Genomic DNA, 115,343 nt, shown 5'->3' on the forward strand with positions numbered 1-115,343 from the left:
TGGCGGCATCCAGGGCTGCAAAAAACTGCCGGGCGACTTCTATTCCCTTTTGCAGTTCGGCCTTTTCTTTGGGAGTCAGCCGCGATATTTTTTGCAGGCGGGAAAGATTTTGTTTCAGCTTATCCTTGTCAACGCCCAGCAAGCTGTTTAACAGCATCGCTGAGGGATCATTGGCCGGAGGAACTGTAACTCCGCTTAATTTACAAAAAACAAAAAATATAATGGTGAGGGAAGGAATGGAGTGCTGGCTTCGTTTACATTTTTTTAAGGTCTCATCTGCCAGCACTGACTTTTCTTTTTCTGCCATCACCATGTCAAGGGTGGGAAGAAAATCGCGGTAATAAAATGGCAGGTAAAGAAAAAAACTAAAAGTGATCAGCAGGATGATGCCTACCGGGAAAAAGGTAACCAGCAGCAACTTAAAAGATGCCATACCCGATAAAATTGCCACCACAAAAGCCAGGGAAATCATTAATGCAAAATGGAATAATACCTGCCGGTACCAAAAAGCAGCAATGAGTTTCTTGCGGGTGGCTTCCGGACTCCAATGCAGAAAAACCTGCTGGTAGTTTAAATGGGTAGTTGTAAACGTGGAGCGAATATAATCCGGTTGTATGGGCATGTCAAACATCAGTAAGGACATTGCCTGCTGCATCAATTCTTTCATCACTTATCCTTTTTATAAATTTACAAAATTTTCCATAGGATTAAAAATGAACCTTGCCTCAGACTGAATTCTTCCAACTATCTACAAACAGTAAGTCATAGACAGTTATATTCTTGAATAAATCAACGTTTAAAATGATTAATTTGACAAAATTATTTTTTAAACATTATCAAAAAAAGGCCCTGACTATTGTAGTTCCCCTCTTTCTTTCCAAATATCTTTTATTTTATAAGCTGCCTCTTCTGGAGAAATACGGATGTATTTATAAAAGTCCTTTTCACTCTTGTGTCCACTTATTTTCATAATAAGCGAAACTGGAGTTCCAGCTAAAAACTCGTTCGTGCAAAAAGATCTCCGGCAAGTATGAGAAGTTATCCAGTCGCATTTGGAACGGGTTTCCGTAATTAATTTATTTCCTTTTTTAAAGGAGTGAGTAATTGGCTCAGTAATTCCTGCAAGGCGTGCTAAATTCTTAATATGCCGGTTGAATTCGGGGTTTGTTGGTGGCTTAAAGTTCTCAAATGAACGACATTCTAAAATCTTCAATGCGTCTGTCCTTAAAGGAATAACAACCCAGTGATCAGATTTTTGTTGCTTTTTGAATAGCATTCCATCTCTCAGGTCGTGTTGCTTAATTTTTGAAAAATCCGAGAATCGCAAACCCGTTAAACATCCCAATATCAGGTCATTTCGATAATCAACCAAATGAGGATGGTTTACCAGGTTTACATTCTTTATGGCATTTATTTCTTTTATGGACAGATATACAGCGTCTACGTCAACCCGGAAAACGATCCAGTCTTCCATGTCAAAAGAAGGAATAATTCCTTTTTTAATTCTGTCTTTTAAAAAAGTCTTCAGTTGGTTTATTGTCTTACCTACCGTATTCGTTTTTAAGCCTATGACATCGTCTCTTCTCCTGCGATGAACATAATCATACGTTAAAAAATCAACCAGTTCTTCGTAAAAGTCGAATCCCAATGTATCAAACGTAATTGCCCTCTTGCGGAACTGCTCGAAAGCCAGCAAATGATCTTTCATGTTGCGGTAAATCCTGGGCATATCCGGCGAAACTTTTTTTGTTTTCACTTTTATATACTGATCTATCTGGAAGTAAATATCCTTATTGCGATAAACATCATTTAAAATATCACTTTTATCCTTTGTAGCAAGATCATGCAAAACATGGTCTATCCTTTGACCAGGCTTATAATAGTTTTTAAAAAATTCCAAGGGATTTTCTTTCCTGCGCTTTGCCAATGAAATAATATCATCTGCATATTTTAACTCTTGTTGCAATTGATGGTTTAATTCAATTGCATTACCAAATAACTCAGGCAAGGCATCCGAAACCCGCCCTTTTTTTTCAATCCAGTATTTTGGAGGGATTGATAACCCTGAATCCAGTAATGCTCGCTTTTCACTGGTGAAACAATATTGGATTGCAATCGTACTGGTATTGTCCTTCTTAATTTTTGCTGTTTTACAAACAGCCTTCACTTGCAAATTCATACATTTCATTTTAGCTTTTACTATCATGCTTAAGACTGTAGTGTCGTAATTCGCCCTTAATTGATACTCGCTAATTTTCGGTCTATTTTTTAGTCTATCAAATAATCAATTAAAGGGGGTAAAGCTGAAAATGAAGGTAAAGACAGTAGGAGGAAAAATTTGTTATAACAACCTGAAAATAAGTTGCTTACAGTAAGGATAGGTAAAAATAGAGAAGGGGATTATCTTACCGATAATCCCCTTCAGAGGTCCCGAGCAGATTCGAACTGCTGTAGAAGCTTTTGCAGAGCTTTGCCTAGCCACTCGGCCACAGGACCTTTTTTAAACGAGTGCAAATATAGGGGATTTTTATTTTAGAAAATCTAATTACTATATCCGAAATTCGGCATTCAAATATTATTTTATGAGCGGTCGCATTGCGGAATCGGAATTAATTATCAACGACCGGGGTGCAGTATACCATATCAATTGCAGGCCCGAAGAGATTGCCTCTACTGTCATTACCGTCGGCGATCCTGGCAGGGTGAAAGAAGTAAGTAAATATTTTGACCGGATGGATTTTAAAAATGAACACCGGGAATTTGTTACACATACCGGCTGGCTTGGAAAAAAACAAATCAGTTGTGTTAGCACCGGCATAGGCCCTGATAATATTGACATTGTATTAAATGAACTGGATGCACTGGTAAATATTAATTTTGAAACACGCATGATCAACGAACAGCTCCGTTCGCTTAACATTATTCGGTTGGGCACGTCTGGTTCGCTGCAAAAAGAAATTGGCGTAGACAGCTTTGTAGCCAGCACTCACGGCCTTGGCCTGGACAATATGATCAACTTTTATCGTACACAAAGCAATGATGCCGACATACAACTGATACAGGCTTTTAATACCCATACGCAGTTAAATTCAGGCAATATTGCTCCCTATATTTTCATGGCCAGCGTGCAGTTATTAAAACATTTTACAAAAAATTATCACCAGGGTATTACAGTTACCTGTCCGGGTTTTTATGCGCCGCAGGGACGGATTCTGAGGCTTGGACTGGCTTACCCGCAATTGATTGATCAATTAACAAGTTTTAGTTTTGGTAACCACCGCATTACTAATTTTGAAATGGAAACAGCTGCCATTTATGGATTGGGTACAGCGCTGGGACATCATTGTTTAAGTTTAAATGCCATTGTTGCTAACAGGATCAGTAAAGAATTTTCTGCAGACGGCGGGCTTGCGGTTGATAACTTAATTAAACAATCATTGGAAATTATAGAAAAAGAAATTGAATGATGTGTTGGGTTATTTTAAGATTGAATTATTGGGATATTGAGATATTTGAGCATCTTTACGAATAAACAGTGGATAAGTATGAAAATCAACTTTTTTAAATACCATGGTACAGGCAATGATTTTGTGATTCTGGACAATTATCATAATGAAGTTACGTCACTGACTACCAAACAAATTAAACTGATTTGCGACAGGCACTTTGGCGTCGGCGCAGACGGCCTGATGTTACTGGGTAAAAAGGAAGGATACGATTTCGAAATGGTGTATTACAATGCGGATGGCAATCAGAGCACCATGTGCGGCAACGGTGGACGTTGCCTTGTTAAGTTTGCCCATAACCAGGGTATACATAAAAGCTTGTATCGTTTTATCGCCATAGACGGTACACACGAAGCTGAAATTGACAGCGATGGTACGGTGAGTTTAAAAATGCAGAATGTGAATGAGGTCGATTACCATACACACCACGCTATTATCAATACCGGCTCGCCACATTTTGTTAAGTTTACGGATGCAGTTGAAGATATTGATGTAGCCGCAACAGGTGCTGACATTCGCTACAGCAAGGCTTTTGCCGACGAAGGCATTAATGTGAATTTTGTAGAAACCATTAATGAAGACACTATTTATGTTCGCACCTACGAACGCGGCGTTGAAAATGAAACCCTAAGTTGCGGTACCGGAGTTACAGCCGCAGCCTTGTTAAGCGCTCACAATCAAAGCGGGTTTAATACGGTAGATGTAAAAACTCCCGGAGGCCGGTTAAGTGTTGAATTTGATAAAATTGATGATAATCATTTTGACAACATCTGGCTTTGCGGTCCTGCAGAATTTGTGTTTAAAGGTGAGATGAATATTTAACCAGTTTGACCGTCCCATAATGCCTGTAAATGACAGCACAATGGCATAAAGCAGCAGTCAGGATAAATACCTGGATGACGCTGATTGCAGGAATTAACAGTAAAACGGCGGTTAAAATACGATGATGGATATATAAGCAGCTTTTTAGGTATGACGTCAATGGATAAACGCTTTCGCTTTCCCGGCAAAAATATAACAGCACAGGAGTGCAATCCCGGTAAAATCGTGAATGGCTGTCAATGAAACTGAATTAATAAACCTCAACTGGCACAATATCATCATTTACAAACAGTATGCAACCACAACTACACAATCATCTGCTAACCAAATAAAATCAGCCATCAAAAATCAGCCATCTGCCATTTCAACGCCGCTATAAAAAAGAATGATACAATACTTTAAAAACATAGATCACCAAACCATTGCCGTTGACAAACCTGCCGCCGATACCTGGGTGAATGTGTTGCCTCCGCTAAAACAGGAAGAGTTTAATGAACTAAGCGTTTCGCTGGAAATACCAATCGATTTTTTGACAGATTCATTGGATATTGATGAACGCAGCCGGTACGAAATTGATGACAATGTAAAACTGGTAGTAATAAAAACGCCTACCGAAAATAATTCGTTTAACGAAAGTGATGCCTTTTATATAACCATTCCTATTTGCATCATATTAACACACAACCAGATTGTAACAGTTAACTCATTTGAAAACGAAGCCATCAAAAAATTCCTGAATACTTTTCAAAACCGCAGCATGGATAAAAAGAACATGATGGTGCTGAAAATATTTGAAAAGGTGACGAACAATTTCCAGGATTACCTGAAGGAAATTAACCTGCGGCGCAATACGCTGGAACAAAAATTATATATTGCCAACAGAAATGAAGAGTTGCTTCAGCTGATGCGCATTCAAAAAAGCCTGGTGTATTTTATTACTGCCTTGCGCAGCAACGAATTGCTAATGATTAAAATGGCCCGGACAAATTTTTTACAATTAAATGAAGATGAAAAAGATTTTCTGGATGATTTGGTAGTGGAAACAAGCCAGGCCCTTGAGATGGCGAACACTTATACCAACATACTGAACAGCACGCTGGATGCCTTTGCCAGCATCATCAGCAACAACCAGAATGAAGTGCTGAAACGACTTACAACACTTACGATTTTTTTAAGTGTCCCCGTTTTAATAGCCAGCATTTACGGTATGAATGTACCAATTCCCTATAAGGATACGCCGTATGCTTTTTGGGTACCGGTCATTATTTCAATGATTATTGTGGTTTTTGTAATCATTAACTATATTAAACGTGTAAAAAAATAAGATGAGTAAATTTAATGTAAGGGTATACGGTATTTTATTAAACGAAAATAAACAGGTATTGGTAAGTGATGAATACATCAGGGGAAGTTATTATACCAAATTTCCGGGAGGCGGATTGGAATTTGGAGAAGGCACCAGGGACTGTTTGCAAAGGGAATTTAAAGAAGAGGTTAACCTGGATGTGCGCATTGGTGAACATATTTATACCACTGACATTTTTCAGATGAGTGCCTTTACGCCCGACCACCAGATCATTGCTATTTACTATTTTGCGCATGCACTGGAACCGATTACTGCTCCAATTAAAACCACTGAATTTGATTTTGATGAAGCGCAGCTGGCTATATATGAGCAAACCAGGCAAATAGAAACCGTTCGTTTTATTGACTGGGAAAATTTTAAACCAGAAGCGGTTACACTTCCGATTGATAAAATTGTGGCTGCTTTAGTAAAAGAAAAATATTAGATGATGAACCCTGCAGATTTTTTTAACACAGAACATGTACTGGAAAACAACCGTGCCAGGCTGGAGCCTTTACAGGAAAAACATTATGGCTTGCTGTTACCCATCGCCATGGAAAAAGTGTTGTGGCAATTCACCAGCAATACCATTCTTAACGAAGCGGATTTTAGAAAATATTTTGATGTTGCATTAGCCGAAAGACAGTCCGGCACAGCTTATCCGTTTGCTGTATATGATAAACTCAATAATTGCTATGGCGGTTGTACCCGTTACGGCAATATTGCGTTTGCACATAAAAGAATGGAAATTGGCTGGACCTGGTATGCACCCAACCTGCAGGGAAGTGGCATTAATAAAGCGTGTAAAAGTCTGTTGCTGAATTTTGGATTCGATGAATTACAACTGAACAGGATTGAGTTAAAAACCAGTCAGCTCAATTTAAAATCGCAGGCGGCCATGTTAAAAATTGGTGCGGTGAAAGAAGGCATTTTGCGCAACCACATGATAACAGATAATGGTACGGTTAGAAATACAGTGTACTTCAGTTTTATAAAAGAAGAGTGGCCGGCGGTGAAAAACAGGTATGAGTTATAAGTTTTAAGTTATAAGTTAAACGTAGGGATTAAAGTTAGCAATAAGTATCCAGGATCAAGTATCCAGAAACCAGCATCCACCATCAAGTCAAAAAAATCTATCAGCCAATAAGCCGGATCCTGTTATCCTGATTACTCAGAACGGCCATCATTTATCTGGCCTTGCCATTACTGACAAGATCTTGCTGCCTACCCTTCCCGGCACATATTGCTATGATAGTAAGCGGGCAGCTTACATTACGCAACGATCAGTTAGCCGATCGTTCATAAACCGGGATGTACATGGCATTACAGCACACAAGGTTTACCCGTCTTTTACATTACTATAAAAAACCGTGAGCTCTTACCTCACATTTTCACCCTCATCCCGACACAAGTGTCGGGACAGTTATTTTCTGTGGCACTGTCTCTTACCCTTTTACAGGTAGCCGGCGCTTAACCGGTGTGTTGCCCTGCGCTGTCCGGACTTTCCTCTCCAGTTAAACTGGAGCGATAGCCTGACTGATAGAACTTCAAAGTTAGCTTTAATTTATTGCACAAAAAGTAAAAGCCAGCATGGCAATATCGCTAAGCTGGCTTTTGATAAGTGATGTTTGATCATCGTCACTTTTAGATACTTCAAATTATTAATGATGTTGAAGCTGGTTTGAATACGCCTTCTTCAATGCAGCAATATCGATCTTCTTCATCTGCATCATTGCATGCATAACACTTTCCGATTTTGCTGAATCTTTGTCTGCAAGCATATCTGGTAATATGGTTGGTGTTACCTGCCATGATAACCCGAATTTATCTTTTAGCCAGCCGCATTGCTGGGCTTTTTCATCTCCGCCCTGTGTAAGCTTGTTCCAATAAAAATCAATCTCCTCCTGCGTTTCACAATTGATCACAAATGATACTGCCTCATTAAATTTAAATAACGGACCACCATTGAGTGCTAAAAACTGCTGCCCTTCCAGCCAGAATTCTACAGTTAATACTGTGCCCTCCGGCATTTTATGTATTTCAAACCCTTCTTTACCATAGCGGGTAATTCTGCCAATTTTCGAATTTTTAAAAATAGATGTGTAATACTTTGCAGCTTCTTCAGCCTGCCTGTCAAACCATAGGTTTGAGGTGATTTTCTGCAATGTTGCCATGATCTTAATTTTTAATGATTATTAACTTTGGAATCAGAAAAAATTTTTTCGGTTAATTATTTTTCCGCGCCATTTTCACTGCTAAGTTGCAAAAACGATTCCACTTATGCCATTGAAATAATCTGAAATTTAAATACATCATATAACTATACAAAACGTTCTGATGAACAATGTTAAAGAAACCCCCACTCAGAATGAATGGGATTTTCTTTGACATTTCAATATTTCTAATTGGCTATCTTAATTATTTTAAAGTGCTTTTTAGTATTTCACTCTGTCACTTCTCAATATAAGCGCCTACTTTATATCCGTTCTCAGCTTTACAACTCTTGCTAACAACGGCTTGATTATTCCTTTAAATCGACCGCAATCTTCGCATTTTTTTGCTCTGTGGAAGAAATGAAAATTTCATAGCGTTTACCCGCCGCCGTTAGTATCATCAACGAAGTATTGGGTGGTATCGAACCCAAATTATCCGCCACCATTACCAGTTCATGATGCGGATGTTCCTTATCTACTTTTATTTTAAACGTGATAGGCTTTGCCGTAAGACCGGCATGCGCCACCAGTAATTGGTTGTTGTGATAAATGGTGACAGTATCTCCATCTATCTCTCCATTATCATACAGCTCAATTACCATCTCTGTGGCTTCAGTTTCAATCTTCTTTATTAATGGATTTGCACGGGTGGCTATCATAGTCGGAACAGGGACTTTAGATAAATTATCTGTTTTAACCATGGCAGGTGCTACAGGCTTTACCGCAAGCGGAACGCTGGAAATATCAGCATTGCTTTTTTTAGCATTAGCCAAAGCAGGGACAGGTTGCTTTATAACGGGTACCGGTTTCTTTTCTGCCTTTACTTCATCCGGTTTCGCCGGCAATGGTACTGGTTGTATAGTAACCGGCAATTCAGGCAACCTGCATTCTTTAATTAAAATATCATCCATTGCGAAATCATTACCACAGCCACCATTGGCATTGTCATCCATTTTTATGGCTACCACTGTTGCTCCCGGCGGAACGGTAAACAGGCCCGTGTATTTTTTCCAAACGGGTTGTGTTGTGGGTGAAATAACACCTGTTGAAAACCGGGCTATTTTGAAATCGCCGGAAGAAATGTCGATGCTGATGTCAGGAGAATAAATGGTACCGCAATTTCCGGTGATGCAGATATTTACAAACCAAACTGAAAATTCGTAGGTAGTATTGGGCTTGAGTCCTGAAATATAATTGATAAAAAATGTACCCGGATCTTCTGAAGCATTCACCACCATCATCCTCCCGTCTGCATCACCGGCGGTGTGGTCTTCTGCTAACGTATGCCAGTTGCCGCCAAAACAATCACTGGTATAAGTTGCATAGGTATAATCGCCATCATTGGGACATACAAAATTTACTTTATGATAGTTAGGCGGACGAACAGCTGTTACCTCTTTGTCCGGCTCGCCGGTTCCAAAATCAATATTGATTACAGGTCCTTTAAAATTACAGTCGTATTGCTGACCTTTCGCCTGTTTAAAGAAGCAGCATGCCATCAGGATAAAAATAAAATATAGTATGGAGAGCAATCTGTTTTTGTACATGGCGATTATCTTTAACTGTATCAGAAAATATTTCGATTGATTGCAGCCTTGCAAAAAATCGGATACCATTTTTATATGCTTTAAAATTATTGATAATTTACGGCTGGTGTTAGCCGCTTGTCACAAAATACAATACGCGGCTAAAACCGGAACTAGATAACAGCTATTAAAAAAATGAGTGGAAATGCCAATTTGAAAGGAAGAAAAACAATGTACGTTTGAATCATCGACGAGAACTCGTGGCTATTTGGTACATCGCTGTAATTTAAATTACCGCATCAGTTTTTGTTCCATGCGTTTCATAAAAATATCCCTGTAATTGGCTCCAATGGGAATGCGGCCGGGAACCTTTTTTAAACTCAACTCGTTGTTTTCCATTCCGGAAATTTGTTTTAGGGCAACGATGTAGGATTTATGAATGCGCATAAAGCTGCCGGAAGGCAGTCGCTCTTCAATTTCCTTCATAGTAAGATGGGCCATTGTTTTACGCCCACCCTGGTGAAACGCGATGTAATTGTTCATGGCCTCAACATAATCGATATCGTCCAAATCAATTTTGAGCATTTTGCCGCGTTGGCCTGTTTTTACAAAAATATAATCGTTCGGTAATGATTCGGTAAATACAGAGGTTGGTGGAGCAGGGCTTTCAGCAACCCTTTGCACGGCTTTTACAAAGCGGTTAAAATCGATGGGTTTCATTAAATAATCCACCGCATCCAGTTCATAGCTTGTTACTGCAAACTCTGAATACGCGGTACAGAAAATTACTTTGGTAATTTGATTGATGGTTTTCATAACCTCAATGCCATTCATTTCATCCATCTGTATATCTAAAAAAACCAGGTCTGGCTTTTCAGTTTTTATTATTTCAATACCGGCTAAAGGGTTGGTTTCAGTAGCAATTAATTTACAATCAGGAAGCCGGTTAATATAATTTTTTAGCACATTGATGGCGGGCTGCTCATCATCAATTATCACACATTTTATCATGCCTAGGTGTTTACTGTTAATTCAAAAGTATAGAAATCTTTGTCATCACAGGCATTCATACTATACTTTCCTTTAAAAGCTACATCCAGCCGCTTGCATAAATTGGCCATCCCTATATTGTGGGATGATATTTCTAAATTGTTTTTCCTGACTTTGTTTTTACAATAAAAATATACCTGTCCGGGTTTTAATTGCACCCTGATTTTTAAAGGGTTTTTGGCATCTTTTAAATCACCATATTTAAAGGCGTTTTCAACTACGGTAATCATAGATAAAGGCGGCAACATCTGGTCTGTTACTTCACCTTCAATTACATATTCAATTACCTTGGAATAGGCAAAACGAATATTATTGATCTCAATCAGTAAGTGAAGGTTGTCTAACTCTTTCTGCACAAAAACTTTATCACTGTCGTACTCCACACTTTCCAGAGAGTAACGCATAATGCGGGACAGTTTGGAGATATTATCTGCCAGGTCCTGCGAATGTTCCAGTGCCTGGGAAAAAAGTACATTCAATGTATTATGTAAAAAATGGGGATTTACCTGCGAGCGCAAAAAGGCATATTCCAGCATTAGTTTGTCTTTCTGCGATTTTAATTCCTGCTGTTTTAAGATAGAATTTTCCAGTTCGTTGCGAAGTTTTTCTTCCTGTAATTTTCTTAATTCGCGTTCTTTTTTGAATGACTCCGTAATATGAAAATAAAGCATGGAGTAAGAGGCCGCCTGAACATATTGAAGAACGGCCTCGCGTAAAAAAACGCCTAATTTATCAGAACTATTAATCTTCATTCCGAGAAGCGGCAGAAGGAGATAAATATAGCAATATGCAATAAGAGCCATTACAAGAAAAACTATAAAAAAAGATGCAACGCTCCAAATCGGCCCCCATACTTTATAAATATTTAGAAAGTACAGACTAACATAAAATGTGATGCAAAATGGAATAAGGTACAATATAATATTAAGGAGTTTAATATTAGGATTACCCATATAATTAGCAATATAAATAAAGCTTACATACAGCACCCAGGCACTAACATGCAATAATACTTGTGAATATTTTTTCTTTTCTGCAGGAGCACCGCTTGCCATTACAAGTCGATTCATAGGTAGCCCTTCAGACGTAGTTGATAACACCTTGCTCATACAATTGATTAAACAATGAATCTTCCATACAGTCTTTTTTAACTGCCCCCATACTGCACTTTGTTAATATATCATATAAGTGATCAGTTATGGTATAAAACGAGTAAGTACCTTTTCTTAATAAAAATGATGTGCCATTTATTTTAAAAATACCAAATCGGAATGAATTGAGAGAAACTTTTTCTGTAGGCATTCCAACGTTTTTACTCTCTGACGCTTTATCCATATTTATAATGTTGGCTACCTTGTGAATATATAACCATCCCTCCCACTGCCCTGGGTAAGCTGTAATGATAGGGGCAATAAGATCATAAATTTGCTGGGTAGTTTCTTGTGCAAACAAGCTTCTTTCCTTCGACAGATCAGGAAAAATAGGATCAAAAAATTTAAGTTTTATATTTTCTTTTGATTTTCGGTAGCTGGTTGCCGTTATTATTGGAACATTTGCAGCATGTGCCAAAAATGCGATGCCCTTTCGGGCATATATTTGCTGGTGCAAAAAATCTACAATACAACGGTTGTCATTCTTTGTAGTCGCTGCACCAGAACCTGTATTACCATCCATGTATAAAACCAGACTTCTTCCTCTTTTCAGCTCCCGCAGCATTTGCAAACCTACGTTGGCTTTTTCCGCATCAATAATACTGAAATTATTTTCGTCGGCATTCCCTGGCAAACTATTGTATATATTCTGGAATTGAATCCCATCTCGTTGAACCACATCTTCACCCACTACCAATGAATACGGAATTTTGTTTTTCATCAGAAAAAGATTAAGCAGCCTGTAAGATCCTGTATGAAAAGTGCATATAATCGTGGGTTTATTTTTTAACAGGAGCAAAATCTCATCAGTACAATTTTCCATATCAACATACTCAAGCGATTCATAGTTGGATTGTTCCAAAATACTCAATTTTTTGTGCAACAAAATATCTTTATAAATACTTTCATGCTTTTCAAAGTCAATGGCAGGAAGATAGTTGCTCAACGCAGCACTTACCATGTTCATCTGTCCGTTTAGATATTCATCTTCTTTTGTTTTGAAGTCTGCAGTAAAATCATTAATAAGTCTGTCCCTTTCTTCGGTATAAGTAAGTTGACACATGATATTGTAATTGAAGTGTGATAAAAATTAATTCAAAAAATGAGCAAATGAAAAAAGGAACCCCATTAAAGATTCCTTTTTTAAGAGGTTAGTCATATCAAGTATTTTGCCTTCATAAAAAATGACTATGTAGCAGATATTTGCGTGCTCACTCCACAACTACCTTCTGAAAGAAAGTTCAATGTGTTTTCCACTGTTGCTTTCAATTTCGCTTCCAGTTCTTCGATTGTTAATGCGTTTGCAAAAATGTTTTCTTGTAAAGTCATGATTTTAAGTTTTAAGATTTTTTGAAATGTGAATGATTGAGTGTTCAATTTATTTTACAACCCAAAGATGATTGTAAAGGCCTGATCAAAAAAAAGCTTTACGTAAAATCCGGTATTACAGACGTGAAAGCGGCTTTTATAATTGTGAAACAGTTTTTCCATAGTTTAATATTATACCCGATCCATTGTGTAGAGGTTTAAAGAACAAGATATTTATGCCGGACTGGCTTTTTAAGAAGCGAATATTACGTGAAACGCCTTATTGTGGTGGTGTAAATAATTTTTTGGTGAGTGTTGAGCAAACAGCTGATTTATCTTTGTCCCAGCACACTACCTACTGAAACGGAATGAAAAAATGCCAGGTATTCTATACTTTATTGATTGATTTACAATCATTATTTTCCTGTACCGTTTGATAGCGCCGTGTATCATTTAAACAAGCTCCTTTAGTTGAACTACCGGATTGTATATGGTTATCGCAATGGTAAATGACAAAAATTATGATTGAAATTAAACCCTGTATGAAAATTTTAATACTGGAAGATAACCCGTTCGATGTGCAGCTTGTTAAAGAATTGCTTGAGAATGAAATGAATGAACCGGAATTTTACTGCACTAATAACCTGGATGGCTACATGGAAGCACTTGATTGTTTTGAACCGGATGTTGTGTTGTCTGATAATTGTTTACCCCAGTTCACAGCGGTAGATGCGTTAAGTATTTTACGAAGCCGTTCAAAGGATACACCGTTTATTTTACTATCGGGATCTGTATCGGAAACAGTAGCTGTTGATATCATAGAAAAAGGTGCAACAGATTTTATTCTTAAAGACAGGATGGCCAGGTTACCAATGGCAATAAAAGCTGCCTGTAAACAGAAAATATCGAACGGACAGGTGATAAACTATGAGCATGCACTAAACGAGACTGCGATCATTGCTATAACTGATAGTAATGGTGTAATTACCTATGTAAACAAAATTTGCTGCGATATCTCTGGTTACCAGGCGTCTGAAATTATGGATAACAACCAGTACATTATGCATGCGGGTTATCAGCATGCGGGTTATTACAGCAAATTGTGGTCAACCATACAAAGTGGTACTACCTGGCATGGAGAGTTTTTAAATTTTACTAAAGAAGGTGAACCATATTGGGTAGACACAATCATTATCCCTTTTAACGATGAACATAACAACCCCTGTCAATATCTCGCCATCAGTAACAATATTACTGACCGCAAAAAACTCGAAGCCGCCCTTGCAGAGCAGCAACACAATGAACAAAAAAAAATAATCACTACTGCACTGGCAGCTCAGGAAAACGAACGAAACATTATAGGGAGGGAACTGCACGACAATGTTAACCAGTTGCTGGTAGCAACCAAACTGATGATTTCGCTGATGATTCAGCGGGCAGGCAGCGCAGGTATTGCGGACGATTTATTACGACAATGCAATGAAAATATTTTTGTAGCTATCGAAGAAAACAGAAAAATAGCGAGGGTATTAGCCAGTCCCGATTTTGAAACCGAAACCCTGCCGGATCAATTAAGAAAACTTACCGAATCTATGCTAACAATAGCCGGGTTATCAATTCAGATTGATACCCGGCTTTTTTCAGAATCTATGCTGAACAAACAACAAAAACTCGGTATTTATCGCATTTTGCAGGAACAATGCACCAATATTGTAAAGCACGCCTTAGCTAAAAATGTTTATATAACCCTTCAAACTACCGATCATATTTTTAAGATGATTATAGCTGACGATGGTCAGGGAACGGACACTGGCACTGATGTAAAAGGAATTGGATTAAAAAATATTGCAGGTCGTGTTGAAATGTTTAATGGATTGGTTTGTACTAAATCTTCTCCCGGCTGTGGGTTTACACTCGAAATTGAAATACCGTTACCTTAGCCGGCTGACTAAACTACCATACAAATTTCTTTTTTAAGATTTAGTCAATGCTGAAAGATTTTTTACCAGTATTTTTCAGACACATTGCTATAATCCTTCTTCATATCCTGCATCTGCCAGCAGGTTTTTTCCATCTGCAGCGGCCGTGGCCAGTTCGTCGCAACGGTTATTCAAAGGATTATCTGCATGGCCTTTTACCCACACAAAGCGAATGGTAAATTTCTTTGCCAGTTCATAATAGTGTTTCCACAAATCCTTGTTTTTTTTGCCACCTTTAAAATCTGTTTTTATCCAGTTTTTTAGCCAGCCTTTTTCTACTGCATTCACAACGTATTGGCTATCCGAGAAAACCGTTACCGGCAACTCATTTTTTTTGATGGCTTCCAGGCCCGCTATCACCGCCAGCAATTCCATCCGGTTATTGGTGGTAAGCCGGTAGCCCTGCGACAACTCCTTGCGATGCCGGCCAAATAATAAAACAGCCCCATATCCCCCCCTGCCAGGATTACCCCTCGAAGCGCCATCTGTATACAACTGAATTTTTTCCTCCATGTAATGTTTTAAAATTGATCGTCAATCTATATTTAATAATGAAAAGATTATACACCATACTGTTTATTCCGTGCGGTAATCACAAAGCACCCACATACTCCCGCATATAATCATAAGGTGAATTTAATATACCCGCCTTTAAGATAGTTGCCTTGTTCAGCGTTTCACTTCCACCTTTTCTTACATCCTCCAGTACAAATTTTATTAATTGTTCGCCAAAATACCTGCTCGCATCCCTTGGTAACTCATTAGGTAAATTGCCAACAGCCATTACATCTACAGAGTTGGGTAAATAGGGTGCAGTGCGCTCAAAAGTATTTTTATCCACACCGTAAACCGGTTCTGCAATGGTACTTTCGCCCAGGTTGCAGGGCACCGAGCCATGTATATCATCTGTTATATCAGCAATGGTGGTAATACTGAAACTGCTGGCCTGCATATCTGCTAATTCAAATAACCGGGGTATATCCCGGTTCCAGTAAATACCGTTCAGTAAAATATCTGTTTCGCCTGCGTAATCAATAAATTTACACCGGTAGTTGACCGGATGCAGGTGAAAGTCGTTTCGGTTGTACAAACCTGTTTGTTTATGTGCATACAGGTCTCCCCCTTTTAAATGAACGTACACAGGGTAAGTAAATTTCTTTTGCAGGTAATCTTCCGCCTCCACTTCATGAATGCCCAGGAGATTCATTATCTCCAGCACGCCATGCGCCACCCGCCCGCTGCCGGTGACTGCTACTTTTATTACCGGCACTTTTAAACCAAAATAAGTATGTATCAGCTTTTGAAAACTGTTTACTTCATAAACACGCTGCAGGTGAAAAAGATTGGTTCTGTTGCCAAACGCCATCATACCATTGTGCGCACCGACTATACCTGCAAAAAAACCAAACCCAATAATCCGGGTGCCGTCTTCATGTTCCAGGCACTCATAATCAATCAAAGTAATTTTTTTTTCAGCCATGGCATGTATCATCTCCCTGTTGTATGGCTGTAATTTTTTTGTGTGGGAAAAAAAGAAATAAGTTTTTCCATCAATCAACATTGAAACGGGTACTTCCTTGATGCCCATCAGTACATCACACGCACTCATATCTTCCTGCACAGGTATACCTGCCAGCTGGTACTCTTTATCGCTGTAACAGCGGCTGGCGCTATGCTGAACAGTAACCCGTATATCCTTGAAATTTTTATGCAGCCACTTGCATTGCGCCGGCGTAAGCGCCACACGGCTATCGCAGGGTACTTTGCCTTCTCTGATCAAACCTATTTTTAGCATGGCCTTCTTTTAAACCGGCAAGGTATTACATATACTGATACCGTTTTACCAATTTGTACTTTTTACTATTTTGGGGTAACTATAATTTGGAATTTTATTATTACAATTTGACATTTGCGCAATGAATTATTTTGACTTATTTGAGCTGCCCGTAAGTTTGCAGGTGGACGATAGCCATCTTGCAAAAAAGTATTTTGAATTACAAAAAAAATATCACCCCGACTATTTTACTCACTCCACCGACGAAGAGCAGGAAGACGCCCTTGAGAAATCGTCTGCAGTAAATAAGGCGTTAAAAATTTTAAAAGATAAAGACAGTACTATTAAGTATGTGCTGCAATTAAAAGGGTTGCTGGAAGAAGAAGAAAAATACCAGCTGCCACCTGATTTTTTAATGGAGGTAATGGAACTGAATGAAGAACTAAGCGATGATTCAGCCGCCGCCATACATGATTTTGAAAAGGAGATTTACTCCGGCGTAAAAGCCATTATTGAAAATTATAATGATGCTATAGTTACAACTGCAGACCTGTTAAAAGTGAAGGAATATTATTTTAAGAAAAAATATTTGCAACGTATTTTGGACAGGTTGGCTGATTGATGTAATATTGCAACCCGTTAGATAAATGCCCATGTGGCGGAATTGGTAGACGCAGCAGACTCAAAATCTGCCATTCGCAAGGGTGTGAAGGTTCGATTCCTTTCGTGGGCACCAAAAAGCAAAACAGCAGTTTTGCTTTTTTTATCGGTAAGATAAAGACTCCTTAGCTCAGCTGGTTAGAGCTACTGACTCTTAATCAGTAGGTCCAGGGTTCGAGTCCCTGAGGGGTCACTGATAAAAAAGTAAAACAGCCTTGATAGTATCCACTTTCAAGGCTGTTTTACTTTTCTGCCAAAACAATGCTACTACTTTTCAATTAATACTTATACATAATAAGGAATAAGGGAGAGGGAATGAAATGTTATGGATAAATAGTAAACCCATACAGCTGGCTGTGCCAGCAATCTTTTTAGAAAGCTGAAGTAGAAACCTGACTACAGGAAAAAAGGAATTTAATTACAGTGAACAATACCGCATCCAATTATATTCGTTTGTTTTATTAACTGTAAAAGCTGGCAGCAGTCTTCAGTTCAACGCCTTTATGCGGAGACATCAGCGATGCGCCAGTTTACAGATAAATAAAAGAGATTCAGTTGTTTTGTCCGGAATTCAGACGGTTCATTATCCAATATTCTAATTTCTATGCTCAAAAACCTGCCGGGATATCAATCTATTATTGAACAAGCTGTTGTCCCGATTATTCTTACAAAAGCAGATGGCAAGATTTTAAAAGTAAATAAAGCTGCCTGCCAGTTGTTTGGTTATACCACCCAGGAACTTAATGACAAACGACTGGACTGCATTATAGATCACACTGAAATTGATACCTTCTTAATAAGAGGAAATGCAAACGGCCAGCAAAAAGAAGAAACTGCAGGCATAAAAAAAAACGGGCAAAGAATACTCCTTGAAATTTCTTATACTATTTTCTTTAATGAATCAGACGAACAATGTTTCTGCATCATCCTTCAGGATATAACAGCAAGAAAGCAGGCGGAACAGGAAATCAACTTACTGCTCAATCACACAAATGAATCATTTCTGCTACTCGACAACGACCTGCACATAGTTAATTTTAACAGGCAGTGTGCACAATTATATAACACCCGCCTGCAGCTGCAAATTGAAAAGGGACGGCATATTCTTGATTATGTTCAACCGGAAAGAAAACAAATTGCAACCCAAATATATGCCCGGGTTTTAAGTGGTCACACGGAAAGAACCGGGTTTTCCTTCCGGGATAAAAATGGAATCATTACGTCATTTGTCTGCAGGTATGCACCGTCGATAGATAACAATAACAGGATTATTGGTGCCTTTGTAACCATACTTGACACTTCCGCACATAAGCCATGCCAGCAAACCTCCGTTAACCAAAACAGTTTATTGAACCACGCAGAAAACAGTTACCGGGAGATATTTGAAAACTCCAGTGAAGGTATTTTAATACACGGCATTGAAGACGACCTGCTGACTGATGTAAACCAGGCTGCATGCGAAATGCTGGGTGCAGCCAAAGAAAATATTTTACAAACTGATCCCGCTGATTTGATGGCGGGCATGCCGGGCTATACAGCCGGTGTGGCAAAGGAAAAATTTGCAAAAGCAGCTGCCGGTAATCCGCAGTTGTTTGAATGGTTAATCAGGCGTGGCGATGGCAACTTAACCTGGGTAGAAATAAGTGTAAAAAAGGCCAACATTGCCGGCACTGACCGAATCTTGTCATTTTTAAGATTGATAAACGACCGCAAAAAAGCGGAACTGGATAAAGAATCTGAAAGGCAAAAAAAAGAAGCCCTCATCAATAATACCGAAGACCTGATGTGGAGTATCAGCAGTGACTATAAGTTAATTGCGGTTAACCATGCGTATGAAAAAATGATGGAGGCGGTGAATGCAAAAGTTCCGCAAGAAGGAGACAATGTATTCAAGAAAGAATTTGGTAAAACGTTAAATGACCGGTGGAAAGCATATTATGAAAGAGCACTGAATGGAGAAAAATATTCTATCAGGGAAGAAGTGTATAACCCGGCTAACCAAAGAACAGAATATGGACTGATATCCTTCTGCCCCATGTACAATGACGGTGAAAAACCTTTTGGCGTAGCCTGCTACTCTAAAAATATTACAGAAGATACTTTGAACAGGCTGGCACTGGAGGATGCCAAAACCAGGCTGGATGAAATTATGCAATCCACGCTGGATGTAATCTGTACAGTAAATCCCGATGGATTATTTGCAGATGTAAGTGCTGCATCGGAAAAAGTATTTGGATACACTCCCGGTGAGATGATTGGCAAGCCTGTTTTTGATTTTGTGTTTGCTGAAGACCGTGATAAAACCAAACACCAAATTGACAGCATCAGGAATGGTAACGGCACCAATAGTTTTACAAACCGTTACATAAAAAAGGACGGCTCGCTGGTTACCATTGAGTGGAAGGCTAAATGGGATGAAAAGAATCAAAAAAGGTATGCAGTGGCAAGAGATGTGACGGAGAAAATAAAAGCCGAAGAACAAAAAGAATTTGAAAAAAGAAATAATGAGGCCCTTATAAACAGTACAGATGATTTAATATGGAGTGTTGGCGTAAATTCAAATTTGATTGCTGCCAATGAAGCATTTATCAAAAGTTTCCGGGAACAGACAGGCGTTACGCTTCAGCCTGGCGATTCTATGATTGACAAAAATAGTTTTCCTGAAGCGATGCTGAAATCATGGCAAAAAATACTTGGCAAAACCCTGTCGGGAGCATCCTATAAAAAGGAAGTTTACAGCCCGCCAATGGCTAAAAGAAAAGAGGCCTGGTTTGATATTAGTTTTAACCCTATTTACACAAATGGTGAAGTGATGGGCATTGCCTGCTATGCAAGAAATATAACAGATCGAAAAAAGACAGAAGAGCAAATAAAACAAAGCCAAACCTTGTTGGCAGAGGCACAGCGGCTGGCTAAACTCGGAAGCTGGAGTTTTGACTTTAAAGCAGATACATTTACCTGGTCGGATGAGTTGCATCATATTTTTGGTACAGATAAAAATACATTTTTACAAACACATGGTTCATTTATAAAGTTGATAGATAAAGCAGACAAGCAATCGGTAATGCAAACCAAAAGCCATTCACAAAAAACCGGTAAGCCTTATGTGATAGAGTATCATATCACCACGCCAGCCGGTGATAAAAAAATTATTCAGGAACACGGATATAGTGAAAAAGATTCAAAAGGCAATATCATCCGTTTGTTTGGAACAGCGCAGGACATTACTGAAAGCAGGAAAAATCAGGAAGAATTAAGGATTTCCGAAGAGCATTACAGAATCCTTTTTCAATACAGCCCGATGCCAAAATGGATTTACGACCTGGAAACTTTTCAAATTAAAGATGTAAACCTGGCAGCTATTTCGCATTACGGATATAGCCTGAGTGAATTTTTGGAGTTAACCCTTATGGACTTAATGCCAGACAGTGAAAAGGCCACCTTAAAAGCAAAACAACAGGTTGCAAGAGAGGGCATTTTTTACTTTGGTTTATGTACGCATCAAAAGAAAAATAAATCAATGATCCAGGTGGAAGTATCTGGTAACAAAATTATGTATCATGGCAGGAAGTGTATGACGGTGTTGTGTAATGATGTTACACAAAGAGAAATTACCCTGGATTTGCTGTTGGACAGGGAACTGAAATTAGACAATGCGCTGCGGATTGCTAAACTTGGATATTGGCAAACTGATTTAACCAATAACAGCTTATACTGGTCCGCAGAAGTATTTAGCATTTGGGAGTATAAATTGAACCAACCGGATTTTGAATTCTTTCTGTCCTCCATCCATCCGGATGACGTGGAAGCTTTTTTTAAGGCACGGCGCGCTGTTCTCAACGGTCAAAAAGATCTTGACGTAGAACACCGCATCGTGATGACAGACGGCTCCATTAAATGGGTTCATGAAAAAGGACAATTAGAAAAAAATGAGCGGGGCGAACCTGCTTTTCTAACAGGAACTGTACAGGACATTACAGCACAAAAATTACTGGCAGTATCACTTGCAGAAAGTAACCAGCGGTACAAGTTTGTTGCAAAAGCTACCTCGGATGCCATCTGGGATTGGGATTTGGTCACTGATATGATTTATTGGGGAGACGGTATTGACTCCATTTTTGGTTATCGCTACAGCCAGCTGAATGTTCATAGTAATTTTTGGAACTACAATATTCATCCGGATGATATAGGTAAAATAATGAAGAGTATCAATGCTGCAATTGAAGGCGTACAGGAAAACTGGTTTGCTGAATACCGTTTTCTAAAAGCCAATAACGAATATGCCTTCGTTACTGATAAAGGATTTGTAATCAGAAATGAACAAGGTAAAGCAATCAGGATGGTAGGCGCTATGCAGGATATTACCCAACAAAAGCAAAAAGAGCAGCACCTTAAATTACTGGAATCAGTTATCATAAATGCCAGTGACGCTGTAATGATTATTGAAGCCGCCCGTGGGGATGAAGCAGAAATGCCAATTGTTTACATTAATGATGCCCTCACAAGGATGACTGGTTATACTGCAGGTGAATTAACTGGCAAAACGCCTAAAATGTTTCAGGGTCCACAATCCTGCGGCAACGAAATGAAACGCCTGGAATCTGCCATCAGGGCGGAACAGCATTGTACCATTACTACTGTCAATTACAAAAAGAACGGCGAAGCATTTTGGATCCATATGTCTGTAAGTCCCGTATCAAACGAAAAAGGATGTGTTACGCATTGGATTGCTATCGCAAGGGATGTAACGGAAGATAAGCTGTCCGCAATACGGCTCAACACATTGAATGAAAATTTGGCAAAGCATGCCAAAGAGTTATCCATATCGAATGCTGAGCTGGAACAATTTGCTTTTGTAGCCTCGCACGATTTACAGGAGCCGTTGCGGATGGTAACCAGCTTTTTAATGCTCCTGGAAAAGAAATACAAAGATGTACTGAATGACGATGGAAAAAAATATATCAGTTTTGCTGTGGACGGAGCTAAACGGATGAGGGAAATTATACTCGATTTACTTGAATTTTCAAGGGTGGGAAAAGTAGAAGACAATATGGAAACACTGGACATGAATAAGTTGATCGAAGAGACTAAGCTGCTTTTCAGGAAAGATATAGAAGATAAAAAGGGAGTTATAAATGTAGGCTCACTGCCAAAAGTGTATGGTGCGCAGGTTCCCCTTCGCCAGGTTTTTCAGAATTTAATAGGCAACGCGTTGAAGTACAGTAAAGCTGACCTGCCAGCGAGGATTGATATCGCATGTACTGAGTTGCCCGCACATTGGCAATTTTCAGTAGCCGATAATGGGATAGGTATTGACAATGCCTACCTCGATAAAATATTTATCCTCTTCCAGCGACTTCACAAAACAACGGAGTACGCAGGCACAGGCATCGGCCTTGCAATTACAAAGAAAATTATTGACAATCTCGGCGGCACTATTTGGGTAAATTCCCGCGAACAGGAAGGCAGTACTTTCAATTTCACACTGCCAAAAATTGCTGCATCTGATACCACCGCCAAAGTCATCGAATGACAACTATTTAAAGAAGCAGGCACCAAAAATTTTAATAGAATTAAAACCTAAAACGGTCTTACTGTATAATACACGGCAACTGGTTTGAATAAAAAGCTCCGGCAACTTAGCCCCTTGTTACCTCAGGTAAATTTATAAAAGATAAATCCTGTATCAAAAGATCAGCAGTGCTTCGGTTTTCAGCAAACAATACAGGCAGGCTTTGGTACGCTCCCTTACATACCCCCAATATTTTATTCAATGACATACTGCTGATACCTGTTGCTGAAATACGTAAATGTAAAACGAGAGACCGCATAAATTTTTGTTGACCGGTAACAATCAGGGATGACCAACAGGTGGGATTGAAAAGCCTTTGCTATTTTTAATTAAATTAAAGGCATGCATTTTTTATTTTTTAGGTTTAAATGGTCAGAATGGGATAAGGAAATTCTGACAGATTCCGGAACAGGTTTTTATTTCACCAATCACCCCCCCGCTCACGGCTGCGATACACAAAGAACAATCAGGCTTTTTATCAATAAACCAGCCACAGCAGCAATAACCATTGACGAGATAACTGAAATCACCAAAATGGAATATGAGCTTGAAACTGGCAAGCCATTCCATCTTTAAATCAGCCAATGTTTTTTAAGGTCATCCGGGTAAACTAATACCTGCACCTGCATTATTTTGCCGTGCAACTGGTTCGCTCCCAAAATAAAATCTACCCTATGAAGTATAAAACAGCCATCACTATTGTGACGGATGTAACACAATCAGACGTATGATTTATACTTTTTATCGCCTACACAACATTCAAACATTCATCCCGGCTTCTCCGCAAGGCCCTTTTTTTTATGATGGCCTGTACAATCTGCTCATGCGGCAATTGAGAGAACTGCACCTGTACATAGTCAGCTTCGGCCGGATTATTTATATCAGCCTGGCTCCCGTCCTGCCATCCTGCATTTTTTCTTATCCATTCCTATTCACTTTTTATTATTGCTGGTCGCTATAATGATGCAGGTGTTAACTACTGTTAAATGTGGGCGTTGATCGCAACAATTTACCACTTGATAGCTTTTTAAAAAAAGGTGGCCCAGGCCGCTCTAGCTTTGTGTTTGTAATTAATTCAAAACAAATAAAACAAACATGAAAAAGAAAATTTTGGTATTCGCCTCAGCCTTTACGCTGACTATGTCTGCCGTTTTTGCAACTACTCCCAGTGATGTGCCTGCCACAATTGTAACTGAACTGCACAAGGATTTTAAAACAGCAAATGATGTGGAATGGAAAACGACCGACAAATTTTACAAAGCAACTTTTACAAGCAACGGCATCAGGCTGGAAGCCTTCTATGGCACCGATGGGAATTTCCTGGCTGTTTCCAGAAACCTGACAGCGGACCAATTGCCGCTGCCGCTGATAATGGATACAGAAAAGAAAACAGATGGTGGCAGTGTAACTGACCTGTTTGAAATTTCATCGTCCAATGGCACAGATTATTATATGACTGTTAAAAAAGCCAGGCGAACCATTAGCTATAAAAGCACCGGCGATACATGGAGCCGGTATTAATTGTAACGGCAGCGTGCACAACCCTTAAGTAATGGACATTGCAGCGTGCAGCAAGTTAATCCGCTGACAAAACGGTTTAACAATTAGTATGAATGCAGCTAAAAGAGTAGTCGAAATTTTACCAGGTATTAATTGAGTGTAGTACTGAGTGAGCAGCCTGCTATACTGTCCTTGAGCATATATACATTTATACTAACTGCATACTCCAATTTGATTTGTGGCAAACTTGCCAATCACTTTGTCCCAACGTTTGGCCTTGACGGCAAAATATTTAGTTTCCCGGCTGGTATTTTCTTCTTCTCTCCATCAGTTCACGCCAGGTGACCAAAATAATGTGCTGCTGCTCTACATATTTTTTTAATGCGGGGTTCATCATCGCCAGCATGTCGCCTTTTCGTTCCGGTCCGGTTGCAGAAATATGTTTAAAAATATCTGAAGGTTGCGTACAATGCATAATCAGGTAAGTTATCCCTGGTTGAATAGCGGCAAAAGTTTCAATGTACTTCCGGGTTTTAAATTGTTGCAGGCTGGTATCTGTTTCAGGTGTGCCTTCCGGCAGGTTCCAGCCCGTTTTGCTCACAATATCATCCAGCACAGGCAGACCCGCATTCCACAATTGTTCAGCCAGCGGTTGCAGGGCCTGCAGTTGCGCCGCCGAATAATCCCCTTCCTTTGCAATGAGTGTATTGTGTCCCCCCGGAAACATCACGGGTATATGATATTCAATAGCCAGTTTTACGTATCGTTGCAAAAAAGCGGGTGTTGCAAACAAAGTACCCATATGGCTATCCATATGAGTAGGTTCAAACCCCATTTGACGGGCTCTTTCAATTTGGGCACGCAGCTCTGTTTCCACTTCATCTGCTGAAGCATGGGCTACAACATCTTCTACTTCCGGCCACATGGCTCCTTCTTTATCTACCAGTCCGGGCACAGCTGGTTTGCCGCTCAGGGGCGGCCAGCGGTAATTGTCCCATTCGGAGGTTAGGGTAAGATGAAGGCCGGCATCGGTTTGTGGATGATCTTTTAAATAATGTACATAGGCGGGCACCCATGGGCATGGCATCATTACGCTACAACTGGTAGCAATCCCCTTTGACATAGCATTGATGGCCCCTTCATTGGAATCAAAGGACATACCTACGTCGTCAACATGCACAATGACTACCCTGGCACCTTTAGGATATCCTAACCGTTCAGCAAATGTAAGCGTTGTATGTTGTGCCCGTGTCAGATGAGTAAAAAACACGCAGGCAACCAGGGGAAGTATTGCTTTCATATTTTAAATTAATTGGTATAACTGATAATTACACGCAAGTTGTTTATAATCGCAGGATGCAGGTAACAAAAATTCTTCATTCCGCGGGCCCGCATGTCATGGTCAATGGCAAAGTATGTTTAGCATCCGTTTGTATAAACTGCAAACAAATATAGCTGCTTTTGATATGCAGAAAAAACCATGGAACTAACTTACTGTTTAAAAAGCGGCCAATTATTATTTTACAGCCTGGCAGAGTGTTTCAATGCATCCTGCTTTTGATAGGGCCTGCGGGCGGGCGCTTCCAATATTTGTTTGTTACCCATAATTTCGATGATGTTAATCCATGCAGGCGCAACAAATATTAAGTTTTTAGTTGGGCCAGGGCATTGTTGAGGGAAAGCAGGTTAATATGATGAAGTAATTTAATGCAGACTTCGTTCCCCAGGCATCACACTGGTAATTCAATACTTGCATTGGCCATTGTTATTATGGCGACTTGGATAATGTTTATCCTCAACTTAATTGCTTTGTAGACAATAATCCCCTCATTGAGCAAATTGTCAACGGGAATAGGCCTAAAATAACTTGTTAAAATTTGGCAGGATTTTTAAACAACAACATTATTCTTAATTCTTAAATTCATTTTTTATGGGTAACCTTTTGTATTTAATCGCTGTCATCATTATTATCATTTGGGCAATTTCTTTTTTAGGAGGTTTTTATACCGGGGGTATAATTCATTTGTTATTGGTAATTGCGATCATCATGATTGTTATTAAAGCTTTGAACCGGGGCAATATTTAGCAGTACATTGTAGCTGCCCGTTCGTCAATATGGCCGGGAGGTGCAGGGAAGTTGTTGCTTTTGCAGGTAACAACTGTTAACTGAATGCAAGATGAATTGCTTCTGCGGGAGCAGATGTTAAATCAATACGCTATTAATTGTAACAAAACACATTGACTTTGACCAGCCATGCACCTGGCTGGTCATAAGTTTCTGCTTATTGCATATTCAACTCCACGCAATTCTGCCAACGCCTTTAGGCGGCCAATGGCCGAATAACCCGGATAGGTTTTCTTTTTTAAATCGTCCAGCAGCTGGTGACCATGATCGGGCCGCATGGGTAACGCAATGCCTCTACGCTGCATCAACAACAATACTTCTTTTACAATGGCGTACATGTCTGCATCTCCTTCCAGGTGACTGGCTTCATAAAAATTTCCGTGGCCATCGCTTTTGGTATTGCGCAAATGCACAAAGTGAATATGGTCGCCAAAACGGCGGATCAACTTTACCAGGTCATTATCCGGCCTTGCGCCAAACGAACCGGTACAAAAACAAAATCCATTTGCTTTGGATGGAACGGCAGCAATCAGATCCGCTGCATCCTGTTCTGTACTCATTATCCGTGGTAAACCTAACACAGCATAAGGCGGATCATCCGGGTGGATGGCCATTTGTACACCACACTCCTCAGCAGTTGGTATTACCTGTTGTAAAAAATAAAATAAATTATTTTTCAGTCTCGTTGTATCGATGCCATCATACGTTTTTAGTGCTGATAAAACCTGTTCCGGTGTAAAGGACTCATCACTTCCGGGCAGGCCCAGCATCGCATTGCGGAACAGTTTGTCTTTTTCCTCCGGCGACATCACAGAAAATTTTTCAGTGGCTTTTTTTATCTCTGCATCCGAATAATCTTTTTCAGCACCGGGGCGCTGCAACAAAAAAAGATCAAACGCAACAAATGCCAGGCGTTCAAAAAATAAGGCGGTGCCTCCGTTTGGTAAGGCATAGGCAACATCGGTACGCAACCAATCCAGTACCGGCATAAAATTGTAGGTCACTACTTTTAAACCACAAGCAGCCACATTTCGCAGACTGATTTTATAATTTTCAATGTGCTGTAAATAATCGCCGCTTTGTCGCTTTATATCATCACTCACCGGCAGACTTTCAATCACCGTCCAGCTCATGCCTGCTGCTTCAATCATTTTTTTTCTTTGCACAATGGCGTCAACCGGCCATGTATCGCCTACTGGTATTTGGTGCAATGCTGTTACTACGCCGGCACATCCGGCCTGCGCAATATCCGCCAGGCTCACAGGATCGTTGGGGCCAAACCAGCGCATGGTTTGATGCATTAATTGAACAGGCATCTATTACATCTTTTAATTGGTGATAAGAAATCCAACCCAACACTATTTGCAAAAATTAATTATCAATCTTTGCCGGCGAATTATAGAGTTTCACTTTTTGAATACCCCAGTCAACTACTGCAACACGAATATGCCTTCCCTGGTGATCCTGGTCGCCATTCATTCTGCGGCCTTTTGTTTCGGTGCCCCTGATATAACTCACTTCATCTGCGGCAGCAATATTGGTTACAAAATTTTTATCTGTATTTTCAAATGTAACAACCAGTCCTGTTCCCGCCACTATAAATTCGTCGGGTGCGGTTTGTAAGATGATGCCACCTGTGGCACTCCATACAGAATCCTTCGCCTCGGGCGACCAGGACAGCGTTGCATCATGCGTTACCACCAGTTGATACTTCCCCATTTTTAGTCCAATCTTTTTGTTTTGTTTATCCAACAGCACACCTTCCATATTCAACCATTGCTTGTTTGTAATCATTGGTGTTAATTGCTGAAGCAGATCGTACGTTTTTGCCAGTGGCATTGATCCGCTATTATCTGATTCAATGGAAAAAGGAGAAAAGCCCAGGGCTTTATAATGCCCGATGATAAAAAATGCCTTGGCCGCAGCGGCCTTATCAAATTGCATTTCGGGTACAAATAAAATATTGCCGTTCCTTGTGTACAGGTCGCACCAGTATTTGGTATCGGGGTTGTAAAAGTCCGGCGACAACATATCAAGCGCTGGTGCACCTGCCTGCCAAACATCCATCAAATGTGGCAGCGGACCAGCACTGGGATATTGACCAGGTAATTTGCCTGCCCTCGGCAAAGCAGTATTGACATACATTGGCAGGTTATACACTGCTTTACCAGCCAACGTTACCTCATTGGCGTACCTGGCATAATACCATGCCTGGAAAATTTCGTTTGTTGCAACACCTTCACCAAAAATGTCGTTCCACTTACCGTTCAGTTGAGATGCTGCGTCTTCCCATTTTTGCTTAAACTCAGGCACCAGCCTGTTCTTATTTTCTTTAAGATAATTCAATAATTCAGCAGGCACATTGGCATTAAAAATTTTGTCTGCAGTGGCCGACATTTCTCTTGCCGTTGGTAACATGCCGATTTCATTTTCAACCTGCACCATCACGACCGTTTGCTTCATTTCATCTGTTGCTTTAATGTGTCGCAGTAAAGCGGCAAAAGCTTTTTTATCAGCTGCCAGTGTTTCTTTTCCAAATACAGAAAATATTTCCTGGCTTCTGCCGGTGCTATCCGGTGTTCTGGGAAAACGCTTGGGATTGGTTTTCATCCACAAGGGTGCATAACAACTCATGCTGTTCTTCCAGCTGCCAAACCATAGCAACACTATTTTCATCCCATGAGTTCTCGCCTCCGCAATCACACTATCCACCAATGAAAAATCGAAACGGTTTTCTTCCGGTTCCATCAGTTCCCAATACACGGGTACTAGTACGGTGTTCAGGTTCATTTCTTTCAGGTGACCCCAACTCGGTTTTATATATAATATGTCCGATGCACTTGAATTGCCCAACTCTCCACCCAGCATTAAGAATGGTTTTCCATTCACCAGCAACTGTGGGTAATCGCCTGATTTTTTTATTTGCACACCGGGATTGTGCTGAGCGGATATCGTTGAAAGCACCAGCAATAAGGCGGGTAATAAACAAACTATTCTTTGCTTCATATCCTTTATTGTTTTTACTGTTACAGCGTCAATGGTCCTGGCATAAGCCGCATATAACGAATGTAACCCGTTTTGCGTGATAGCTGCAACTGATTGCAATTTTTTTACAATTTTTCCGGTTATACTACGGCGAAATAGCGGTGAACAATTTTATCAGACACCTTTCAAAAGAAAACAATGTAAAGACCACCAGCACGGCTGTTTTTGGGTCTGACAAGTGATCCTGGCATCCTCTTAAAAAAAAGCAAAGCGGCTAACTAATTTTTAAAATTTGTTATTCATTTATTTTTCACGAGGTTTGTGCAACCGATTGCAAAGAAAGAAGTAAAAAGGCCTTGTTAACAACATATGGCTATTTGCTACCTAAAAAACGATGCGCCCGATTTTCTATATAACAGAAAGAAATTGGTTATGAAAAGATTGCTTGCGATAGTGTTTGTTTTTATTATACTTTCTGCTCAAGCAGAAAACGGGTATGATCTATGGATGCGATACAAACCTGTTGAAAGTAAATTGTTGCTTACCTCTTACCGTTTACTGTTAAAACAAGTTTCGGTAAGAGGCAATTCTGAAACCATGCGGGTGCTGAAAGAAGAATTGATGAAGGCATCAGAAGGAATGCTTCAGCAGCCCGTCACTTTCACCACGGTTAATTCAACAAGCAGGTTATTGATTGGCACAAGAATTAGTCAGGATGCAAAAGCCCTTTCCTCACGAGACAGCATTCATGAGATTGGCGACGAAGGATTTACTATTTACACCCACAACAGAACTCAAACCGTTATTACAGCCAATACAGATATTGGCTTGTTATATGGCGTGTTTCATCTGCTGCGTTTAATGCAAACACAACAGCCTGTTGAACAATTTAATATTGTTTCCGCGCCGCGGATAAAGTTGCGCCTGCTGAACCACTGGGACAACCTAAACCGCACGGTGGAAAGAGGTTACGCCGGGTTTTCGATCTGGAACTGGCACACATTGCCGGCATATATAGATCAGCGATACATTGACTACGCAAGAGCAAATGCCTCAATCGGTATCAACGGTACCGTATTGACGAATGTAAATGCCAACGCTACTTTTTTAACCAAAGCTTATCTTGAAAAAGTTAAAGCGCTGGCCGATGTTTTTCGCCCTTATGGAATAAAAGTATACCTCACCGCAAGGTTTAGTGCACCGATGGAAATCGGTGGATTAAAAACGGCTGATCCTTTAAATGAAGAAGTGCGGCAATGGTGGAAGGATAAGATCAATGAAATTTATGCACTGATTCCTGACTTTGGCGGCTTCACCGTAAAGGCCAATAGTGAGGGCCAGCCCGGTCCGCAGGATTATCAGCGCACACATGCAGATGGCGCCAATATGCTCGCAGATGCCATTGCTCCACACAAGGGTATCATCATGTGGCGGGCATTTGTGTACAGTCATGAGGTACCCGACGACCGGCACAAACAGGCATGGAATGAGTTTGTGCCGCTGGACGGAAAGTTCAGCAGCAACGTACTGGTACAGGTAAAAAACGGCGCCATTGATTTTATGCCAAGGGAACCCTTTCATCCCCTGTTTGGCGCCATGCCTAACACACCGCTGATGATGGAATTTCAATTAACACAGGAGTACCTCGGGCAGGGCACACACTTTGTTTATCTTGCCCCGCTTTTTAAGGAAGTTTTGAACAGTGATACCTACAGCAAAGGCAAGGGAAGTACCGTTGCCAAAGTAATTGATGGCAGCCTGGACAATCATAGCATCAGCGGCATGGCGGGTGTATCCAATATCGGCAGCGACATCGACTGGACGGGCCATCCTTTTGCACAAGCCAACTGGTATGCATTGGGCAGACTGAGCTGGGATTACCATCTTTCAGCTGAGCAAATCGCGGAAGAATGGTTGCGCATGACTTTCAGCAATGATGCGGCTTTTGTAAGTGATGCAAAAAAGATGATGCTTGCTTCAAGAGAAATTTTAGTGCAGTATATGAATCCGCTGGGCCTTCACCATATCATGGCCACCGGTCATCATTACGGGCCTGGCCCATGGATCAGCAATCTATCAAGACCAGAATGGAACCCCACGTACTATCACCGTGCAGACTTCGCAGGCATTGGTTTTGACCGCACTGCAACCGGCAGCAACGCACTGGCGCAATATAAGCCCGAAGCGGCAAAAGCATGGGCGGATGTAAACACCATTGATGAAAAATATTTGCTCTGGTTTCACCATGTTGGCTGGACGCATACTATGAAGAGCGGACGTACTTTATGGGAGGAACTCTGCTATCAATACAACAATGGCGTGGACAGTGTACGATGGATGCAGCAATTGTGGAGCAAACAAAAAGCAAAAGTAGATGATCAGCGATATAGGCAAATCACTATGCTGCTGAACATACAGCAGCAGGAAGCAGTATGGTGGCGCAATGCCTGCTTGTTGTATTTTGGAACTTTTTCAAAAATGCCAGTGCCGGCAAAGTATGAAAAGCCGGATCATGATTTAAACTATTATGAAGGGTTGAGTTTTCCGAATGCACCGGGGAATTAGCGCCTATCTACCCCCATCCCCTAAAGGGGAGTTGACGACGGGTTTGCTTTTTTTGTTGGTGCTTTCAGGATGGAAAGAACCCCCTTCCCCTAAGGGGGAGTTGATGAAGGGTTTGCTTTTCTTTGTTGGCGCTTTCAGGATGGAGAGTACCCCCGTCCCCTAAAGGGGAGTTGATGACGGGCTTGCTTTTTTTGATGGTGCTGTGATGATGAGGAATTGAGACTTCACTATCATTACAACTCTTGCAGGATGTGGGTTCAACCACCTCTCCTGAAGGAGAGGGTTGGGGTGAGGTGCAGTAAGTGATAACGATTTAGTTTGGTCGTAATAAATAATTCAAAACAAAAACGGGCATATAAATATGAACGCAAGCAACTCCCCTTTAGGGGATAGGGGGAAAGTAGCCATCGTTACAGGAGGAGGATCCGGGTTAGGTTTTGCCATTGCTGCAAAATTTATTCAACAGGGCATAACGACCATCATTGCCGGAAGAGACAAAGAAAAATTGAACCATGCAAAAGAAAAGCTGGGCGATTTGTGTTGTGCTATGGTTTGCGATGTGAGCGATCTATCTTCCATACCGGCTTTTGTGGAGGAGGTAATTAAACAGTTTGGCAAGGTTGATATCCTCGTGAACAATGCCGGAATCAATATGAAAAAAGATTTTACGGAAGTAAGTGATGAAGAATTCCAACGCATTCTTACTACCAATGTAACGGCGGTGTTTGCCTTAAGTCGTGAAGTGGTAAAACACATGCTGGTGAAGGGTTCGGGTAACATTATTCATATCAGTTCAATGGCCGCACAATATGGTTTGCCGAAGGTAATTGCTTACAGCGCCAGCAAAACGGCTATCGATGGAATGACGAGGGCCATGGCTGTTGAATTATCACCAAAGGGCATTCGGGTGAATGCGATTGCCCCAGGGTTTATCTATTCGGCCATGACGGATAAAGCATTGAACAGCGACCCGGAACGCAAGGCAAAAGTATTTGGCCGTACACCGATGGGGTACATGGGGCAACCGGAAGATATTGGCGAAGCGGCTTACTTTCTGGCGAGCGATGCTGCTAAATATATAACTGGTGTTGTGTTGCCAGTGGATGGAGGAAACAGCATTGGTTTTTAAAAGGTGGTCGACCTTCTTCAGGGTCGTTGAATTATGAGAAAGGTCGACCACCTTACGGACTTAGGTTAATAACATTGAGATGGCGGGTAAATTTGAACGAATTAATGACGCCCACTTCAAACAAACAGAAATAATTATTGAACAATATTTTAAACAATTATTATGCGCACATACAAAATCACCAGCCTCTTGGTTATCACAAGTCTTGCACTTTTTAGTCGTAGCTACGGTCAAAAAACTGCTTCGCTCAAAGACAGTTATAAAAATGATTTTTTGATTGGCACTGCTTTAAACGCAACACAGATCGAAGAAAAAGATCCGACTGCCAAAGTTTTAATACCAAAGCAATTCAATGCTGCCACGCCGGAGAATATTATGAAAGCCGAAGTCATTCACCCGGGTTGGGATAAATATAATTTTGACCTGGCTGATAAACTGGTGGCCTACGGAAAAAAATACAACATCAGAATAAACGGTCACACCCTCATATGGCACAGCCAGTTGCCGGCTTTTATGCACGGCATGCAGGATGCGGATTCAGTGAAACAATATTTCACCAATCACATTAAAACGGTTGCCGCTCGTTACAACGGAAAAGTATTTTCATGGGATGTGGTGAATGAAGCTTTGAACGAAGATGGCACCCTGCGCAAGTCCATCTTTGCTGATAAGCTCGGACCTGATTTTGTAACGGAAGCCTTTCGCCTGGCACAGGCTGCATCACCTGATGCTCAATTGTATTACAATGATTACAACAATGAGCAGCCGGCAAAAAGAGCAGGTTGCATTGCATTGATAAAAAAAATACAGGCGGCGGGAGTACGCATTGATGGCGTGGGTATACAGGGCCATTGGCGGGCATCCAACATTCCATTAAAAGACATTGAAGAAAGCATTGTTGAGTATTCAAAGCTGGGGATAAAAGTAATGTTTACAGAACTGGATCTTGGCGTATTACCCAATCCCTGGGATGGCGATGCAGCAGATGTAAATATGAAGGCAACCTATACGGCCAAGATGAATCCTTATGCCAACGGGTTGCCCGATTCGATGCAGGTAAAACTGACTAAAGGCTACGAAGACCTGTTCAAACTTTTTCTAAAATATAAAGGCACTGTTAGCCGTGTTACATTCTGGGGAGTAAATGACGGGCAAAGCTGGCTGAATGGCTGGCCGATTAAAGGCAGAACGAATTATCCCCTACTCTTCGACCGCAACTATCAACCCAAACCTGCCTTTGATGCAGTGATCGCTCTAAAAAAATAAACCACCACTAAACCACTTAACATGATTGCAAGCGAACAAAAATTATCTGTTATAGAAAAAGTAGGTTATAGCCTGGGCGACCTGGCTGCTAATTTGGTTTTTCAAACATTGGTAACCTGGATATCTTATTACTACTTAAATATCTACGGTTTAAAACCCGAACATGCTTCTGCATTGACCCTTATTGTAGGCCTGGTGGCAGCTTTTGCTTTTAATCCAATGATGGGTGCTATCGCCGACAGAACTGTTTCAAGATGGGGAAAATTCAGGCCCTGGATATTGTGGACCTCCGTACCACTGGGCGTGGTGGCATTGTTAGCCTTCCGCACGCCTCACTTTGAGCAGTACCAAAACAAAGTTATTTATGCAGTTGTTACTTATGCCCTGTTGCTGATGTTATATGCAGCAAACAACCTACCCTACTCTGCATTGAGCGGTGTAATTACAGGCGATATGAAAGAGCGTAACAGTATGTCTTCTTATCGTTTTGTTGCCGTAATGTTTGCGCAATTTTTTGTACAGGTTTTCATGTATAATTTTATTATTAAAGCGGGCGGTGGAACAGATGCAGAATCAATGAAGATTGGTATAGCCAAAGTAATGACGGTACTGGCCATCATCGGAACCATCATGCTGATCATTTGTTTTTTAGCCACCAAAGAAAGGATTGTTCCAAAGCCGGAACAGAAGTCAAGTTTAAAAGAAGACTTATCCGATCTGTTTAAAAACAAACCCTGGATCATCATGCTAACGGTTACCACATTGGTGTTTGTCACGCTGGCAATGAAAGGTGGTTCTTATGTATATTATTTTGAGAACTATGTTGATAAAGCAGAGCTGACTTCCTTTTTAGAACCCTTTAAAAAATTCCTGCCCACGTTTGAAAACGATACCTCGTTAGGATTGGGCGTTTTTAACGGAGGCGGAATTTTAGTGGGATTGATTGGTATTATGCTGTCGCAGCAGTTTGCCAATAAATATGGCAAGCGAAATGTGTTTATGGCGTCGCTGTTTATCTCAACGCTGTTCATTATTTTATTTTACTTTTTTCAACCGAAGTCAATTGGGATAATTTTTGGAGCACAAATATTGCACGGATTTTTTTACGGTATCAGCACACCTATATTATGGACCATGATTGCTGATGTGGCTGACTTCAGTGAATGGAAAAATAACCGCAGGGCAACAGCCATTATTTTTTCTGCCATGATGGTAGGTTTAAAAGCCGGGTTAAGTATCGGCAGCTCATTGGTGTCGTGGATATTAGGTAAATATGATTATGTGGCTAACAGTACCAACGGACAAACAGCAACTGCCATCAACGGTACTAAAATGCTCATTAGTATTTTTCCGGCCATACCCTTTCTTTTAGCGATAGCCTTATTATTCTTTTACGAGATAAATAAAAAGATGGAAGTACAAATAGAAGCTGATTTAAAAGAAAGAAGGACCCCATAACTCATAACTTATAACTCGTAACTTATAACTTATAACTCATAACTGTAAACATGCCAGAAGATAATATCACTCAGATTGATTTTGACGATTTAAACAAACGGGCCATTTCGCAGCCGCTCGTAAAACATATTTACACTGCTGATCCATCGGCACATGTATTCAACGGAAAAATTTACATCTATCCGTCGCATGATATCGATGCCGGCGATGCATTTGATGACCTGGGCAGTCATTTTGCCATGGAAGATTACCACATCCTTTCCATGGATAGTCCGCAAAGCGAAGCAGTTGATAATGGCCTGGCCCTGCATGTGAAAGATGTGCCCTGGGCAGCAAAACAAATGTGGGCGCCGGATGCAGCAGAAAAAGATGGCAGGTATTATTTGTTTTTTCCTGCCAAGGCACATGATGGCATTTTCAGGATTGGTGTTGCTACAAGCACTTCCCCAGTCGGCCCTTTTACGCCAGAGCCCGAAGCCATCAATGGAAGTTTTTCCATCGACCCTGCGGTGTTTAAAGATGAGGACGGCAGCTACTACCTATACTTTGGCGGCATTTGGGGTGGACAGCTGCAACGCTGGCGCACCGGCCAGTTTAACGGCGAACAACCGGATAGCCCGGTTGCCTTTTTACCCGCAGATGATGAGCCTGCGCTGTGTGCCAAAGTAGCCAGGCTAACCGGCGATTTATTGGAATTTGCCGAAGCTCCGAAAGATGTGTTGATAGTGGATGAACAGGGTAACCCTTTATTAAACGGCGATAATGACCGGCGCTTTTTTGAAGGCTCCTGGATGCACAAATACAATGGCAAATATTATTTTTCGTACTCTACCGGGGATACGCATTTTTTGTGTTATGGAATTGGCGACAGCCCTTATGGGCCATTTACTTACGCCGGGAAAATTTTAGAACCGGTGGTTGGGTGGACATCTCATCATTCCATTTGTGAGTTCAACGGCAAGTGGTATTTATTTTACCACGACAGTAGTTTAAGCAAAGGCATCACTCATTTGCGTTGTGTAAAGGTTACTGAAATTACTTACGATACCGATGGACGGATACAGACCATTAATCCATACAACGCTTAGACTTGCTGTAAGTAAACAACTGACTCTTCTTCTTAAATAAAAAGATGCACTTATTAAATACCTACAATGAAAAAAGTATTCCTAGCCCTGTTGCTGTTAAATGTGCTTATCGCAACTGCCCAACAATTTCCGTCGGTAACAATCCCCGGCTCTGAAGTAAGAAAGATTACTTCCACCATTGTCAATGGCCAGGAATATGAATTGCATGTTTTACTCCCTGCCGGTTATTATACCAGCACAAAAAAATACCCGGTGGTATACCTGATGGATTCACAATGGGATTTCCCCGTGGTGAAATCTATCTACGGCCAGCAATATTTTGATGGCTTTATTCCGGAGCTGATTTTGGTGGGTGTTACCTGGGGCGGCGTTCACCCCAACCCCGATAGCCTTCGGGCAAGGGATTATACGCCAACCGGTGAAGCGAGATTGCCCCAAAGCGGTGGTGCGGATCACTTTCTTGATTTTATGAAGCAGGAATTGTTTCCTTTTGTTGAAACCAATTATAAAGCAGACGCCGGTAACCGGATTTTGATGGGCTGCTCGCTGGGGGGACTGTTTACAATGTACACCTTATTCACCCATACGGATATGTTTACCGGTTATGCCGCAGCAAGCCCTGCCGTTGCCTGGGATAATGAAGTATTGTACCGCTTTGAAAAAACTTTTGCTGAAAAGAAATTAGCCAAACTAGTTCGTGTGTATATGACCGTTGGTGATGTAGAAATGGGAAGACCTATGTTTGAAAAATTTGCCGGCGACCTGGCAAAGCATCACTACAGCAATGTACAGCTTCATTCAAAAGTGCTGGAAAACACCGGCCACTCGGGCACCAAAAGCGAAACCTACTCAAGAGGTTTACAATACATTTTTGAAAGAGCAAGGCTACAACTCAGCGCCGAAGAGCTGAATAAATATACCGGTACGTTTCAATCTTCCAAAGGAGAAAAAGTTGTATTGAAGCATGAAGGCAACCAATTGTACTTACTTGCTGGTCCGAAAATTAAATTGCTATTGTATGCCAATACCAAAACTCATTTTTATGCTACGCATGAATTTTTTAATGTGCATTTTAAATTTATAAATGATAAGGTTGAAGCATTTGATTTGGTTCGCTATAGCGGGACACAGACTTTTAATAAATTAAAATAAGCGCTTTTCGCTCATCATTGGCGCTCAAATAAAAATGCGTATGAAAGGAGTATTGGTTGTAGGATTGTTACTTGCTCAGTTGCTGATTGTTGAAACCTCAGCAAGCCAGGTAGTATTACCGCAACTGATACGGGACAGTATGGTATTGCAACGGGATGCTAACATCAATGTATGGGGATGGGCATCGAAAGCAGAAAAAGTAACCATTGCTTTCAATAAAAAAACCTTTAAAACAACAACAGGTGCAGATGGTAAATGGAAAATTGTACTGCCTGCAACGAAGGCTGGTGGCCCTTATACAATGATCATCTCCGGAAAAAATAAAATTGCATTGAATAATATTTTAATCGGTGATGTCTGGTTTTGTAGCGGCCAGTCAAACATGGTGCACCAGTTAAACATTCATGATGTGCGCTATGCGGATGAAATTGCCAAGGCAAATTTTTCGGAGGTAAGACAATTCCTCATTCCCACCCTTACCAGCCTGCAAGGAACGAAAGACAAACTGCCAACTGGTTTTTGGAATGCAGCAGTCGGTGAAGCTGTAAGGCCTTTTTCCGCAGTCGCCTATTTTTTCGCGAAGCAATTGTATCAAAAATATCATGTACCTATCGGCATCATCAATGCAAGTGTTGGCGGCACGCCCATTGAAGCATGGACCAGTGAAGAAGGACTCAAAGATTTTCCGGCACTCATCAGCACCATTCAAAAAAATAAAGACACAGGCTATATCAACAGCCAGGCAAGAATTGCGTTGGCAGCGAATGTGAGCAGACAAAATGCAACCGTGCTAGACAGAGGTTTAACCGGACCACTGCCCTGGTGCGACATCAACTATATCCCCAAAGGGTGGCAAACCATTGCCGTACCCGGCTATTGGGAAGACCAGGGCATCAGCAACCTGGACGGTGTTGTTTGGTACAGAAAGGAAATTGACGTGCCGGCATCGATGGTGGGTAAACCGGCCAAAGTCTTTTTGGGCAGAATTGTGGATGCAGACGTTTTGTATATCAATGGAAAACAAGTTGGTGCTACCACCTACCTATATCCGCAGAGAAGATACCCCATACCTTCAGACCTGTTGAAGACAGGAAAAAATATTGTTGTGGTAAAAGTGACTAATAACGCTGGCAAGGGCGGTTTTGTGAGTGGCAAACCCTATTGTTTGTTTACGGGAAACGACACCATAGATCTAAAAGGTTACTGGCAGTATAAAGTGGGTGAAGTGTTTGCCCCACAAAAAGGCAGCGTTGGCAACAGTGCTATCAGTTTACAAAATCAACCAGCAGCTTTATACAACGCGATGGTGGCTCCCGTTATCAATTACACCATAAAAGGATTTTTATGGTACCAGGGAGAAAGCAATACAAACAATGCTTCCGGCTATACGCAACTACAGCCGGCACAAATTGCGGACTGGCGCAGTAAATGGCAGCAGGCTAATCTGCCCTTTCTGTGGGTACAGTTACCCAATTTCATGGATGCTAATTATCTTCCCTCAGAAAGCCAGTGGGCGGAGTTGAGAGAGGCACAATTAAAATCGTTGTCTTTGTCCAATACCGGGATGGCGGTTGCCATTGACCTGGGTGAATGGAACGACATACATCCCGACAATAAAAAAGACGTGGGCGAACGACTGGCACTGGTTGCCAGAAAAGTGGCGTACGGAGAAGATATAGTTTATTCAGGTCCGCTTTTTCAATCTGCTTCCATTGATGGAAATAAGATCACCATTTCATTTACCAACACCGGTGCCGGTCTTGTAAGTAAGGGTGGAGAACCGTTGAGTGAATTTGCCATTGCAGGCGCCGATAAAAAATTTGTTTGGGCAAGTGCCGTCATTAAAGGCGACAAAGTAATTGTGTGGAATGATTCTGTCACAGCTCCTTTGTATGTCCGGTATGCCTGGGCCGACAACCCGGTTAATCCAAACCTGTATAACAAAGAAGGTCTAACTGCATCGCCATTCAGAACAGATCAATAAAAACTTTTTTTTCTAAATCTTGAAAAAACGGCTGCTGTATGAAAAAATATCTGATACTATTTTTGTCCATTTGCATAACGACTGCAATAAATGCACAAACTACCACCATTGATAGCAGTAAGTATCCCCGACTGAACAGCTTTACTGCCCAGCAGGACCATGCGCTCATGATGAAGCAACTGGGTATTACTGCTTTGAGGCCCGGCCCGAGTGGCAACCCTGCAGACGCCAATCATGCCAACGAAGATGAGTCGCTCGCCAATCCTTGTCCGTTGCTGCCAGATGCCTTAACAACTAAAAAAGGTAAAAAGGTAACCACGGCAGATCAATGGTGGAAGGAAAGACGCCCCGAGATTGCTGCAGATTTTGAAACAGCAATGTATGGAAAGATACCGGCCAAAACCCCTCAGGTAACCTGGACCGCAAAGATTACCGACTACGAATTTGTTGGCCGTACACCTGTTATTGCAAAGCAACTGATAGGCCACGTTGATAACAGCGACTATCCGCTAATTGATGTCAACATCAACATGGTACTGGTGCTGCCAATGAATGTAAAAGGTCCGGTTCCGGTACTGATGATGTTTGGCTTTCCTGCATTGCCTTCGCCTGCGCAGCCCTCTCCGGCCGATATGGAAAAACTGAACGCTACATTTAAAGAGCTGATGATAAAACAGAACCCGGAATTAAAATCGGTGTTTGATCGCTACCCTGCTTACTCACCCGTTACCCGGTTGGCAGGCCCTAATTTTTTTGCGCCACCTCCCACTGATCCTTCACCAACAGAACAATTGCTGGCAGCAGGCTGGGGTTATTGTGTACTGGAACCCAACAGCGTGCAGGCCGACAATGGTGCAGGCCTTACAAGAGGGATCATTGGCCTGGTAAATAAAGGTCAACCACGCAAGCCGGATGACTGGGGCGCTTTGAGAGCCTGGGGCTGGGGCGCCTCCAGGGCATTGGATTATTTTGAAACAGACAGCCTGATCAATACAAAAAAAGTCGGCATAGAAGGTGTGTCCCGTTATGGTAAAGCAGCTTTGGTAACCATGGCATTTGATCAGCGTTTTGCGGTGGTGCTGGTAGGCTCTTCCGGAAAAGGTGGCGCTACTCTACACCGCCGCACATTTGGCGAAGCTGTTGAAAGTCTTGCCGGCAGTGGCGAATATCACTGGATGGCGGGTAACTATTTAAAATATGCAACAGCAGCATCTTCCTTCGGCAGCAAAACAGGTTGCGACCTTCCGGTGGATTCGCATGAACTGATTGCATTGTGTGCACCAAGACCCACTTTTATCAGTTACGGCATTCCTGAAAAAGGCGATGCTAAATGGCTGGATCAAATGGGCAGTTATAAAGCTACTATTGCAGCAGGTACCGTTTTTAAACTGCTCGGTGCAAAAGACCTTGGTGTGAGCAATGATTACAACACAGAAAAAATGCCACCGGTATTGACTGGTTTGCTGGATGGCCAACTGGCCTGGCGGCAGCATGATGGCGGGCATACGGATGCTCCCAATTTTTCCACTTTTATTCCCTGGGCGAATAGGGAATTGAAGTATGAAAAAGTGGCAAAGTAATGGCCTTGTATTTGGTGAAGTTTTAGGGTCGCAGCATACCCTAATCTATTGGCGAGCAATCCCATTTTACCAAATGTTGCTCTTTTCGCCAGAGTGACTTTAATCGTACTGCTTAAATCCTATTCTATTTCGCGGACTTGGCTTTGCATCTTTTTCTATTAATTCCTTGAGTACGGCAAAAATATTTTCAATATCCTTACTGTTTCCCTTTACTTCTTTCTCCAACTTAGCAAGTTGTAACAAAATTTCTTTGTGGGTGAGTGCATATTCTCTGACTTTTACAAAAACCCTAACCACTCTTATATTTACTTCTATCGCCGTCTTGCTATTTAAAATACATGATAGCATTGTTACCCCTTGTTCTGTAAAACAAAACGGTGCTGCACCTCCAAAATAACTTTTTGATGGTATCACATTTTGTGACACCATGCCGTCTATTTCTTTACCCGTCATTTCAAACATAAAATCCTTCGGAAATCGGTCCATGTTTCTTTTAACAGCCTGCTTTAATACCCTGGTCTTTATTCCATACAGTTCGGCCAGGTCTCTGTCAAGCATTATTTTTCTCCCCTAACTACATAAATACGGTTCAATATTTTTTGCTCAATTACCAATGCCTGCAATTCGTTCTTGCCATCGTCATTGATTTATCTACAAAATTAAAGTTTTAAAAAATGGTATCACAAATTGCGACCCCTCAATTCAGAGTGATTGATCTGCTGTAGTGATCGTAGAGAACTTAGCTCATATAAGGCAGGTGGAGGATTCAATCCACGCCAAATAAAAGTCTCGCTGTTTAAAATCACACAAAGAAAAATAAAAGGAGTGTTCACGACGACCAGCATCGGGTTGCGCAATATCACGTTATGAAAATACCCGCTGAAAAACAGCGGGTATTAACAAACATCATCGTGTACATGCAACAATATGCAATCAATTATTTTTTATCCACCACCAGCATTACTGCACCCAGTGCGGGTATGGTCACTTTTATTCCACCGGTTGTTACCGCAGACCAGGCTTTTAAATTGGCATAAGTAGCCGGCCCGCCGGCATCCCCGGCCGGACCGTTACCGTTTACCAATACCTTCCTGGAGAATTCTCCATTATCGTTACTACCCTCCAGGCTATACCAGTAAAACCGGTTGCCGCTGTAGAAATTTTTCATTTTTATTTCTGCTGTCTGCGCCGTGGAAGAAGTATTCACCAGGGTTACATTTACCTGGCCGGAGGTGTAGGTAGAGGCATACGCTTTCACCACATTGCTGCCAACAACCGATGCATTCACCAGCCGGTCGCCCAGCATTTTTTGCAGGTAATACAAATAATAAAAACTGGGGCGTGGGCTCCATTTGACGATGCCCCCCGGTTCATCTCCGCTGCTGAACAGGCCATGATCGTCACCGTTGCTCCAGCCATTGATCATGTCCCAACGTGCCGACATGCCGTATTTATTTTTCAAAGCTTCTCCCATTACCAAAACTGCAAACACGCCGCTGGTGTTGGATACCTGTTGTTTTTGTGTATTGGAAGTCATGTTCCATTCATCCATGGCTACAGGCTTTATTGCCGCACCGTACGATTGCAATGTTTGTGTTACATACTGCATCATGGCTGACGGCACCGACAGTGCGGAAGACAATATCACATTCGCATTGTCATTGGTTTGGTACGGTGTAAAATAGTTGTGTACTACATAAAAATCTGCTTTGCCATTCACGCCCGGCATCATGCCTGCGTTCCAGGTTTTAAGGGTATTGGTTTGCCAGGCTTCCGGAGAAGGCGCTTCTGCAGTTACGGCGCCGATATAAATAGTCTTTCCTATTTCCGTGGCTGCTTTTTGCATGGAGTCAACAAACACTTTAAAATGTTGTGCATACAGTGCACCGGTTAAAAATTCCGGTTGTCCGTCTTTATTGGCAGCAACATCAATGCGGTATCCCCACTCCCAGTTGCCAAAATTTTCATTGCCAATTTCCCAAAACTGGGTGCGGCCATTGTCGTACCGTACCCAATCTGCTGCCAGGTGTGCTGCAGCTGCCACCGGGTCGGCACTCGTACCATAACGGGCATAGCCATAGTTAATGGTAATGATGCCTTTGTTGTTGGTTTGTTGCAGCATGGTGTAATAATTATCCAGGTTGCATTGCCAGTTATAGTTTGTTTTGCCGTAATTATATCCGGGCTCTTTTTTAATACCGGCATCATCCAATAACATCGTTGGCGCATCGGCGGGCCTTGCATCCTGTACGGCATTCCAAAAATACGCGTCGCTGGAACTGCCACCGGGAAAGCGGATGATGTGCGGGTGAAGATTGGTAACCGGTTCAATGATTCTTGCATCGCCTGCAACAGGGCCCATCCACCAAACTGCATTGTGACCAAATTCAGCCAGTGGTATTTTTGTAATGATAGCCGTAGCATCCACCGTTACGGTATTGGTTGCGGCACCGGGAACAGCTGTTTCCGTAAAGGCAGGCGCCGTAAAGCTTTTAGCCTGCCAGTCGTCTAAAAAAAAGCCGATGGTGTTGGCAGTGGCCGGATCTTTACCGGGTGTGATGGTGGTATCAGTTGTACCACCCGGATTAACCGGCGGAGCCGGTGTTGAGGGCGATTTTTTACAGGCAAAAATGATTACCAGTAACATAACAACTGACCCTGTTATACGATTTTTATGATTCAATAACATTTTTAGAAGTTTAGAATGTAGACTGGCGGCCATTCCACGACCAGTCGCTAACATCAACAATGCATTTATTGTTACAAAATGTTGTTTGTATTTCTCAAAAACATCCGCCAGCTCAGTCATTTTAACTGAGCAGCAGATGTTTTATTTTATCAACCAAAACTATCTTAATCCAACATGATCAATGTAAACAACGCCGGCGAAGCCTGCAGATTGCAATACTATTTCCTTTAATGGATTGGGACTTCCCAAAGCCGATAGATTGATGCTGTAGGTTGTCCACTCACCTCCCACAATGGTAACGGGGTAAGCCGTGCCATAACCTCCGTTGATCACAACGTTCATGGTTTTGCCTTCAGTACCCGGCGTACCAAACAAAGAGAATTCCAGTTTGGAATAAGTGCCCGTTGCTGCGCCGGCATCGTTGTGAAAAGTAATGCCCTCGTAACCACCGGAACCATAGGTCGCCTTAATGGATTTATCTCCCTGCCTTACAATTGCAGTGCTACTGAAATCATTTCCTGCCCATGACCAGTTTTGAAAACCATTTTGCAAAGCATCTGTATAAATGGCATAGACAAAATCAGCCAACGGTGGCAGCCCACCGATAAAATCCAGCACCTGTGCAGATTCTATGGTAAGGGTGGAGTTCAATACATTCAATGTGATCTTTCCTTTTAATGCTCCCGCAGGCGCCTTTACAACAATTTTAGTGGCTGACTGGCTCACAAAACTTGTCACGGGTGCTGTAATCCCCGTGAAGGCTACACCCGTTGCAAGGTCAAGGTTGGTGCCGGTGATGGTTAATTCTCCTTCCTGCGCAATGGGGTTAGGTGCTATCGTTGTTATCGCCGGCAATAGTACTGCCAGGTCATCTGCTGATGTTACGGTAACCTGCGAATGCGCCGCCAGCGTGAGCTTTCCTTTGCCCGCTCCTGCAGGTACTTTCACCACAATTTGCGTAGCGCTCTGGCTTTCGAACACGGTTACCGGTGTTGCCACACCATTAAAAATAACAGCAGCAGCCAGATCAAGATTGGTACCTGTAATAGTAAGATTGGTCTGGTGCTTTACAGGGTTGGGTGACAATGCAGTAATGGAAGGAAGTGTAACCTTTACCACACTATCTGTTTCAAACGTCAGTGGGTCTGTCCCGCTGGTGGTGATAAACAAAGTGCCTGTTTGTGCATTGGCAGGCACTTTGATTACGAGTTCATTCAACGATTGGCTAACAAAGGTGGTTTCAGCGATGTCTTTTGAAAACGTAACAACTTTTACCCAGTTCAGGAAGTTTCCTTTGATGGTGATATTTTCCCCCGGTCTTGCTTCTGATGTGATGGACGTAATGGTAACAGGCACTTCAAAATTTACTTTTGTTTTAGACACTACATCTCCGTCGGGTGTTTTTAATGTTGCGTACCCCTGCACAGCCGCATCCGGTATAACAAACACGATTTTTTCTGCTGTATGTTCAGTAAAAGCGCTCGCAGGAATGGTGGCGCCAGCAAGATCAATTTCAGTCACCTTATCTAAATTGTTACCGATAAAAATAATGTTGTCGCCATGCTTTGCGCCGGTGGGGCCAAAGCTCAGTAACTCTACCTTACCCGAATTGCTGGTTGTATCTTTTTTGCAGGAGCTGATCATTGCGATGGCCACAAAAAGGCATAGCAACCTAAGCATTGTTTTATTTAATATTGTTCTGGTCATTTGATTAATTTTTTTTGACGGCCATTAAATGAGTTGCTTACTTTTTGATAACTTTTGGAACGATCCTGAAATTATCAAACGACATATCACAGTCCAGGTCGCCCGGGCCATGAAACCATACACGGCTGTAATAACCCTTTGCACTTACGGCAAGCGGAGCACCATAAGCTTTTACAATCTCCTCAAAAGGAATGGTTACTGTCTGCCACTCGCCCTTGGTGTCATAGGGTGGCATCCACCTGTATTCATTTGCATTAAAGTCATTGCTCAGGCCCACATTTATTTTCAGCACATTGCCGTTGTAAGGCTTAATGGTATTCAATTCAAACTTCAGGTTATAGTCAGCTGGTTTCAGGATGGCTTCATCCGGTACATTTTTGCTGATGTCGCCCATGGCATCTGGCGGTCCACCGGCAATTTCCATCCATGACCAGGCACCGATGGCTTTTTTAACACGGATATAATTTCCGTTGATAGCCGGAGGATCGCCTGCACCCGGACTGCTCACCACAAAAGAAGCATTCCACCAGCCGGTAAAAGGATCGCTGCTGATGAAAATATTGCGGTTATCCCTGAACCAGAAATCAGATTTTGTTTCACCGAAATTTGTTTTAACGGTTACCTGGCCCGGTGTTGCGCCTGCAGGTACCCTCACTTTAATGATCTTATCCTGAACCGAAACAAGTTCACCTGTTGCACCACCTGCAAACGTTACAGTAAGCGGTTCATAAAAGAAGTCTCCCCGGATGGTTGCTATATCGCCGGTTAAGGTGTACTCATTTTCCATCCCTGAAACCAGTGGCTCACTGATACTTACTTTAAAATCATATAACAACGTATCCCTGTTGGCGAAAACAAGTTTCAGTTTGTTGGTGATCACTGTTGGGATAGGGCTCGGAACACTTACCAGTATCGAGGTGCTCGTAATGTAAGTAGAAGTGAGTGAAGACTTCTGATCATTGAACCAAACTTCTACGGTGTTCTCCAGATTTTCGCCAATGATGGCTACCAGGTTTCCCTGCCCTGCTGAAACCAATAAAGAATCCGATGACTCCGGTGCTGTGACCCTTACATATTGAATTCTTGGAACACCATTGTTGGGTTGCTCATCTTTTTTACACGAGATAAAAGCACCCGTCATGGCTATCACCAGGATCAGCAGCTGTTTAATTTTTTTTATATTTTTCATTTTACTGACGAATAATAATTTGATGAAATAGTGTTGGCTTATGGATAGTCTACAGCAGGCTTGGAAAGATTGGGCGCCTGGCTCTTTTCTGTTGCCGGTATCGGCAATAAAAAATTACCGGAGTTGGCATCAATCTTTCTTTCGGTGGTGGCCCAGGAAGTCTTCCTGATCGTCCAGTTGGTAGGGTTCGGAAATACATCGGGGGTAATATTGTACAGGCCTCTGTCCTGCGAATTTAAAATGCTGTAGGCCTTACCAGGGTTGTAATAATGCAGGCTCACCAAATCGTACCATCCCATTGATTCCATGGCAAACTCCTTAAATCTTTCAGATAAAATAATATCCAGTGTTAACGGTGTGGCTGCACCGCTAACGGGGTCTGTTGCCGTAATTGGAGCCAGACCAGCCCGGGTATGCACTTTGTTAAAATATTCCAACGCCGTGGCATCCACCGTTGAAGCGTTGTTACCCAACACTGCTTCTGCATAAATTAAATACATTTCAGCCAAGCGCATCATATAGGTATTGTTAGGATAGCGTTGCGCCTGTACTATAAAACCAAGATCTTCTGATTTACCCACCACATATTTTTTTATGCTCGAAAAATTCACATCGCCTTTCACATAAGGAAAAATCAATTTCTGATTTACACCATTCAGCAATTGGGTGATTTCAGGGTAACTGGCACCGGGCAACATATAGGTTGCTTTTAAGCGCTGATCCAGCGTACGCCCTTTTATCACTGTATCGCCGGAATCCATAAAGCCATCGTACTGACTCAGCATCCACCAAGTTGCCCCCTTGTCGCCACCCCATCCTTCTACACTAATATCAGAGCTGTAATTGAGGTAAGAAGGAGCACTGTTGCCTACGCCATAACCTGCATCGCCGGAGAGGGCTACCCATTGCAATTCGAATAATGATTCCGCATTATTATCGTATGGATATTTAAACAGGTCCGCATAGTTGCTTAGCAAGTTTAAGTGGCTGTTGTTGATTACCCGCTGTGCATAATATTTTGCACTATCCAGGAACGATTGATTTCTTACTCCTCCAACTGATTCTACTCCAGCTCTTGTTAAGTAAAATCTCGCCAGCATACCTTCCGCTGACCATTTGCTAACGCGGCCTGTCTGTGTAGGTGTCTCAGGTAAATCTTCAGCCACCGCACGCATTTCCCTGGTGATAAAACGCCAGATACTTGCAGATGTGTTTTTATTGATGGTGGTATCATTCAACAGGGTAAGATTGTTTTCAATTACCGGCACATCGCCCCAGTTCATAGTAAGATACCGGTAGGCAACAGCCCGCATAAATCTGGCCTCAGCGATGGCAATCTTTTTTACTGTTGGACTAACTGCCGGCCCTGCATATTTATTAATGTTGGCAATGGCAAGGTTCGATTGGCCCACTACTATAAAAAAAGCACGCCATGCCGCATCATTTTCCGGGGTGATATCTGTTGTATTAAATAACACATTGCCCCTGTCGTTGTACGCAGAAAATGCGGTACCCGCCCTGAAGTCGCCAAGGTTATAAGAAGCTTTGTCATTGTAATCAAACCAAACTTTGCTGTATAACAGATTGGTGGCTGCCAATACCTGTTCATCTGTCTGGTAAAAACTGGCATCCACTACCGAGTCGGTCGGTGGCTTTTCCAGGAAGCTTTTTTTGCACCCAGCAAAAAGGATCACAGACAGCAATGAGCCAATTAAAAAATACTTTCTGTTTATATTAATTTTCTTCATTGTAATAAGATTTAAAAGTTTACACCCAGGCTGAATGTATAAATAGGGGTTAACGGATAGCGGCCAAAGTCGAGCCCGATGGCCTGGTTACCAGCGTAGGTATTGGCGCCTACATAAGAGCCTACTTCAGGGTCAAAGCCGGAGTAACCGGTGATGGTGGCTACGTTTTGTGCACCGATGGTGGCTCGGATACCCTTTACCAGTTTTTGTTTTGCAATCAATTTAGCAGGCAGGTTATAGGACAGGGACACATTTTTAAGCCTTACAAAAGAACCATCTTCTACCCATTTGCTGCTGGTAGTTCCATAATTATTGTCATTGGCTATTTGCGAACTGGTTAACCTCGGAACATTTGTACCTGCATTCTCAATCACCGGGTTGCCATTTTTATCCGTGGTCAACCTTGCATAATCCATGGCACTAATCAGCAAATTGCGGCTGGTATAAATAGTAGATGTTTTTGAATTTACTTTTGCCAAATGGTTGTAAATATCATTGCCAAAAGTGCCGGTAATCAAAATGCTTAAATCAAATCCTTTGTAAGAAAATGTATTGGTAAATCCACCAAACAATTTTGGCCAGGGGTTACCAATATTGGTTTCATCATGAAAATCTATTTTTCCATCACCATTCATATCCCGGTATTTTACATCGCCGATCCAAACGCCCGCTACAGCATCCGTTGGCAGCCTGTTTCCGTTATTATCTACCCTAACGGCACTTGAATTGATTTCATCAATAGATTGAAACAAGCCTTCCGCAATATAGCCGCGGAACAACCAGGGAGCTTCACCAACAGCTGAACGTTGTGTCCAGTTATCCAGCCACCAGCTGGTACGGTCAACAAACGCGGCATCGGAATAAAACTTTTTAATGGTTGTTTTAAAAGCAGATAAATTGATGTTGGACTCCCATTTAAAATTGTTGTTGCTTACATTAATCGTATTGATGGTAAGGCCCCACCCTTTTGTTTGCAGGGAGCCGATGTTAACTGTAGGATTGCCGACAGACCCTGTACCGTTGGTACCCATGTACCATGGAAGCGGATTATCCATCAGCAGGTTGTTGGTATTTTTAATATAGTAGTCGGCCTCGATGGTAATTTTATTTTTCAGCAGGCCAACGTTAATACCAATATTATTCGTGTTGGTTTCTTCCCATTTTAATGCGGGGTTACCATACCTGCCGGGTAAAAAGCCAATGCCTAAATCGGTTGGGCCTGTAACCAACGGTGAATAAATGCCGCCACTTCCCTGGTTTCCGGTAAGACCTGTTTCTACCCTTAATTTTAATTCGCTGATAGCAGGAACATCAAAAAACTTTTCCTGCGAAACCCGCCATGCGCCGGATACAGAAGGAAAAGTTCCCCACCTGTCATCCGGACCAAAGTTGGATGAACCATCTCTTCTAACCGTACCTGTTACAATGTAGCGGTTATCATAATTGTAATTGATCCTTCCCAGGTAAGACTCCATGCCCCAAGGACCAGAGCCTCCGCTGTTGGTACCGGGTGCGGCGCCGGCGGCAAGATCAAAAACGTTATTAGTAAGATAACCCGACCTGCTGGCACCAATGTTCTGCCATTTGGATTCCTGCGATTCATGGCTCGCCATTACGCTAACGTTGTGTTTACCAAACTGCTTGTTGTACTCCAGCAACTGGTTCCAGTTCCAGTAAGTACTCATACCAATATTATTGGTTAAAGTAGCCGATGTATTGATGGCCCAGCCGATATGATAAGTAGGATTAAAATATACCGAATTGGAATAATTGATGTCTGTGTTAAAAGATGTCCTGAACGTAAGGTCTTTTGTTATGTTAATCCCGAGATTCAATCCACCTAAAAATTGCCTTCTCCTGTTGGTATTGGTTCTTAAACTGGCAATCGCTATCGGGTTAACGGGAGCAAACTGGTTGGCCCCATTTACGTTATCACCGCCGCCCCATTCGCCGTTCAGGTTTTTAACCGGCACCTGTGGTGTCAATTGAATTGCATCAGAGATCACACTTTCCGAACTGGTGGTGAGTTTTTCATTGATCTGGCTAAAACTGATGTTGGCGCCAATGGTGATCCATTCTCTTGGTTTGTTATCCATATTTACACGAAAGCCATACCGGTCAAAGCCAGAGCCAAGCGCAATTCCATCCTGCTTTAAATATTCTCCCGACATATAATAAGTGGTAGTATTGCCACCACCGCTAAGGCTCAACTGGTGTTTTTGCATCGCGGCATTGTTAAACAATTCGCCCTGCCAGTCTGTTCCTTTTCCTAAGAGAGAAGGATCTAAAAATTCGCCCGGCGTTGTGCCTCCTGCCAGTGCGTGGTAATCTTTTACCATCTGCGCATACTGGCGTAGATCCATCACCTGTAAATGTTTGGGTGGCGTTTGCAGGTTGTACTGGTATCCATACGTTAATTTAGCTTCGCCTGCTTTGCCTCGTTTTGTAGTAATTAACAAAACGCCATTGGTGGCCCTTGAACCATAAATGGCAGTTGCCGAAGGTCCCTGCAATACCTGTATATCTTCTATGTCAGAAGGATTAAGTCCAGACAATGGATTTGACGAGTTGGTAGTACCGCCACCCTGTATCTGAACCCCGTCTATTACATACAACGGTTCCGTATTGCCGTTGATAGAACTAATGCCACGAATAGCAACCGAAATACCACCACCCGGCTGACCAGAATTCTGCGTTACATACACACCAGCTGCCCTGCCCTGTATGGCTTGTTCAATCGTGGTGTTGATGGTTTTCTCCATCACTTTGGAGGACACCGTGGTTTGCGCACTCGTAAGGTTGATTCTTTTTGATTTACCATACCCAATCACCACCATATCGTTCATAGAAGACACTTCGATGGACATAGTAAGGTTGATGGTTGATTTGCCTTTGACAGAAACATTGACTGTTTTGTAACCCACGTAGCTGAAACTCAACACGGCGTTATCCGGCACTGTTATAGAAAACTCGCCCTGGTCATTGGTACTAACACCGGCTTTTTCACCCTGTATGGCAACCGTTACTCCCGCAAGCGGACTGCCTTTTTCATCCTTCACCGTTCCTTTTATTGTAACCTGCAGGGTTACCGGAGGTGGTGCAGCTGCATCAAAATTTACTTCTTCTTTACGCCGGATGGTAATCGCTTTTTCAACGATGGTAAAGTTTAAAGGCTGGTCTTTAAAACAGACTTCCAGCACCTGTTCTATCGAAGCATCTTTTACTTCGATATCAAATTTTTTAGCTTGTCGCAACAGCTCATCCTGGTAAAAAAACTGGAAACCTGTTTTCCGGTGAATTTCTTTGAACACTTTTTCAAGAGAAGTATTTCGCTGAGAGATGGAAATACTCTGGGCTTTTCCTTTGGCACTCACCTGCAGTAGGGCGGCGATTAATAAAACAGCAGTCAATTTCATAACTAGCAATGTTTTGTGGGTGACTGCCAACGCCCGCTGGACGTATGGCACCGAACACGAATTTTTCATACTTTTGTCAAGTTTGGTTTAAACATTTAGCAATCCTTCCTGTTTGTAATGATGGATAAACTCAACTACCACCAGGGACGCCGCAAACGTTCCTGGTTTTTATTTTTGAGTAATCCGGGGTATTAAAATCTGAACTAAAAAACCTTATTTATTTCTTTAAAAAATAAGGATGTAATACACTAAGCCAATACAATCAGTTTCCGCCCCTCAATTTTAAATCGAACACCTCCATCCTGCATTATTTTAAGCACCTGGCTGATATCATTATTACGGCTTACCACGCCCGTAAAATGGCCGGCAGGAATTTTTCCTTCGTAGGCCACATCCACATTATACCACCTTGAAATCTGCCGCATCACCGTTTGTATATCTGCGGAGTTAAACTGAAACCAGCCATTCTTCCAGGCCATCACTTCTTCCACATCTGCCGCTTCAATTTTGATGGCTCCGGTTTTGTCAACCAGGGATTGCTGACCAGGTACCAGCATTTTTACAGCAGCCCCTTCCGATACCTTTACAGATCCTTCCAGCAGGGTGGTGTTTACAGAATTTTCATCGTCGTATGCCATGATGTCAAAGTGTGTTCCCAGCACTTCTACTTCCATATTCTTTACGGTTATTTTAAAAGGCATTGCAGCGTTTTTAGCCACTTCAAAATAGGCTTCGCCGGTAACAGAAACCTTCCTTTCTTTTCCTTTAAAAATGGTGGGGAAATGGATAGACGAAGAAGCATTCAACCAAACTTTACTGCCATCAGGCAATATCAGTTGGTATTGCCCGCCAACAGGCGTTGCCAGTGTATTGTACACCACATCAGGGTTTGAGGCAGCACCAGCATTGTAAGCTAACGTCGCCGTATTTAATCGCACCACTTTTGTAGTGCCTTGTTTTGTAAGTTCTCCCTGGTGGGTGGTATCTAAAATAATTGTTGAACCATCAGCCAGTGTAAGCATGGCTTTGTCTCCGCCCGGCGTAATCGCCTTTTTTGGCATACTATTTTTTTGAACCTGTACAATAGGTTGCGGTCCAGGTTTTGACTTTATCAAGAACCATGTACCCAAAACTGCCACAAAAATCACGGCCGCTGCGGCCACCCGGCGGGTGATAAAGAAATAATTTTTGTTATGATTAATGACGGGTGCGGCAGCTTTTCCTTTCGCCAGGATATTGGCGAACATATCTTCGCTTTGTTCTTTTGTAAACTGCTGTCCGGGTGTCTCAAAGCTTCGCCAGGTTTCGGTAATTAATGATTGTACTTCGGCATCGTTTTCACGTTGCAGCAGCAGCTCCGTTAATTCATCCCGTTCCTGAGCAGTAGCGGTTTCGTTAAAGTAAACCTTGAATAAATAAGCAAGTCTTGATTGGCTCATAATTAAATGATGCGAAAGAATAAAAGGATACACCTTTTAAAGCTTCCACCATTAGTAAGACAACTGAATTGAAAAAAGGAGGTAATGAGGAAAGAAAAAATTAATAATTAAATAACCGTACCAGCAAAAAAAGAAAAATACCAATGTGCGTACGGAGATGATTTTTTAAAAAACGCAGTGCCAGCACCATGTGTTTCTTCACTGTTTCAAGAGAAATGTTTAATGCAGTCGCTATCTCTTCCTGGTGCAGGCCTTCTCTTCTGCTTAACAGGTACACCTTTTTTTGTTGCGGGGGAAGTAGGGCAATTGCCTGGTCAATTAATTCGCTGGTGTTGATGTGAGTGTCTGTCTCGTTCTGGTCATTGGCTGCAAGCCTTAATACATTGTTTACCCAGGCTGTTTGCCGGCTCCTGTCTCGGGCAATTTGTTTTAAACTGTTGAGGGCATGGTTCCTGGCCACAACAATCAGGTATGCTTTAAAGCAGGTGATTTCCGCCAGCACACCGCGGTTGATCCAGATTTTTAGAAACACATCCTGTACTATCTCCTGGGTAAGCGGCTCCGATTTTATCAACCGAAAAATAAAGCTCCCCAGTAGCTGATGATAATTTTCAAACAGTTCTGCAAAAGCATGCTCATCGTCGGCTGCTACTTTAGCTAACAGTATTTTTTCTTTATCGTTGGAAGAATGGAACAAGCAGTGATCGTTTTAGTCTTAAGCAATGGCTGGTACAAAACTAAGTGGTTTGAACCATTATTACAGACCATCTCAACATGATATTTTATCCGATTCAAGTATTTTTTGCACTTATAATCTGTTATGAACTGTTTTGCTTAAAATGAAGCAATGACACCTCAGTAATTTGCCGCAAAAAAATTGCCTGCTGCGAAATGATTGAAAAGTAAATGGCATACGCAATCCGATATTTTTCCTCTCTGTCTTATTAATTGTAAAAACACACATAACATCATTATTAATCGCCTCAACCGATAAAACGATCTGCCTGCAAATGCCTGTCCATTTCTTTAAAATTGATTTCAGGTCATATTCTAGCAAGGCATTGTTATAAAAATCAACGGAGGTTAAATAATGTTGGCAAAAAAATAGAGGCTTTTTTATGGCCTCTATTTTTATATTGGATCAAACGTTATTTTATTAAAGGATTGGTAGAAGTTTCAATCGCAGGGATCGGAAACAGGTCAACCTGGCCCGGCACTCTTTCCGGGATAATAGAAGGAAAATATCCTTTTTTTCTCCAGCGTAGGATGTCGAAACTGGCCAGTTCTTCCGCACCTAATTCCACTGTTCTTTCATGCATTACTGCTTTTAATGCATCATTTTTTGAAGCCAGTGTAACAGGCGGCATGTTTACTCCGGGCCTGCTGCGCACTTCATTAATGTAGCTGGCGGCTTGCGCTGGTGTTCCTACTTCCGCTTCACATTCTGCCAGTAGCAATAATATATCAGCATAGCGGATTACACGCTGGTTTATTCCACCCGGATGAAACCCTGAATTTACATAATCGTAAATATTGTATTTACGGAAGAACCTTTTTTTAGTCGACCCATTCCTCGTGCTGGCCGCAATATTCATCATATCTGCAGTAAGCTTTAAAGGAGTGCCGGGACCGGATTTCAGGATCGTGTCTCCTTCTTCAAAGATGGTAAATTTATACCTTGGGTCGTTTGCTTCAAATTCATTCAAAAACTGGTTAGAAGGAATTACGTTACCCCAGGTAATACCATACTCCTGGTTGCGTACGGTACTCAGCGGACTGGTTGAACCTTCACCATTATAACCCCAGTTAAAATTGTTATCTCCTTTATCAACAAAGACAACTTCAAAAATAGATTCCGAATTAAACTCATGGCCGGATGCAACGGCAGCATTGTTATCGTCTTTAATATCGCCGTCAAAATTCCACTGGTAATTGGGTGCCAGCGTATATTTTCCGTACACTTTCAACAAGGCTGTTTTAGCCGCATCATAATCTCCTTTCTGCATCAGCACTTTACCCAATAAGGAATTGGCAGCGCCTTTTGTTGCCCGGCCATTATCCGAAGGTCCGTAGCTTTCCGGCAAGGCTTCTGCAGCGGCTGTTAAATCGCTGATGATTAATGCATAAATATCTGCAGCAGGTGATTTGCCTTTGAAATCTGTAGAAGAGGCAACTGGCTGCGTATACATCGGAACATCACCCCACTGCGCTACCAGTTCAAAATAGGCCCATCCTCTCAAAAATTTTGTTTCGCCAACCACTCTGTCCCGCAGCGCTGTATTGTCGGTTATGGCAGGCGCCTTGTCAAGCACCAGGTTAGCCCGGTTGATCATTTGATAGCAACCGCTCCAAACATTGGACATTACTGCATTTGATGGTGCCGGTGATGGCTGACTAAGCAGTTCTGCTCTTGGGGCTTCCAGTTGGGGGCCGCCGGAGGCAGCTTCCCCGCCCCGCATATCGTGCGTAAAAAACCATTCACGACCTACCAGTTCGCCGGAACGCAGTGTTGAATAAATGGCGTTTACACCGTTTTGCAATTCGGAGGCTGTTTTAAAATAACTAAGTGTTGTTGGGTTATTTTCATCAAAAACATTCAGCTTTTTGTTACAGCCCAATGTACCGGTAAGTACCAGTGCTGTTGCAATTATTGCCTTGTTAATATGTTGTTTCATGATAATCTGATTATTTAAAAAATGACGTAAATGATTCTATTAAAAATTGGCCTGTATGCCCGCCTGGAATGACTTTGGCTGAGGATATACCGCAAAGTCGATACCGTTGGTTAAAGATGAATTGGGTGTTCTGTTTCCCACTTCCGGATCATACCCGGTGTACTTGGTAAACGTCAGCAGATTTTGAGCGGATACATAGATACGCAAACTTTTGAGCGTTCCTTTTGTGAGCGACTGCAGTGATTTCGATTGAAAGCTGTAGCCTAACATCACATTCTTTAACCGGGTAAAAGAACCATCTTCTAAAAACCTGGTAGAAGGACGGGCATTTTGATTAGGATCTGATGATATTGCACGGGGAATGGCGGTGTTAGTGTTAGTAGGTGTCCACGCATTTAAAACCTGTGTACCTGCATTAAAGAAACGAACCATGCCTTCAGTAATAACCCTGGTAGCATTGAACACTTTATTACCCTGTACGCCCTGGAAGAAAATGGAGGCATCAAAATTCTTATAGTTGGCACCGAGGTTAAATGCATACGTTACTTTAGGAATAAAGCTTCCTAAAAAAGTACGGTCATTGTTATCAATTACACCATCACCATTCAGGTCTTTAAACATAATATCACCAGGTGCAGTTGCACTAGTTTGTTTGGCATGCTTGGTAACATCGCCTGCATTCTGAAAAATGCCTTCTGTTACCCAGCCATAGAATGCCTGTATAGGGTGACCAACTGCAGTGTTGGTAATATTATAACTACCGAAGTCAGCATCGCCGCCGGCTTCAATATTCGAAACGCCTTCAGCCAATCTTGTAACCTGGTTGGTAACAAAACTCATGTTGGTACTCGCAAACCATTTAAAATCTCCTTCACGGTCGTTATAGCCCAGTTGAAATTCAAACCCGTTGTTTTTCATTGAACCAACGTTTTGCGGAACAGTACCGGTGAGGTAACCAAAGGAAGAAGGTAGCGGAACGTTTAATATTAAGTTGTCTGTTTTACGTTGATAATATTCTGCCGACAAAGTGAACTTGTTTTTTAATAAACCCAGGTCAAGCCCGATATTTACCTGTTTGGTTTTTTCCCATTCCAGGTTCTTATTTCCCAAACGTTGAATGGAAGAAGATGGACCACCAGTAATTGAACCACCAAAAGGATACTGGGCACTGTTAGCTGCAACACTTACCTGCCATGGAGTGTTACCTAATACTGTACCGTTAAGACCAGTAATACCATAACCACCTCTTAATTTTAATTCTGAAATCAGGGATTGACTTCTCATAAAATTTTCCTGGTCTATTCTCCAACCGATAGAGGCTGATGGGAAAGTTGCCCATTTTTTACCAGGTGCCCAAACAGAAAGTCCGTCACGCCGAACGGCTACACTCAATAAATACCTGCTGTTGAAATCGTAATTGATACGACCGAGGTAAGATAACAGGGCGTTTTCACCAACCAATGTTTGTACAGAAACATTGCTGGCATTGTTCAATGTTTTCAGATCATTGGATGCCTGGTTACCACTTGCATTTTCCTGTTTGGTAGTTTGATTCTGTTGCTCATATACCGCAATGGCATTGATGTGGTGATTGCCAAAAGTTTTATCAAACGACAATTGCTGTGTATATAATAATACAGTAGAAATATTGCGGTTGTTGGTAATGGTAGCTTGTGTGGCGCTTGAACCCGCAATGGCACCATTGTCATTAAAGATGGGAGCAAAACGATAATCTAACCCGTTGGCATAATCAATACCGAAAGTGGATTTGAATTTAAGCCAGTTGGTGAAATTAACATCAAGATAGGCTGTACCAAATATCTTGGCTGTTGTTCTGTTACCCGGATTTTTGAGGGTTGCATCCTCAACAGGATTGGTAGGGTCGCCACCATCCTTTGTTGCATCTACTCCCCTGAAACCACCATTAGAAGTTGGATCAGACACAGGAATATGCGGCATCATCCTGATAACATTTACAAGGTTTGTTCTTGAACCCGTTTCATTGTTATCGTACGCCTGGTTGCCGGACGCTGCATATAAATTTTCACCAAAGGTGAATACCTTACTGATCACATGATCTGAATTAATGCGGAAATTATACCGGCGATAGGCTACGCTTGGTGCGGTACCCTGCTGATCTGTATAGCCAGCTGAAGCATAAAACCGGGAAATATTGTTTCCACCGCTTAAGCCAATATTGTGCTGCGTCATTACGCCTCTTTTAAAGTAAGCATCCTGCCAGTTGGTATTGGTTTGTCCATAAGTTTGGGTTGCACCAGCATATACAGGTTCATCAATCATCGGGGCAGTAAGGCGTGGAACCTGGCTGCCTCTGTAAGCAAGTGCGTACTGTTTAAACTGTTCTGTGTTGAGCAATGACAGACGTTCGGTGACTTCCTGTGTACCAACATATGAATCCAGGCTGATACTTAGTTTACCATCTCTTTTTCCTTTTTTGGTAGTAATCATAATTACACCATTGGTAGCTCTTGAGCCATAAATGGCAGCAGCGGAAGCATCCTTTAAAACGTCCACAGACTCGATGTCTTTTACATCAATAGCCGAAAGATTACCTGTAGGAAAACCATCTACAATATATAAAGGATCAGATGCAAAACTGATAGAGCTGATACCGCGGATACGAACAATCGGGTCTGAACCCGGACTACCGTTATTGGTTACCTGCAAACCCGCAACACGGCCCTGCAATGCCTGCGAAATAGACACCGCAGGCAGCTCATTCAAAGTTTTACTGTTTACACTGGAAACAGCGCCGGTAATGAGCGTTCTTTTTTGTGTACCGTACCCCACCACTACAACTTCATTAAGTGATTTATTTGATAAAGGCATTACTACCGCTACCGAGGTTTTACCTTCAATGTTGATTTCCTGCGATACTCTTCCGATAAATGAAAACTGTAAAAATTTTACGTCGTCAGCCACATCAATCGCAAACGACCCGTTATCGGCGGTAATGGTGGCTTTGTTTGAACCCTTCATTGTAACAGAAACTCCGGCAAGGGGTTCGCCGTTTTCGCCCGTTACTGTTCCGGTAATATTGCGGATGTTTTTTTCCTGGGTGTCATTTAAAAAATTGTCTTTCCTGGAAATAATAATGATACCAGTGCTTTTATCATACCGGTATTTGAGGTTGATCTGCAGCATTACAGCATCCATCACTTCGGATACCGGTGTTTCTTTTGCACTGACCGTAACAATCTTTCCTTGCGGAATTATATCATTACTAAACGTAAACCTCAGTTTGGTTTCACTTTCAATCGCTTTAAAAAAAGAAGTAACAGAAACTTCTTTTAGTGAAAGCGTCACTTTGACGTCCTGGGAAAACCCACCGGCATGAGCCAGCACGGTACTGGCAAAAAGCAGGATTAAAGTTAATTTCATAATTTTTAGCAGCTTCGTTAGAGGCGGATTTGCATACCCCCGCCTGCAAGGATGTTTTTTTTTCATACCTTTATTTTGGTTTTAATTAAAAAATAGAATCACTTAAGTTTTAAGTGGTTCAAAATTTTGGTACGGGAAAGTGTTGCCGCACTTTTCCCGTATTTTTTATTTAGACAGGTTTATTGTTACGATAGTATCGTCTTTAATAGTATAATTAAAGTGCCTTGATTCTTTTAAAAAGTTAAGCACCGTGATCAAATCTTCTTTTTCAAATACGCCCGAAAAGTGATAATTACGCAGGGCATCGTCTTCAAAATTGATCTTTACATTGTACCATCTTTCCAAGAGCCGCGCTATCTCATCAAACTCTTCATCAAAAAATATCAGCTTGTCTGCCTTCCAGGCAATTTCTTTTATGATGCCGTCATTTGTTACTACAATTTTTTTACGCAGGCTGTCTGCTTGCATTATATTACTGGTTGACAGAACTGTGGATTCAGATGCTTTCTTGCTATCGATGTGAACTGTTTTCCACTTAATTTTTTCGTTTGGATGCAGCACCAGCTTTAAATTATTTTCTTCAATCAGCGTAACCTCCACCAGTCCTCTTATCAAAGCAGTTTCGGTAAATAATTCATTTTGATATGCCTTTACATTAAATGCGGTGCCCAGTGCCTTTACTTCCATCGCAGCTGTATGCACAATGAAGGGAATTTTTGCATTGTGCTTCACCTCGAAAAAAGCTTCGCCCTGCAGGTATACTTCACGTGATTCAACGCCAAAATGTTGATTGATCCTTACAGTACTTCCAGAATTAATAGCCACACTGGATCCGTCGGGCAATTGAATCGTTTTTCTTTCGCCGTAAGCTGCTGCATAAGTCTGGATATCCCCGGCAGTATTTTTATTAAAATAGCCCCTGGCAATAAACAACCCGGTAATGATGAAAACAACGGCCGCAACTTTAATCGCCAATCTGAAAATGTTTCGTCTTTTTTTGTCAGCCACGCTTTCCATCCTGATTACAGGGGCTGCGGATGTGCTGTCTATACTGTTTTTTAACCTGGTCACCTGCTCCTCAAGGTCGGCCTCGGCCAATGCATTGAACAGCTCGATATATCTTTCTCTGGCATGCGCTACAAGTGCAGCATGCGCGGGACTAATTTGTATATAATTCTCCCAATACTTTACATCGTTCTGGTCAGACTGCTTACAATAGTTTATAAAAGAGTCCATCAACAACAGATCTTCAATATCATGTTTAACATCAATCATGCGTTGCAATTAATATTCATTAATAAATAGAGAGTGGAAAAAACTTTTTTTACCCGTTTTTTGAAAAATATTTTACGAAACAGGTTGGGAGTCTAAAACTGCAGCACGGGCAGACCTGCCCTTAGTAAGGTTGGACTTAAGCCTTTTCAGTCCTTCATGAATTTTATTATACACCGTACGATGTGATAAACCAGTTCTTTGCACAATGTCTTCATAAGCCAGTCCTTCATAAAACTTCAGTTCAATCAGTTCTTTCTGGCGGCCGGGTAGTTCATTTATCTGGGAGCTTAGTAATGTACCTAACTGGATGTGTTGTTCTTTTGCTACAAGTTTTTCCTCGGGGTTAAGGCAGGTTTCGTTTATAGACTCTACCCACGCAATGTGCAATGCGCCTTGCTTTTGGCAATTTTTGCAGTCTGCTGCAAGCTTTCGTAAAAGAGAAGTAACAAGGTAATTTTTTATATTTCTTGCAGGCTGCAGCGTATCTCTTTTTTCCCACAGGTATAAAAAAAGTTCGTGAATGGCATCCTTCACCAATGAAGCATTACTATTTTGCTTCAGGCCAAGAAATAACAGGCAATGATAATACTGCTGGTATAATGCAACCAGCATTTCCTTATCGCCATGCCTGAGGCCCAGCCATAATTCTTCATCGCTATTCATACGCAATCGTTAATATAATTAATCATGCCTGACCTTTCTAAACCGCCACAACAAAACTGACGGGTGATCTTTTACCTTACCAACCCGAACATGGATTTTGTCAAAATCAACGCTTTGGCTACCAGTCTTTTTATGGATGCATTTTTGCAATGCTATACATGCGCTGCTTCTCTGAAACATTTATCAACAGTCACCGGATCTGTTATGTAACCGGTTGCATTAATATTGGCAAAAAGAAACCCAGACTGCTTCCTAAAAATTGTTTTCAGTTACTTATATATTTATACGTCAAACTATACAATTAATCATTTTCCCGCTTAAACATTGCCTGATAAGCCGTTTGTATTGCCAGGGAATGTGACTAACTTTATGCAAAATAGATTTTTTTTTATAAAATGTAACCGATTGCATAAGTTTTTTAAAAATTATATTACTTTAGCAGACAAGCATTTTTTTTATTCCGCTGCAAGATGACAAAAGAAATAACGATTTACGACATTGCCAGAGAGCTCAAGCTGTCCCCTGCCACTATCAGCCGCGGATTAAAAAGCAGTAAAGTAATTAACAAGGGTACGGTTAAAAGAATTTTGGAAAAGGCAGAAGAGTTAGGCTATCGCCATAACAATTTTGCCAGCAGTCTGCGTAAACAAAAGTCGCATACCATTGGTGTACTGCTGCATGAGCTTAACAGCAACTTTATTACTTCCGTATTATCTGGCATTGAAAAAATAACAGCAGAAGCGGGCTATGATATTATCATTGCCCACTCCGGTGAGAGTTATGAAAAAGAAGTATCCAATGTTACCAACCTGTTTCATAAACGGGTTGATGGATTGATTGCTTCTTTATCTTTTACCACAGAAAACCTGGACCACTTTAAACTTTTTTTTGAAAAGAATATTCCTGTAATATTTTTTGACCGGGCGGATGAAAATAGTGACAGCACGCATGTTATAATAGATAATTATAAATGCGGGTATACGGTAACACAACACCTGGTTGAGCAAGGTTGTAAACGCATTGTGTTGCTTACTTCCAACTTAAAAAGAAATGTGTATGCCCAGCGCCACCGCGGTTATGTGGATGCTTTGTTTGATGCCGGCATTCCATACAATAAAAAATTGGTAATGATAAAAGATCTGGGCGAAGAAAGTGCGGTTGCAGCGGCTCATGAAATTTTAAAGATGAAACCCAGGCCTGACGGACTTTTTGTAACAAACGATTTTAAAGCAGCAGTTTGTATGCAGGAATTGAAAAGAAACGGTGTGAAAATTCCGGAGGATATTGCCATTGTGGGTTTCAATAATGACGCCATCAGTAAGCTTATCGAGCCACAGTTAAGCACGGTTAATTACCCCGGCAAAGACATGGGAGAAATTACTGCAAGGAACCTGGTTAATCATTTAAAAGGAGAAGGCAATATAGCTACTACAAGAAGAATTATAGTAAAGTCAGATTTAATTATCAGGGGATCTTCCTTGCGAAAAAAAGTACATCTGCCTTTGTAGCAGCGCATTTTTTTTAACTGATAGCGGGATTTTCGTCTTCGGTAGGATTTGATGGCTCATTACAAAAATATGTCTAAACTACCGGCGTTGTATAGAAGCTGGGGCAATATCGCACACCTTTCAAAAGCTTTCTTACACTACCGGCTTCTTCAAACCAGCTCAATTCAATCTTCAAAAGAATAATGTTGCAGCTAACTAAATAAACAGATTCAATATCAACACGCCTATCAACCCCAGGATGGAAATACCTGTTTCCATTACAGTCCATGATAAAAATGTTTGCTTTAATGAAAGGCCAAAAAACTCTTTGAACATCCAAAAACCGGAGTCGTTGATGTGCGACCCAAATACGCTGCCTGCACCCACCGCCAGCACCATTAGCTCAGGAGATACCACACCCGATGCTACCAGCGGTGTTACCACGCCGGCCGCAGTAATACCTGCCACTGTTGCAGACCCTATTACCACCCGTAAAAAAGCTGTAACAGCCCATCCGAAAATTAACGGTGGCATCAGCCATTTGCTGCTGAACGATGCGATGTATTGATCGGTGCCACTATCCTGCAACACCTGTTTAAAAACACCCCCTGCTGTGATAATGAGTACAATCAGTGCAATTCCCGAAATTGCTTCGCTGAGCCATTGCATGGTTGTTTGCATTGTATTACCTCCACGTAAACCAAACTGCCAGATGGCGAGCAATACCGACAACAACAAAGCAATGGTAGGGTCACCCATAAATACCAGTATTTTTTTAGGCAGCTGGTCAGGTAAAAACTGGTTGGCTATTACCGCCAGCGTGATCAATATAACAGGTAACAATCCGATGATAAAACTTGGAAAAGCGGCAGGTAATTTTCGCTGTGCCCTGTCACCCGACAGGAATAAAGAATTTATTGTTACTTCTATCCCTTTTAATAAACGTCCCAGTAAAGGTCCGGCAATGATCACAATGGGTATAGTAATGATGAACCCGTAGATGAGTGTTTTCCCCATGTCTGCTTTAAACGCATTCACTAAAAACACCGGACTTGGGTGAGGCGGAAGAAAGCAATGCGTGGTTGATAAAGAAGCCGCCATCGGAATGGCCACATACAATAAAGAAAGTTTTGCTTTCTGCGCAACTGAAAATACGAGTGGCACCAATATTACAAACCCTGCATTATAATACAGCGGTATACCAATGAGGAAACCGGTGAGCAGGATAGCCCACTGGATATTGTGTTGACCGAAACTGTTGATGAGTGTAGTAGCAATTTTTTCTACAGCACCACCGGCTTCAAGAATTTTACCCAATATAGCACCCAGGCAAATGATCAGCGCCAAACCGCCCAATGTATTGCCAACGCCTTTTTCAAGCGATTTGATCACCTGCATCGGTTCCATACCCAGCAAGAGTCCTGATAGAATGGCTACAATAAGCAGGGATAAAAACGGACTTACTTTTTTATAGGTTAGAAATATCTGGAAACAGATGGCGCTAAAGATGACAAGTAACTGCATGATATTTTGTTTGAAGAAGCTGGGTATTATTTCAGTCTGCCTGGCACACCAAGAACTGCAGTGAATGCAGGTTTTGGTTGCCTGTTGCGATCCCACAAAGAAGGATAATTGGTACGGCTGGGTATAGGATAATCATTCTTCCAGTTCATTCCATCGTGGACACCCCACAATGTAACTCTGGCAATCTTATCTCTCCTTTTATAAAAAATACCAAAGAGTTCTGCATAACGCTTCGCCAAAATGCTTTGTATACTATCCGGTAATCCATTGGTATACGGGTCAAGAAATGTCTTGAACTCTTCCAGCTGAAATTGTTTGTCTGCCATCCCCTGTCCAATGATTTGCCCTTCTTTTGTTAAAGGCAATACATCAACATCCAGCTCTGTAATCATCACCTTGATGCCACATGCTGCATATGCATCAATAGCGGCTTCTATGTAAGAAGTCTTAGGATAGTTCAAACCCCAATGGCCCTGCATTCCTACACCGTCTATCCGGATGCCTTCTTTTTGCAGCATCTTTACCATGCGTACAATACCGTCCCGTTTGGATGGGCGCCATGCATTAAAATCATTGTAGTATAATTCGGTACCGGGTGCAAACTCGGCAGCAAATTTAAAGGCATACTTTACCAGGGTATCGCCATTACCAATAGCATTTACCCACGCCGTTGAGCGGTAGCTGCCATCGTTATCAATTACTTCGTTTACTACATCCCAAGCATGCACCTTGCCTGCATACCTGCCGGCAACCATTTTAATATGGTTGCGCAGCTGTTCAAGCTGTTCTTCTCTGGAATTTGGTTTGCCACCAGCGTTGGTAAAAAACCAGGCTGGCACCTGGTTGTGCCATACCAATGTGTGGCCAATGATGAACATGTTGTGCTGTTCACCAAATGCAACAAATGAATCAGCCGGGGCAAAATTAAACACGTTGGGCTGCGGATTTATTAATGCCGCCTTCATGGCGTTCTCCAGCGTGATGCTGTTAAAATGTTTTACAACAATATCCTGTGAGACTTTATCTGCTCCGGAAACAATCGGGCCGTTCACTGCGACACCCATCAGAAATGCCTCTTTATAAACATCTTTCAAATTCCGGGTAGCCATTGTAAATGCAGTTACTTTTTTCGTATTACTGCAACCGTTTAAAAAGAAAGTGCCTATGAGTAAAAGAAATGTATTTTTTTTCAAAATATAGCTTTGTATGTTTGAACTGTACTCTATGCATTGCAAAGAAACTGCTTATTATTGTACAACATTTCCCAACTTGCCGGTTTCATCAATACCAGTGCTGATTAACTGGATGCGGTTAATGCGAATCTCTTGTAACAGCAGAACCCGAACTTCCTCTTAAAAAATCAAGATCGGCACCCTTATCAGCGCCCATCACACTTTTGATATACAAACTAACGTATCCCCTTTGCGTGGCAGCTTTGGGTGCCACCCATTGCGACTTTCTTTTTGCCAGCTCCTCATCAGACACGTGCAGGTGCAGTTTGCGTTGTGATACATCCAGCTCAATCAAATCGCCGTTTTGTACCAAAGCCAAATTACCGCCAATAGCAGATTCAGGAGACACATGCAAAACAGCAGTTCCGTAAGCGGTGCCACTCATTCGGCCGTCAGAGATGCGCACCATATCTTTAATCCCCTTTTGCAATATTTTTTTAGGCAAAGCCATATTGCCCACTTCAGCCATGCCCGGGTAACCGACCGGACCAACATATTTCAATACCATCACACAGTTTTCATCGATATCCAGATTTGGATCATCAATTAACCGATGGTATTCTTCTATACTTTCAAACACTACTGCACGGCCGATATGTTTCATCAGGGCCGGCGTAGCAGCCGACGGTTTTATGACAGCGCCGTTTAATGCCAGGTTGCCTTTTACAACAACACAGCCACCCTCAGGAAGTAATGGCTTTTTATAGGTGCTGATTACGTCGTGGTCGTAGCAATCTGTACTGCCCGCAATATTTTCGTGATGATTTTTTCCGGTAACAGTAACTACATTTCTATGCAGCAGTTCTTTTAATTCGTTGAGTATTACCGGGAGGCCACCAGCGTAATAAAAATCTTCCATCAGGTATTTGCCCGATGGCATCAGGTTTAGCAACAGGGGGATTTTACTGCCCAGGGTATCAAAATCTTCCAGCGTAAGTTCAACCCCGATTCTTCCGGCAATGGCCATCAGGTGTATAATAAAATTGGACGAACCTCCAACAGCCGCATTCACTTTAATGGCATTTTCAAAGGCTTCCCTGGTGAGAATTTTATCAATGGTCAGGTTCTCTTTTACCATTTCAACAATTCGTCTTCCGCTCAACTGGGCCATTACTTTTTTTCTTGAATCAGCAGCCGGAATTGCAGCGGCTCCACTCAATGTAAGACCCAACGATTCTACCATGCATGCCATTGTGGAGGCTGTACCCATCGTCATGCAATGGCCGATACTCCTGCTCATACAGCTTTCGGCATGCTCACAATCTTCCTGTGTCATCTTTCCCGTCTTCATGTCTTCATCAAACTTCCAAACATGCGTTCCGCTGCCGATTGTTTGTCCCTTGTAGCGCCCGTTTAGCATGGGGCCGCCGGGTACAACAATGGTAGGCAGACCAACACTCGCAGCACCCATTACAGTAGAAGGTGTTGTTTTATCACAACCCGTCAGCAGCACCACGCCATCCATTGGATTACCCCGGATGCTTTCTTCCGCATCCATACTGGCAAGATTTCGGAACAGCATCGCTGTGGGTTTTAGCAAGGTTTCACCCAAACTCATAATGGGAAATTCTACCGGAAAGCCGCCGGCTTCCAGCACACCGCGTTTGACAGATTCTGCATGCTCACGGAAATGGGCATTGCAGGGCGTTAGTTCACTGAACGTATTGCATATTCCTATTACCGGGCGGCCATCAAACATGTCTGTTGGCATACCTTCATTCTTCATCCAGCTGCGATAAAGAATGCCGTCCTTGTCTTTGCGGCCAAACCAATCGTGGCTTCTTAATTTCATGCTCATTTCCTGTAGTTTACTTGTTTTAAAACTGTTTCATACGGACTGTTTGAAAAGCCTCTGTTTGTCGGTTAGCTCAAATGATGATTCCTTAGTCAGTTGCATTTGCCATCTGTAAATGTGTTGCAGCAGGTCAGGCTGCAGCGTCTGAACCCAGGTATACATCATCTGCTTAATTACGGGACTAAAAAAACCTCTTGTAAAAACAAGAGGTCTGATCTTGTCGTCAAAACTAACTGCATATGAGAAAATAATTATTGCTTGTCCCACCACACCCGGGTACTCAACACATCAGGCCCCTGGCTGCTGATGGCGGCATTTACCTGTTGCGTATTAACCGAAATCTCTGAGGTAGGATAGGTAAGCCGCCTGATAAATGTTCCGTTCGGTACATCCGGATTACTGGGCTGACCGTAAGGGTTAGGCGTTAAAGCGGGATATCCGGTTCTTCTAAAATTGGCAAAGGCCTCGGGCCCGTTTAAGAAAGAGGATATCCAATATTGTGTATTGATTTGTTGCAACTCGGTGCCGGCAACCAGCGGATGGTTGGTTACAAAAGTATCCCTTGCAGCAGCTGAAACAGCGGTGGTGGCATCATATAATGCCATCTGGTCCATGTGTGCACGAATTCCATCTGAAAAATATTGGTCTGCAGTTCCGGTTGTTATCCATCCCCGGAAATTGGCTTCCGCCATCAGTAATAAATTCTGCGAAGCGGTGACTAAAAAAGCAGGCGTAGTCACTTTTAAAATTCTCCTTCTGTCTGCCTGGCTGTAATCGTAAAAGCTGGCTAGCCCGTCGGCAGTGGCTTGTGCAGGCACGGTTCCGTTGTCTTTCCCCATTGGCATACCAATTTGTACGCTGTCCTTTGTAACCCCGGCACCAGCCGTTTGGTCGTTGCCGGATTTAGCGCCTACATATCGCACCGCGATCGCTGATAATCTTGGATCGCCGGTATTTTTTAACTGATCTACAAAAGGCTTAGCCAAATAGAAATTCGCCGCTTCAGAGCCATTTAAACCGCCCCCGATAGGATGCGTATAATTGGCATCATGCCTTATGGCGGCATTGTCTGCATTGCTGGTAATTACACCTGCAGCAATGGCGGCCGTTACTACAGCCTGCGCTTTGGCAGCATCCACTTTAACCAACCGCATACCTGCTCTTAACAAAAGCGAATTGGCAAATTTTTTCCACTGGTTGATATTACCTGCATACAATAAATCTGCAGTTTCAATAGTACCGGTTGTGCTTAAGGCTGCACCGGCTTCTGTCAGTTCTTTTATGATATCATTGTAAATGTCCTGTTGTTTGTCATACGCAGGAAAGAAAATCTGGTCGGTAAACCCGGCACCACCTTGTGAATAGGGAATATCACCATACTCATCTGTTAAAATCATAAAGGAAAATGCCTGGTAAATACGGGCCATGTTGTACAGGTTAGCTCTCGCGGGAAGATCTTTTGTTTTTACAATTACATCATGCGTGTACTTGATTACATTTTGATAATACACGGCCCACACCGGCTGAGTAGTTACGTCCCGGCTGTCCTGGTTAAAATTGGCGCCCGCCAATACGCCGCCGTTGGGGCTGACCATTTGCTGTACAATGCCAATATCAAACACCAATGTTTTAAAAGGAAATGACGAGCTTACTATAGCCTGGTTTAAAAGCAGCGAAGGCTCCAGCGTTATAGGATTTACCTTGTTCTTATTGAGGTCTTCCAGGTTTTTATCGCAGGAAGAAAAGATGAGCAGGAAAATCGTCGCTATTGAAAATTGAATGATATGCTTCATAATTTTTCTGAATTAGAATTTAATATTTAAGTTGATGCCAACGCTCCGGGTGGTTGGTAATCCCGGCGATTCAAGTCCTACATTATTATCAGATGCAAAACCAAAACTTTCGGGATCAATATTGTCAACCCATTTTTTTATGATCAATACATTGTTGGCAACCAGGTCTAGTTTCAATCCTTTGATGGGCCATTTTGCCGGAATTAATTTTGTAAGATCATAACCCAGGCTGAGCTGTCTCAGTTTCCAGTAACCTGCATTGTAAATAACTGATTCAATAATCTGCTGGCTTCTTAAGTGTTCCCAGTAAGTTTGTACAGGCGCAGCTTTTGTGTTTTGCTCGCCTGTTTGGGTTACCCCTACGCCAACCACGCCACCTTCCCTGCCTTCCAATGTGCGCATGTGCAATCCATGCCGGATAGCATTGAAGTTGGTTCCACTCAACATTTTTCCTCCAAGCTTGTAATCAATAAATACAGCAAGTGAAACCCCTTTGTAATTAAAAGTATTCAGAAAGCCGCCGGTCCATTTTGGCAAAGCGCTTCCAAACAAAACAAATGCGGAGGTGCGCAAAGGCAAGCCGTTAGACTGGAAGATGCGCTGGTTGCCTTTTGTGGCATCCGTAGCATACCCAAATCCTGCAATCTGGCCCATTTCTTCTCCTACTACTAATCTTGTTTCACCATTAAATACGTGCGTGCCGGTTGTAATTCTTTCTCCCGGCTTGTCGGTTAAAATACTAAGCACTTTTGTTTTGTTGTATGCGGTATTGGCCGTAAAGTCCCAGCTAAAATTTTTCTGCCTGATAACGCCGAGTGTCAGCAATGCTTCAAAACCCTCGTTACGGCTTTTGCCACTGTTGATCCTGGTATTGATAAAACCTGACGCGTCTGAAATTTGTGCTGGTACAATCTGGTCTTTGGTGATTTTTCTGTACACAGAAAAATCAACCGCCACCCGGCTGTTAAACATTTTCAACTCAATCCCTGCTTCTGTTTCAGCAGTACGGCTTGGCCTTAAATTGGGATTCGGTAATACATTGCCACTGGTACCAAGTGATACGGGCGTGCCGGACGGATTATTAATCAAATTGGCATTTACCGTATAAAATAATTGATCCGCATAAGGCGCCACATCACCATCACTACCCACTTCAGAATAACCCAATCTTACTTTTCCAAAACTTAACCATGGAATGCTTTTAAGCGATTCCGAAAACACGTAGGCACCGGAAACAGATGGATAAACAATGCTTCTGTTAGCCGCGGATAAAGTAGAGAACCAATCATTTCTTGCAGTGGCTGTAAGGTATAACACTCGTTTCCACGATAAATCCGCCGACCCATACAATGAGTTTACACCAGATTCAGTCAATGAATACACCGGGTCTTTTGCACGACCATTCTGCACAGTATACAAACCACGTACTACAAAATCGGTCACCTGTACATTATTAATATTTCTTGTTTTGCGCATTTGATTGCCGCCTCCGGTTAGGGTTGCACCAAAATCACCAAAGGTTTTATTGGCTGTTACAAGAAAGTCAAGATTGGCTTCCCTGAAGCGATATGACTCCTGTGTATAAACACCATTTACAAAACCTGCCGGTGCCGGACCGCGTGATGCCTGGCCGGTTGGGAAATTATTTACGTCTTCATCACGGCTCCAGTAATCCTGGCCAAAGCGCCCCATAACAGAAAGCCAGGGCAATATTTTGTAGGTAGCTGAAACGTTGCCAAAAATCCTGTCCCGTTTTATATTATGAAACTGCTCGGCCAATGTCCAGTAGGGATTGGTACGGTTGGCAAATCTTGAATACGTATACTCGTTACCTGTAGCAGGATTGTATTTGTTGGCATTCAGTACGCTGAGTGGCATTGTGTTGGCCATAGCCATTAACGCAGTTGGTATGGTATTATCCTGGTTGGCAATACTTGGCGGGTTGGTGTTGACTTCGTTTGTGTAATTGATATTACCCGACACATTGAACCGGTCAGTAAAGTTTTGTGTAAAGCCAAGGTTAATTCCCTTTCTGTCAAAAGTATTGTTGGGTACAATGCCTTTGTTATTGGAGTTTGACAAAGAAAGATACAAACCACCTTTATCTGTCGCAGTAGAAAAATTCACCGTGTTGGACAGGTTTTGCCCGGTCCTGTAAAACTCTTTGATACGGCTACCCTGCGCCACATACGGCACATCTGGTGTATTAAATAACGTGTAAGTCATGCCCGGCGTTATTTTTTCTCCGAAAGACCATTGACCCGAAGTTGGATTGGGAGAGGTTGGCCTCACTCCGTTCTCTCCCTGGCCATATACTTTTTGGTAATCTGTAAAATCAAGCGGCGTATCATTGGTATAATTAACGTTATAGGAAACGCCGATGCCCTTATTTTTTGCTTTGGTTTTTGTAGTGATCATGATTACACCATCCTTTGCACGTGAACCATACAAAGCCGCAGCAGGACCACCTTTCAGTACCGTCATGCTTTCAATATCATCAGGGTTAATGCTGGATAAACCATCGCCACCATCGGCAGTAACACCACCACCTTTTACACCGGCAGATGCAGCGTCATTAAAATTGGTATTGTCAACAGGCACGCCATTGATAACAATCAACGGACTGTTGGTACCATTGATAGAAGACTGGCCGCGAATGCGGATTTTTGAAGTACCGCCAGGACCCGTACCCAGGCTGGAAATATTTAACCCCGCCACCTTTCCCTGCAAGGCATTTAACGGGTTGGCAGTCCGGTTTACTGTAAGCTGGTCAGGACTAACCGAAGTGGCGGCATATCCCAGTTTTCTTGCTTCTTTCCTTATACCAAGGGCGGTAACTACCACTTCATTCAGGGCCTGGCCATCAACAGTTGTTTTCATTGCAACAGTCAACTCCCGGGTTGCGTTGGTTACTTTTACTTCTGCAGGCTGATAGCCAACATAAGTAAATACAAGTGTGGCGCCTGTTTTGGCTGCAACAACAAACTTTCCCTGCGCATCGGAAGATACACCTGCAGAAGTGCCTTTTACAGTTACAGAGACATTTGCCAGTTTTGCACCCTGTTCATCTGTAACTGTCCCCGAAATTGTTTGCGCCATTAATGAATAAGAAGGAAGCAGAATAAAAAGTAAACACGTAAGTTTACCAAACATAGCTCCGGCAAAGGAGCGCTTTGTTTTTTTCATAAGCAAAATGTTTTAAGCAATCGTTGTGATGGAATAATTCTGAAATAAAATCAATGCAAGATATAAAGCTGCTGTTGCTAAAACTTCCAATAACAAACGCCGGGGTATTTTGTACAACCGGATAATAATTTTTACCTTTCTTTAGTATCTGATTATTCATTAAAAAACGATGCTTCAATTTCTTTACCAGCAGGGTGCTGCTTCAAATCTTAACCTGTTTCCGCATATACTGGAATTGAGTGCAAAGAAAAATGCTTCTATACAGCTGCAGTCTTTTCCCGAGCAGGTTGTAGAAGGGGTATGCATTTATTTTATTAACGAAGGCCGGTTTGAATGGAAAATAAATGAGCAGCCACATGTGCTGTTTCCCGGTGATGTTGTGTTGATTTTACCCGGACAGAAATTTGGTAATGAAAAAGGGATTCTTGACCTGGGGTGCATTACCTGGATGCAGGTAAAATTTCAAAAATTGGAAAGCGGTGAACTGGTACCTGGCAAATGGAGCGGCTTGAGTGATCATGAAAGTATGGCAGTAGGGAAGTTGCTCACGCTGAACAGTAACCCGGTATTGTCTAAATTAAATGATGCGGGTAGAATACTACATAGCATTGCTTACGAAATTCACCATCATGAACTTGGCTTTGTTACCCGTATTAACCAAATGATTGATGAATTGCTGATCACCATCACAAGGCAACTCACTAAACAAAATAATCCACCAAGAGATTTTCCGAAAGTGTTTATGAACCTTGAAGCTTCCCTTCGTAAAGATCTTTCTCATCAATGGTCGGTGGAAGAGATGGCAGCCATTGCAGGCATGGGTACCACGCTTTTTAACGAAAGGGTTAAAAACTTCACTGGTTTTACGCCCATTAATTACCTCATCAATATCCGCATTTCTGAGGCCATTAAATTGTTAAAAAAGAAGGACGTAAGCATTACTGATATTGCGCTGGATACGGGCTTCTATTCATCGCAACATTTTTCAACCACCTTTAAAAAACTAACCGGCTATACGCCGGGTGAGTTTAGAAAAAATAACTCTTATCACGAATAAATTGTTTTTATGAAGTGTATCATCACGATCGAATTGGGCACCAACGCCGTACGAATTTTCGCGTTTGATTTAAATGGAATAGTCATCGGCAGTATGAAAGGATTTTATCCCACTTTTCATTCGCAGCCCGATTACAGTGAACAGGATCCGGAACAGATATTTATTACCATGCTGTATGTGCTGAAAAATTTGCTGAATGAAAAAATACATCCCAAAAAATATAAAGTGGCGTCTATCTGTTTCAGCTCATCTATGCACAGTATGCTGGCGGTTGATAAGCATGGTGTACCGCTTAGCAATGCTTTTACCTGGGCTGATAACAGGGCAAAAAATGAGGCGAAGGAAATACGTGGATCTGCATTGGCAGATGCAATTTATGATAGCACAGGCACTCCCCTGCACCCCATGTCCCCGATGCTGAAGATTGCGTGGATGAAAAAGAATGATGCAGCAACCTTTAAACAGGCAGGTAAATTTTTATCCATCAAATCCTATGTAATTTATCAGCTAACGGGCGAGTACCTTATTGACTATAGCCTGGCCTGCGCCACCGGGATGCTGAACATACATAAAATTGCCTGGGAAAAACAGGCGCTCGATTTTGCTGGTATCACCCCGGATAAATTACCCCAGCTGGTACCGGTATTTGCAAGTGCCGGCACATTAAAAAAAGCCTATCAAAATTCATTAGGGTTAAAAGAGGAGATAAAAATACTGGTTGGCTCCAGCGATGGATGTATGGCAACGCTGGGGGCCGGCATCTGGAACAGTAATAAAGCTACCATTACAATTGAAGACAGCAGTGCCGTAAGAGTGGTAGGCAACAAAATGCTGCATGATGAAAAAAAACGGGTGTTTAATTATTTAATTACAGAAGATTGTTTTGTAAGCGGCGGCCCCAGCAATAGCGGTGGTGGCATCTTTGAATGGTTTGCCAAACAGTTCGGCGATTTTACTACCGCATACGATATCGAAAGCTGCATGAACAACCTGTTGCAGGAAGCAACAAAAGTTGCAACCGGCTCCGAAGGCATATTATTTTTACCTTACCTGCTGGGTGAAAGAGCCCCGATATGGAACCCTGATGCAAGAGCCATGTACTTTGGCATCAATATCAAACACGAACGCCAGCATTTTATAAGAGCTACCATTGAAGGCATATTGTACGAAATTTACAGTATTGGAAAAATGCTGAATGAGCACAGAAATATCAGCAGCCTTTCTGTGAACGGCAGTTTTGCCACCATACCTTTTTGTGCCCAAATAATCAGCGACATGTTTAATAAACCCGTAGATGTTACCAAGAATGCCAACAGCGTAAGCATTGGTGCATTTTTGCTGGCTGCAACCGACATGGGCATCTTTAAATCGCTCGATGAAGCTGCCAGCCAGATAGAAGTGGGTGAACGCTATTCACCGGCAGAAAATAACCATAAAATTTACATGAAGTATTTTGAAATTTTTGAAAGTCTCACCAACAAGCTGGGTGATGAATTTGAAAAAATCGCGGCGCTGCAGTAAGAGTAAGCCGTATTGATTTTGCAGTCGGCTGATAAATGCACAAACATTTTCATCTTCCATTGTTGGCTGACTGGTTTGTATACCTGGTTAATTTTTTACAGCCAGAAAATAGAAATAATAACAAATGCGAGCGCATACACCCTGGCTTCGATGGCCTGATCCTTTCTAATCAGCCTTGCGGGTGGGCTTAAAAGCACACTACCGGTTGTATAGCATTTTCTTTATGCAGGATTACTTTCTTTTCAGCATCACTTTTACTTGAGTAAAAGAGTGAGGCGGAAAATTACAGGTTAATTTATTGTTCTTTGTTTCTATACTGGTTTTTGCCGGTTCATATTCCTGTTGTTTGTCAAAAGCAAATGCTTCCTGCATGTCTTTGCCGGTTATAATACTGGCCTCTGCTTTGCCTGTAAACTCTCCCGAAGTATTCACTATATCTGTTGTAATGGCTTTATCCCTATGGCGGTTAACCACATTAACAAAAACGGCATTGGCCTCTTTTGAAAAAGTAGTGGACACATCCAGGTATGCCATCCCCTTGTATTTTTCTGTATTAAAAGTATCGCACTCCACGTAGGTATCTACCGCAGTACCCAGGCAGTTGTTGGAGTAAGCTTTGAAAATGTAGAACAACGGAGATTTAAACGTTCCCTTTTTAGGATCACTTGACAACAGGGAGGTGAGCAAAGTGAAGTTGGACATTTTTACCACCTCCGCATGACGTATAAATGAATTGAAGGATTGCGCCACGGGTAAAACGCTCATGAAGTTTCTTCCAAAAGCTCCCCATTCATCAACAGAAATATAAATGGGATTTTTAAATCCCTGCGTGTTGGATACCGCTTCAATTTCACCGGAAGTAATTTTTATCCTGTCGTCAAAAATCTTAGCGCCGTCGCCCATGTGCGTATAATAGTCAGGCGAATTTTCCCAGTAACTATGTATAGAGAGGTATTTAATTTTATCGCCAATACCATATAATACTTTACGGTTCCAATCGTCCCACGCATTTTTACTATACCAGGAAGATCCGCAACCTACCAGCTCAATGCTGCTGTCAACGGCCCGCATTGCCTTTGCAGCTTCCCTTGCCACTTCAATATAATCTTCTGCATTCTTATGTCCCAGTTCCCATGGCTTTCCGTCCACTTCATTTCCCAGGTCCCAAATCTTTACTTTATACGGTGCAGGATGACCGTTCTTTGCACGCAGGTCGGAGTAGTAGGTTCCTTTGGGATAATTGCAGTATTCCAGCCAGTAGGCTGCATCCTGGATGGTACCCAGGCCAAGATTAACGGCCACCACATTTTCACTACCGATCGATTTGTTCAATGCAAACCATTCATCTGTTCCTACATGGTTATTATCAATACCGCCCCAGGCCATATTAATTCGTGCAGGGCGTTTTTCTTTGGCACCAATCCCATCCTGCCAGTTATACCCCATTAAAAAATTACCGCCGGGCCAACGCATATTGGTCACCTTTAATTCACTCATCGCTTCAATATAATTTTTCTTAAAACCGTTTTCATCCGCTAAAGGCGAAGCAGGATCGTAAATGGTTCCATAAAGCGTATTGATTTGGGGAGAATCAGGCAAACCTCTTCTGCCGCTTATCTGGATAGGCTCCATAAATACGCCGTAAATTTTAGGATCAATCTCTCCCATGCTTCTTTCAGGATCAATTTTAATCTTTGCAGTTTGTGCATGGAGTAATATGGGTATTGTCAGAAGAACTACGGCAAGAATCTTTTTCATGTTGGTAATATTTACGCTGAGATATTTTTTCTTAAAAATGGTTACCTCTTCTTACCAATTGTAATTGGCGGAACGCTTTTATTGAAGTGGCCAAATCAAACGCTTAACTGCCTGTCCCGCCACCCACCTATTTTTCATATCAAATTATATTGCTTACTGCATACAGGTATGCTGGCATATTTAATCTACTTTAAAAACAATAGAAGTTTCAAATGGCATAGTTGCCGGACATGTAATGTAAAGTCCATCACTTTCCTGCTTCCATTGCAGTTTGCCTTTGTAACCCAGCAGTGTAACATTTTTTACAGTTTTACCCGGGAAACCCGCTGCTGCACCAAGCGATTTTATTTTTAATTGAGTGCCTGGTGCAGGCACGTTCATACAAAATGCATACAGCGCATTGTTTTTGCCGATTGTAAAACGGAAGTCGTGCTCGTCAAACTTAAACTCAGCCTGTCTTTTAGTCAATCCGCCACCAGGCAACATTTTTAGTTTGCCATCAACTATTGCTCCTTCGCCCGGGATAGTCCATGCACGGCTGCCGTAAACAGATTCACCATTCCTTCGCATCCATACGCCTACTTCTTTCAGCATTTTTAAACTGCCTGCATCTAATGAGCCATCAGGTAAAATGGAAATACAAAGTGCCGCATTGCCATCCCTTGCTATTGCTTCAATAACATACCGGATCATCATACCTGAATTATAAGTAAAGCCGGGAGCATAAAACCAATCCCCAACAGGAGCTTCTGCAATCCATGTTTGATCTGTATTTATTTTCTCAGGTACGCCAAACTCTTCTGTATTTACAGTGCCATTTGTTTTGTTGCGGAATTTTACAATGCTGAAAGTATTAACTACTCCACGACGCTTCAGCGTACGGTTGTAGAAGTCGGCTATTACATGCTGCATGGCATCTGCTTTCAGCCCGGTACCAGTTCCATCCCCGGTGAATGGCCCCTGCACGGTACCGTCTGTATAAATAAAATCAGGATCGTAATGCTCCACAACATCCATCATTCGCAAAGCCCAGTTTTTTGCATACCATTTTCCATACTCCAGGTGATTGGAAAATATACCTGCAGGTGGGGGTGACCATGGGGAATGCGCATTTTTATCTACCCCATCATACTCCCGCAAATCAATACCATACAGCATCCGGGGATCATACCCTTCCCACCATTTTCCTTTGCCGTCCGCCAATGTAAGATTACCGTCGTAAGGCATTCCTTTCCTGTCTCCTGAAGTGTCGCTGCCAAAAGCTGTTTGCCACCACCACCATGTGTACTCGTGATGAAAGGTTACGCCAAACCGCATACCGTCTGCACGGCAGGCTTTCGCCCATTCACCAATCAAATCTCTTTTAGGACCGATGTTGACGGAGTTCCATGGTTGATATTTTGAATTCCACATATCATAATTATCGTGATGCACACCTTGTATCATCAAATATTTTGCACCTGCATCCCGGTATATTTTAGTGAGTTTGGCAGGATCCAATTTTTTAGGATTCCAGTCACGCAATACTTCTTTGTAACCCACTTCAGAAGGATGTCCAAATTTTTTGAGGTGATTTTTATTTGCCAGTGAGCCCTGCACATACAGCTTGCGTGCATACCAGTCACCGCTTTGCCCGGCAGACTGCGGACCAAAGTGAACCCAGATACCAAACTTGGCATCCCGTAACCACTTTGGAGAACCTGGATAATTTTTTTCAATAGATTCCCATGTTGGTTCGTAAGGGCCGGGTGCAATCGGAATATCCAATTTCATTTCAGGAAAGGATTTTGAATCGCCCATTTGCACGCTATTAATTGGCTTTGCCTCCGGAATAGCAGGCATAGGATTTTTATCCTGCGCATGCAGGAATAACTGCGCTGCAAAAAAAACGAGAAAGAAAAATATAGATCTACTACAGGCTTGATGGTTACATTTATTTTTCATGATGATTATTTCATTAATGATAACATTTTTTCTGCAAACCTTTTACCCAACTCTTTATAACCTTCTGCATTGAAATGTAAATTATCCGCTGCATCAGCACATCCTGCAGATGAAATGACACATGAGTGCTTAATTGTTTGAGGCAACGTTGCAATGATCTTATTCATTCCTGCACAAATGCCACCCTGGTCAGCATTCACCGTTTCGCCTGCAAGCAGTGGCACCTGCTTTGCTTTGAGATGTAAATCTTTCAATAGATTCTCATACACTACTTTTACTTTTTTTGTCCATAAAGAATCATTGGGGTTGGATTCTCCCTGGTGCAACAATATACCTTTGATTACGCCGTCTTTCTGCGCCAGCTTCGCCATTTCCACCAACCTTGCATAAGGATTGCCGTCATATTCTTTTATCATGCCCAGCATCCATGACGGAGCCGTAGCAACATAAGACTGATAGTTATCTTTATCAAACAATTCAATTTTGCAACCGCCAACAGATACGTTAATGATACCGACCCTTACATCCTTTGGTAAATTGGCCACCATTGTTCTCCCAAAAAAATCGGTAAGCGTTAAACCGGTGTGGCAGCGGCATAACGGCGGAATGGCGGTATACCATTTCCCCTTTGTCCGGTTAAGATCAGGACAGTCTACTGCTTCCATTACTTTAAAGCGGCTGTCTACGCCAACTGTATCTTCTGGCCTTACGGGTGCATTGCCTTCCATATTGGATTGGCCAAAGGCGAGGAAGATGTAAAAATTTTTATCCTGAGAAAAGGAAGCGAAGGCCGGCAGGAAAAAAATGGCTGACAGAATAATTTTATTTTTCATGTTTGTTTTAGCCGGTCTTGATTAGAAAATAATTTGCTTATTTAGCTACCTGCAATTGTAACACACTTACCGAATATGGCTCCAGTATTCTTTTAAACTTAGATGACACCCCTTTTATTTTTGAACTTACCGGCACAATTTTTTCAGGCTCCGTAATGGTATTTGTATCTTGCGGCCTGGCACTTGTAATGACATACATTGTTGCATCAGGCAACACTTTAGTAACGCCATTCAGGTTAAAATTAACCGGTTGTTTTTTGCCGGTTGTGTTGACAATTTTAATAAAGAGGTCGCCTGTTTTTTCATCCGCTGTTGCGCTGTAAAAAACAGTCGGTACCTGGATAGCAACTTTTTTTCCTTCCGTGCTGTCTTGTTTGGTCAGTGGTTTTGGTTGCGTTGGAATATTAGTGGCGGTAATGGATACAACCTTATCTCCCAATAAGTTTCCGAATAATTTTTGAACATAGTAAGATGGAGAACCATAACTGTTTAATGCATCGTAGCCAATTAAATCAGAATCCCATTGCCATGCTTTGGGAGCAGTGGATGTGGCTTTGTTTACATTTACAAATAGTGGTGCATAGCAAGACATGATGATCAAATCTGCATTCCTTTCCATGCCGGTCATCCAGGCTGCATCGCCTAATGCAGCGTTTAAATTCGTTGTTGGTGCACCTTCTCTTGTTGCCCATTCACCAACAAATATTTTTGGCCCATTGCGGTCGTACTTGTCATATTGCGAAGCGTTCTCCCACATTTCCCAGGAGTTGCGGTAGTAATGTTCATCCACCACCTCCGGCTTCTTATCCCCGGTTATTTTCAGGTCTGGATATTGTGTTTCAGCAATGGTAGAGATCACATGCAGTGATGGGTATTTTTTTTCAATCGCTGCCCTAAATTGTTTGAACCTTCCATCATAACTATTGGTTCTGTCAAACCAGTCCTCGTTGCCTACTTCAATATACTTTAATTTAAAAGGTGCCGGGTGCCCGTCAGCGGCACGTTTAGCGCCCCAGTAAGTATTTACATCCCCCGTCACGTATTCAATTTCATCCAGTGCATCCTCTACATATGGTTGTAACAGCGGGCCAGCATCCACATGATCACCCTGCAATGAATAACCTGCATACACAGCCAACAGTGGCTCTGCACCTATGTCTTCACACCATTGTAAAAATTCCAATAGTCCTAAACCATCAGAAGCACGGTAACCCCAGGAGCCTTTATGGCCGGGCCTTTGCTCCAACGGACCCAATGTGGTTTTCCAGGGAAAGGCATCCGTAATCATTGGGCCTTCCAAATAATTTCCACCCGGGAAACGCAGGAATTTTGGTTTCATATCGGCCATCATTTTTATCAACTCTGGTCTGAAGCCATTGGGCTTATTATGATAGGTTGGTGGAAACAATGAAACCAAATTAAAATAATACTCCCCCACCCGATCTGTTGTAATTACAAACCTTGCATCTGCGGTAGGTTTTGCATCCGCTTTGGTGGTTAGTGTAACTTCATATTTTTTCCAGAAAATACTTTTTGCAAGGTTGATCGTTCCGGAAGCATACACTGTTTTTCCATCATTGCTTTCAATGGAAACTGTAATTGGACCCGCTGCGTTGTCTGCAATGTCTGGCAGGGACAGCGTAGAGGGTTTCGGTTCCCAGGGCCAGCGAAAGGGTTCTGTGCGGCCCGTACCTTTTATGTAAAGTGAAGCGTTATAAGTGGTAGAAGGTTTTACGGGTATGCCCCAATAACCTTCATTGGCGATACCAACACGACCTGCTGCTTTTTCAACCGTAAGCCTTAAGCAGGTGGAGAGTGCCCCGTTGATGGCATGGCGACGCTCATCATAAGGGATATGCTCTTCGTTGGTTGCCATCAGCTTTATTGCCGCCACAGAAGCAGAATCATTTCGAACGAGGCTCCAGGCTTCCGGCGTAGTTTTGTTGTCTTTAAATATCCTGTTGCGGATTAACTCGGCATATAAGCCACCATCATAGGCATGATTGATTTCCTCTGTCATCAGCCCATACAACATGGGACTTACATTAGCACCGGGCTTTGTAAAATCTAAGTTTAAAGTGGGGGTTTGTGCAATAGCTGAATGGAAATTGATAGCACAAAAAACACATATCATACCTGTTTTGAGCATTGATTTTTTCATGAAAAGTCTTTTTCTTAAAATAAAATAATTGGCAACGTTTTTTACCTGAATAATACCTGTGCAAAATTGTACAGGTTGTTTCTCCACACCGGCCAGGTATGCCCGCCCGGGTATTCGCTGTATTTATATTTAACACCCATCTCATCAAACCTGCCCAGCATGATTTTGCAATTCTTGTAAGCGATGTCTTCGGGGCCGCCCATGGCAATCCAGAAGTTTTTTAAATTACTGTTGATAGAAGATGCATGCTCTTTCATAAAAGTATACTGTGGCTCTGCAAGCGAAGGTTGATTAGCCCACCAGCCGGAACTAAATACACCGAGGTAGGCAAACTGATCTGTATTTTTTAAACCTGCGTACAATGTTTGCAAACCGCCCATGGAAAGGCCTGCAAGCGCTCTATTACTGGCACCTGTTTTTGTCCGGTAATTTTTATCTACAAAGGGCATCACATTTTCTTTCAATTCGTTTTCAAAAGATTTTAATGCGGCTTCTCCAAAGCCGGCAATGCCGCCGCCGGTTCCATAAAAATTGCCATCAACCATTACTATCAGCATCGGCGTTGCTTTTTTATCAGCAATTAAATTATCTAAGATCATGTCTGTTTTTCCCTGTGTTGCCCAGCCTCGTTCATCTTCGCCGCCTCCATGCAACAGATATAACACAGGATATCTATCTGCCGTGGCTGAATCATAACCCGGTGGAGTGTAGATATAAAATTGCCTCCATGAAAAAGTGTTTTTTGAAAAATATTTTTTGATCCTTATATCACCGTGCGGTACATTTTTAGTTGAATAATAATCGCCGCCGGCAAAAGGAATTTCAATGCCACTTGCCATTCTGCCCATGCCATAAAAAGTTTCACTTGCAGGATCGGCCACCGCCACGCCATCTATCAGCAACGAATAATAATGAAATCCTTCGCTCACAGAATCGGTTGTCACTGTCCATACACCGGCTGTATCTTTTACCAGGTCGTATTTTTTTGCCAAATCAATTTGTACGTTTTTTGCGTCTGGTGCTTTAATGCTAAATAGTACCCTGCTGTCTGAAGTTACCTGGGGGTATTTTGCATTGCGGATATTGGTTGCCGCAGGTGCACCAGCCACAGGATATTTTGAAAACGTAGCGGGATCAACCGGTTTGAAGATCAATTGTGAAAACATGAACAAACCATTCTTCCAAACTTTAAAATCATGTACGCCGGGTTCGATAAAATAGATATGTGGAACGCCATACTGCCGGAGGTAATCGTGTGTTCTTTTACTGAATGAGATCAAGCCATCGCTTGCACCGCAAGAAATAAAAAGCAGTTTAATTTTCTGTTTGGCAGCTTCGGGGTCAGGCAGCAGTTCTTTTGGTGGCTTTGTATTGGGGGCTGAGGAGAAGCCGCCGATCCATGCAAATTGATCAAGGTTACCAAGCCCAAAATTGAGTGATTGTCCGCCCCCCATTGATAAGCCCGCAATTGCTCTATGCTCCCTGTCTTTAAGCACAGGATACCTTTTTTCAATGAATGGTATCACATCATTCAGTAAATCTTTTTCAAAGGTTGCAAAAGCCTGTACCCTCGGTGCTTCAAAAACATTGCCACCAGCACGGTCATCTTTCATGGCCCTGCCGTTTGGCATCACCACAATCATCGGTTCTATTTTTCCATCGGCATATAAGTTATCCAGAATCACTTGGGGTGTGCCACCGTTCAGCCATTCTTTTTCATCGCCGCCAATGCCGTGCAATAAATATAAAACGGGATATTTTTTATTTTTAGCAAAGCCGGGTGGAGTATAAATGATCGCTCTTCTTTTTGTACCAACTGTTTTGGACGGATAAGTTATCGTATCAATTTTACCGTGCGGTATGTTTGTACGGGCTGTATCAAATCCAAACTGTGCCGCCTTTACAGGCTCCTGTGCATTTACATATTGAAACAACAAGCATAACACTGTTGCGGCTGCCAACATTTTTTTCATATTGCGTATTTACTTTTCAAATTATTATTTCGGTGTTATTACCTGGTATTTTCCACCCAGGTGCATCAGGCTGAAAAGATATAGCAATCCATCATAATAAGGATCAAAATATCCATCTTCATAAGGTTCCAGTTTTGAGTTCCATAATTCATGTACAAAATCTAAACCGGCTTTATCTTTTGTGATCATTGCTGTGGTAGCTGCCGTTCCTACCAGGCCGATAGAATGTCTTAGTTTTTTAAAGCCGCCTGCCTGCAATATTTCAGTCGGTGTGGTGCCATCTGTATTAAACTGGTCTTCAAATTTGCTGATGCCTTTTGACCGCAAAAATTGCTGAATCTTTTTTGCATAGTCTTGCTGCCAGGCTTTGTCTTTAGCAAACCATGTATAATCCATTGCAATATTCATTGGCACACGCCATGAATCATAGCGGAATCCTGCAGGCATCCACGGAGCTACGTGTATCGCACCGGAAAACTCTGCATAATCAGGACTAAGCCCCGTCACTGCGTCGCATGTACGATGCAGAAAGGCACGGGAGGTATCGGCGCAATCTTTATAAAATTGTTCGTGCCCATCTTTTGCATATAAGGCCCATATTTCGTAAAAAGCCGGCAAATGATAAGAAGGATCAGTCCAATTGTAATTGTCTCTTTCGGGTGTAAAACTTATTTGCTTGTGTGCTGTATTGATGATATTGTGTATGCCGCCTGTGCCATCTTTCTTCCACATGGCATCCAATATCTTTCTTGCTTTTGCGTAGTAATTGATACCGGTAGCATTACCCCAACGGTTAGACGCAAACAAAAGATCCGTGATAAAATATAATTCTCCATCCGATGCAGTGCCTTCAGAATTTTTCTTCATGCTTTCCGGGTTAATACTCCAGGCAAAGTAACCCTTTGACGGGCCATCAGGATGCTGCAAATATTTTTCACTCCATCTCCAAATACGATCAAATACCTCTTTCTTATTCAACTGCACAGCTATCATCATTCCATAAGAGAGTCCTTCTGTTCTTGCATCATGGTTCTTGATGTCTGATACATAAGCCATGCTGTCGCCAACCTCAAAGTACACCTTGTTGGGGCCTTCAAAAATATCATGATAGGCTTTTTCAACTTTTTGATCAATAGCTGCTTTGCTATACCCCGCATCAATAAAAATGTTCTCGTATTTGCCGGATTGAAATGCAGCTGTGTTTTTGCCTGTGTTTTTTTTCTGCGCCACCGTAACGGAGGTAATTAGAAGAGACCCGGCTGTAAATAGTAGCAACATCAAATAACCACGATAAAAAGAAGTGTACTTAAGATATTTTTTTTTCATTTTAGTCTTTAAAAACTAATGATGCAAACTGCTGCAAGTCCCTTCTCCAGGTTAGCCATTCGTGCGCTGTTTGTGGAGATTCATAATATACATGCTTAATACCCTGCTTATCTAACATAGCCCTGAATGCACCAACGGATCCCGGAAATGGATTGGGTTCTTTAGTGCCAAGCCCAAGAAAAAATATCTTCACCTGTTTGTTGAATGCTTCCCCATCTTTAAATTTTCCATCCATGAATGTAGCAGGATCAATGGCTTCGGTTGAAGGGTAATTTGCAGTACCACTGAATCCGCCGAAGAAAGAAAACTTGCCCAGGTTATTCATAAGGATGCGTACAGTTTGATTGGCACCCATCGAAAGGCCTGCGATTGCCCTATGTTCACGGTTGGTAATCGTTCTAAATTTGGTATCTATCATCGGGATAATTTCATTCACCATCACTTTTTCAAATGTTCCGAAAGAAGGCATTCTTTTGTTTGCAGCTGCTGTATCCTGTGGCACATATGCATAACCGTTATCCATTACAATTATCATCGAAACAGCTTTTTTATCAGCGACGAGGTTATCAAGAATTAAGTTGGCTTTTCCCTGGGTTGCCCATCCTGTTTCATCTTCAAAGCTGCCATGCTGCAGGTATAAAACCGGGTAGCGTGTTTTGCTGTTTTCGGTGTATCCGGCAGGCGTATACACAAAGCACCGCCGCCAGGCATTGGTAATTTTGGAGAAATAAATGTTTTCACTCAACAGCCCATGGGGTACATCTTTCAGTGCAAAAAAATCCTGGTCACTGGCTGGAATTTCAATACCACTTCCCCAGCGGCCGGCACCGTAAAAACAGAGGCTTCCGGGATCGGGTACCGAAGCACCATCAATATTCAATTGATAATAATGAAAGCCTTCATCCTGTGGCATGGATTCACCGGTCCAAACACCCGTCTCATCTTTTACCATGTCATACTTTTTGCCGCCAATATCAAGCTGAACCTTGAGTGCCTGTGGTGCTGCAATGCTTGCCCTCACCTTTCCGCCGGCAGTCACTTGTGGATATTTTTTGCCCGGCTGGTTGGTGGAGGCAGGTTTAAAGTCATCGGCAGCCGTGCCATTGCCGGCTTGCGCTATACAGTAGTGACTAAAAAAAGTCACCGCTAGCATTATGAGTGTGTGTTTGTACTTCATCTAACAGTTTTACAACCAATTAAAATTAACAGGAGTTTTTTTTACTTAAACAGAAGTGGCGCAAGTTCATGCAGGCTTCTTCTCCAGGTAAGAAATTCATGAGCAGTATTTTCTGAGATATAAGACACGGCGTTGATGCCTGCTTCTTTCAAAGATTGTACTGAGCTTTTTACGGCATCAGGTCTCTCCTTGCTTCCGCAACTAAGAAAAATCAATTTTACTTTTGATTTATCCTTTATTTCTTCGGGCGTGTAAGTGCCGCCGCTAAGCAGCGCATAGTAAGAAAAAGCATCCGGCTTGTTTATAGTAATGGTATGGGTTTCCATGCCACCCATTGACAAGCCTGCCATTGCACGGTTTTCCCGGTTAGCCATTGTGCGGAAGTTTGCATCCACGTAAGGAACGAGTTCATCCAGCAATACTGTTTGAAACGGTACAATACTGAACTCTTTTATATGCCCCCATTTCACTTCATTGGTCATGCCATAAGTCATTACAATAATAAATGGCTTTGTCTTGCCTTCGGCAATCATATTGTCCATGATGAGGTTGGCGTGCCCCTGGTTACTCCATGCCGTTTCATCCTCGCCCCAGCCATGCTGCAGGTATAAAACAGGGTATTTTTTTCCTTTGTCTTTTTCATAACCTGGTGGCGTGTATACAAATGCACGCCGTGATGTTTTGGTACTTGCAGAAGGAAATAATACCTGCTGAACATTACCATGCGGAACATCTTTCAATGCATAAAAATCCTGGTCATGCGCCGGAATTTCTATGCCGCTTTCCCAACGAACGGAACCATAAAAATTCAATGCGCCGGGATCATTGAACTTCCCTCCATCAATGTTCACGTTGTAGTAATGAAAGCCTTCATCCATTGGTCCCTCAGTTGTACCCATCCAGGAACTATCTGCCGCTCTCGTAAGTTTTGTACCCCCTCTTCCACCAAGCCCAAGACTTACCTTTACGCTGTCTGCGGAGGGCGCTACTATTTTAAATCTTGCATACCCCTGAGAATTTACCTGCGGATATTCCTGCCCCGGCTGGTTGAGGGTGGAAGGCTTAAAATCTTCTGTGACTGTTGACTGGGCTGCACAACTTCCCCCAAGCAATGCAGTTGCCACAACTATGGCCAATGTTTTGCAATTCGCTTTAACTACTTCCCTAACTGTAGCATATGCAAGCCTGCTGATTGCGTGCGGTAAAAAACCGGTGGAGATAATTCTTTTCATATTTGGCATTCGTTTTTATGTAATCAGGCATGTTTTTAAAGAAGCTATTATTTATATTTTCAGCGTTTTTAAACACTGAGGGTCTGTTCCAAATTTTATTTTGCCAGCAAGGTGTACACCTGTCCGGCGGTGGTTGGTAAATCATACTCAAAAGTTATGGCTAAAGCTGGTGGCGTGATAATTGCTTTTCCTGCGACCACCGGATCAGGTATTTTTTCTGTTTGGTAGAAAGTATTTGGATTTTCACCAATGGCTTTCTTCAATATCACTCCATGCGCTGTCATTGTGTTTGGCAAGCGCAAACGAAGATTACCTCCCAGCGTTGATTTGATGATTGCTTTTACTAATTTGCCATCTTTCCATTTCATGTCAACCAATTCAAATCCTCCTCTTGCCTTCAAGCCACTAATACTTCCACCTGCCAGCCAAACATCCGGTAATGCGGGCAGAAGACTTAACAGTCCATCATCACTTTGCATCAGCATTTCTGTGATCCCCGACGTGCATCCAAAATTCCCATCAATTTGAAAAGGCGGATGAGCATCAAATAAATTATTGTAAGTGCCACCACCACCTTCATTGGTACCCACTGGTGTAAGTTGGCTTTGTATCAGTTTATAGGCATGATTGCCGTCCAGCATTTTTGCCCACCAGTTTACTTTCCAACCCATGCTCCAGCCGGTGGAGACATCTCCACGCTGCAGCAAGGTATTTTTTGCGGCGCTGTATAGTGATGGTGTGCGGTAAGGTGAAATTTGGTTAGATGGAAACAAGCCGTATAAGTGTGAAATATGCCGGTGATGATCCTTTGGATCATCAATGTCGTCTAACCATTCCTGCAGTTGCCCAAACTGACCTATGTGCATCGGCGATAAACGACTTCTTTTTTGGACGAGCGTATCCATCAAAGCTTTGTCTTTCTTTAAAATACCTGCGGCTTTAATGGTGTTACTAAAAACATCAAAAATTAGTTGATTGGTCATGGTAACGCCGGCATCCAGCGATGAACCCTGGTGGGCGGCCGGTGCATTTTCCGGCGACATGTCGGGACAAATTACCAGCCACCTATACCGGGGATGTTCTATTAAAAAATCAGCGTAAAAAAGTGCAGCCTCTTTCATTACCGGATAAACATCAACCAAAAATTTTTTATCACCGGTGTACAGATAATGATCCCATAAATGCATAACACCCCATCCGCCGCCATTGATCCATGCACCCCAAAAAGCGCCATCCACAGCTCCTGTGGCCCGCCATATGTCTGTGTTGTGGTGCGCCATCCAGCCTCTTGTGCCGTACATGTCCCGGGCAGTTTGTTTTCCTGTAACAGCCATTTCCTTTACCATCTGCATAAATGGCCCGTGCAATGCTGAAAGATTTGTTTTTTCTGCAGGCCAGTAATTCATTTCTGCATTGATGTTGATGGTGTATTTGCTATCCCACGGCGGATAAACTTTATTATTCCAAATGCCCTGCAGGTTGGCAGGCTGGCCGCCGGGTTGCGAAGAAGAAATCAACAGATACCGGCCATATTGATAGTAGAGTGTTACCAACTCTGGATCATTGGTTTTATTGAAATTTTTTAACCGCTCATTTGTTGGAAGCTTTGCGGGCTCCGTGTTTCCTAAATTCAGTTTTACCCGGTTAAAATAGTTTTGATAGGCAGCAATGTGTTGTCGTAAAATTTGAGCGAATGATTTGGTAACTGCTTTTGCAAGATATCTCCGGGCCCTGGGGTCTTCGTCACTATTCAGCGTATGATAATCGACAAAATTGGTCGCAATTGAAATATACACTGTTACAGCATCCGCATTTTTTATAATCACAGCAGTATCCGTAGCAGTGATGCTTCCTCCTTTCGTTTTAAACTGTACCAGGCCTTTATAATGTATACTACCCTTCACCCCTTCATGATCAATACCGGTACCTGAAAAAGTTAACAGTGATTGCCCGGCGGTTTTAGTAATAGTATTTGGCAGCGGTGTTGAATAAAAAGAAGTAAATGAAATACTGTTAGGTTTATCTGCCGTTAATTCTATTGCAATTACCTGGTCAGTAAAAGACGCAACTGCTTTCCTTGTATAGGTAACACCTCCGGCTTTATACGTGGTGGTAGCAACAGCTTTCTCAATATCCAGCTCCCTGGTATAATTTGTATAATTGTCAACCCCATCAAATACCAGGTGTAATTCACCAGCAGGTAAATACATTTGGCCCTGGGATTTTTTGCTGATGATAACCCGGTTAGCCAATTGTTCCGCATCTTTTTGTTTACCTGCAAATATCAGTTGCCGGATTTCGGTTAACGAATCCAGCGCTAACGGATTGTCATTCCGGTTCGGGCTTCCACTCCACAAGGTGTGTTCGTTTAACTGGACTGTTTCGGTATCCACATTTCCATAAACCATAGCGCCCAACCTGCCATTGCCGATGGGTAGAGCGTTTTCCCAGGTTTTACCCGAAGGAGTATTATACCACAATTTCAATGCAGGCTTTTGCTGGGCAGAACAAAAACTACCGGCACAGAGTATTAAAAGAAACAGACTTTTATTCATTCATATACTATTTGAAACAGTGTTATTAAAAGTATGTTTGACATTTATTTTAAAAGTCAAATTTTTTTCCTCTTTTTGACAGGATGCCTAAGTCACCTGATTATAAATTTTACTGGTGTTGCTTAGGAAACACGTACAACAAAAAATATGAAAATCATGTGCCGGCGGGGCAATTATTTATCATGTATCAGCGCTTGGATTTAATGTTATCAACACAGCCGCCATGTTATTATTGGCAATCGTCTTTTTAATTTTTATGGCAATAGGTTACTACAGTTTTATTAACTTATAGTAATTTAGACTACAAGTTATTTTAAATTTTTAATCTGCTAAAATTTATTTTTTCCACACCGGTTGTTGAAATGCAGAGCAATCCTGTCAAATAACTGGTGCGTGTGGTTTGCGTGTTGCACACAAATCCTCTTCGCAGGCAGGAAGAGGTTTATAAAAATTGTACTTTGCAAGAACTTTTTTTTACCAATTAAAAATTGACAAGTTGAAATTATCTGATGAAATTATTGATGCACTGTCTATCGATTGCGTTGTCTTCGGATTTAAAGACTCATCACTTTCAGTCCTATTGGTAAAGCATGGAGAGGGCATCACCAAAGGTCAATGGGCCTTGCCTGGTGGGTGGATAAAATACAACGAAAGCCTTGATAAGGCAGCTTACAGAATATTAACTTCACAAACAGCAGTTCAAAATATCTACCTGGAACAATTCCATATTTTTGGCGAAGTCAATCGTTTTCCGGTTAAACGCGTGATTACAGTTTGCTATTATGCTTTGGTAAACATTGAAAAATTTGAATTGCATGCGGGCCCGACTGTATCGGATGTAGTTTGGTTTAATGTAAACAAAGTGCCAAAAATGAGTTTTGATCACAATACAATTTTTACAAAGTGCTTTTCTCATCTGCAACACAAAGTGCAACATGAACCAATAGGATTTAACCTGCTGCCCAAAAAATTCACGTTGCTGCAATTGCAGGAATTATATGAAGCCATACTGGAAAAAAAACTGGATAAGCCCAATTTCAGAAGAAAAATGATTAAGATGAACCTGCTGGTTTCTTCAAGTGAAAAACAAAAGGATGTTTCGCACAGAGCTGCAAAATTATTCAGGTTTGATAAGAAGGTATATGACCGGCTGATTGAAAAGGGCTTTTCATTTGAAATTTAACCTGCTTTGTATTTGAGTTTAATCCATACAATTGCGAAGTTTAAACGGTTCGCCATTTTCATTAACCTGATCCCCCGCAAAAAATGCTGCCATCACTTCAGGTGATGGCAGCATGCAATGATTTTGCAACAACAGTTTATGAACTGACCGGTACCGGCTTTTGTACAACATATTTGTTAATCAAAAAATAACCGCCAAACAGCAGGGCGCTAAATATTATTGTAGCATACAAACTGCCGCGGTAAAACGGCGTTGCTTCTGCATAACAATGCAGCAACCCAGCCATTGTTTTGGGATAAGGCTGATTGGCAATATCAAGACCGCCACCGATCCAAACTGCAAAGTTGCTTAAGATGAAATACATGGTAGTACCAGCAAAAGCACCAGTTAAAATTTGAACCGGTTTTGTTTGCTGAATGGCAAATCCAATAACAGTTAATCCAATAAACAAAATATAATTGACTGCCTGTCCGCTGTAAAAACCAGGCGTAGCCGAAATGTGGAATTTAAACAACACTTCATACAGAATATCTGACACCAGCATGGAAAAAAGTGGTAACAGAAATGAATACTTTTTATCCTTCACAATACTGCCAGCAAACAATGCCATGGCTATTTGCGGTGCAAAACCAAGTGGTCTTCCAGGCAAAATCCTGTATAAGGAAGCCATTAATACCAGCAACACAAAACTGATTACAATTGACGGGTCTTTTTTCATGTACATTTTTTAACAACCACAAAAATAAGTAATAATATCAGCAAGGCAATATTTTGGAAAAACCTTTTGCCTGCGACAGATAAATTATATTTGAATATGGCAAAGCATAACCATACCGGGCTTGCGGGCGAAACGCTGGGCGCCGCTTATTTACAGAACGCAGGTTACCTTGTACTGGAAAAAAACTGGCGTCATAGCCACTGGGAGGTTGATATAATAGCTTCCAAAACGGATACTCTTCATTTTATTGAAATTAAAACGCGGCGCACCAAAAAATTCGGGTTGCCCGAAGAAAAAGTAGGCAGAAAGAAAATAGAAAACCTGATCAATGCGGCGGAACAATACCTGTACCTGCAACCCCAATGGAAACGCATTCAATTCGACATCCTATCCATCCTGATATTAAACAATGAGCCGGCAGAGTATTTTTTTATTGAGGATGTTTACCTGTAGGAAAGCCGTTCTTCGCAAGCGCCTGCATCGTTTCTACCCATTTAAAAGTAGCCGGACAATACTGTATATTTTGACGGTGCACATGTAAATAACTGGTCACTCTTTTTTTGGTAAGATGTGGAAAGCCTGCACAGTCGGCGGGACGCACCGGGTAGATGGAACATTTATAATCGCTCATATTAAAAAACTGGCAGGGTTGCTTCTTATTCTGCCAGTCCTTGTCTTTTTTATCAAACAACAGCCATTTTTCTTTAAAGGCAGCAGGTGTCATTTCCAGGTGGGCCGATATTCTTTTAACATCTGAAGGCGTAAAAGTAGGTGTCATTTTTTTACAGCAGTTACCGCAACTCAGGCAGTCTATTTGCTGCCACACTTCCTTATCTGCGTAATCTGCCATTGCATGCAAACTTTTGGGAGGCTTGTTTTCAAGCCTGGTTAAAAACGAACGCATTGATTTTTTATAGGCCAATACCTTTTTGCGGAAGCTGCGAAGATTTACTGTCATTATTGATTTAATATTGCTGTAGTAAAAACGAAATTAGGGAAACAATTTAAAAATCCACCTTCCAAAAAATCAACATTGTCTGACAACAAAACTACGATGTGGCAGTCGTATAAAAGAGGCTTTAAAGCGTACCTGCAATTAGAAAAATCGCTGAGCGATCACTCGGTGGAGGCCTACCTGCACGATATTGAAAAACTCACTACCTGGTTATCCGTTACCGGATATTTGCTGTCTCCCGATCAGGTCACATTGAAAGACCTTGAACAATTCGTCCGCTGGATCAGTGAACTGGGTATGACGGCCGGTTCGCAAGCCAGGATCGTTTCCGGACTGAAAAGTTTTTTTAAATATTGCCTGATGGAACAGATCATTACCGTTGATCCATCCTATTTACTGGAGTCTCCTAAGCTAAAAAGAACCCTGCCGGATATATTGAGTTTTGAAGAGATTGAAAACATTATTGGTCAGCTGGATTTAAGCAAACCCGAAGGTGGCCGTAACAAGGCAATACTTGAAACCCTTTACAGCTGTGGATTGCGTGTTAGTGAACTGGTTAACTTACGCATCAGCTGCCTTTACCTGGATGTGGGTTTTATACGGGTGATTGGAAAAGGAGATAAAGAACGATTGGTGCCAATAGGAAGTGATGCCATAAAATACATCAATATTTACCGCAATGATATCCGGGTACACATTGCTGTTAAACCGGGTAATGATGACATTTTATTTTTAAACCGCAGGGGCTCGAAGCTCAGCCGGGTAATGATTTTTTTGATTATAAAAGAACTGACCAAACAGGCGGGTATTACAAAAACAATTTCACCACATACCTTCCGCCATTCATTTGCCACGCATCTTGTAGAAGGCGGTGCCGACCTTCGCGCCGTACAGGAAATGCTGGGCCATGAGAGCATCACCACCACAGAAATTTATACGCATCTCGACAGGGAATTTTTACGGACCACATTGCAACAGTTTCATCCGGCGTTTAAATAAGTTATAAGTTTTAAGTTGTAGGTTATAAGTTCAAGTTCACTGATTCCAGGTGTCTGCTTTTTGGCTGCTGCCTTATGCCTTTGCCTTCTGCCTTTACTTTAAGCGTTCAGCGTTCTGCTTTTTGCTTTTTGCTTTTTGCTTTTTGCTTTTTGCTTTTTGCTTTTTGCTTTTTGCTTTACGCCTTCGGCTTTCTGCCTTCAGCTTAATTTTTCAAAATGGTAAACTCTACTCTCCTGTTCAGCTGCCTGTTTTCGTCTGTATCATTTGGCACCACTGGTTTTGATTCACCGTAACCATGCGACACAATCCTTGTTGGGGAAATACCCTTGGATAAAATATAATCCATTGCTGATTTCGCCCTGTTATCACTCAGTTTAAAATTATATTCATCGCTGCCTCGACTGTCCGTATGTGCGCTCATTTCAATTTCAACAGCCGGGTTGTCTTCCATCATTTTTACTACCCTGTCCAGTTCAACAAAAGATTCAGGCCGTAAAAACCATTTATCAAAATCAAAATAAACATTGTTTAGTCTTACAACAGCACCCACTTCAATTGGTACCAGGTACAAATCTTTATGAATTTCTTTGTAGCCTTGTTTTACGAGCGAATCCAGGTTAAAATTTTCTGAGATAGCAAAAAAGTGATCAGCCTGTGCCCGGATTAAATAATTTTTATCGTAAGGCAATACCATTTTAAAAGCGCCATCGGCCGCATTGCTTATACCATTGCCTGCAACTGTACCATCCGGCAAGGTTTCATACACCAGCGAAGCACTCAACGGTTTGCCTGTTTTTTTGTTATATACGTTTCCACTAACCAATATCACCGGATCAGGTTTTTCTCTTTCCAGCAATTTTATTCTTACAATATCACTTTCGCCATAACTATGTAAATCGGTACTCATGTAGGCATATTCTCCACCGGCATCCATGGTAAAAAAAGTATCCATATCATCGGTGTTAATCGGGCTGCCAAGGTTTACAGGGTCGCTCCATTTTTGCCAGCTGTCATCCAGCCGTTTACTCATCCAGATATCCATATACCCCAATCCTCCCGGACGGTTGCTGCTGAAATATAACGTTACGCCATCCGGCGCGAGGTAAGGAGTGGTTTGATTAAACTTTTTCATGTTGATCTTCCTGCCCAGGTTTTTGGGCTCCGACCAGGTGCTGTCTTTTAGTAAAAAACTTACATAGATCTCATTATTTAATCCGCCACTTTCTTCCGTCATGTAAAACAGCAAGGTGCGACCGTTGTTACCCATTACCGCACCGTTTTGCCGGCCGCGGTCGTATTTTGCATAGTTCCTGATACGCAGCATTTCCGGCTTGCTCCAGTATCCTTCTTTTGTTAAATAACACATGCTTACGCCATTGCCAAAATAGTCGCCGTTGATAAAAGCGTTGCGTATCAAAATCTGGTTGTTGTCGGGAGAAATCCAAAAAACCGCATTGTAATAATAGCTGTTCAGCGGATAACCCAGGTGTACTGCCGGGCTCCATTTGCCCATGCTATCCTTTTCAGAAAACCATATATCTTGGGAATTGCGGACTTCATTGAACTTGGTATTTTGCGGATGATTCTGGCAGATAAAAAAAAGCAGGTTACCATCAGCAGAAATCGTGGGCCTTAACTCTGGTAAGTCGGTATTGATATTGGTACCAAGGTTTTCAATTTTAATGACTGTTTCGGGGGTTATCACAAGGTCTTTCTGCTCTTTCAGCACGCCCAGTGAATCACTGTATACCGCAGGCTGAGCTGCAACAGAGAGCATACAATACATCACCATTAATGAGAGTATCAATTTTTTCACGGTACCGGATTTGTTTGAGAACGAAAAAACCGGGTTTATATTTTGAACAGCCCGGATTTTTACAAAGCCTCTACTGGTACTGTGTAAAAATTCAAAGTTTCATACAAAAAATTAATCAATTATGTCTTATGTGTAATACATGTATAAACAACAAAGAGCCACCTGTTACGATGGCTCTTTGCTGTTTTATCTTTTAAAAATGTGCTTGGTTAAACGTTCAGAATCAGTGTTTAAATTGAAAATTAAATGAAATAATATTTGAATTTAAATCCGTTGTTTGAGTATAGTGTCCGTATCTTATTTCCAGTGAACTCAATGCCGATTTCCATAAACCACCCGGTGGCGCAATGTGTAATCCTACACCGTAATAGGCACTGTTAAAGGCAGAATAAGCATAGTTACTGGTGTAGTAAGTATCACTTGTTGCATGCTTTTGATAGGGAGCAAAGTATGTTGAAGCGGTTTGCGTATAATACCTGTAAAACGGCGACACAGAAAAGAAAGGCGATATTTTAACCGGTATTTCCAGGCTTGCGGTATGTGCTTTAATGCCCCAGTCGTCTGTAAAATAACGATAGTAAGATCTGATAATTACTTTATCACCGGCAAAATAATTTAACCTGAAACCAATAGGCAACTTGTACCGTTGAACAGGTAAATTTTCAGCATGCACTGTTCCGTCAGACAGATATACCCTGTGGAATGGCAGCGACAAATAACCGTTCTGTCCTACTACATCCATCAGCAATGCCGCCTGCATATTTTTATTGATCACCTGTGTATAGGCCAGCGACCCCGTGTAGGTATACCTTGGTGAAGAAGGAATCGCTGCCCTGCCACCTTCTTCGTCATAAGAGCCGCCACCGCCACCGCTTGCCGATGTAACAGTTGTTACCACAGTTGTAGTTGCAGGAATTAATTCAGAAGGATAGATCAGTTTAACCTTGTCAAAATAAGCACTTGCCTTTCCGCTCAGTTCGCCTCCTTTGCCTATTTTGCGGGAGTAACTTGCATCCAGTGCAAAAGAATGATAATTATATTCAGCCGAGTAATAAGCTCCAAAACCAAATGTGCTACCCTTTTTATTTTCTACTGAAAAATCGATTGAAGGATACACTCTTGATCCGCCGGTTTTTGATGCACCGGTTTTATTTACGTAAGCAGATGAGGCAGAACTATGATGATCAAATCCCAAACCGGTTGTAAGTGTATACTTATGTCCTTCCACATCAGCGCCTGTAAACTTTAACTCAAGACCGTTGGAAAGATCGGTTACCTTTTCCGTACCGATGCCGCCAGTTACCGCACTGTGATTTCCATTCTGATTATAATAACTGGAAACTATGTTTGTTTCTTCCAGGTGAAGCGGTTTATCTACATATTCCACTGTTTCTTCTTTAGCCGCGTGAGCAGCCGTATCTTTTGTTACCGCCTGGCTAAACGCATTTAGTAATAGCAGGTAGAGGCCTATTACAGTTAAGCATACTTTTTTCATGAATTGTCTGTTGGTTCTTTGATTAAATTAATTGCATCCGCATCCACCGCCGGTTTTACCACCATTGGCTCCGGATGCTGCTTCGCGGTAGGATTGAAAGTTCTGTTCTGTTTTTTCAATCTTCCTGGCGGACAATCCCATTTCGGCGTCATTTAATTTATTTTTCTGGTATTCCTTTACAGTCGTACAGGAAGTTGCTCCTGCTATAAATAAGACTGCCAGCGCAATACAGGTTATGGACTTTTTTTTCATGGTGATTTGTTAATGAATATGAATGTTTGCTGAAGTATATACTTTATCGTGATCGTCTACAATAATTGCTTCTATATCTTTTATCTGGTTGATCATTCCCAGGCCTGCTTTAATGCCCATAATGGTCACGGGTGTCGCCATGGCATCTGCTATCTCTGCGTTTTTTGTAATAATCGTTACACTTTTTATTCCCGTAACAGGCAGACCGGTTCTTGGATTGATGGTGTGCGAATATTTTTTACCATCCACCACAATGTACTTTTCATAATTGCCGGAAGTAGCTACTGCAAGACCCGTTATTTTTATAAATGAAAATACCTGGCCCGAATTATTGGGATCTGCAATACCAATCGTCCATTCTTCCCCATCCGGCTGTAATCCCCATGCGGTAAGGTCTCCCGAAGCATTTACAATACCACTTTCCACACCTTGTTGCACCATCACCTTTTTTGCCATTTCCGCCGCATACCCTTTTCCTATACCTCCAAAACCAATTCTTGTTCCCTTCTCTTTTAAAAAAACTGTTCCTGCTTCTTTATCTAAAATGATATTTCGGTAGTTGATCAGCTTTACCATTTTCCTTGCTGTTTCTTTATCAGGCAAGGCGTTCATTGTGGTATCGAAATTCCACAAACTCTTATCTATAGATCCATAGGTAATGTCAAATGCACCCTGTGTCAGGCCGGATATTTTCAACGATCTTTCAATTAACTGAAAAGTTTCTTCGCTAACCTTAACCGGTTCCAGGCCTGCGTTACGGTTAATCAAATTGGTTTCACTACCCTCATCAAAAGTGGTTAATAATTTCTCTATCCTCTTTATTTCAGCAATGCCGGCATCAATTCTTTGAATGGCCCAGTCTTCGTTAACTGCTACCACGCTTAGCTCAAACTGGTTGCCCATTAATTTGGCACGAACTTTAAAAACCTGTTTTGGATGCATGAAATTATTTGTCCTGGTCTATTGCAAACTGCACTTCTTCTGTAAATTCTTCCGGTGTAGCGCTTGGCAAGCCTTCCCATTGTTTTACAATTTTTCCGTTTTCATTTAACAATAAGGTGAGCGGAAAATTTCCTTTGGAATTATATTGATCGGCCAATGCATCATTTATTTTTTGCTGCTCCTTCGATAATTGATTTTTTTTCATTCTGGGGAAATCTGCATTCACCAATACGAGATTGCCTGTTGCGAATTTCTGAAAGGCATCACTCCCTAAAATTTCTTTGTGCAGTCTTATGCAGGGACCGCACCAGTCTGATCCCGAGAAATTAAGTAGAATATGTTTGTGTTCTTTTTTTGCAGTTGCCTTTGCTTCATCCAAATTGTAATGCCAATTGATGAATGACATGGAGGTAATTGCTACTGCCAGCAACAAGACTGCTTTTTTCATAAATAATTATTTGTACTAAAAGTGTCGAAAAACAAGCGCTCAAATTTTTTCCTCGCTTTCCAAACAAAAACCATTTTAAAAAGTAAATTTAATTTTAATACCTGTTAAGAACAGGTTAATCCAATTTTATTAGGTATGATGACAAGGCTAAGGAGATGGTTGGGTAAAGGTGCATTTATTTTTATGCCTGGCGGTTTACATGGTAGTCAAATCACTATATTTTGCGGACACACTAACCGGATAAAATTTTAGTCTTTATCTTTTGCAATAAAAACAGCTACAACAAAGCGGCAATGCTGCCCGGCTAAAAGAAGTTGTTAAATAAATGTGAACAAGTTGGCTGCAATAAAAACGCTTCACAGGCCGTTATCATTTTACTCGCAGCCCACGTGCAGTAACGATTGTACTTGTGTAAAAGTTTCTTTAAAATTTTTTCGTATCAACAATTAATTAACGGCAGGTATATCCGCCATTATTTAATTGCCCGGTTTAAGTTATTTGATTGTTATCAGTCAATTAACTGGCGCAGGTATTCTGTGATAAATTTATGTTTGCTAAAAAATATGTCCCTTACATGATCAACCGAAAGTTTTGCCCATTGCTGGTTATCCTCTTTTTTTTATTATCAGCAGCCGATGTCCGTTCTCAAAATATGATTCTTCCCAACGCTTATGCGCACAATGACTATTGGCATAGAAGGCCGCTGCTGGATGCGCTGGACAATGGTTTCACCTATGTGGAAGCGGATGTGTATTTAAAGAATGGCAAATTGATAGTGACCCATATTCTGCCCTATTTTAAAAATAAAAGAACGCTGGAAGAATTGTACTTTAAACCGCTGTTAAACTATGTAAATACAAATGCCCAAAATGCGAACCCTGTCAATTGCCCGCTTACGTTAATGATTGACATCAAAACGGACGCCGATAGGACTTATAAAGTACTTGCCCAACTGCTGCAAAAATACAAGTCCATTTTATCTGGTTACAAAAACGGCGAACTTATCATGCGGAATGTATCTGTTGTATTGACAGGGCATAAACCATATAATTTGCTTTCGGGCGAAGAAGAACGACTGGCTTTTTTAGATGAAGATCTTACACGTGCCGGACAAGATTCTACAAACAATATGTATACAGTCGCGAGTTGCAAATACTCAAGCCTTGTAAAATGGAAAGGCAAAGGCAAGATTTCCGAAAACGATATACAGCGTCTGGAATACTTTGTTTTGCAGGCGCATAAAAACGGCAGAAAGGTTCGTTTGTGGGGTTCGCCTGATAAAGTAAAAGTGTGGAGCGAATTGCTGAAATGTAATGTGGACCTGATTAATACCGACCGGATAAATGCACTGCGTGCTTTTTTAACCGGTGAAATGTCGGCGGTAGCAAAAAAATCATAGCTAATAATTTCCTTTTTTTATAACAATAGTATATTCCAAATCCAGCTAATTATTTTGTTATACGGCTATTAAAAATGGACCTTTCATTTTTGTGTTGGATTTGTTGCAACCTAAACCATCCGACTAGTTTACGTCAAAATAAATAGTTTGCTCTCCCGGCCTTCCATCGTTGCTTAACCCTTCTATCACGATGGCATATTTTCCCTTCACATCGGAAGTGTAAAAAGTTGTTTGCAATTTTCCTTTCGAGTCTGTCTTTAGTTCCGGGCTCCAAAGCAACAGGCTTCTGAAATCCGGCATCCGGCTTTGCTGCTGCGCAGAAGTTGCATAGACCGGAGAATAAAATTCGCGTTGCAGTTGTAGTCCTTCATAATTGATGATGGTAGCCCTTGGATCAATTTCGAATCCATCCAGGTCACCCTTGTAAGTGGTAAGATTGATGATGCCGGTAAAAGAATTATCTCTCAAAAAATATTTACTGGTCAACACATCCAGCTTCCTTATTTTAAGCGGATCATAACTCATTATTTTATCAATATTGAACACCGGTAACCCATCCAGCAGCACAAGTGGCTGGGTTAAAAAATATGCCTGGCCTCCTGTATTCATAACAGGCAGACTAAATTTACCGCCAGGTTTTCTAACATTCACTTCTAAAACATATTCCCTGAAAACCTCTTCCAGTGTGGTAAAACGCACATAATTATCCAACAGGTAAGATGCATTGGGCCTGGAGTAAAAAGCAGTTGTATCCGGCAATTTTGCTGAAGAACGATTTAACTGATTATACACATACGCATTTTGAACCTGTGTCGAAATATATCTTTTTAAAACAGCGTCGTTGCGGTCCATATGTGACAAGTCAGCAAGTTTTTTTCCGGAATACGTATCTATAAATGGCGTATCTATTTCAAAGCGGTAGCCACTGTCTTTTTCATTATTGGTCTGAACAATAATGTCGCCATCACTATACAAATTTTTCATGTCGAATTTGATGTTGCCAATTGAATCCGTTATCGCCGTTTGAAATTGTGTTATCAAACCAGGCACCGTTAAATAGGCTGCAATTTCTTTTACCGGCAAGCCGGCACGTGAGGGTACAATTTTGCCGGTAACAATGTGTCCATATACTTCCGGTAAAAATTGAAATAACTGTTTTTTATTCTCTGCCAGTTGATTCCATTTAAATTTTCTCCAGCCCTGGGTTAGCATTAAATTATCTGCTGCAACAATATCTTCATTGTCAGAAAAATAGTACCCGGGCGACTCTATCGTACCTGCAACATCGGCGCTGAGCAACAGGTAATTGGATATGCTGCACTCGTCGGTAGTTATCAGCGAATCTATCTTATATACAGCCATTGACATGTTGGCCGAGACAGCCTCGCCGCTTTCTTTGGCAGAGCTAACGCCAACCCTTATTCTTTTTCGTATGCCGGCGGATGCCTGGTCGGTTGATGCCGTAATCTGTATTTTTTGAAGTGGTTTTTTAAAATACAGCCGCTCACAAACCGGCTGCTGTGCACTATTGAAAACAGTCAGCTGAGATATGCCATCACCCAGCACTGAGTCGGGAATAGAAAAATCGGTTTCACCTTTTTCAAGAATGCTGCTCAGCATTTTTTTTACAGCATAGCGGGTATGAACAAAAAGAAAAACCGGGTAACCATTGGCTGGCTCAGTTGTTTGCACCTTAATTTGTATCTCCCCGTGCGCAGCCCTTTCCAGCCGCATGTTATAGCCTGTTTCTTTGGTCACAGGCAACATAACAATTTGTTGCTGACCATCAGGCAATTTAATCAGGGCCTTGTATTGCGTACCTGTCCAGGGAGTAAAAATAAAACTGCCCATACCAAATCTGGCTGGTTTAAAATGAGCAATGGTATCCCCCTGGTTGGTAAGCAGCAAGCCTTCAAAAGGTACGCCTTTACCAAAGCGATTGTTTACTTTAAATCCAACCTTACTTTCCAGTCCGTTAACAAGATATCCGCCTTCCGGAAAAAAGCCAACGTCATACAATTCCCTACCAGAATATTTACTTTCTTCTGCACTCTTCTGAGGGTTGATGATAGAAACTGTTTTTTCAAAGAAACAATCAGCCCCGTAATTTTTCATCCAGTTGGTATAAGCTCTTATTTTATAATTACCTGTCAGCATAGTAGCAGGAAGATAAAGCGAGCCATCGCCAAACCCTTTTTCAAGCGCTATTTTTGCCTGGAGAACAGGCCGGTTATTTTTATCCAGCATTTCAACGTATGCCACCTTGCTTAATCCGGCCGGCTGGTGGTTATAGCCATCCACATTGTACATTTTAAACCAGCAGATTTCACCAGTCAGGTAAGCAGCTTTATCAGTATGCACATATATTTTTTCCTGGAAATTATTTTGCTGCCACGAATTAAACCGGCTTTCAATCCATTGAGTTGGCGGAGCCTGGGAGCTTGCTGCCGCAGATAGCAGGGCACCGCAAATAAAAAGAAATAATTGCCGCATAAAATAGCAATTTCCCAATTTTAAAACCCGTGAAGAAAAAACAGGTAACATCATAACAGTCGGTGGTTTAAGGCCAGTAATCAGGTTTTATGTTGGTGCCGGTTAAAGTGCAGTCAACGCAATGCGGAGCAGCTACTTTAAATTTCGCTATTTCGCCAAACGGAGTCATTAGTGTCGGATACATAGGTAAGGTACCCCTGGCGTTCATTTGAATCGAATCAGGATTATTTACTACTTCAAAAGCAACACATCCTGCATTGTAATTCCAGTTGGGCAACTCTGCATTTTTGATAAATATTCTTTTTTCCGTCGGCCTGCTAATGTTGAAAAAGCCTATGGCAGGTAATGATGGATTGCTTATACAATGAATATTTCCATTTAATTCAGAAGGCTGCGCATCAAAAACAGAACCCACGGATTCAGTATTTTTTTTCATCCGCTCCAGGAATTGATACCCCTCCCTGCTCCAGGCATATTGCCTTACCAACACCGAGTACAGCACGCTCATTTTCTGCGAACCGGTGGCAACCTCCGTAAAAGGTAAATGAATTACATCTTGCGTCAGCTTTGCTGAAGACCCCAGCAGTATATTGCTGGACGCCTCAGATTGCCAGCAAATACTGATCTCGGGGTCACTGGCATCCCGGTAAGCTACCGTAACAAGCGTACTACCATTTGGGCCGGAAGGCGGGTCCCATTTTAAAGAGGCTGAAAAAGCAGAGTGAAATTCCCAAGTTTCTTTAAATTCCCACTGATAGTAGCGGGTGTTATTATTATCATCATGCGTGTCAACAAACAGTTTTACACCATTCTCATCTCTTTCCCACTGAATATTATCTATTAACGGGTTGTACCTTGGTCTCACAAAATCTGACTGGTAAGTTTCGCTGTTTTGAGTATTAATTTTCAGCCGGTAGCCTGTTGAAGTGTTCAAATTGAGGTTGCCGGAATACATACCAATACCGTTTTCATACAGGGGATAACTGTTGCCTGCGCTATCTTCCAGCAAAACAACTGCTCCTTGCTCCATAAGTTTGCTGGTATCTTTCAAACCAGCTGTACGGGATAAACGAATATTAGTTTGTCCTCCGTCTCCATCAACAACACCTTCAATTACAAGGTAGCCCGTAGCAACCTTTGGTGCCGGCGAATCAAATTTTTCCTTACATCCCGCAACAAATACAACAATTAGTAACAGCAGTATTTTATTCATTTAAAAAAGTTTATTCCAACAAATTATTTGATAGCCCGGTAAATTTTATAGTATTACTATAGACTTTCATTTTCAAAAATTAACAGGCCTGCGCAGGCACAGCCCTTCAACTAAAACCTGATATTAAAATTTATAAATGGTATGGCGCTTCCAAAAATGGAAAGTTTATAACCATTGACTGCCCCATTTTCAGATACATAATACACAGAATATGGATTTTTTCTGCCGGTTAAATTATACACACCCAACGTCCAGGAATTGTGCGTTACCTGGTGCACTTTATGGTTGCCATCAATGTTCATTGAAAAATCTGCACGGAAGTAATCAGGTATCCTGAACTCGTTGCGGTCGGCATACAAAGTGCGGTTGGAGCCTGCAAAATAAAACACACCTACTGGCAATGTAATAGGCCTTCCGGTACTATAAGTTGCATTCAGCGAAAGGCTGAAACGATGATTGACACGGTAATTGCCAATTAAAGTAACATCATGCGGCTTATCATAATTGGCCGGGTAAAAGTTGCCCTTATTAATTAATTCACCGGCCGCAAGGTCATCTTGTTTTAATAATACCCTCGACCAGGTATAACTGAACCAGCCGTTTATTTTACCGGTTAATTTTTTAACCAAAAATTCCACGCCGTAGGCCTTTCCCTTTGTACCAATTACATCTGTTTCCAGGTGATGATTCAGCACCAGGTTAGCCCCGCTTTTATAATCCAGGTAATTGCTTATTTTTTTATAGTACACTTCCAGCGAAGTTTCGATGGTATTGGCTTTTGAGTTTTTATACAGGCCAAAAGAAAGCTGGCCTCCCTGCTGTGGCCTGATAGAGACGTCACTCAATTTCCAGATATCGGTTGGCGCCATCGATGCCGTGTTTGACAGCATATGAATATATTGCCGCTGGGTATTGAATGCAGCCTTTAAAGAAAAGCTAGGTGTAAAAGCATATCGTGCAGACAAACGGTATTCAGGGGCTGCATAAGTTTTAATGATCTTGCCTTTATCATAAAACTTACTGCCTGTTTGGTTGTCTGTTGTTACGGGCAGCCCTTCAGCATAAGTGTTAACTGTTTTAGGTCCTAAAAACTGGTAAAAAGAAAATCTTATTCCGCCTTCAAGAGTAAATGCATTGGTGATATTGTATTTGTCATTCAGATAAATTGCACTCTCCAATGCTTTTTCCTTTTCTACCTGGTCAGGTGAAACAAGAGAATTTTTTCCATCGGGGTTAAAGTATCCCGGGTTCAATTTGTAATAAATTGAATTGAATCCAAAGTCAATGGTATGGCGGTTATCAAGGTAATAGTTAAAATGTGTTTTAAAGTACGTTTGATGAATATCAAAGCCCATTTTATAAGCGCTTAAAGGCAATATATTGCTGCCGATATTATAGGTATACTCATCAGTTCCGCCTGTTATAACACTATTCAATTTATTGTTAAACACGTGTTTCCATTTCACGGAAAAATTTTGGTTTTTATAGCCGTAAGTGGTATCGCTGTTTAAGTTAAAACGGTCTTTGCTGTAGTAGCCGGTAAAATAAAGTGTATTTTTTTTATCAAGTTCATGCGTTATCGAAAGATTCAAATCATAAAAACCCGCTTTACTGTTTTTATACTGATCAGGTAACAGGTTTAGTAACCAGTTAGCGTAGGTGGACCTGGCTCCGAGGATAAATGAAGTCTTATCTTTTATCAACGGTCCTTCTAAATTTAAACGACTGGTGAGCAAGCCAATACCTGCGCTTCCGGTTAATTGTTTTTTATTTCCTTCCCTTCCGTTTATATTTAATACAGATGATAGCCTTCCTCCATACCTGGCGGGAATACTGCTTTTGTACAGCTCCACATCCTTTACCACTTCAGGATTGAAGGCCGAAAACATACCAAAAAAATGGGACGGATTGTAAATGGTAGCATCATTGAATAATATAAGATTCTGATCTGTTGAACCTCCTCTTACATTTAAACCTGTACTGGCTTCCCCCACAGTTTTAACGCCGGGCAATGTTGTTACCACCCGTAGTATATCCGCTTCTCCAAAAATTACAGGAACCTGCTTGATAGTTTTTATATCAATTTTCTGTAAGCCCATCTGAACGCTTCTTACATTGTTTAATTTTTGAGAAGAGATAACAACATTTTTAATGGTTAAGATGGTACTCTGCATGTCAATATTCAGTTTGCCATCGTTGTATAAATGTACCTGGCGCCTGGTATCCTTCATCCCAAGACTTTGTATATTGATCACATGCCTGCCCCTGGGTAATGAAAACGAAAAGTAACCGTACTGATCCGTTACAAGTGACGGACCGGTTTGATCTGCCTGTAAATATGCTCCCACCACAGGTTCGCCTGTTTTTGCATCGGTTATAGTACCAGCGATGATTGCATTAGGTGCAGCTGTAGGTGCAAGCTTATCACCTATATCGTACACTTTATTTTCCAGCGTTGTTTTAATGTTATCCTTATCCCTTTTTTGCAAACCATTCAAGTCCACTCTTCCGCCATTTTTTTCATCTGTATTGAAAGGTGCAAATGCGGTTTCGATATTTTTATCTTTTAATATAAATGCATACCCCTCTTCAGTAATTGTATAGCGAAGGCCTGTATTAACGAAAGCCTGGTCCAGTACCTTTAACAATGGCTGCTGTTGAACGTGCAATGTGATTGTAATGCTGTCTGCCTGGGTTGTATCATAATAAAAATGCAATGGCGTTTGAGTTTCAATTGCAAGCACGAATTGCTCCAACGATGCGCTATCCAGGTTTACCGTTACATCAGGATATGTTTTTTTTTGAGCGAGGGTTTGTACGCAGCTAAAAAAAACGAACAGTAGTGTTAAAATAATTGATCCCTTTTTTTTCATCTTATTTTATTAAGCTATCGTAAAAGGCTATTGATTGGGTAAGCGTATTTTGCTTGTCTTTTTTAAAGTTCAGACCATGCTGTTTTATAAAACTTTTCACTTCTTTTTTCCGGTCACTCAACAATTTATATAAATCACTTTTACTTTTTATTATAAAGTAACGGTCTGCCCTTTTCAGATAGTAATAATCTGATTCTTCAATATAAGTGAGCAACTCAGTTATTGCAGAGGAGTTTTGCTGGATGGTTTTCATTTCTTTTTTAAATAAACCAATTTTTCCATTGTATAAACGATTGTAGAAACCGCTGCTGACAAGATTCATACTGAGACTGTCTTTTGTTATTTTTATAAAATCAGCACCGTAAAAGTGAAACCAATCAATTTTCGGTTTTAACAACTGTATTTTATCTGCATAATAGTTTATCACCAGTTCATCGGTGATTTCATTATACCGCATCAATACATTGTCGAATTGTACACCATCATAAAATACTGATCCCGAAGCAGGAGCAGGTGTGCCGAAATACGGATCACCTTCATTAAATTTATATGGATATTCTGTATACAAGCTGCCATTGGTCAAGGCCCGCTGATCTCCAAAAGCCTGGTGATATACTTCCCTGGCATTATGCAGCGCAGCTGAGTAAGATGTATTAACGGAATCCGAATGTTGTGCAGTAATTTTTTGTATGGAGGAAAAGAAAAAACAAATACCCGAAAGCAATGCAATCAACAATTTTTTTGAAGTCATACAGTCAGGCTTGGTAAAGGAAGTTAGTTATCGTTGGAAACGTTATTAAAATTAAGGGAATAAATTGTAAATGTATTCTGTAGGCTAATATATTTTACAACATATTATCATACGTTTCACATAGTTGGTAGCGAAATTTTTATTTTTATTTTCTGTATGGGCACGAGCTTTAATGCAATAACTTTCCGTACCGCTGCACACACCATTCAGCTGCCGGAAAATATTTTCAGGGTAAAATAAAACCAGCACATTATTAATTATGAAGCATCGCATACTTGTAAAAGGCATTTTAATAAGTCTTATTTTTCTATTGTTTTCCGTCATGCTACCGGCGCAAAAAAACATCGATGATCTATTGCCGGTAAGGGCCTTTTGCATTTCGGCACCCAAGCCTGTCAATGTTGAACGGTTTGTACAATTCATCAACGAAGACCTTGCTGTTAATAAAATAAATACACTGGTTCTAAGGGTTGACTTCAATTACCAATTCAAAACCCATCCTGAACTGCAGGATTCAAGTGCATTGTCTGAAGAAGATGTAAGACAGCTGGTAACGGCTTGTAAAAACAACCACATCCATTTAATTCCGCAGATTAATTTGCTGGGGCACCAATCATGGGCAGGAGCCCTCAATAAACTATTGAAAGTGTATCCTGAGTTCGATGAAACACCCACTGTGCAAATGCCGGTGGTGTACGGCTGGCCTAACCCGGATAGCCTGTATTGTAAAAGTTATTGCCCCTTGCATCCATCGGTACATAAAATTGTTTTTGATCTTGTAGACGAAATCTGTACAATATTTGAAGCGACAGCATTTCATGCGGGAATGGATGAAGTTTTTTACCTGGGTGATTACCGCTGTCCCCGCTGCGCCGGAAAAGACAAAGCTGTTTTATTTGCCGGGGAAGTGAATACCATCCGCAATCACCTGGCTGAGAAAAAAAGAAAATTATGGATTTGGGGCGACCGGCTGATTGATGGAAAAAGCACGGGTATTGGCGAGTGGGAAGGAAGCTTTAACAATACACAAAGCGCTGTACGCCTCATCAGCAAAGACATAGTTATTTGCGACTGGCATTACGACAAAGCGGAACAGACGGCTGTTTATTTCGCCAATAATAAGTTAGCTGTGGTTACCTCCACCTGGCGCAACCCTGCTGTTGCTGCCACCCAGGTACGGGACATGGTACGTTACAGGCGTACGGCAAAACCTGCAGTAAAAAAATTATACCAGGGCGTAATGCAGACTATCTGGTCAAATTCCAATTCGTTTATCGATGACTATGAATCGGTAAAATTATCCGGTATACAAACTGATACAACGCAAGCCAACTGCTTTAAAGCTATGCTGAACGAGATAAAAGTTATCAGTGAAACACCATGATTAATTTGTACCAGATGACATATAAGCTTTCTCAAATTTATTAAAGTGGGTACACGCTGGCGGCAGTTGTTTATTTATACAATGTCTTTCTAAAAACGAAAAATGGCACATTTACTTGCATCTGTGTTAGTGAAACTATAATTTAGCTTTTAATTATAATTTTTCTCCTCAATACTCATTTAACCACAACCAAAGCCTATACGGCACTACAAAATATTTTTCTATAAAAAGTTCTGTCAGTAACAAGTACTCTTAAGTAACCTGCTGTAAGTCCATATTTTTTGAAAAATCAGCTTGCTGATTCTCCTTCCCGTTTTTATTACCGGATAACCGCTGGATACCACAGAAAATCAGCGTTACCATTGATTATGTAATCAACATGCCGCATAGAGGCATGTAACAAAATTTTCAACCATTTAAAAGACGAATTATGAAAAGATTTTTTTTTGGACAAATGGCGGCAGTCATTGCTATCGCTCTGTTCCTTACATCCTGCAAAAAAACAACTACGGATGTAGTTACTGCAAACGCTGATAACGCATACCAGCTACAGGAAAAAGATGAAACTGCTTTGTGGATTGACAACGCAACAGCAACGGAAAAGAAAAACCACGAAGCAGTACGCATTTTTGCCACCGGTTTAAACAATCCCAGGGGGTTAAAATTTAGCCCCAATGGCCGGCTCTATGTTGCTGAAGGCGGCACTGGCGCAGGGACTTATTCTTCCATTGGTCAGTGCGACCAGGTGCCATTTCCCGTTGGCCCTTACCTGGGCGGTACCACAGGCGGCCGCATTTCAAAAATCAACTGGAAAGGTGAACGCACAACAGTAACCGATCAGTTACCCTCCAGCCATGCCAATGAAATAATTGGCGGTGATGTGGAAGGCGTAGGCGATGTGACTTTTATTGGCAACACATTGTATGCAGTGCTGGCAGGTGCCGGTTGTTCGCATGGTGTTCCCTCCATTCCAAACCAGGTTATAAAAGTAGGATGGAATGGCCAGTGGACAACGGTGGCTAATTTAAGCGACTGGTTAAAAGCCCATCCTGTGCAAAACCCGGAAGAGGATGATTTTGAACCAGACGGTACGCCATACAGCATGATTGATGTAAACAACAATTTGTATATTATGGAACCCAACCATGGCGACTTTATAAAAGTAACCACCGCTGGTGCAATAAGTCGCGTAGCCGACATTTCTGCAAGCCAGGGTCACATCGTGCCCACCGCACTAACATGGTATCATGGCAATTTTTATTCCGGCAACCTTCATCCATTTCCTGTTGTACCGGGCAGTTCCAGCATTTATAGAATTACTCCCGCCGGGAATGTATCTGTATTTGCAACCGGATTTACTACGGTGCTGGGTGTTGCGATTGATAAAAACGGCAATCTGTACGTGCTGGAAAATACCACTGTCAGCGGTATGGGACCAACTCCCAATACAGGAAAAATTATCAGGGTAGATCACTCCGGTAACCGTGAGGAAATTGCTACCGGGCTTAATTTGCCAACCGCCATGACTTTTGGCCCTGATGGCAAATTGTATGTATCAAATGTCGGCTTCGGACCCGCAGCGATTGGTGGCGGACAAATATTGCAGGTGAGTGTTAAAAAACATGGAGATGATGACTGACATCACATCAGCCAAAACTACTCATTGATATTGTTTTCAGGAGATAAATGGTAACGCGTCAAACAATTGTACCCTGTTATGCAGGGTATAATTGTTTATAGAACATTGCCCATAATAACATATTTATTGGTAAACAAACACACAAGTATTGCAAGGGCGAAACTGGTAGTTGATTTGAATGATTTCATAGTTTTTTTATTTTGGCTTTATTTTTATCCTTTATAACTTATACCTGATACCCGCAGCCAGGCTGATGTTATTAGGATAAGTTTTTACAGTCGCATCCCTTGTGCTGGAATTCAGCGCAAAATTATAGGATGGCATAAAACTTAACGCAATACTTCGCGTAATAGTATATGATAACCCGAGCCCGATATTGCCGCTGAAATAGTTGGATTTTAAACCATTTATTGATGAACTGGTAGTCACCTCTTTAGTGGTTGCGGTACCGATTTCTGTGGCAATTTTACCTTTGGTTAATACATTAAAAGTGGTACCTGCCAAAGCAAACAAATCTATTTTATTAAAGTAATAATGGTATTTTAAGGCGAGCGGAACTGAAATATATTTTAATGTATTGGTTGCACCGAAAGCCTGCAGGCTATCCCCTACTACAGGGTTTGCAACGGTTTTGGAAGACAGATAAGTATAGCCTGATGAACAGTTAAACCGGTATTTTATTTCTCCCCGGTCATCTTTATCGGCATAAATAGTTTTAGGACTTATTGTGATGGTTTTAGAAGTAAGCTCCATACCTGTCTGTAAACTCCAATGCTTATTTAAATTGTAATCAAGTAAAATTCCCAGGCTGTATGATGACTGTCGTTGTTCTCCATCCCTGATCTTGTCCCTGTCATCATGATCCCTGGGCGGGGGCATACCGCCGGGCATTCTTTCATGCGGCTCTTCTTTTAAAAGATTGGATGAAATATTGGGAGCGAAAAATAATGTTGCAGACAAGCCTCCCCCACTCTTTATTGTATGCCTTTTTCCAGGCCGTTGGGTCAGGCCCAATCCATCAGGCAACAATCTTATGTCTGAAGCAATGCGATTATCTACTGCATTTAATTTGGGAGCTGAAATCAGTTGTGGGGCAATGGGAGATAAATGTGTCAATTGCTGACCGGTAAAATTTTCATTTTTGATTTCGAAATCCTGAGCAGTTTTTTTATTTGGTATTGATACTGTTGGGATAGTTGCAACAGCAGTTTTTTCATCAGCAACTTCATCAATACCACCGTTTGTTATCGTTGCTTTTGCCTTTCGTTTGCTGAGCAGCATTTGCTGCGGTGTTACTGTATTGTCCAGTGCTTTAAATTCTTTTTTATTTATTGATTGATTGTCTTCATTTAAAGCTGGTTTACTTTTTTCTTCGTTGACGTCCGTCTTTTGAGCGATTGCCAAGTCCCCTGTAACCTGCTTTTTATTGCCATCAGCAGACTTTAAAATATTATTAGCATTTTGAACTTTATTACTATCAACCAGAGCTTGTAAATCTGTTTCAGCAGGATTAACAACAGCAACAGTTTCTGTGTCAGCTGCACTTTTATTTTTTGTATCAACTGATGTTGGTACGGAATTTATTTTATTATCATTGTTTGTTTTATTGTGGTTTGTACTATCTGCCTGGGATGGACTATTAATTTTAGTCCAATGGTTTAAAGTATAGGCACCAAAACCTAATAAAAGAACCAACAGAGCAACGGCAATTCTTTTAAGCTGAATGTATTTTTTGTTGATATCTACCACCTTATTTTTATCAAGACGTTTATCTATAGCCTCCCAGACACTTTCGGGCGGGTTTTCTGTTTGGTCATCCAGGGCAGCTTTGAATAACTTGTCAATGTTGTGTAAATCTTTTTTCATAAACAATTAATGTTTTTTTTTGCAACCTGTAAACTGCCGGCGACTGATTTCTGTAAAATAACTCTTGCATCATACAAATTCGATTTGGAAGTACCTTCAGATATACCCAGTTGCTCTGCAATCTCACGGTGCTTCATCCCCTCAAAAACATACATATTAAAAACAAGCCGGTACCCCGGTGGCAACTGCTGTACCATGTTCAATAATTCTTTGGTGCCAATCTGCGCCATGATATTTTCAGTTTCCGCAATCTCATGCTGATTGGTTTCAATATCTACCACTGCATGCAAACGTGCATTACTACGGTATTTCTGAAGGGCACAATTCACCATTATCTTTCTTATCCACCCTTCAAATGAGCCTTCAAAATTAAACTGGTGTAAATGGGTGAAAACCTTCATAAAACCTTCCTGCAAAATCTCTTCGGCTTCTTCTTTGTTTTTTGAGTATCTGAGGCAGACTGAAAACATTGCGGGCGCATACAGCTGGTACAACCTGTTCTGGTCATAACGATTTCCTTTAATACAACCTTGTATCAGCTGTTCGGTTTGCGGCACTAATGATTGATTGTTTGACATACAGATGCAGCTACGCCTATAATAGTTGGGTGCTGCAAAAATAAATTAAATTATTGCAGCAGTTACTTAGACTGGTAACGCGTTTTGTGTAATAAAAATACTATGCTATTTGTTAAAGAATAGTTTATACTAAACTGGTAATCAAATAAAGCACGGTTGTTGCCAGCCCTTTGAAAATTTTAATCACTTAAAAAACCACAGTATGAAAATGAACAAGAAATTATTTGGCGGGCTTTGCCTCGCACTTGCTTCGGCCCTGGTATTCTCTGCCTGTAAAAAAGATTCCGCCTCTGGCCCGGCATCCACTTCCGGTCAGAAATTATCGGTGTATTTAACAGATGATCCGGCTTTGTATGATTCCGTTTTGATCGACATCAAATACGTGGAAGTAAAAACAGATACCAGCGAAGCTCACAAAAATGACGACCTTTTTGGCGACAATGACAATGACAAAGATGACGACCACAAGGGCAAAGATGATTTTGGAAAATGGGATACTTTAAATATTGTCCCCGGCATGTATGATGTGTCAAAATTGAGAAACGGCATCGACACTTTGCTGGGTAGCGCAAATATCAATGGGGCCATCAGAAAAATCCGGATTACGCTTGGTGCCGGTAATGCCCTTACCGTTGCCGGTGTTAACTATCCGTTGAATTTGCTGCCAGGTATCAATAACTATTTATACGTCAAAATCAACAATAAACACCATCATGAAGTGGCTACTGGGCAAACCGCACTTTGGATTGATTTTGATATCAGCAGATCTATCGTATTCATTAACGGTCAATATTATCTGAGACCTGTTTTAAGGCCCTTTAATGATCACAATTTCGCACGATTAAAGGGCTCGGTATTACCGGCTGAAGCTACCCCGCTTGTAACTGTGTATAATGCTACAGATACTGCCAATGGCATTCCGCGTGCAGATGGCGATTTTAAAATAAGGGGAATAAAAGAAGGCAGTTATAGTGTTTTATATAAAGGCTTTAACGGATATCATGATACCACCATAAATAATATCCAGCTAAAAAATGGTGAAGAAACCGCATTACCTGCAATTACTTTGACTAAATAAAAAGTGAGTGTATAACAAAAAGAAAAACAGGCCGCAGCCTGTTTTTCTTTTTGTTTCTAATTAGGTTTATAAGCATCATCGGTATACATCGCTTTATTAAACAAATAGTATTTTCCATCCTTATTATTGCGCCAGTAACGATGCCCCTGCAAATCGTAATAATACCGGCCATCAATTGTTTTTTTAGCGCTTAAATCATTTACTGAAATTACTTTTGGCAAAGGTTCCCTGGCTTTCTTTTTTGCAACTGCTTTTTTCTCTGCAATAGAATCTTTTTTTACCGTTTCAGATTCGGTTGCTACCGGGTGGACCTTTTTACTGCAACTGATCAGTGATCCTGTAAATACAAAAAAGATAAGAACAGCATGTTTCAAATTCATTGTTTTTTTACTCTCCCCTTCAACAATTTTACCAAAAAATGTTAAAATTGCTATCGCCGCTACTGGCTTATGTTTCAGCGGACGATGTCGGTAATTTTTATCCTGAGAAGGCATTTTATCCACATTACCGAGCAGATAATTAGAGAATTTTTGAAATGATGAGGTTAATAATTTCAATTGCAATCAGCACAATCACAATCAGCTCCAGCTTGCTGCTGTAAGAGTGCTGGTTAATGTCTTTCAGGATATCGAGATTATCCTTCACCGTATTCAGGCTATCCTGCAGACTGCTATGCCTCAGTTTAATGTCCAGTTCCCGGCTCAGATCGGTATTGATCTGGTTCAGGTATTCGTCATTCCAGGTTAGGTTAGGACTGTCAAATATG

Annotated in this window: 83 protein-coding genes, 3 tRNA genes and 1 other RNA gene (1 of these 87 running past the window's edge); 31 read left to right on the forward strand and 56 right to left on the reverse strand. The window is 41.6% G+C overall.

The features are described from left to right. The 3 genes from QWZ08_RS05745 to QWZ08_RS05755 all read right to left on the reverse strand — a co-directional run. Nucleotides 1–667: hypothetical protein (locus QWZ08_RS05745; protein ID WP_290336297.1), on the reverse strand; the 667-nt coding region annotated here is incomplete at its 3' end. A gap of 186 nt (nt 668–853) precedes the next feature. Continuing rightward, a complete protein-coding gene (locus tag QWZ08_RS05750; protein WP_290336299.1) occupies nt 854–2,179 on the reverse strand; it encodes a phage integrase SAM-like domain-containing protein in 1,326 nt (441 codons plus the stop codon). A 246-nt stretch (nt 2,180–2,425) separates the two neighbouring features. Beyond that, nucleotides 2,426–2,496: transfer RNA gene (locus QWZ08_RS05755), tRNA-Cys, on the reverse strand. An 86-nt stretch (nt 2,497–2,582) separates the two neighbouring features. Between QWZ08_RS05755 and QWZ08_RS05760 the strand changes: the two genes are divergently transcribed. From QWZ08_RS05760 to QWZ08_RS05780, 5 genes are all read left to right on the forward strand, one after another. Next, nucleotides 2,583–3,467, forward strand: a complete 885-nt coding sequence (locus QWZ08_RS05760) for a nucleoside phosphorylase (RefSeq protein WP_290336300.1) — start codon at nt 2,583–2,585, stop codon at nt 3,465–3,467. Between the two features lie 78 nt (nt 3,468–3,545). Then, the gene (gene dapF / locus QWZ08_RS05765; protein WP_290336301.1) at nt 3,546–4,328 is read left to right on the forward strand and encodes a diaminopimelate epimerase; all 783 of its coding nucleotides are present in this window, start codon (nt 3,546–3,548) and stop codon (nt 4,326–4,328) included. 385 nt (nt 4,329–4,713) lie between these two features. Further along, nucleotides 4,714–5,652 carry a magnesium transporter CorA family protein gene (locus tag QWZ08_RS05770; RefSeq protein ID WP_290336302.1) on the forward strand — a complete coding sequence of 313 codons (939 nt, stop codon included), beginning with the start codon at nt 4,714–4,716 and terminating at the stop codon, nt 5,650–5,652. A 1-nt stretch (nt 5,653) separates the two neighbouring features. Beyond that, on the forward strand, nt 5,654–6,118 hold the full coding sequence (locus QWZ08_RS05775; protein ID WP_290336303.1) for an NUDIX hydrolase: 465 nt from the start codon (nt 5,654–5,656) through the stop codon (nt 6,116–6,118). Beyond that, the gene (locus tag QWZ08_RS05780; RefSeq protein WP_290336304.1) at nt 6,119–6,709 is read left to right on the forward strand and encodes a GNAT family N-acetyltransferase; all 591 of its coding nucleotides are present in this window, start codon (nt 6,119–6,121) and stop codon (nt 6,707–6,709) included. A 92-nt stretch (nt 6,710–6,801) separates the two neighbouring features. Here QWZ08_RS05780 and rnpB read toward each other — a convergent pair. The 7 genes from rnpB to QWZ08_RS05815 all read right to left on the reverse strand — a co-directional run bounded on the left by rnpB (nt 6,802) and on the right by QWZ08_RS05815 (nt 12,942). Continuing rightward, an RNA gene (rnpB, locus tag QWZ08_RS05785) (RNase P RNA component class A) lies at nt 6,802–7,217 on the reverse strand. A gap of 117 nt (nt 7,218–7,334) precedes the next feature. Beyond that, nucleotides 7,335–7,847, reverse strand: a complete 513-nt coding sequence (locus QWZ08_RS05790; RefSeq protein WP_290336305.1) for a VOC family protein — start codon at nt 7,845–7,847, stop codon at nt 7,335–7,337. A gap of 347 nt (nt 7,848–8,194) precedes the next feature. Continuing rightward, on the reverse strand, nt 8,195–9,433 hold the full coding sequence (locus QWZ08_RS05795) for a carbohydrate binding domain-containing protein (RefSeq protein WP_290336306.1): 1,239 nt from the start codon (nt 9,431–9,433) through the stop codon (nt 8,195–8,197). A 270-nt stretch (nt 9,434–9,703) separates the two neighbouring features. Further along, nucleotides 9,704–10,423 (reverse strand): LytR/AlgR family response regulator transcription factor, encoded by a 720-nt coding sequence (locus tag QWZ08_RS05800; protein WP_290336307.1) that lies wholly within the window; start codon nt 10,421–10,423, stop codon nt 9,704–9,706. A 2-nt stretch (nt 10,424–10,425) separates the two neighbouring features. After that, nucleotides 10,426–11,571 (reverse strand): sensor histidine kinase, encoded by a 1,146-nt coding sequence (locus QWZ08_RS05805; protein WP_290336309.1) that lies wholly within the window; start codon nt 11,569–11,571, stop codon nt 10,426–10,428. Then, the gene (locus QWZ08_RS05810; protein WP_290336310.1) at nt 11,543–12,676 is read right to left on the reverse strand and encodes a lysophospholipid acyltransferase family protein; all 1,134 of its coding nucleotides are present in this window, start codon (nt 12,674–12,676) and stop codon (nt 11,543–11,545) included. The genes QWZ08_RS05805 and QWZ08_RS05810 overlap by 29 nt, the downstream gene beginning before the upstream one ends. 125 nt (nt 12,677–12,801) lie before the next feature. Beyond that, nucleotides 12,802–12,942, reverse strand: a complete 141-nt coding sequence (locus tag QWZ08_RS05815) for a hypothetical protein (RefSeq protein ID WP_290336311.1) — start codon at nt 12,940–12,942, stop codon at nt 12,802–12,804. Between the two features lie 521 nt (nt 12,943–13,463). Between QWZ08_RS05815 and QWZ08_RS05820 the strand changes: the two genes are divergently transcribed. Continuing rightward, entirely contained in the window at nt 13,464–14,861 is a 1,398-nt protein-coding gene (locus tag QWZ08_RS05820) for a PAS domain S-box protein (RefSeq protein WP_290336312.1), read from the forward strand. 87 nt (nt 14,862–14,948) lie between these two features. Here the strand turns inward: QWZ08_RS05820 and rnhA are convergent, their stop codons facing one another. Next, on the reverse strand, nt 14,949–15,413 hold the full coding sequence (gene rnhA, locus QWZ08_RS05825; protein WP_290336313.1) for a ribonuclease HI: 465 nt from the start codon (nt 15,411–15,413) through the stop codon (nt 14,949–14,951). Between the two features lie 79 nt (nt 15,414–15,492). Further along, complete coding sequence (locus QWZ08_RS05830; RefSeq protein WP_290336314.1) at nt 15,493–16,695, reverse strand: NAD(P)-dependent oxidoreductase; 1,203 nt, start codon at nt 16,693–16,695, stop codon at nt 15,493–15,495. Between the two features lie 121 nt (nt 16,696–16,816). Between QWZ08_RS05830 and hscB the strand changes: the two genes are divergently transcribed. The 6 genes from hscB to QWZ08_RS05860 all read left to right on the forward strand — a co-directional run bounded on the left by hscB (nt 16,817) and on the right by QWZ08_RS05860 (nt 24,427). Next, a complete protein-coding gene (hscB, locus tag QWZ08_RS05835) occupies nt 16,817–17,296 on the forward strand; it encodes a Fe-S protein assembly co-chaperone HscB (RefSeq protein ID WP_290336315.1) in 480 nt (159 codons plus the stop codon). A gap of 27 nt (nt 17,297–17,323) precedes the next feature. Then, nucleotides 17,324–17,410: transfer RNA gene (locus QWZ08_RS05840), tRNA-Leu, on the forward strand. A 43-nt stretch (nt 17,411–17,453) separates the two neighbouring features. Continuing rightward, nucleotides 17,454–17,527, forward strand: a tRNA-Lys gene (locus QWZ08_RS05845). A gap of 411 nt (nt 17,528–17,938) precedes the next feature. Continuing rightward, on the forward strand, nt 17,939–22,867 hold the full coding sequence (locus tag QWZ08_RS05850) for a PAS domain S-box protein (RefSeq protein ID WP_290336316.1): 4,929 nt from the start codon (nt 17,939–17,941) through the stop codon (nt 22,865–22,867). Between the two features lie 381 nt (nt 22,868–23,248). After that, nucleotides 23,249–23,482, forward strand: a complete 234-nt coding sequence (locus tag QWZ08_RS05855; protein WP_290336317.1) for a hypothetical protein — start codon at nt 23,249–23,251, stop codon at nt 23,480–23,482. Between the two features lie 519 nt (nt 23,483–24,001). Then, nucleotides 24,002–24,427, forward strand: coding sequence for a hypothetical protein (locus QWZ08_RS05860; protein ID WP_290336318.1), 426 nt, complete (start codon nt 24,002–24,004; stop codon nt 24,425–24,427). Nucleotides 24,428–24,698: 271 nt separating this feature from the next. Here the strand turns inward: QWZ08_RS05860 and QWZ08_RS05865 are convergent, their stop codons facing one another. Then, nucleotides 24,699–25,706: a polysaccharide deacetylase family protein gene (locus tag QWZ08_RS05865; RefSeq protein ID WP_290336319.1), complete on the reverse strand. Its 1,008-nt coding sequence runs from the start codon at nt 25,704–25,706 to the stop codon at nt 24,699–24,701. Between the two features lie 630 nt (nt 25,707–26,336). On the opposite strand from QWZ08_RS05865, the gene QWZ08_RS05870 reads away from it, so the two are divergent. Further along, nucleotides 26,337–26,492, forward strand: coding sequence for a lmo0937 family membrane protein (locus tag QWZ08_RS05870; protein WP_290336320.1), 156 nt, complete (start codon nt 26,337–26,339; stop codon nt 26,490–26,492). A gap of 182 nt (nt 26,493–26,674) precedes the next feature. Here QWZ08_RS05870 and uxuA read toward each other — a convergent pair whose 3' ends face one another. Together uxuA and QWZ08_RS05880 are read right to left on the reverse strand one after the other, a co-directional pair. Next, a complete protein-coding gene (uxuA, locus tag QWZ08_RS05875) occupies nt 26,675–27,847 on the reverse strand; it encodes a mannonate dehydratase (RefSeq protein ID WP_290336321.1) in 1,173 nt (390 codons plus the stop codon). A 55-nt stretch (nt 27,848–27,902) separates the two neighbouring features. Further along, nucleotides 27,903–29,537, reverse strand: coding sequence for a GH35 family beta-galactosidase (locus QWZ08_RS05880; RefSeq protein WP_290336322.1), 1,635 nt, complete (start codon nt 29,535–29,537; stop codon nt 27,903–27,905). Between the two features lie 411 nt (nt 29,538–29,948). On the opposite strand from QWZ08_RS05880, the gene QWZ08_RS05885 reads away from it, so the two are divergent. The 8 genes from QWZ08_RS05885 (at nt 29,949) to QWZ08_RS05920 (ending at nt 41,738) form a co-directional block, all read left to right on the forward strand. Then, on the forward strand, nt 29,949–32,081 hold the full coding sequence (locus QWZ08_RS05885; RefSeq protein ID WP_290336323.1) for an alpha-glucuronidase family glycosyl hydrolase: 2,133 nt from the start codon (nt 29,949–29,951) through the stop codon (nt 32,079–32,081). Between the two features lie 361 nt (nt 32,082–32,442). Continuing rightward, nucleotides 32,443–33,210, forward strand: a complete 768-nt coding sequence (locus QWZ08_RS05890) for an SDR family NAD(P)-dependent oxidoreductase (RefSeq protein WP_290336324.1) — start codon at nt 32,443–32,445, stop codon at nt 33,208–33,210. Between the two features lie 162 nt (nt 33,211–33,372). Continuing rightward, the gene (locus tag QWZ08_RS05895) at nt 33,373–34,476 is read left to right on the forward strand and encodes an endo-1,4-beta-xylanase (RefSeq protein WP_290336325.1); all 1,104 of its coding nucleotides are present in this window, start codon (nt 33,373–33,375) and stop codon (nt 34,474–34,476) included. 21 nt (nt 34,477–34,497) lie between these two features. Continuing rightward, nucleotides 34,498–35,934, forward strand: coding sequence for an MFS transporter (locus QWZ08_RS05900; RefSeq protein ID WP_290336326.1), 1,437 nt, complete (start codon nt 34,498–34,500; stop codon nt 35,932–35,934). A 50-nt stretch (nt 35,935–35,984) separates the two neighbouring features. Beyond that, nucleotides 35,985–37,022: a glycoside hydrolase family 43 protein gene (locus QWZ08_RS05905; protein ID WP_290336327.1), complete on the forward strand. Its 1,038-nt coding sequence runs from the start codon at nt 35,985–35,987 to the stop codon at nt 37,020–37,022. A 66-nt stretch (nt 37,023–37,088) separates the two neighbouring features. Further along, a complete protein-coding gene (locus tag QWZ08_RS05910) occupies nt 37,089–38,174 on the forward strand; it encodes an alpha/beta hydrolase (protein ID WP_290336328.1) in 1,086 nt (361 codons plus the stop codon). Between the two features lie 40 nt (nt 38,175–38,214). Next, a complete protein-coding gene (locus QWZ08_RS05915) occupies nt 38,215–40,158 on the forward strand; it encodes a sialate O-acetylesterase (protein WP_290336329.1) in 1,944 nt (647 codons plus the stop codon). Nucleotides 40,159–40,196: 38 nt separating this feature from the next. Beyond that, nucleotides 40,197–41,738: a glucuronyl esterase domain-containing protein gene (locus tag QWZ08_RS05920; protein WP_290336330.1), complete on the forward strand. Its 1,542-nt coding sequence runs from the start codon at nt 40,197–40,199 to the stop codon at nt 41,736–41,738. A gap of 99 nt (nt 41,739–41,837) precedes the next feature. Here the strand turns inward: QWZ08_RS05920 and QWZ08_RS05925 are convergent, their stop codons facing one another. The 12 genes from QWZ08_RS05925 to QWZ08_RS05980 all read right to left on the reverse strand — a co-directional run bounded on the left by QWZ08_RS05925 (nt 41,838) and on the right by QWZ08_RS05980 (nt 61,941). Continuing rightward, complete coding sequence (locus QWZ08_RS05925; RefSeq protein WP_290336331.1) at nt 41,838–42,296, reverse strand: ORF6N domain-containing protein; 459 nt, start codon at nt 42,294–42,296, stop codon at nt 41,838–41,840. Nucleotides 42,297–42,675: 379 nt separating this feature from the next. Continuing rightward, nucleotides 42,676–44,385: an alpha-L-arabinofuranosidase gene (locus QWZ08_RS05930; protein ID WP_290336332.1), complete on the reverse strand. Its 1,710-nt coding sequence runs from the start codon at nt 44,383–44,385 to the stop codon at nt 42,676–42,678. A gap of 201 nt (nt 44,386–44,586) precedes the next feature. Then, complete coding sequence (locus QWZ08_RS05935) at nt 44,587–46,134, reverse strand: IPT/TIG domain-containing protein (RefSeq protein WP_290336334.1); 1,548 nt, start codon at nt 46,132–46,134, stop codon at nt 44,587–44,589. Nucleotides 46,135–46,171: 37 nt separating this feature from the next. Continuing rightward, nucleotides 46,172–47,323 carry a glycan-binding surface protein gene (locus QWZ08_RS05940; protein ID WP_290336335.1) on the reverse strand — a complete coding sequence of 384 codons (1,152 nt, stop codon included), beginning with the start codon at nt 47,321–47,323 and terminating at the stop codon, nt 46,172–46,174. Nucleotides 47,324–47,361: 38 nt separating this feature from the next. Next, nucleotides 47,362–49,071, reverse strand: coding sequence for a RagB/SusD family nutrient uptake outer membrane protein (locus tag QWZ08_RS05945; RefSeq protein WP_290336336.1), 1,710 nt, complete (start codon nt 49,069–49,071; stop codon nt 47,362–47,364). Between the two features lie 11 nt (nt 49,072–49,082). Continuing rightward, on the reverse strand, nt 49,083–52,487 hold the full coding sequence (locus QWZ08_RS05950; RefSeq protein ID WP_290336337.1) for a SusC/RagA family TonB-linked outer membrane protein: 3,405 nt from the start codon (nt 52,485–52,487) through the stop codon (nt 49,083–49,085). Between the two features lie 248 nt (nt 52,488–52,735). After that, a complete protein-coding gene (locus QWZ08_RS05955) occupies nt 52,736–53,926 on the reverse strand; it encodes a FecR family protein (protein ID WP_290336338.1) in 1,191 nt (396 codons plus the stop codon). Between the two features lie 100 nt (nt 53,927–54,026). Further along, a complete protein-coding gene (locus QWZ08_RS05960) occupies nt 54,027–54,623 on the reverse strand; it encodes an RNA polymerase sigma-70 factor (protein WP_290336339.1) in 597 nt (198 codons plus the stop codon). Nucleotides 54,624–55,074: 451 nt separating this feature from the next. Beyond that, nucleotides 55,075–56,601 (reverse strand): RagB/SusD family nutrient uptake outer membrane protein, encoded by a 1,527-nt coding sequence (locus QWZ08_RS05965; protein WP_290336340.1) that lies wholly within the window; start codon nt 56,599–56,601, stop codon nt 55,075–55,077. Between the two features lie 39 nt (nt 56,602–56,640). After that, complete coding sequence (locus QWZ08_RS05970) at nt 56,641–60,003, reverse strand: SusC/RagA family TonB-linked outer membrane protein (protein WP_290336341.1); 3,363 nt, start codon at nt 60,001–60,003, stop codon at nt 56,641–56,643. Between the two features lie 165 nt (nt 60,004–60,168). Beyond that, a complete protein-coding gene (locus QWZ08_RS05975; RefSeq protein WP_290336342.1) occupies nt 60,169–61,278 on the reverse strand; it encodes a FecR family protein in 1,110 nt (369 codons plus the stop codon). Between the two features lie 72 nt (nt 61,279–61,350). Further along, nucleotides 61,351–61,941, reverse strand: a complete 591-nt coding sequence (locus QWZ08_RS05980; RefSeq protein WP_290336343.1) for an RNA polymerase sigma factor — start codon at nt 61,939–61,941, stop codon at nt 61,351–61,353. 470 nt (nt 61,942–62,411) lie between these two features. Here QWZ08_RS05980 and QWZ08_RS05985 point away from each other — a divergent pair, with 470 nt between their 5' ends. Next, the gene (locus tag QWZ08_RS05985) at nt 62,412–63,449 is read left to right on the forward strand and encodes a LacI family DNA-binding transcriptional regulator (protein WP_290336344.1); all 1,038 of its coding nucleotides are present in this window, start codon (nt 62,412–62,414) and stop codon (nt 63,447–63,449) included. A 195-nt stretch (nt 63,450–63,644) separates the two neighbouring features. On the opposite strand, the gene QWZ08_RS05990 is transcribed toward QWZ08_RS05985, so the two are convergent. The 5 genes from QWZ08_RS05990 to QWZ08_RS06010 form a co-directional block, all read right to left on the reverse strand. Continuing rightward, nucleotides 63,645–64,952, reverse strand: coding sequence for a gluconate:H+ symporter (locus QWZ08_RS05990; protein WP_290336345.1), 1,308 nt, complete (start codon nt 64,950–64,952; stop codon nt 63,645–63,647). A 26-nt stretch (nt 64,953–64,978) separates the two neighbouring features. Further along, entirely contained in the window at nt 64,979–66,145 is a 1,167-nt protein-coding gene (locus QWZ08_RS05995; RefSeq protein ID WP_290336346.1) for an endo-1,4-beta-xylanase, read from the reverse strand. A 118-nt stretch (nt 66,146–66,263) separates the two neighbouring features. Continuing rightward, a complete protein-coding gene (locus QWZ08_RS06000) occupies nt 66,264–67,982 on the reverse strand; it encodes an IlvD/Edd family dehydratase (RefSeq protein ID WP_290336347.1) in 1,719 nt (572 codons plus the stop codon). A 248-nt stretch (nt 67,983–68,230) separates the two neighbouring features. Further along, nucleotides 68,231–69,772, reverse strand: coding sequence for a SusD/RagB family nutrient-binding outer membrane lipoprotein (locus tag QWZ08_RS06005; protein WP_290336348.1), 1,542 nt, complete (start codon nt 69,770–69,772; stop codon nt 68,231–68,233). A 12-nt stretch (nt 69,773–69,784) separates the two neighbouring features. After that, nucleotides 69,785–72,958 (reverse strand): SusC/RagA family TonB-linked outer membrane protein, encoded by a 3,174-nt coding sequence (locus QWZ08_RS06010; protein ID WP_290336349.1) that lies wholly within the window; start codon nt 72,956–72,958, stop codon nt 69,785–69,787. A 169-nt stretch (nt 72,959–73,127) separates the two neighbouring features. Here QWZ08_RS06010 and QWZ08_RS06015 point away from each other — a divergent pair, with 169 nt between their 5' ends. Next, nucleotides 73,128–74,015 (forward strand): AraC family transcriptional regulator, encoded by an 888-nt coding sequence (locus QWZ08_RS06015; protein ID WP_290336350.1) that lies wholly within the window; start codon nt 73,128–73,130, stop codon nt 74,013–74,015. A gap of 9 nt (nt 74,016–74,024) precedes the next feature. Further along, nucleotides 74,025–75,536, forward strand: coding sequence for a gluconokinase (locus tag QWZ08_RS06020; protein ID WP_290336351.1), 1,512 nt, complete (start codon nt 74,025–74,027; stop codon nt 75,534–75,536). Nucleotides 75,537–75,767: 231 nt separating this feature from the next. Here the strand turns inward: QWZ08_RS06020 and QWZ08_RS06025 are convergent, their stop codons facing one another. The 9 genes from QWZ08_RS06025 to QWZ08_RS06065 all read right to left on the reverse strand — a co-directional run bounded on the left by QWZ08_RS06025 (nt 75,768) and on the right by QWZ08_RS06065 (nt 90,495). Beyond that, a complete protein-coding gene (locus tag QWZ08_RS06025) occupies nt 75,768–77,294 on the reverse strand; it encodes an alpha-L-arabinofuranosidase family protein (protein ID WP_290336353.1) in 1,527 nt (508 codons plus the stop codon). A 180-nt stretch (nt 77,295–77,474) separates the two neighbouring features. Next, nucleotides 77,475–79,238 carry an alpha-L-fucosidase gene (locus QWZ08_RS06030; RefSeq protein WP_290336354.1) on the reverse strand — a complete coding sequence of 588 codons (1,764 nt, stop codon included), beginning with the start codon at nt 79,236–79,238 and terminating at the stop codon, nt 77,475–77,477. Nucleotides 79,239–79,243: 5 nt separating this feature from the next. Then, the gene (locus QWZ08_RS06035; protein WP_290336355.1) at nt 79,244–80,071 is read right to left on the reverse strand and encodes a sialate O-acetylesterase; all 828 of its coding nucleotides are present in this window, start codon (nt 80,069–80,071) and stop codon (nt 79,244–79,246) included. 37 nt (nt 80,072–80,108) lie between these two features. Then, a complete protein-coding gene (locus QWZ08_RS06040; protein WP_290336356.1) occupies nt 80,109–82,232 on the reverse strand; it encodes an alpha-L-arabinofuranosidase family protein in 2,124 nt (707 codons plus the stop codon). 41 nt (nt 82,233–82,273) lie between these two features. Beyond that, on the reverse strand, nt 82,274–84,205 hold the full coding sequence (locus tag QWZ08_RS06045; protein WP_290336357.1) for an alpha/beta hydrolase-fold protein: 1,932 nt from the start codon (nt 84,203–84,205) through the stop codon (nt 82,274–82,276). 24 nt (nt 84,206–84,229) lie between these two features. Next, nucleotides 84,230–85,531: a family 8 glycosyl hydrolase gene (locus tag QWZ08_RS06050; protein WP_290336358.1), complete on the reverse strand. Its 1,302-nt coding sequence runs from the start codon at nt 85,529–85,531 to the stop codon at nt 84,230–84,232. A 1-nt stretch (nt 85,532) separates the two neighbouring features. Next, the gene (locus QWZ08_RS06055) at nt 85,533–86,708 is read right to left on the reverse strand and encodes an alpha/beta hydrolase-fold protein (protein WP_290336359.1); all 1,176 of its coding nucleotides are present in this window, start codon (nt 86,706–86,708) and stop codon (nt 85,533–85,535) included. Nucleotides 86,709–86,749: 41 nt separating this feature from the next. After that, nucleotides 86,750–87,940 (reverse strand): alpha/beta hydrolase, encoded by a 1,191-nt coding sequence (locus QWZ08_RS06060; protein ID WP_290336360.1) that lies wholly within the window; start codon nt 87,938–87,940, stop codon nt 86,750–86,752. Between the two features lie 95 nt (nt 87,941–88,035). Continuing rightward, nucleotides 88,036–90,495: a glycoside hydrolase family 95 protein gene (locus QWZ08_RS06065; protein WP_290336361.1), complete on the reverse strand. Its 2,460-nt coding sequence runs from the start codon at nt 90,493–90,495 to the stop codon at nt 88,036–88,038. Nucleotides 90,496–90,991: 496 nt separating this feature from the next. Here QWZ08_RS06065 and QWZ08_RS06070 point away from each other — a divergent pair, with 496 nt between their 5' ends. Then, a complete protein-coding gene (locus QWZ08_RS06070; protein ID WP_290336362.1) occupies nt 90,992–91,678 on the forward strand; it encodes an NUDIX hydrolase in 687 nt (228 codons plus the stop codon). A gap of 136 nt (nt 91,679–91,814) precedes the next feature. Here QWZ08_RS06070 and QWZ08_RS06075 read toward each other — a convergent pair whose 3' ends face one another. Continuing rightward, nucleotides 91,815–92,396, reverse strand: a complete 582-nt coding sequence (locus QWZ08_RS06075; protein WP_290336363.1) for a DUF6580 family putative transport protein — start codon at nt 92,394–92,396, stop codon at nt 91,815–91,817. Between the two features lie 96 nt (nt 92,397–92,492). Here QWZ08_RS06075 and QWZ08_RS06080 point away from each other — a divergent pair, with 96 nt between their 5' ends. Beyond that, entirely contained in the window at nt 92,493–92,849 is a 357-nt protein-coding gene (locus tag QWZ08_RS06080) for a YraN family protein (RefSeq protein WP_290336364.1), read from the forward strand. Here QWZ08_RS06080 and QWZ08_RS06085 read toward each other — a convergent pair. Then, on the reverse strand, nt 92,827–93,354 hold the full coding sequence (locus QWZ08_RS06085; RefSeq protein ID WP_290336365.1) for a YkgJ family cysteine cluster protein: 528 nt from the start codon (nt 93,352–93,354) through the stop codon (nt 92,827–92,829). The two genes, QWZ08_RS06080 and QWZ08_RS06085, sit on opposite strands and share 23 nt — an antisense overlap. A 75-nt stretch (nt 93,355–93,429) precedes the next feature. On the opposite strand from QWZ08_RS06085, the gene xerD reads away from it, so the two are divergent. Then, nucleotides 93,430–94,350: a site-specific tyrosine recombinase XerD gene (xerD, locus tag QWZ08_RS06090; protein ID WP_290336366.1), complete on the forward strand. Its 921-nt coding sequence runs from the start codon at nt 93,430–93,432 to the stop codon at nt 94,348–94,350. Between the two features lie 202 nt (nt 94,351–94,552). On the opposite strand, the gene QWZ08_RS06095 is transcribed toward xerD, so the two are convergent. The 5 genes from QWZ08_RS06095 to QWZ08_RS06115 all read right to left on the reverse strand — a co-directional run bounded on the left by QWZ08_RS06095 (nt 94,553) and on the right by QWZ08_RS06115 (nt 99,303). After that, entirely contained in the window at nt 94,553–96,166 is a 1,614-nt protein-coding gene (locus QWZ08_RS06095) for an OmpA family protein (RefSeq protein ID WP_290336367.1), read from the reverse strand. A gap of 223 nt (nt 96,167–96,389) precedes the next feature. Next, entirely contained in the window at nt 96,390–97,661 is a 1,272-nt protein-coding gene (locus tag QWZ08_RS06100) for a DUF3570 domain-containing protein (protein WP_290336368.1), read from the reverse strand. 27 nt (nt 97,662–97,688) lie between these two features. Continuing rightward, nucleotides 97,689–97,913, reverse strand: coding sequence for a DUF4266 domain-containing protein (locus tag QWZ08_RS06105; protein ID WP_290336369.1), 225 nt, complete (start codon nt 97,911–97,913; stop codon nt 97,689–97,691). A 9-nt stretch (nt 97,914–97,922) separates the two neighbouring features. Continuing rightward, on the reverse strand, nt 97,923–98,855 hold the full coding sequence (locus QWZ08_RS06110; RefSeq protein ID WP_290336370.1) for an FAD:protein FMN transferase: 933 nt from the start codon (nt 98,853–98,855) through the stop codon (nt 97,923–97,925). A 4-nt stretch (nt 98,856–98,859) separates the two neighbouring features. Then, nucleotides 98,860–99,303: a thioredoxin family protein gene (locus tag QWZ08_RS06115; protein WP_290336371.1), complete on the reverse strand. Its 444-nt coding sequence runs from the start codon at nt 99,301–99,303 to the stop codon at nt 98,860–98,862. 574 nt (nt 99,304–99,877) lie between these two features. On the opposite strand from QWZ08_RS06115, the gene QWZ08_RS06120 reads away from it, so the two are divergent. Continuing rightward, nucleotides 99,878–100,702, forward strand: a complete 825-nt coding sequence (locus QWZ08_RS06120; RefSeq protein WP_290336372.1) for a phosphatidylinositol-specific phospholipase C/glycerophosphodiester phosphodiesterase family protein — start codon at nt 99,878–99,880, stop codon at nt 100,700–100,702. Between the two features lie 123 nt (nt 100,703–100,825). On the opposite strand, the gene QWZ08_RS06125 is transcribed toward QWZ08_RS06120, so the two are convergent. The 4 genes from QWZ08_RS06125 to QWZ08_RS06140 form a co-directional block, all read right to left on the reverse strand. Beyond that, entirely contained in the window at nt 100,826–103,195 is a 2,370-nt protein-coding gene (locus QWZ08_RS06125; RefSeq protein WP_290336373.1) for a hypothetical protein, read from the reverse strand. 67 nt (nt 103,196–103,262) lie between these two features. Next, on the reverse strand, nt 103,263–104,408 hold the full coding sequence (locus tag QWZ08_RS06130) for a DUF4249 domain-containing protein (RefSeq protein ID WP_290336374.1): 1,146 nt from the start codon (nt 104,406–104,408) through the stop codon (nt 103,263–103,265). Between the two features lie 110 nt (nt 104,409–104,518). Beyond that, nucleotides 104,519–107,281: a TonB-dependent receptor gene (locus tag QWZ08_RS06135; protein ID WP_290336376.1), complete on the reverse strand. Its 2,763-nt coding sequence runs from the start codon at nt 107,279–107,281 to the stop codon at nt 104,519–104,521. A 1-nt stretch (nt 107,282) separates the two neighbouring features. After that, the gene (locus tag QWZ08_RS06140; RefSeq protein ID WP_290336377.1) at nt 107,283–108,032 is read right to left on the reverse strand and encodes a hypothetical protein; all 750 of its coding nucleotides are present in this window, start codon (nt 108,030–108,032) and stop codon (nt 107,283–107,285) included. A gap of 259 nt (nt 108,033–108,291) precedes the next feature. Between QWZ08_RS06140 and QWZ08_RS06145 the strand changes: the two genes are divergently transcribed. After that, the gene (locus QWZ08_RS06145) at nt 108,292–109,416 is read left to right on the forward strand and encodes a family 20 glycosylhydrolase (RefSeq protein ID WP_290336378.1); all 1,125 of its coding nucleotides are present in this window, start codon (nt 108,292–108,294) and stop codon (nt 109,414–109,416) included. Nucleotides 109,417–109,846: 430 nt separating this feature from the next. Next, the gene (locus QWZ08_RS06150; RefSeq protein ID WP_290336379.1) at nt 109,847–111,055 is read left to right on the forward strand and encodes a ScyD/ScyE family protein; all 1,209 of its coding nucleotides are present in this window, start codon (nt 109,847–109,849) and stop codon (nt 111,053–111,055) included. A 219-nt stretch (nt 111,056–111,274) separates the two neighbouring features. On the opposite strand, the gene QWZ08_RS06155 is transcribed toward QWZ08_RS06150, so the two are convergent. Then, on the reverse strand, nt 111,275–112,921 hold the full coding sequence (locus QWZ08_RS06155; protein ID WP_290336380.1) for an outer membrane beta-barrel protein: 1,647 nt from the start codon (nt 112,919–112,921) through the stop codon (nt 111,275–111,277). Next, a complete protein-coding gene (locus QWZ08_RS06160; protein WP_290336381.1) occupies nt 112,918–113,499 on the reverse strand; it encodes an RNA polymerase sigma factor in 582 nt (193 codons plus the stop codon). Before QWZ08_RS06160 ends, QWZ08_RS06155 begins: the two co-directional genes overlap by 4 nt. A 208-nt stretch (nt 113,500–113,707) precedes the next feature. On the opposite strand from QWZ08_RS06160, the gene QWZ08_RS06165 reads away from it, so the two are divergent. Beyond that, the gene (locus QWZ08_RS06165) at nt 113,708–114,577 is read left to right on the forward strand and encodes a DUF4382 domain-containing protein (protein WP_290336382.1); all 870 of its coding nucleotides are present in this window, start codon (nt 113,708–113,710) and stop codon (nt 114,575–114,577) included. Nucleotides 114,578–114,633: 56 nt separating this feature from the next. Here QWZ08_RS06165 and QWZ08_RS06170 read toward each other — a convergent pair whose 3' ends face one another. Further along, the gene (locus QWZ08_RS06170) at nt 114,634–115,071 is read right to left on the reverse strand and encodes a hypothetical protein (protein ID WP_290336383.1); all 438 of its coding nucleotides are present in this window, start codon (nt 115,069–115,071) and stop codon (nt 114,634–114,636) included. Nucleotides 115,072–115,096: 25 nt separating this feature from the next. Further along, a protein-coding gene (locus QWZ08_RS06175) for an RMD1 family protein (protein ID WP_290336384.1) crosses the window boundary here: on the reverse strand, nt 115,097–115,343 show its end. Its footprint extends 548 nt past the window's final position; 247 of the gene's 795 nt are visible here — the last part of the coding sequence; its start codon lies beyond the right edge, outside the window — the gene reads right to left on this strand; it ends in the stop codon at nt 115,097–115,099.

Origin of the sequence: Ferruginibacter paludis (assembly GCF_030409685.1) — a bacterium.
Classification (GTDB): Bacteria; Bacteroidota; Bacteroidia; order Chitinophagales; family Chitinophagaceae; genus Ferruginibacter; species Ferruginibacter paludis.

What these genes read in the sequence shown, in the direction of transcription:
- QWZ08_RS05880 (WP_290336322.1), bottom strand. Translation starts at nt 29,537, where the DNA reads ATGAAGCAAAGAATAGTTTGTTTATTACCCGCCTTATTGCTGGTGCTT.
- hscB (WP_290336315.1), top strand. Translation starts at nt 16,817, where the DNA reads ATGAATTATTTTGACTTATTTGAGCTGCCCGTAAGTTTGCAGGTGGAC.
- QWZ08_RS06010 (WP_290336349.1), bottom strand. Translation starts at nt 72,958, where the DNA reads ATGAAAAAAACAAAGCGCTCCTTTGCCGGAGCTATGTTTGGTAAACTT.
- QWZ08_RS06060 (WP_290336360.1), bottom strand. Translation starts at nt 87,940, where the DNA reads ATGAAAAGAATTATCTCCACCGGTTTTTTACCGCACGCAATCAGCAGG.
- QWZ08_RS06000 (WP_290336347.1), bottom strand. Translation starts at nt 67,982, where the DNA reads ATGAGCATGAAATTAAGAAGCCACGATTGGTTTGGCCGCAAAGACAAG.
- QWZ08_RS05860 (WP_290336318.1), top strand. Translation starts at nt 24,002, where the DNA reads ATGAAAAAGAAAATTTTGGTATTCGCCTCAGCCTTTACGCTGACTATG.
- QWZ08_RS05920 (WP_290336330.1), top strand. Translation starts at nt 40,197, where the DNA reads ATGAAAAAATATCTGATACTATTTTTGTCCATTTGCATAACGACTGCA.
- QWZ08_RS05925 (WP_290336331.1), bottom strand. Translation starts at nt 42,296, where the DNA reads ATGCTTGACAGAGACCTGGCCGAACTGTATGGAATAAAGACCAGGGTA.
- QWZ08_RS06100 (WP_290336368.1), bottom strand. Translation starts at nt 97,661, where the DNA reads ATGAAAAAAGTATGCTTAACTGTAATAGGCCTCTACCTGCTATTACTA.
- QWZ08_RS05770 (WP_290336302.1), top strand. Translation starts at nt 4,714, where the DNA reads ATGATACAATACTTTAAAAACATAGATCACCAAACCATTGCCGTTGAC.
- QWZ08_RS05870 (WP_290336320.1), top strand. Translation starts at nt 26,337, where the DNA reads ATGGGTAACCTTTTGTATTTAATCGCTGTCATCATTATTATCATTTGG.
- QWZ08_RS06110 (WP_290336370.1), bottom strand. Translation starts at nt 98,855, where the DNA reads ATGCATCCAAAACAGGTTTTTAAAGTTCGTGCCAAATTAATGGGCAAC.
- QWZ08_RS06160 (WP_290336381.1), bottom strand. Translation starts at nt 113,499, where the DNA reads ATGTCAAACAATCAATCATTAGTGCCGCAAACCGAACAGCTGATACAA.
- QWZ08_RS05865 (WP_290336319.1), bottom strand. Translation starts at nt 25,706, where the DNA reads ATGAAAGCAATACTTCCCCTGGTTGCCTGCGTGTTTTTTACTCATCTG.
- QWZ08_RS05790 (WP_290336305.1), bottom strand. Translation starts at nt 7,847, where the DNA reads ATGGCAACATTGCAGAAAATCACCTCAAACCTATGGTTTGACAGGCAG.
- QWZ08_RS05955 (WP_290336338.1), bottom strand. Translation starts at nt 53,926, where the DNA reads ATGAGCCAATCAAGACTTGCTTATTTATTCAAGGTTTACTTTAACGAA.
- QWZ08_RS06150 (WP_290336379.1), top strand. Translation starts at nt 109,847, where the DNA reads ATGAAAAGATTTTTTTTTGGACAAATGGCGGCAGTCATTGCTATCGCT.
- QWZ08_RS05775 (WP_290336303.1), top strand. Translation starts at nt 5,654, where the DNA reads ATGAGTAAATTTAATGTAAGGGTATACGGTATTTTATTAAACGAAAAT.
- QWZ08_RS05915 (WP_290336329.1), top strand. Translation starts at nt 38,215, where the DNA reads ATGAAAGGAGTATTGGTTGTAGGATTGTTACTTGCTCAGTTGCTGATT.
- QWZ08_RS05830 (WP_290336314.1), bottom strand. Translation starts at nt 16,695, where the DNA reads ATGCTAAAAATAGGTTTGATCAGAGAAGGCAAAGTACCCTGCGATAGC.
- QWZ08_RS06045 (WP_290336357.1), bottom strand. Translation starts at nt 84,205, where the DNA reads ATGAAAAAAATGTTGGCAGCCGCAACAGTGTTATGCTTGTTGTTTCAA.
- QWZ08_RS05940 (WP_290336335.1), bottom strand. Translation starts at nt 47,323, where the DNA reads ATGAAAAATATAAAAAAAATTAAACAGCTGCTGATCCTGGTGATAGCC.
- uxuA (WP_290336321.1), bottom strand. Translation starts at nt 27,847, where the DNA reads ATGCCTGTTCAATTAATGCATCAAACCATGCGCTGGTTTGGCCCCAAC.
- QWZ08_RS06065 (WP_290336361.1), bottom strand. Translation starts at nt 90,495, where the DNA reads ATGAATAAAAGTCTGTTTCTTTTAATACTCTGTGCCGGTAGTTTTTGT.
- QWZ08_RS06165 (WP_290336382.1), top strand. Translation starts at nt 113,708, where the DNA reads ATGAACAAGAAATTATTTGGCGGGCTTTGCCTCGCACTTGCTTCGGCC.
- QWZ08_RS05760 (WP_290336300.1), top strand. Translation starts at nt 2,583, where the DNA reads ATGAGCGGTCGCATTGCGGAATCGGAATTAATTATCAACGACCGGGGT.
- QWZ08_RS06075 (WP_290336363.1), bottom strand. Translation starts at nt 92,396, where the DNA reads ATGAAAAAAGACCCGTCAATTGTAATCAGTTTTGTGTTGCTGGTATTA.
- QWZ08_RS05815 (WP_290336311.1), bottom strand. Translation starts at nt 12,942, where the DNA reads ATGACTTTACAAGAAAACATTTTTGCAAACGCATTAACAATCGAAGAA.
- QWZ08_RS06025 (WP_290336353.1), bottom strand. Translation starts at nt 77,294, where the DNA reads ATGAAAAAGATTCTTGCCGTAGTTCTTCTGACAATACCCATATTACTC.
- QWZ08_RS06035 (WP_290336355.1), bottom strand. Translation starts at nt 80,071, where the DNA reads ATGAAAAATAAAATTATTCTGTCAGCCATTTTTTTCCTGCCGGCCTTC.
- QWZ08_RS05975 (WP_290336342.1), bottom strand. Translation starts at nt 61,278, where the DNA reads ATGATTGATGTTAAACATGATATTGAAGATCTGTTGTTGATGGACTCT.
- QWZ08_RS06055 (WP_290336359.1), bottom strand. Translation starts at nt 86,708, where the DNA reads ATGAAGTACAAACACACACTCATAATGCTAGCGGTGACTTTTTTTAGT.
- QWZ08_RS06085 (WP_290336365.1), bottom strand. Translation starts at nt 93,354, where the DNA reads ATGACAGTAAATCTTCGCAGCTTCCGCAAAAAGGTATTGGCCTATAAA.
- QWZ08_RS06080 (WP_290336364.1), top strand. Translation starts at nt 92,493, where the DNA reads ATGGCAAAGCATAACCATACCGGGCTTGCGGGCGAAACGCTGGGCGCC.
- QWZ08_RS05795 (WP_290336306.1), bottom strand. Translation starts at nt 9,433, where the DNA reads ATGTACAAAAACAGATTGCTCTCCATACTATATTTTATTTTTATCCTG.
- QWZ08_RS05805 (WP_290336309.1), bottom strand. Translation starts at nt 11,571, where the DNA reads ATGAGCAAGGTGTTATCAACTACGTCTGAAGGGCTACCTATGAATCGA.
- QWZ08_RS05800 (WP_290336307.1), bottom strand. Translation starts at nt 10,423, where the DNA reads ATGATAAAATGTGTGATAATTGATGATGAGCAGCCCGCCATCAATGTG.
- QWZ08_RS05780 (WP_290336304.1), top strand. Translation starts at nt 6,119, where the DNA reads ATGATGAACCCTGCAGATTTTTTTAACACAGAACATGTACTGGAAAAC.
- QWZ08_RS05980 (WP_290336343.1), bottom strand. Translation starts at nt 61,941, where the DNA reads ATGAATAGCGATGAAGAATTATGGCTGGGCCTCAGGCATGGCGATAAG.
- QWZ08_RS06125 (WP_290336373.1), bottom strand. Translation starts at nt 103,195, where the DNA reads ATGCGGCAATTATTTCTTTTTATTTGCGGTGCCCTGCTATCTGCGGCA.
- QWZ08_RS05945 (WP_290336336.1), bottom strand. Translation starts at nt 49,071, where the DNA reads ATGAAGAAAATTAATATAAACAGAAAGTATTTTTTAATTGGCTCATTG.
- QWZ08_RS06105 (WP_290336369.1), bottom strand. Translation starts at nt 97,913, where the DNA reads ATGAAAAAAAAGTCCATAACCTGTATTGCGCTGGCAGTCTTATTTATA.
- QWZ08_RS06050 (WP_290336358.1), bottom strand. Translation starts at nt 85,531, where the DNA reads ATGAAAAAAAAATATCTTAAGTACACTTCTTTTTATCGTGGTTATTTG.
- rnhA (WP_290336313.1), bottom strand. Translation starts at nt 15,413, where the DNA reads ATGGAGGAAAAAATTCAGTTGTATACAGATGGCGCTTCGAGGGGTAAT.
- QWZ08_RS05985 (WP_290336344.1), top strand. Translation starts at nt 62,412, where the DNA reads ATGACAAAAGAAATAACGATTTACGACATTGCCAGAGAGCTCAAGCTG.
- QWZ08_RS05810 (WP_290336310.1), bottom strand. Translation starts at nt 12,676, where the DNA reads ATGTGTCAACTTACTTATACCGAAGAAAGGGACAGACTTATTAATGAT.
- QWZ08_RS05970 (WP_290336341.1), bottom strand. Translation starts at nt 60,003, where the DNA reads ATGAAATTAACTTTAATCCTGCTTTTTGCCAGTACCGTGCTGGCTCAT.
- QWZ08_RS05910 (WP_290336328.1), top strand. Translation starts at nt 37,089, where the DNA reads ATGAAAAAAGTATTCCTAGCCCTGTTGCTGTTAAATGTGCTTATCGCA.
- QWZ08_RS06155 (WP_290336380.1), bottom strand. Translation starts at nt 112,921, where the DNA reads ATGAAAAAAGATTTACACAACATTGACAAGTTATTCAAAGCTGCCCTG.
- QWZ08_RS05750 (WP_290336299.1), bottom strand. Translation starts at nt 2,179, where the DNA reads ATGAATTTGCAAGTGAAGGCTGTTTGTAAAACAGCAAAAATTAAGAAG.
- QWZ08_RS06170 (WP_290336383.1), bottom strand. Translation starts at nt 115,071, where the DNA reads ATGCCTTCTCAGGATAAAAATTACCGACATCGTCCGCTGAAACATAAG.
- QWZ08_RS06020 (WP_290336351.1), top strand. Translation starts at nt 74,025, where the DNA reads ATGAAGTGTATCATCACGATCGAATTGGGCACCAACGCCGTACGAATT.
- QWZ08_RS05930 (WP_290336332.1), bottom strand. Translation starts at nt 44,385, where the DNA reads ATGTTACTGGTAATCATTTTTGCCTGTAAAAAATCGCCCTCAACACCG.
- QWZ08_RS05905 (WP_290336327.1), top strand. Translation starts at nt 35,985, where the DNA reads ATGCCAGAAGATAATATCACTCAGATTGATTTTGACGATTTAAACAAA.
- QWZ08_RS06145 (WP_290336378.1), top strand. Translation starts at nt 108,292, where the DNA reads ATGAAGCATCGCATACTTGTAAAAGGCATTTTAATAAGTCTTATTTTT.
- QWZ08_RS05855 (WP_290336317.1), top strand. Translation starts at nt 23,249, where the DNA reads ATGCATTTTTTATTTTTTAGGTTTAAATGGTCAGAATGGGATAAGGAA.
- QWZ08_RS05895 (WP_290336325.1), top strand. Translation starts at nt 33,373, where the DNA reads ATGCGCACATACAAAATCACCAGCCTCTTGGTTATCACAAGTCTTGCA.
- dapF (WP_290336301.1), top strand. Translation starts at nt 3,546, where the DNA reads ATGAAAATCAACTTTTTTAAATACCATGGTACAGGCAATGATTTTGTG.
- QWZ08_RS05900 (WP_290336326.1), top strand. Translation starts at nt 34,498, where the DNA reads ATGATTGCAAGCGAACAAAAATTATCTGTTATAGAAAAAGTAGGTTAT.
- QWZ08_RS06115 (WP_290336371.1), bottom strand. Translation starts at nt 99,303, where the DNA reads ATGAAAAAAGCAGTCTTGTTGCTGGCAGTAGCAATTACCTCCATGTCA.
- QWZ08_RS05820 (WP_290336312.1), top strand. Translation starts at nt 13,464, where the DNA reads ATGAAAATTTTAATACTGGAAGATAACCCGTTCGATGTGCAGCTTGTT.
- QWZ08_RS05850 (WP_290336316.1), top strand. Translation starts at nt 17,939, where the DNA reads ATGCTCAAAAACCTGCCGGGATATCAATCTATTATTGAACAAGCTGTT.
- QWZ08_RS06015 (WP_290336350.1), top strand. Translation starts at nt 73,128, where the DNA reads ATGCTTCAATTTCTTTACCAGCAGGGTGCTGCTTCAAATCTTAACCTG.
- QWZ08_RS05990 (WP_290336345.1), bottom strand. Translation starts at nt 64,952, where the DNA reads ATGCAGTTACTTGTCATCTTTAGCGCCATCTGTTTCCAGATATTTCTA.
- QWZ08_RS05890 (WP_290336324.1), top strand. Translation starts at nt 32,443, where the DNA reads ATGAACGCAAGCAACTCCCCTTTAGGGGATAGGGGGAAAGTAGCCATC.
- QWZ08_RS05965 (WP_290336340.1), bottom strand. Translation starts at nt 56,601, where the DNA reads ATGAAACAACATATTAACAAGGCAATAATTGCAACAGCACTGGTACTT.
- QWZ08_RS06135 (WP_290336376.1), bottom strand. Translation starts at nt 107,281, where the DNA reads ATGAAAAAAAAGGGATCAATTATTTTAACACTACTGTTCGTTTTTTTT.
- QWZ08_RS06040 (WP_290336356.1), bottom strand. Translation starts at nt 82,232, where the DNA reads ATGAAAAAATCAATGCTCAAAACAGGTATGATATGTGTTTTTTGTGCT.
- QWZ08_RS06005 (WP_290336348.1), bottom strand. Translation starts at nt 69,772, where the DNA reads ATGAAGCATATCATTCAATTTTCAATAGCGACGATTTTCCTGCTCATC.
- QWZ08_RS06140 (WP_290336377.1), bottom strand. Translation starts at nt 108,032, where the DNA reads ATGACTTCAAAAAAATTGTTGATTGCATTGCTTTCGGGTATTTGTTTT.
- QWZ08_RS05950 (WP_290336337.1), bottom strand. Translation starts at nt 52,487, where the DNA reads ATGAAATTGACTGCTGTTTTATTAATCGCCGCCCTACTGCAGGTGAGT.
- QWZ08_RS06030 (WP_290336354.1), bottom strand. Translation starts at nt 79,238, where the DNA reads ATGAAAAATAAATGTAACCATCAAGCCTGTAGTAGATCTATATTTTTC.
- QWZ08_RS05885 (WP_290336323.1), top strand. Translation starts at nt 29,949, where the DNA reads ATGAAAAGATTGCTTGCGATAGTGTTTGTTTTTATTATACTTTCTGCT.
- QWZ08_RS06130 (WP_290336374.1), bottom strand. Translation starts at nt 104,408, where the DNA reads ATGAATAAAATACTGCTGTTACTAATTGTTGTATTTGTTGCGGGATGT.
- QWZ08_RS06120 (WP_290336372.1), top strand. Translation starts at nt 99,878, where the DNA reads ATGATCAACCGAAAGTTTTGCCCATTGCTGGTTATCCTCTTTTTTTTA.
- QWZ08_RS05935 (WP_290336334.1), bottom strand. Translation starts at nt 46,134, where the DNA reads ATGACCAGAACAATATTAAATAAAACAATGCTTAGGTTGCTATGCCTT.